80 protein-coding genes and 2 pseudogenes are annotated in these 92,693 nt (G+C 64.0%); 46 read left to right on the forward strand and 36 right to left on the reverse strand.

What is annotated here, in order from left to right:
* On the reverse strand, window positions 1-700 hold a 700-nt coding region (locus tag ABDZ81_RS06675; RefSeq protein WP_343773127.1), incomplete at its 3' end, for a nucleotidyltransferase family protein.
* A gap of 108 nt (window positions 701-808) precedes the next feature.
* Between ABDZ81_RS06675 and ABDZ81_RS06680 the strand changes: the two genes are divergently transcribed.
* The gene (locus tag ABDZ81_RS06680; RefSeq protein WP_343773128.1) at window positions 809-1,633 is read left to right on the forward strand and encodes an undecaprenyl-diphosphate phosphatase; all 825 of its coding nucleotides are present in this window, start codon (window positions 809-811) and stop codon (window positions 1,631-1,633) included.
* A 42-nt stretch (window positions 1,634-1,675) separates the two neighbouring features.
* Here the strand turns inward: ABDZ81_RS06680 and ABDZ81_RS06685 are convergent, their stop codons facing one another.
* Together ABDZ81_RS06685 and ABDZ81_RS06690 are read right to left on the reverse strand one after the other, a co-directional pair.
* Window positions 1,676-2,086: an ArsR/SmtB family transcription factor gene (locus tag ABDZ81_RS06685; protein WP_343773129.1), complete on the reverse strand. Its 411-nt coding sequence runs from the start codon at window positions 2,084-2,086 to the stop codon at window positions 1,676-1,678.
* Between the two features lie 115 nt (window positions 2,087-2,201).
* A complete protein-coding gene (locus tag ABDZ81_RS06690; RefSeq protein WP_343773130.1) occupies window positions 2,202-2,564 on the reverse strand; it encodes an ArsR/SmtB family transcription factor in 363 nt (120 codons plus the stop codon).
* Window positions 2,565-2,720: 156 nt separating this feature from the next.
* On the opposite strand from ABDZ81_RS06690, the gene ABDZ81_RS06695 reads away from it, so the two are divergent.
* On the forward strand, window positions 2,721-3,305 hold the full coding sequence (locus tag ABDZ81_RS06695; RefSeq protein ID WP_343773132.1) for a response regulator: 585 nt from the start codon (window positions 2,721-2,723) through the stop codon (window positions 3,303-3,305).
* 67 nt (window positions 3,306-3,372) lie between these two features.
* Here ABDZ81_RS06695 and ABDZ81_RS06700 read toward each other — a convergent pair whose 3' ends face one another.
* Both ABDZ81_RS06700 and ABDZ81_RS06705 read right to left on the reverse strand, forming a co-directional pair.
* Window positions 3,373-4,989 (reverse strand): bacterio-opsin activator domain-containing protein, encoded by a 1,617-nt coding sequence (locus ABDZ81_RS06700; protein WP_343773133.1) that lies wholly within the window; start codon window positions 4,987-4,989, stop codon window positions 3,373-3,375.
* Window positions 4,982-6,037 carry a sensor histidine kinase gene (locus ABDZ81_RS06705; RefSeq protein ID WP_343773134.1) on the reverse strand — a complete coding sequence of 352 codons (1,056 nt, stop codon included), beginning with the start codon at window positions 6,035-6,037 and terminating at the stop codon, window positions 4,982-4,984. Before ABDZ81_RS06705 ends, ABDZ81_RS06700 begins: the two co-directional genes overlap by 8 nt.
* A gap of 321 nt (window positions 6,038-6,358) precedes the next feature.
* On the opposite strand from ABDZ81_RS06705, the gene ABDZ81_RS06710 reads away from it, so the two are divergent.
* From ABDZ81_RS06710 to ABDZ81_RS06725, 4 genes are all read left to right on the forward strand, one after another.
* Window positions 6,359-7,273 (forward strand): ABC transporter ATP-binding protein, encoded by a 915-nt coding sequence (locus ABDZ81_RS06710; RefSeq protein WP_343773135.1) that lies wholly within the window; start codon window positions 6,359-6,361, stop codon window positions 7,271-7,273.
* A complete protein-coding gene (locus tag ABDZ81_RS06715) occupies window positions 7,270-8,079 on the forward strand; it encodes an ABC transporter permease subunit (RefSeq protein ID WP_343773136.1) in 810 nt (269 codons plus the stop codon). Before ABDZ81_RS06710 ends, ABDZ81_RS06715 begins: the two co-directional genes overlap by 4 nt.
* A complete protein-coding gene (locus tag ABDZ81_RS06720; RefSeq protein WP_343773137.1) occupies window positions 8,076-8,888 on the forward strand; it encodes an ABC transporter permease in 813 nt (270 codons plus the stop codon). Before ABDZ81_RS06715 ends, ABDZ81_RS06720 begins: the two co-directional genes overlap by 4 nt.
* A gap of 124 nt (window positions 8,889-9,012) precedes the next feature.
* Window positions 9,013-10,761 carry an ATP-binding protein gene (locus ABDZ81_RS06725; protein WP_343773138.1) on the forward strand — a complete coding sequence of 583 codons (1,749 nt, stop codon included), beginning with the start codon at window positions 9,013-9,015 and terminating at the stop codon, window positions 10,759-10,761.
* A 46-nt stretch (window positions 10,762-10,807) separates the two neighbouring features.
* On the opposite strand, the pseudogene ABDZ81_RS06730 reads toward ABDZ81_RS06725, so the two are convergent.
* The 3 genes and pseudogenes from ABDZ81_RS06730 to ABDZ81_RS06740 form a co-directional block, all read right to left on the reverse strand.
* A pseudogene (locus ABDZ81_RS06730) lies at window positions 10,808-12,081 on the reverse strand (RNA-guided endonuclease InsQ/TnpB family protein).
* A complete protein-coding gene (tnpA, locus tag ABDZ81_RS06735; protein WP_343773139.1) occupies window positions 12,078-12,458 on the reverse strand; it encodes an IS200/IS605 family transposase in 381 nt (126 codons plus the stop codon). Before tnpA ends, ABDZ81_RS06730 begins: the two are co-directional and overlap by 4 nt.
* Window positions 12,459-12,740: 282 nt before the next feature.
* Window positions 12,741-13,001: a TM2 domain-containing protein gene (locus tag ABDZ81_RS06740; protein WP_343773140.1), complete on the reverse strand. Its 261-nt coding sequence runs from the start codon at window positions 12,999-13,001 to the stop codon at window positions 12,741-12,743.
* A gap of 268 nt (window positions 13,002-13,269) precedes the next feature.
* Between ABDZ81_RS06740 and ABDZ81_RS06745 the strand changes: the two genes are divergently transcribed.
* The 4 genes from ABDZ81_RS06745 to ABDZ81_RS06760 all read left to right on the forward strand — a co-directional run bounded on the left by ABDZ81_RS06745 (window position 13,270) and on the right by ABDZ81_RS06760 (window position 17,022).
* Window positions 13,270-13,785: a twin-arginine translocation signal domain-containing protein gene (locus ABDZ81_RS06745; protein ID WP_343773141.1), complete on the forward strand. Its 516-nt coding sequence runs from the start codon at window positions 13,270-13,272 to the stop codon at window positions 13,783-13,785.
* A gap of 105 nt (window positions 13,786-13,890) precedes the next feature.
* Complete coding sequence (locus ABDZ81_RS06750; protein ID WP_343773142.1) at window positions 13,891-15,039, forward strand: hypothetical protein; 1,149 nt, start codon at window positions 13,891-13,893, stop codon at window positions 15,037-15,039.
* Window positions 15,040-15,190: 151 nt separating this feature from the next.
* The gene (locus tag ABDZ81_RS06755) at window positions 15,191-15,640 is read left to right on the forward strand and encodes a DUF5518 domain-containing protein (RefSeq protein WP_343773143.1); all 450 of its coding nucleotides are present in this window, start codon (window positions 15,191-15,193) and stop codon (window positions 15,638-15,640) included.
* A 74-nt stretch (window positions 15,641-15,714) separates the two neighbouring features.
* A complete protein-coding gene (locus ABDZ81_RS06760; RefSeq protein ID WP_343773144.1) occupies window positions 15,715-17,022 on the forward strand; it encodes a cytochrome P450 in 1,308 nt (435 codons plus the stop codon).
* A 74-nt stretch (window positions 17,023-17,096) separates the two neighbouring features.
* Here the strand turns inward: ABDZ81_RS06760 and ABDZ81_RS06765 are convergent, their stop codons facing one another.
* The gene (locus ABDZ81_RS06765) at window positions 17,097-17,723 is read right to left on the reverse strand and encodes a hypothetical protein (RefSeq protein WP_343773145.1); all 627 of its coding nucleotides are present in this window, start codon (window positions 17,721-17,723) and stop codon (window positions 17,097-17,099) included.
* Window positions 17,724-17,871: 148 nt separating this feature from the next.
* Between ABDZ81_RS06765 and ABDZ81_RS06770 the strand changes: the two genes are divergently transcribed.
* Window positions 17,872-18,624, forward strand: coding sequence for a pirin family protein (locus ABDZ81_RS06770; protein ID WP_343773146.1), 753 nt, complete (start codon window positions 17,872-17,874; stop codon window positions 18,622-18,624).
* Between the two features lie 31 nt (window positions 18,625-18,655).
* On the opposite strand, the gene ABDZ81_RS06775 is transcribed toward ABDZ81_RS06770, so the two are convergent.
* From ABDZ81_RS06775 to rfbB, 4 genes are all read right to left on the reverse strand, one after another.
* Window positions 18,656-19,081 (reverse strand): TRAM domain-containing protein, encoded by a 426-nt coding sequence (locus ABDZ81_RS06775; RefSeq protein WP_343773147.1) that lies wholly within the window; start codon window positions 19,079-19,081, stop codon window positions 18,656-18,658.
* Window positions 19,082-19,272: 191 nt separating this feature from the next.
* Window positions 19,273-20,313 carry a zinc-dependent alcohol dehydrogenase family protein gene (locus ABDZ81_RS06780; protein ID WP_343773148.1) on the reverse strand — a complete coding sequence of 347 codons (1,041 nt, stop codon included), beginning with the start codon at window positions 20,311-20,313 and terminating at the stop codon, window positions 19,273-19,275.
* A 193-nt stretch (window positions 20,314-20,506) separates the two neighbouring features.
* A complete protein-coding gene (locus ABDZ81_RS06785; protein WP_343773149.1) occupies window positions 20,507-21,493 on the reverse strand; it encodes an SDR family oxidoreductase in 987 nt (328 codons plus the stop codon).
* A gap of 62 nt (window positions 21,494-21,555) precedes the next feature.
* A complete protein-coding gene (gene rfbB, locus ABDZ81_RS06790) occupies window positions 21,556-22,476 on the reverse strand; it encodes a dTDP-glucose 4,6-dehydratase (protein ID WP_343773150.1) in 921 nt (306 codons plus the stop codon).
* 54 nt (window positions 22,477-22,530) lie between these two features.
* Between rfbB and ABDZ81_RS06795 the strand changes: the two genes are divergently transcribed.
* Window positions 22,531-23,409, forward strand: coding sequence for an SDR family oxidoreductase (locus ABDZ81_RS06795; protein ID WP_343773151.1), 879 nt, complete (start codon window positions 22,531-22,533; stop codon window positions 23,407-23,409).
* Here the strand turns inward: ABDZ81_RS06795 and ABDZ81_RS06800 are convergent.
* The 4 genes from ABDZ81_RS06800 to ABDZ81_RS06815 form a co-directional block, all read right to left on the reverse strand.
* Window positions 23,406-23,585 carry a hypothetical protein gene (locus ABDZ81_RS06800; protein ID WP_343773152.1) on the reverse strand — a complete coding sequence of 60 codons (180 nt, stop codon included), beginning with the start codon at window positions 23,583-23,585 and terminating at the stop codon, window positions 23,406-23,408. The two genes, ABDZ81_RS06795 and ABDZ81_RS06800, sit on opposite strands and share 4 nt — an antisense overlap.
* Before the next feature lie 2 nt (window positions 23,586-23,587).
* Entirely contained in the window at window positions 23,588-24,661 is a 1,074-nt protein-coding gene (locus ABDZ81_RS06805) for a glucose-1-phosphate thymidylyltransferase (RefSeq protein WP_343773153.1), read from the reverse strand.
* Window positions 24,658-25,122, reverse strand: a complete 465-nt coding sequence (locus ABDZ81_RS06810) for a dTDP-4-dehydrorhamnose 3,5-epimerase family protein (RefSeq protein WP_343773154.1) — start codon at window positions 25,120-25,122, stop codon at window positions 24,658-24,660. Before ABDZ81_RS06810 ends, ABDZ81_RS06805 begins: the two co-directional genes overlap by 4 nt.
* 579 nt (window positions 25,123-25,701) lie before the next feature.
* A complete protein-coding gene (locus ABDZ81_RS06815; RefSeq protein WP_343773155.1) occupies window positions 25,702-26,832 on the reverse strand; it encodes a DUF4330 family protein in 1,131 nt (376 codons plus the stop codon).
* Between the two features lie 198 nt (window positions 26,833-27,030).
* On the opposite strand from ABDZ81_RS06815, the gene ABDZ81_RS06820 reads away from it, so the two are divergent.
* Window positions 27,031-28,446: a sugar transferase gene (locus ABDZ81_RS06820; protein ID WP_343773156.1), complete on the forward strand. Its 1,416-nt coding sequence runs from the start codon at window positions 27,031-27,033 to the stop codon at window positions 28,444-28,446.
* Here ABDZ81_RS06820 and ABDZ81_RS06825 read toward each other — a convergent pair.
* Together ABDZ81_RS06825 and ABDZ81_RS06830 are read right to left on the reverse strand one after the other, a co-directional pair.
* Window positions 28,395-29,762: a nucleotide sugar dehydrogenase gene (locus ABDZ81_RS06825; protein WP_343773158.1), complete on the reverse strand. Its 1,368-nt coding sequence runs from the start codon at window positions 29,760-29,762 to the stop codon at window positions 28,395-28,397. The two genes, ABDZ81_RS06820 and ABDZ81_RS06825, sit on opposite strands and share 52 nt — an antisense overlap.
* Window positions 29,759-30,739 carry a GDP-mannose 4,6-dehydratase gene (locus tag ABDZ81_RS06830; RefSeq protein ID WP_343773159.1) on the reverse strand — a complete coding sequence of 327 codons (981 nt, stop codon included), beginning with the start codon at window positions 30,737-30,739 and terminating at the stop codon, window positions 29,759-29,761. The genes ABDZ81_RS06825 and ABDZ81_RS06830 overlap by 4 nt, the downstream gene beginning before the upstream one ends.
* 143 nt (window positions 30,740-30,882) lie before the next feature.
* Here ABDZ81_RS06830 and ABDZ81_RS06835 point away from each other — a divergent pair, with 143 nt between their 5' ends.
* A complete protein-coding gene (locus tag ABDZ81_RS06835) occupies window positions 30,883-32,001 on the forward strand; it encodes a glycosyltransferase family 4 protein (RefSeq protein ID WP_343773160.1) in 1,119 nt (372 codons plus the stop codon).
* Between the two features lie 169 nt (window positions 32,002-32,170).
* On the opposite strand, the gene ABDZ81_RS06840 is transcribed toward ABDZ81_RS06835, so the two are convergent.
* Complete coding sequence (locus ABDZ81_RS06840; RefSeq protein WP_343773161.1) at window positions 32,171-33,424, reverse strand: hypothetical protein; 1,254 nt, start codon at window positions 33,422-33,424, stop codon at window positions 32,171-32,173.
* A gap of 38 nt (window positions 33,425-33,462) precedes the next feature.
* Window positions 33,463-35,538: an asparagine synthase (glutamine-hydrolyzing) gene (asnB, locus tag ABDZ81_RS06845; RefSeq protein WP_343773162.1), complete on the reverse strand. Its 2,076-nt coding sequence runs from the start codon at window positions 35,536-35,538 to the stop codon at window positions 33,463-33,465.
* 451 nt (window positions 35,539-35,989) lie between these two features.
* On the opposite strand from asnB, the gene ABDZ81_RS06850 reads away from it, so the two are divergent.
* The gene (locus ABDZ81_RS06850) at window positions 35,990-37,411 is read left to right on the forward strand and encodes a flippase (RefSeq protein ID WP_343773163.1); all 1,422 of its coding nucleotides are present in this window, start codon (window positions 35,990-35,992) and stop codon (window positions 37,409-37,411) included.
* 8 nt (window positions 37,412-37,419) lie between these two features.
* Here the strand turns inward: ABDZ81_RS06850 and ABDZ81_RS06855 are convergent, their stop codons facing one another.
* Window positions 37,420-38,370: a glycosyltransferase gene (locus ABDZ81_RS06855; protein WP_343773164.1), complete on the reverse strand. Its 951-nt coding sequence runs from the start codon at window positions 38,368-38,370 to the stop codon at window positions 37,420-37,422.
* A 251-nt stretch (window positions 38,371-38,621) separates the two neighbouring features.
* Between ABDZ81_RS06855 and ABDZ81_RS06860 the strand changes: the two genes are divergently transcribed.
* Both ABDZ81_RS06860 and ABDZ81_RS06865 read left to right on the forward strand, forming a co-directional pair.
* Window positions 38,622-39,239, forward strand: coding sequence for a class I SAM-dependent methyltransferase (locus tag ABDZ81_RS06860; RefSeq protein ID WP_343773166.1), 618 nt, complete (start codon window positions 38,622-38,624; stop codon window positions 39,237-39,239).
* Window positions 39,236-40,192 carry a glycosyltransferase family 2 protein gene (locus ABDZ81_RS06865; protein WP_343773167.1) on the forward strand — a complete coding sequence of 319 codons (957 nt, stop codon included), beginning with the start codon at window positions 39,236-39,238 and terminating at the stop codon, window positions 40,190-40,192. The genes ABDZ81_RS06860 and ABDZ81_RS06865 overlap by 4 nt, the downstream gene beginning before the upstream one ends.
* 14 nt (window positions 40,193-40,206) lie before the next feature.
* Here ABDZ81_RS06865 and ABDZ81_RS06870 read toward each other — a convergent pair whose 3' ends face one another.
* The 6 genes from ABDZ81_RS06870 to aglM form a co-directional block, all read right to left on the reverse strand.
* Window positions 40,207-41,307 (reverse strand): glycosyltransferase, encoded by a 1,101-nt coding sequence (locus ABDZ81_RS06870; RefSeq protein ID WP_343773168.1) that lies wholly within the window; start codon window positions 41,305-41,307, stop codon window positions 40,207-40,209.
* 113 nt (window positions 41,308-41,420) lie between these two features.
* Complete coding sequence (locus ABDZ81_RS06875) at window positions 41,421-43,871, reverse strand: MFS transporter (protein WP_343773169.1); 2,451 nt, start codon at window positions 43,869-43,871, stop codon at window positions 41,421-41,423.
* Between the two features lie 108 nt (window positions 43,872-43,979).
* Window positions 43,980-44,483 (reverse strand): metal-dependent hydrolase, encoded by a 504-nt coding sequence (locus ABDZ81_RS06880; protein WP_343773170.1) that lies wholly within the window; start codon window positions 44,481-44,483, stop codon window positions 43,980-43,982.
* Entirely contained in the window at window positions 44,483-44,971 is a 489-nt protein-coding gene (locus ABDZ81_RS06885; RefSeq protein WP_343773172.1) for an OB-like fold-containing membrane protein, read from the reverse strand. The genes ABDZ81_RS06880 and ABDZ81_RS06885 overlap by 1 nt, the downstream gene beginning before the upstream one ends.
* A 163-nt stretch (window positions 44,972-45,134) precedes the next feature.
* On the reverse strand, window positions 45,135-45,362 hold the full coding sequence (locus tag ABDZ81_RS06890; protein ID WP_343773174.1) for a hypothetical protein: 228 nt from the start codon (window positions 45,360-45,362) through the stop codon (window positions 45,135-45,137).
* An 87-nt stretch (window positions 45,363-45,449) separates the two neighbouring features.
* On the reverse strand, window positions 45,450-46,736 hold the full coding sequence (gene aglM, locus ABDZ81_RS06895; RefSeq protein WP_343773175.1) for a UDP-glucose 6-dehydrogenase AglM: 1,287 nt from the start codon (window positions 46,734-46,736) through the stop codon (window positions 45,450-45,452).
* Between the two features lie 133 nt (window positions 46,737-46,869).
* On the opposite strand from aglM, the gene aglF reads away from it, so the two are divergent.
* From aglF to ABDZ81_RS06935, 7 genes are all read left to right on the forward strand, one after another.
* Complete coding sequence (gene aglF / locus ABDZ81_RS06900) at window positions 46,870-47,622, forward strand: UTP--glucose-1-phosphate uridylyltransferase AglF (RefSeq protein WP_343773176.1); 753 nt, start codon at window positions 46,870-46,872, stop codon at window positions 47,620-47,622.
* A gap of 454 nt (window positions 47,623-48,076) precedes the next feature.
* Window positions 48,077-56,866: an outer membrane protein assembly factor BamB family protein gene (locus tag ABDZ81_RS06910; protein ID WP_343773177.1), complete on the forward strand. Its 8,790-nt coding sequence runs from the start codon at window positions 48,077-48,079 to the stop codon at window positions 56,864-56,866.
* Between the two features lie 208 nt (window positions 56,867-57,074).
* A complete protein-coding gene (locus ABDZ81_RS06915; protein ID WP_343773178.1) occupies window positions 57,075-57,743 on the forward strand; it encodes a rubrerythrin family protein in 669 nt (222 codons plus the stop codon).
* Window positions 57,744-57,870: 127 nt separating this feature from the next.
* On the forward strand, window positions 57,871-58,161 hold the full coding sequence (locus ABDZ81_RS06920) for a DUF211 domain-containing protein (RefSeq protein ID WP_343773179.1): 291 nt from the start codon (window positions 57,871-57,873) through the stop codon (window positions 58,159-58,161).
* 5 nt (window positions 58,162-58,166) lie between these two features.
* Window positions 58,167-58,748, forward strand: a complete 582-nt coding sequence (locus ABDZ81_RS06925) for a VIT1/CCC1 transporter family protein (protein ID WP_343773180.1) — start codon at window positions 58,167-58,169, stop codon at window positions 58,746-58,748.
* 192 nt (window positions 58,749-58,940) lie between these two features.
* The gene (locus tag ABDZ81_RS06930) at window positions 58,941-59,546 is read left to right on the forward strand and encodes a metal-dependent hydrolase (protein WP_343773181.1); all 606 of its coding nucleotides are present in this window, start codon (window positions 58,941-58,943) and stop codon (window positions 59,544-59,546) included.
* A 104-nt stretch (window positions 59,547-59,650) separates the two neighbouring features.
* On the forward strand, window positions 59,651-60,208 hold the full coding sequence (locus ABDZ81_RS06935; RefSeq protein WP_343773182.1) for a DUF2238 domain-containing protein: 558 nt from the start codon (window positions 59,651-59,653) through the stop codon (window positions 60,206-60,208).
* A gap of 121 nt (window positions 60,209-60,329) precedes the next feature.
* Here the strand turns inward: ABDZ81_RS06935 and ABDZ81_RS06940 are convergent, their stop codons facing one another.
* From ABDZ81_RS06940 to ABDZ81_RS06955, 4 genes are all read right to left on the reverse strand, one after another.
* Complete coding sequence (locus ABDZ81_RS06940) at window positions 60,330-60,602, reverse strand: DUF7553 family protein (RefSeq protein WP_343773183.1); 273 nt, start codon at window positions 60,600-60,602, stop codon at window positions 60,330-60,332.
* A gap of 737 nt (window positions 60,603-61,339) precedes the next feature.
* On the reverse strand, window positions 61,340-62,203 hold the full coding sequence (locus tag ABDZ81_RS06945; RefSeq protein WP_343773185.1) for a fumarylacetoacetate hydrolase family protein: 864 nt from the start codon (window positions 62,201-62,203) through the stop codon (window positions 61,340-61,342).
* Window positions 62,204-62,274: 71 nt separating this feature from the next.
* Window positions 62,275-63,504: an RNA-guided endonuclease InsQ/TnpB family protein gene (locus tag ABDZ81_RS06950; protein WP_343773186.1), complete on the reverse strand. Its 1,230-nt coding sequence runs from the start codon at window positions 63,502-63,504 to the stop codon at window positions 62,275-62,277.
* A gap of 3 nt (window positions 63,505-63,507) precedes the next feature.
* Complete coding sequence (locus ABDZ81_RS06955; protein WP_343773187.1) at window positions 63,508-63,660, reverse strand: DUF2080 family transposase-associated protein; 153 nt, start codon at window positions 63,658-63,660, stop codon at window positions 63,508-63,510.
* A gap of 194 nt (window positions 63,661-63,854) precedes the next feature.
* On the opposite strand from ABDZ81_RS06955, the gene xacF reads away from it, so the two are divergent.
* The 4 genes from xacF (at window position 63,855) to ABDZ81_RS06975 (ending at window position 69,230) form a co-directional block, all read left to right on the forward strand.
* A complete protein-coding gene (gene xacF / locus ABDZ81_RS06960) occupies window positions 63,855-65,294 on the forward strand; it encodes a 2,5-dioxovalerate dehydrogenase (RefSeq protein WP_343773189.1) in 1,440 nt (479 codons plus the stop codon).
* A gap of 141 nt (window positions 65,295-65,435) precedes the next feature.
* Complete coding sequence (gene gfo6 / locus ABDZ81_RS06965) at window positions 65,436-66,518, forward strand: D-xylose 1-dehydrogenase Gfo6 (protein ID WP_343773190.1); 1,083 nt, start codon at window positions 65,436-65,438, stop codon at window positions 66,516-66,518.
* 121 nt (window positions 66,519-66,639) lie between these two features.
* Window positions 66,640-67,815 carry a mandelate racemase family protein gene (locus tag ABDZ81_RS06970; protein ID WP_343773191.1) on the forward strand — a complete coding sequence of 392 codons (1,176 nt, stop codon included), beginning with the start codon at window positions 66,640-66,642 and terminating at the stop codon, window positions 67,813-67,815.
* Window positions 67,816-68,486: 671 nt separating this feature from the next.
* On the forward strand, window positions 68,487-69,230 hold the full coding sequence (locus ABDZ81_RS06975) for an SDR family NAD(P)-dependent oxidoreductase (RefSeq protein WP_343773192.1): 744 nt from the start codon (window positions 68,487-68,489) through the stop codon (window positions 69,228-69,230).
* A gap of 18 nt (window positions 69,231-69,248) precedes the next feature.
* On the opposite strand, the gene ABDZ81_RS06980 is transcribed toward ABDZ81_RS06975, so the two are convergent.
* Together ABDZ81_RS06980 and ABDZ81_RS06985 are read right to left on the reverse strand one after the other, a co-directional pair.
* Window positions 69,249-70,010, reverse strand: a complete 762-nt coding sequence (locus tag ABDZ81_RS06980; protein ID WP_343773193.1) for an IclR family transcriptional regulator — start codon at window positions 70,008-70,010, stop codon at window positions 69,249-69,251.
* 233 nt (window positions 70,011-70,243) lie between these two features.
* A complete protein-coding gene (locus ABDZ81_RS06985; RefSeq protein WP_343773194.1) occupies window positions 70,244-71,206 on the reverse strand; it encodes a mannonate dehydratase in 963 nt (320 codons plus the stop codon).
* 153 nt (window positions 71,207-71,359) lie between these two features.
* On the opposite strand from ABDZ81_RS06985, the gene ABDZ81_RS06990 reads away from it, so the two are divergent.
* The 12 genes from ABDZ81_RS06990 to ABDZ81_RS07045 all read left to right on the forward strand — a co-directional run bounded on the left by ABDZ81_RS06990 (window position 71,360) and on the right by ABDZ81_RS07045 (window position 83,692).
* The gene (locus ABDZ81_RS06990) at window positions 71,360-72,148 is read left to right on the forward strand and encodes an SDR family NAD(P)-dependent oxidoreductase (protein WP_343773195.1); all 789 of its coding nucleotides are present in this window, start codon (window positions 71,360-71,362) and stop codon (window positions 72,146-72,148) included.
* Between the two features lie 219 nt (window positions 72,149-72,367).
* Complete coding sequence (locus ABDZ81_RS06995) at window positions 72,368-73,264, forward strand: TRAP transporter substrate-binding protein (RefSeq protein ID WP_343773196.1); 897 nt, start codon at window positions 72,368-72,370, stop codon at window positions 73,262-73,264.
* A gap of 51 nt (window positions 73,265-73,315) precedes the next feature.
* A complete protein-coding gene (locus ABDZ81_RS07000; protein WP_343773197.1) occupies window positions 73,316-73,882 on the forward strand; it encodes a TRAP transporter small permease in 567 nt (188 codons plus the stop codon).
* Window positions 73,875-75,176: a TRAP transporter large permease gene (locus tag ABDZ81_RS07005; protein WP_343773198.1), complete on the forward strand. Its 1,302-nt coding sequence runs from the start codon at window positions 73,875-73,877 to the stop codon at window positions 75,174-75,176. The genes ABDZ81_RS07000 and ABDZ81_RS07005 overlap by 8 nt, the downstream gene beginning before the upstream one ends.
* 91 nt (window positions 75,177-75,267) lie before the next feature.
* On the forward strand, window positions 75,268-76,455 hold the full coding sequence (locus ABDZ81_RS07010; RefSeq protein ID WP_343773199.1) for a UxaA family hydrolase: 1,188 nt from the start codon (window positions 75,268-75,270) through the stop codon (window positions 76,453-76,455).
* Entirely contained in the window at window positions 76,452-76,766 is a 315-nt protein-coding gene (locus ABDZ81_RS07015; protein ID WP_343773200.1) for a UxaA family hydrolase, read from the forward strand. Before ABDZ81_RS07010 ends, ABDZ81_RS07015 begins: the two co-directional genes overlap by 4 nt.
* Window positions 76,766-77,902: a UxaA family hydrolase gene (locus tag ABDZ81_RS07020; RefSeq protein ID WP_343773201.1), complete on the forward strand. Its 1,137-nt coding sequence runs from the start codon at window positions 76,766-76,768 to the stop codon at window positions 77,900-77,902. The genes ABDZ81_RS07015 and ABDZ81_RS07020 overlap by 1 nt, the downstream gene beginning before the upstream one ends.
* Before the next feature lie 251 nt (window positions 77,903-78,153).
* Window positions 78,154-79,179, forward strand: a complete 1,026-nt coding sequence (locus ABDZ81_RS07025; RefSeq protein WP_343773202.1) for an NAD(P)-dependent alcohol dehydrogenase — start codon at window positions 78,154-78,156, stop codon at window positions 79,177-79,179.
* 60 nt (window positions 79,180-79,239) lie between these two features.
* Window positions 79,240-79,668 (forward strand): universal stress protein, encoded by a 429-nt coding sequence (locus tag ABDZ81_RS07030; RefSeq protein ID WP_343773203.1) that lies wholly within the window; start codon window positions 79,240-79,242, stop codon window positions 79,666-79,668.
* A 117-nt stretch (window positions 79,669-79,785) separates the two neighbouring features.
* The gene (locus ABDZ81_RS07035; protein WP_343773204.1) at window positions 79,786-80,298 is read left to right on the forward strand and encodes an LUD domain-containing protein; all 513 of its coding nucleotides are present in this window, start codon (window positions 79,786-79,788) and stop codon (window positions 80,296-80,298) included.
* The gene (locus ABDZ81_RS07040) at window positions 80,291-82,504 is read left to right on the forward strand and encodes an LUD domain-containing protein (protein ID WP_343773205.1); all 2,214 of its coding nucleotides are present in this window, start codon (window positions 80,291-80,293) and stop codon (window positions 82,502-82,504) included. The genes ABDZ81_RS07035 and ABDZ81_RS07040 overlap by 8 nt, the downstream gene beginning before the upstream one ends.
* A gap of 93 nt (window positions 82,505-82,597) precedes the next feature.
* Window positions 82,598-83,692 carry a mandelate racemase/muconate lactonizing enzyme family protein gene (locus ABDZ81_RS07045; protein WP_343773206.1) on the forward strand — a complete coding sequence of 365 codons (1,095 nt, stop codon included), beginning with the start codon at window positions 82,598-82,600 and terminating at the stop codon, window positions 83,690-83,692.
* Between the two features lie 263 nt (window positions 83,693-83,955).
* Here the strand turns inward: ABDZ81_RS07045 and ABDZ81_RS07050 are convergent.
* Window positions 83,956-84,807 (reverse strand): annotated as a pseudogene (locus ABDZ81_RS07050) (zinc-dependent alcohol dehydrogenase); the annotation flags it as partial.
* A 183-nt stretch (window positions 84,808-84,990) separates the two neighbouring features.
* Here ABDZ81_RS07050 and ABDZ81_RS07055 point away from each other — a divergent pair.
* From ABDZ81_RS07055 to ABDZ81_RS07080, 6 genes are all read left to right on the forward strand, one after another.
* On the forward strand, window positions 84,991-85,722 hold the full coding sequence (locus ABDZ81_RS07055; protein ID WP_343773207.1) for a fumarylacetoacetate hydrolase family protein: 732 nt from the start codon (window positions 84,991-84,993) through the stop codon (window positions 85,720-85,722).
* Between the two features lie 99 nt (window positions 85,723-85,821).
* Window positions 85,822-86,919, forward strand: a complete 1,098-nt coding sequence (locus ABDZ81_RS07060; RefSeq protein ID WP_343773208.1) for a Gfo/Idh/MocA family protein — start codon at window positions 85,822-85,824, stop codon at window positions 86,917-86,919.
* Window positions 86,920-87,605: 686 nt separating this feature from the next.
* Window positions 87,606-89,669: an excinuclease ABC subunit UvrB gene (gene uvrB / locus ABDZ81_RS07065; RefSeq protein WP_343773209.1), complete on the forward strand. Its 2,064-nt coding sequence runs from the start codon at window positions 87,606-87,608 to the stop codon at window positions 89,667-89,669.
* 94 nt (window positions 89,670-89,763) lie between these two features.
* The gene (locus ABDZ81_RS07070; protein ID WP_343773210.1) at window positions 89,764-90,819 is read left to right on the forward strand and encodes a M48 family metalloprotease; all 1,056 of its coding nucleotides are present in this window, start codon (window positions 89,764-89,766) and stop codon (window positions 90,817-90,819) included.
* Window positions 90,820-90,877: 58 nt separating this feature from the next.
* On the forward strand, window positions 90,878-91,435 hold the full coding sequence (locus tag ABDZ81_RS07075) for a DUF7342 family protein (protein ID WP_343773211.1): 558 nt from the start codon (window positions 90,878-90,880) through the stop codon (window positions 91,433-91,435).
* A 78-nt stretch (window positions 91,436-91,513) separates the two neighbouring features.
* Window positions 91,514-91,942: a hypothetical protein gene (locus ABDZ81_RS07080; RefSeq protein WP_343773213.1), complete on the forward strand. Its 429-nt coding sequence runs from the start codon at window positions 91,514-91,516 to the stop codon at window positions 91,940-91,942.
* Window positions 91,943-91,963: 21 nt separating this feature from the next.
* Here the strand turns inward: ABDZ81_RS07080 and ABDZ81_RS07085 are convergent.
* On the reverse strand, window positions 91,964-92,693 hold a 730-nt coding region (locus ABDZ81_RS07085), incomplete at its 5' end, for a DUF4097 family beta strand repeat-containing protein (protein ID WP_343773214.1).

Here is a 92,693-nt window from a genome sequence, read left to right on the forward strand (position 1 = left end):
CCCGGGCGAGCGTGAGTATGTCCCAGGGGTAGTTGGCGTCCGCCCAGAGCCCCGAGGTTCGGACGGCCTGCACCGTTTCGCCGCGGTCGACGGCCGTCTGCAGCCCGCCGGGGAGCGTCAGACTGCCGTTCTCGGTCCCGGACGACTGGAGCGCGTCGAAGATCGACCGCTCGAACGCGTAGACGCCGGCGTTGAGGTGGTATCGCCCCTCGTCGTCGGGCTGTTCGGCGAAATCGACCGCGCGGCCGTCCTCGATCGCGACGCCGCCGTACCGGTGGACCTCGCCGCGGTCGAGCGCCGCCAGCGTCGCGGAGGCGTCCGGCGCGTCGCGGTGGGCGTCGAGCACTTCCCGGACGATCCGCGGCGCGACGATCTGGTCGCCGTTGACGACCAGCATCGAGTCGTCGACGACCGATTCCGCCTGCAGCAGCGCGTGGCCGCTACCGAGCTGGGAGTCCTGCGAGACGTAGCTGACGTCGGCGCCGTCGTGGGTCGAGCCGACGTGGTCCTGGACGCGGGATTCCTTGTAGCCGACGACGATCACGATGTCGTCGATGCCGACGGCGGTCAGCGTGTCGAGAACGTGGTCGAGAATCGGCGTCGGACCCGCGGGGAGCAGCGGTTTCGGCCGATTTCGCGTGAGCGGCCGGAGGCGCTTGCCCTCGCCGGCGGCAAGCACGACGGCCGTAGGTGATGCCATGATGTGGTATCGTTCCGCTCTGCAGCACCTTAACGTTGCGTTTCCCCAACAATTTTCGACTCGGCTCGGATCGCACCTGTTTTGAGGAGGCTTTGCAAACGGACGGTCATGGATCTCCACGAACTGCTTATCGCCCTGCTCGCCGGCGCCCTCCAGGGTGTCCTGGAGTGGCTCCCGGTGTCCAGCCAGGGCAACCTCTCGCTGTTTCTGACTGCGGTGGGCACCTCGCCCGAGATCGCGATCCAGCTCTCGCTGTTCCTCCAGGTCGGCACGACGCTGTCCGCCGCGATCTACTACCGCGAGGACATCGCCGAGGCGCTCGGCGACGCGCCGGGCTGGCGCCCGCGGACGGCGTTTGAGCGGCCGAACGCCGAGCTGTCGTTCGTCGTTCTGGCGACCGCCGTGACGGGCGTCGTCGGCATCCCGCTGTACGCCACGCTGCTCGACGCCGCGAGCGAGCTCGCCGGCGGCGCGTTCGTCGCGCTGATCGGAATTTTGCTCGTGCTCACGGGCCTGCTCCAGCAGACCAGCGAGTCGGTCGGTCTCGGGAACCGGGACCTGCCGGACTGGATCGACGCGGTCCTCGTCGGCGCGCTCCAGGGGTTGGCGGTGCTCCCCGGCGTCTCCCGGTCGGGCACGACCGCCAGCGGGCTGCTCGTCCGCGGCCACGACGGGCCCTCGGCGTTCCGGCTCTCCTTTCTCATGTCGATCCCCGCGGGGCTGGGCGCCGCGGCGCTGACGATGGCCGACGCCGGCGGGCTACCCGGCGTGTCGGCCGGATCGGCCGCGGTGTCGCTGGTCGTCAGCGTCGTCGTGGGGTACGCCGCGATCGACGCCCTGCTGCGGATCGTCGAGCGCGTCCCGTTCTGGGCGGTCTGTTACGGGCTGGGCGGGCTGGCGATCGTCGGCGGCGCGCTGGTGACGGTGGCCTGAGTATCGACGTCGGCGACGACGCCGAGTGTTCTACGTCCTCTGCTACTGCGTGGCGTGTGCGAGTTTCTGTGGCGTCGCGTTCTCGCCTCCGCTCTGTCGGGACTCGTCTTCGTCCGCGTCCTCGGCGCTCACGACCGGGAACTCGATCTCGTCGAGGACGAGCCGGAACTCCTTCCGGCGCTGCCCGCCGGGCGACGGAACCATCGTCGTCTCGACGGCGCCGACCTCCACGAGTCGGTTGAGTCGCCGATACACCGTCGGCCGGGAGGTGCCAGCGCTCTCCGCGATCTCGCGGGCGGGCGCCGATTCCTCGCCCAGCGCGGCCAGGATTTCCTCGGTGTACTCCTCGGCCAGCACCGCCAGCAGCTCGTCGACGTCGATCGTTCGCTCGGTGCCGCTCGATACGTTCTCTGACGCTCGGCCGGATCGCGGCGCGCAATCGTTCTCTGCCATCGGTACGTCGTCGTACTGCACGGCCGGCCGTGTAGTGTACCGCTACTATTCGCAAGCCGCTCCGGCATCCCACTCTAGCTATGCAGAGTCGAAACGAGGCGCGCCAGAGAGCGTCTCAATCGGCCGCTTCGACCGCGATCCCGTCGCTGCCGACGCCGAGCCGCACGCGATCGACGGCGACCCGGTACTGCTGTCGGTGGTGCCCGTCGGCCCGTACACTGATCGAACTGCGGACGAGCCCCGCCGATTCGAGGCTGTCGAGGCGCCGATACACGGTCGCGCGAGAACTGTCTATGCGTTCGACCAGATCGCTCGCGGGGAGCGGTTCCTCGTCGAGCGCGTCCAGCACGCGTCGGGCGTGATCGTCGCTCAGCAGCTCCAGCGCCGCCTCGGCGTCGATCGTCGTCTCGTCGCTCTCGAACGGACCGCCGCGTCGGCCCGTCGGTCGTACCGATCGGGACGGCTCTGATTTCGACATCGGTATCCGTCGATTGGACGCCGTCCTCCCTGTACTGCGGCGCTACTATGCCCGACCGCGTCCCCGCCCCACTCTAGCTATCGGCACACCGGAGCGAGAGCTCGCGTCCCGCTCGCGGGGGGATATTAGTACGGTGGCGGCCTACCGACCGGTAGCATGGGTGACGCGATGCGCGTAGGGGAGCCCCGGGTCCTGATGGTCGACGACGAGAAGAAGGTGGCCGACGCGTACGCGCTCCGGCTGGAGGGCGTCGCCGACGTGACCGTCGCCTACGGCGGCGAGGAGGCGCTCGAACTCGTCGCCGACCCGCCGGCGCCCGACGTCGTCCTGCTCGACCGGCACATGCCCGGCCTCTCGGGCGACGAGGTGCTCGATCGCATCCGAGAGCGCGACGTCGCGACGCGAGTCGTCATGGTGACGGCGATCGATCCCGGGCTGGACATCGTCGAGATGCCGTTCGACGACTACCTCTCGAAGCCGGTCGAGCGCGAGGATCTCCGCGCCGCGGTCGACCAGCAGTGCCGGGTGCTCGCGTACGAACTGCTGGGCGAGTACTTCCGTCTGGAGTCGACCCGGGCGGTCGTGGACGCCGAACTCCCGGCCGACGAGATCGAGAACGACGATCGGCTCGCAGAGATCGAGGCTCGGCGATCGACCGTCGAGGAGCGGGTTCTGCGGTTGCTCCCCGAGGCCGAGGAACTGCTGTCGGAGTTCTCGGGCATCGACCGCGGGCGACACTGACGCCGAGTCGCGGGCCGCAGGCGAGGTCGACGCCGAGTCGCGGGCCGCAGGCGCTACCGACGCCGACCTACGAGTCGTCGCTCGCCCGCTCCTCCCGGTCGCCGGACGCTGCGGTCGGTTCCGCGTCGTCCTCGAAAAACGCAGCGACGAGTTTCTGCTCGGCCCGCCGGAGGTGATACAGCATCGTCGAGCCGGCGATGTCGAGCGTTTCGGCGACCTCCGCGGAGGTGCTCCCGCGGGGCGACGCGAAGTAGTCCGACAGGTGGGCGGTCCGCAGCACCGTCCGCTGCCTGTCGGTCAACTGCTCGTCGAGGCCGTTTTGAAACGCCTCGACCGGCTCGGGCGTTCGTGTCGCCTCCTCCTTGGCGACGAGGTGCGTCTCCTCGACCGCGGCGTCGACCGCCTCGACCAGCCGCCGAACGTCCCCGTCGGCCGGGACTTCGGCGACGAGCCGTCCCGACTCGGCGTCGTACTCGCCGCCCTTGACCGTCGCGCCCCACGCAGAGAGCGCGGTCACCGGCGTCTCCCCGACGACGGTCGCCTGCAGGAGCGGTTCACCATCCGACCGGATCTGTCGCACGTCGGCGACCGCTTCGTGGTCCGCCAGCGATCTCTCTCCCTCCTCGATCGGGCCGCCGGCGGCGAGATAGCAGACGACGGCGCCGTCGCCGCGCGGGACCGCGCCGTCGAGCGACAGGCCGCGGTCGGCTTCGCGCGCGGCCTCGACGAACGGGATCGTCTCGTCGCGGGCCTCGACGGTGACCTCCGTGACCGTGTCGGCGACCAGCTGGTCCTCCTGCCGTCCGGCCTTGATCGCGAACCCGGCGACGCTCCCCAGGGTTTCGAGGCCGACCCGCTCCTGTTCGCTAAAGCCGTCTTCCCGGCCAGAGTACACCGTCACGACGCCGTAGACCGTTCCCTGGTACGCCAGCGGGACCGCCAGACACGACTGGAGCCCGCCGCCGAACGCCGCTCGCCGGACGTCGCGAGGGACGGCGTCGTCCTCGGCGATCGCCTCGACGAGTTGCGTTTCGCCCGACGCGACGGCCACCTGGCCGGGCAGGCTCTTCTCGCCACCCAGGCTTTCCTCGATCCGCTCGCGCAGGTCGTCGGCGTCGCCCGCCGCGGCGAGCATCCGGAGGCGCTCTCGCGGGAACTCCCGGTCGCCGACCCAGGCGAACCGGTAGAGGTCGGTCCCGCCCAGGCGCTCGCAGACCGTCCGGGCGACGTCCGAGCGGTCCGACACGCCGATGACCTGCTGCAACACGGTCGCGACGAGCGAGTTGATCCGCTGGACCCGGTCGAGCTGCTGGTCGAGCCGGTCGACGGCCTGCTCGACGTCCTTGCGCGGCGTCCGGTCCCGGACGTACACGAGCGCGCCGTCGTCGACGCGGACGTCAACCGCGAGCCACCGCTCGATCGGCGGGTAGTACTCCTCGAACGACGCGGGCGCCGGGGACGCGCCCTCGAACGCCTCCCGCAGGGTTCCGGCCGCCGACTTCGGGAAGCTCTCCTCGATGGCCGTCCCGCGCAGCGCGCCCCGATCGGTCTCCAGCAGCTCCGCCGCGGCGTCGTTGGCGTCGACGACGACGCCGTCGCTCGTCGTCTCGACGACCCCGATCGGTGCCCGTCGTAGTCGTTCGTCCATCGCGTCCGCGTCGGCGTCGTCCGTTCGGTCAGTCATTCTGGATCGGTCGAAACTCGAATCTGGCGCCGCCGCGAGATCCCTCGGTGAGCGAGACGGTCCAGTCGTGCGCGCGGGCGATCCGCTCGACGATCGTCAGTCCGAGGCCGGTTCCGCTGCCCGTCTCACTCGACGAGTAGCCGGCCTCGAACACTCGATCGCGCTCGTCGGCCGGGATCCCCGGCCCGTCGTCGGCGACGAAGAACCCACCGTCGACGTTTCCGACCCGGACGTGGACCGGCTCGTCGCCGTTCGAGTCGGCCGTCTCCCGATTATCTGTCGAGCCGTGCTCGATCGCATTTCGGAACAGGTTCTCGAACAGCCGCTGGAGCCTGTCGGGGTCGGCGTCGATCCTCGGGAGCTCGTCGTCCGCGTCGAGCGACGCGGTGCCCGTGTCGACGGTCGCCCAGGCGTCGGCCGCCACGTCGCCGATCGCGACGTTCTCGGTCACGTCGAGCGCGCGCTCGCCGCGGGCCAGCGTCAGTGCGTCCTGGATGATCCGCTCCATCCGATCGTGCGATTCTTTCACCTGATCGAAATGTTCCTCGTCGCCGGTTTCGCGAGCCGCCCGGAGGTGGGCGTTCGCCACGTCGAGCGGGTTCCGCAGGTCGTGGGTGATGACGCTCGTGACGCTGCCGTGCTCGACGCCGTCGACGCGCGTCGGCGACAGTTCGGTGACGAGGATCTGCCCCTCAGTTCTATCGCTACCATCTGCACCCTCGAAACTTCGAAGCCGAACCGGACGTCGCTCGGCCGCGGCGTCGCCGCCCGGTCGGACGCCGATCTCGACGTCGATCGCGTCGCCGTCGGCGAGCGCGGAACAGGCGTCCGCGACGGTCGCCTCGTCGACCGCGCCGTTGCCCAGTAGCCACTCGCGGAGGCTCGTCCCGATCGAGGTCGCGTCGAACGAGGCGTTCGTGGCGTCGTTCGTCGCCGCGATTCTCGCGGTTCCGTCCGCGACCTCGTAGCCGACGACCGGCGCCGGAATCGCGTCGACCGCGACGGTGTCGAGGGCGTCCGACGACGCGTCGTTTCCGTGGTCAGGCACGGTGATCACCGTCTCCCGGCCCCGGTTCCGGGGCGATCGGGGCGGTCCGCACGACGCGTCGCGTCGACCGCCCGGAACGCGTCGGCCGTCCGAACCGCGATCCGGCGGACTGCTGTCGTGGTCATGTTCTTTCGGTTGTGGTCCCGCACCCAAAGCCACACACCCTAGTAATACCGAAACCCCGCGTGAAAGCGTTTCGACTGTTCGACACGACGCCGCTCCTCCCCCGTCGCCCCGTTCGTCGGCGGCGGCCGCCGCACGGTGTTTCTTGCAGCGAAACTCGGCGGTGGCCTTATCCCCGAACCGTCCGAACCCGCGGCCATGACGGCCATCTCCGCCGACGGACTCTCGAAGCGGTACGCGACGGTCACGGCGCTGGACCGGGTCAGCCTCTCGGTCGAGGAAGGAGAGATCTTCGGCTTTCTCGGCCCGAACGGCGCCGGCAAGTCGACGTTCATCAACATTCTGCTCGACTTCGCGCGGCCCACCGACGGGTCGGCCGCGCTGTTCGGCAACGACTGCCAGGCCGAGGGCGTCGCGGCCCGCGGGCGCGTCGGCGTGCTGCCCGAGGGGTACTCGGTGTTCGACCGGCTCACCGGCCGCCAGCACGTCGAGTACGCGGTCCGGTCGAAGGACGCCGACGACGAGCCGGTCGAGATCCTCGATCGCGTCGGCATCCTGGACGCGGCCGAACGCCAGGCCAGCGACTACTCCAAGGGGATGAAACAGCGCCTCGTGCTGGGGATGGCGCTGGTCGGCGAGCCCGACCTACTGATCCTCGACGAGCCGACGACCGGGCTCGATCCCAACGGCGCCGCCGAGATCCGGTCGATCCTCCGCGAGGAGCGCGATCGCGGCGCGGCGATCTTCTTTTCGAGCCACATCCTCGAACAGGTCGAAGCGATCTGCGACCGCGTCGCCATCCTGCAGGACGGCGAGCTCGTCGCCGTCGACACGATCGACGGACTCCGACAGTCGATCGGCGGCGGCACCAAGCTCCTGATCGACGTCGACGAACTGGGCGACGAGACGACCGAGGCGGTCCGGGGCGTCGACGGCGTCGAGACCGTGACGATCCGAGACGACTCGACGCTGGAAGTGACTTGCACGAACGACGCCAAGATGGACGTCGTGGTCGAACTCCAGCGCCTCGGCGCCGACGTCGTGAACTTCCGGACCGAGGAGGCGTCGCTCGAAGACATGTTCGTCGCCTACACCGGGGGCGGTCGAGAATGAGCTGGCGGGTCATCGCCCGGACGGACGGCGCGCTGGCCGCCGAGCCGCGGTCGACCCACCTGCTGCTCGGGCTGCCGGCCGCGACGATTCTCGCGGCGGCGTACCTCTACCCGGTGCTGGGCGCCGACCCGATCACGACTGCCCGATTTACCGGGTTCGTCGACGGCTGGCTCGCGACCGTCGTCCCGCTCGCCGGCGTCCTGCTGGGCTACGACGCCGTCGTGAGCGAGCGCGAGTCCGGCGCGCTGTTGCTCTCGCTGTCGCTGCCCCACGGCCGGGACGACCTCGTGCTGGGGAAGGTCGCCAGCCGCGTCGGGCTGTTGAGCGGCGCCGTCGTCGCCGCGATGGTCGTCGGCGCGGGACTGGTCGTCTACCCGTTCGGCAGCCTCGCTCCGGTGCGGTTCTGCGGCTTCGTCGCGGCGACCGTCGCGTTCGGCGCGCTCTGGACCAACCTCGGCATCGCGGCGTCGCTCGCGACGTCGACCAAGCAGCGCGCGTTCGCGCTGGCGTTCGGGCTGTTTGCCCTGTTCGTGCTGGCCTGGGACGGCATCGCCGGCGGCCTCCGATACGGGCTGAACCGGGCCGGCCTCGTCGACGGCGCCCTGCCCGCCCCCGTCCGGTTCGTCTTCGATCTCGACCCCGGAATCGCGTTCCAGCGCGTGACGGCGGGTTTTCTCGACCCGAGCGCGAGCGTCGAGGGCCCCTGGTACCTCGGCGAGTGGGTCGCGCTCGCCGTCTTCCTCGTCTGGCTGATCGCGCCGATCGCGCTCTCCTACCGCCGCTTCGCGGGGAGTGATCTCTCGTGAGCTGGCGCACCGTCGCGCGCAAGGACGTTCGCGACGCCGGGCGATCGCGGACGCTCTGGGCGCTGTTCGGGCTCCTGTCGATCCTCTTCGTCGGCTACGCCGCCGCGTACGCCTACGTCGGCGACGACACGTTCGTCGGGTTCCTCGGCGGCGTCGTCGGAATCGTCGACGCCGCCGTTCCGATCCTCGGAATCTTGCTGGGCTATCGGTCGATCTCGGACGACCGGGCGGACGGGAGCCTGCTGCTCTCGATGTCGCTCCCGCAGTCTCGCGGCGAGTTGCTCGTCGGGACCGCGCTGGGCCGGACGGTCGTGTTGCTGGTGCCGACGCTGTTCGGGCTGTCGATCGCCGGCGCGTACGCGGCCCTGCGGTACGGGACCGAGGGTGCCCTCGCGTACCCGCTGTTCCTGCTCGCGACCGCCCTCTACGGCGCGTCGTTCGTCGCGGTCGGCGTCGCGCTGTCGGCGTCGACGATCGTCGACCGCCAGATCACGTACGGCGCGGTCGGCGCGTACCTGCTACCGGTCGTTCTGTGGGGCACGCTCGTCTCGTTCGTCGTGGCCTTCCTTCACCGATTCAACGCCAGCCTCGGCACGCCCGACTGGGCGCTGTTCCTCCAGTTGGTTGCTCCCGGCGAAGCGTACGCGCGCCTCCTGCGCGCGGGCTTCGACGTGAACCTGGCGAGCCGATACGTGGGCGATGGAACGCCGGCGTTCGTCGACTGGTGGGCCGCGCTGGCGCTGCTCGGCGTCTGGATCGTCGCGCCGCTGGCGATCGGCTACCGTCGGTTCGAGAGCGGGGATCTGTGACCGAAACGGTTTGTCGGGCGATTCGATGCGTGCACCGGACGCCGGAGCGTCGATCCGACGGCGACGCGGGGACCGCCGCGCTCATTACAGTCGGATGTCAAGAACGACAAAGAGGAACTGATCGATGTCGATCGTCGGAACGGTCGTAGCCGTCGCCCTCGACGTCGTAGCCGCGGCGCTGCTGGGCTCGACGACCTGGATCGCGTTTCGGTCCCGCGACCGACCCAGCGCGCCGCCGTTCATCGCGATCCTGGCGCTGCTGACGCTGCTGGGCGTGCTCTCGGTGCTGGCGGAGTTCCCCGGCACGTCGGCGGTTCCGCTGCTCCCGGCGATCGTCGACTTCGGCCAGTTCGGCGTCGCACTCGTCGTCCCTGGGGTGTGGGTCGTGTACGCGCTCGGCTACACCGGTCGCGGCACCGGGCTGACGCGTTTGCGCATCGCCATGTTTCTGGGGATTGCGGTCCCGATCGTCCTGAGCGCCGCCGTCCTCGCCGCCTCGCCCCCCAGATCCGTCATCGAAGCGATGCTCGCGTCGCTTCTCGGCACGGAGATCATGTTCCTGCTGGGGCTGTACCTGTACGGCGCGTATCTCCTGATCAGGCACGGCTGGAGCCACGCCCGCATCTCGAAGCTGCAGATCGCGGTCGTGCTCGCCGCCGTCACCGCGCCGTACTTCTTCGGCGGAGAGGGATCCAGCGGTCCGATCGCGGACGGCGTGACCGTCGGCCTGCTGGTCTCCGGCGGACTGTTCGCCGTCGCGGTGCGGCGCTACCCGGTGATGACCGGGTTCCCCAAGGCCGACTACGTCGCCCGGACGCGGGTCGTCGAGGCGCTCCGCGAGGCGGTCGTCGTGCTCGACTGGGAGGGTCACGTGCTCGACGCCAACGCGACGACCGGCGAGCTGTTCGACCGCTCCCCGGCGTCGATGATCGGCGAGCCGATCCACTCGATCGTCGACGGGCTGGAAGGGACCGATCTCTCGGCGGGCGCCGCGGGGACGGTCACTCTCCAGACGACGAAGGGGCGCCGACGATTCCAGTTCAGCGTCTCGGCGGTCGGCGACGCCGACGCCGGGGCCGGTGCCGAAGTCGACGGCGATCCTGACGCCGAAGCCGCCGGCGGCGCCGGCGCCGAAGCCAATGTCGACGGCGGCTCCGACGCCGAAGGCGGGGCCGATCCCGTCGCCCGGACCGTGCTGTTGCGGGACGTGACCGACCGCCGGACGCGCGAGCAGCGCCTCTCGGTGCTCAACCGCGTCCTCCGGCACAACGTCCGGAACGAGCTCGACGTCGTCCTCGCGTACGCAGACCGCATCGACGACGCGGACGTTCGCGAGGGGATCCGCGAGAGCGCGACCGACCTCGTCGAGCTCAGCGACAAGGCCCGCGAAGCCGAGGACGTGATGACCGCCAGCGCGAGTTCGCCGGAACCGGTCGACCTCGCGGCCGTCGCGCAGGACGTCGTGGAGGAATTCCGCGCCGAGGACGCCGACGCCGAAATCGCGCTCACCTGCCCGGACGAACTGGTCGTCTCGTCGCACCGCTCGGTCGTCCGGCAGGTGCTGTCGGAACTCGTCGACAACGCGATCGAACACGCCGACCGATCGTCACCCGGTATCGAGGTGACCGTTCGGGCGGGCCCCGACGGCGCCGCCGAACTCGTCGTCGCGGACGACGGACCGGGGATTCCGAGCCGGGAGCGGAAGATCCTGGACGCCGGCCCGGAAACCCAGCTCGAACACGGCAGCGGCATCGGGCTCTGGTTCGTCAGCTGGGCCGTCACGCAACTGGGCGGCGAGCTCTCGTTTCGCGAGAACGATCCCACGGGCAGCGTCGTGACCGTCCGACTCTACGACGCCGAGTACGACGCTTGACATCCTCCCCGCGCTAAAGCGCAAAGATTCCTCCGTTGGGGTTCGGCTACCGACCCACGGAGGCAACTTGCGGGTTTGTGCGCACTTCTTTGGGACTTTCATGAGGGTATGATTTCCCCGACCACTCGTGGTCGTCCCACTCGAATCGCACGGGCCGTGCCATCGGCCTGACTTCCGTATCGCTGTTTTCTCGAAGAAACGTCTCTGACGCTGTGAGGTCGGCGTGTCCCTCGAATCCGCATGGACACGTCAGCGTATCTCCGTGGCGAACCGTCGCGTCATGGTCGCCACATTCGGGACACGTCTGACTCGTCCACGCTTCCGACTTGACTTCGAGAGAGATGCCGTATTCCTCACAGACGCACGCGAGACGGTGGATGAACTTCTTGAACGCCCAGAAGTTGTGCGTCTTCTCGTTCACCCTGACCGACCAGTGCGTTTCCAGCACGTCGGTCAAGTTGCCCACGTACACCGTCGCCACTCCCTCGTCGTACAGCCGTTCAACGAGGTCGCGTACCAGCGCGTTCTGTGCGTGGTCACGGCGTTTCGTTCGCTGTCGGTACAGCCGTCGAATCCGCTTGGAACTGTAGCGTCCCTCTCGGAGTTTCGACTGTAGGCGGGCGATTTCGTCGGTCGTCTCACGGAACCGTTCGAACAACTCCTGTCCGTCGTAGAGGTACTGGGAACCAGTAGTCGTGGAACAGGCAACGAGATTGTTTGCGCCAACGTCGAGGGCGGCTTCGTGCGAAGCCAGTGGTGAATCCAGTCGAGAATCATCGACGGTGACTGGTTGGAAACCCTGAACGTGTCGCTCATTTCGTCGTACTCGAGTTCCAGCCGACCCTGTTTGCCGTCCCACTTCGGGTTGCCTCGGACTTCGAGGCGGAGTCGTTCGTAGTAGCCGAGTCCGTATTCGTCTTTCAGTTCTTGCCCAACCGGAATTTCGAGACGGCTACGCTTGCCCCATTGAATCGTGTACTGGTTGTTGCGGATGTAGGTACGGAGTTCGCGTCCATCTTCCTCATTCCCCCAGTACGACGGTGGGTTGGGATCCTTGCCTTTCTCCTTGAGGGCGAAGAACGACCGCCACGCTTCGCTGTTCTTGCGCGTGACCTGTTGGATGGTTGCGCTACCGACGACGCCGTTGTAGCGCCCTCGGTACTCGGAAGTGTCCCACACGTCGCTGTCACCGAAGTAGTTCTGACGACGTTCGTAGGTCAGTTCGTTCCACAGGGATGCGGAGGCGTCGAGTAGCCGTAGAAGGCACTCTTTGTCGTTCTCGGTCTGTGGCACGACATCGAAGGTGTTGACGCGCTTCATGCGTCTTCACCCTCTTGTTCAGCGATGTAGCGTTCGATAGCGCCTTTCGATACACTCCCCGCCGTACCGACGTAGTACGAACGAGCCCACTTCACGCGGTCGTCGTACCGCTGGTTGTACTTGCGGGCGGAGATACCTTTGACCCAGTTGACGATGAGTGATGGGGCGTTCTTGGGCGGACTCCCGATGAACAGGTGTACGTGGTCGGACATGACCTCGGACTCGGCCAGTTCGAGGCCCTTGTCTTCACAGATTTCCGCGAAGATGGTCTCGAGACGTTCCTTCGTCTTCCCCGCCAGGTACGAACGCCGATACTTCGGCACGAATACTATATGGTAGTAGAGTTCGTATTTCGCGTGACGGGTACTCTTTACCATCTATGTATACTATCACAGTCAGATGGATTAAATATTGTGTTGGAACCCTGTCTATGCCATCGTCGGCGGTTGAATACTGTTGGTCGGCTTCATCCCCGTCCTCGAAAAGCGTAGCTTTTCGGTTGCAGCGAAAGCTTCGCTCTCGCCATGCCCCTGAAGGGCGAGGCTTTCGCCTCGAATTTTCCGTAACTCGCCGAAAAAGAGGTGCCGCGAGTAGATCCATGTCAGTTTGGCGGTGTCGGGTCCGCGTCGCGGCGACGCGCGGAGCGAGGGAATACCGTGCTACCAGTCCTCGGTCTGAACACCTCCCTCGTTGCGGGCGTCGGTGATGATCTTGTACACGTGGATCGGAACGACCACGATGCCCAACAGTAGGTAGTTGAGCGTCAGCAGGTTGATCACCGCCAGCTTCGTCCGGCCGACGTAGTAGTACGCGGCCGGCGAGAGCACGAGCGCCAGCAGGATCGCCACGGGTACGGACTTGTCCGCGATCGCCCCTGCGTCGCGTCCGGTGTCGTCAGCGGGGGAACTATCCGTCGCCATCGATATCAGTGGGATTGACCGAGCGGCGCCGGTAGAGCGCGTAACCGAGTGCGGTCGTGACCGCAACGATGCTCGCAATCCTCGTCTTGCTCACCTCCACGTCGCAACGATGGGTCGGTGTCCAAATAGGTCCCGAGGAAGGCTCTCAGCGTCGGAAACACCCGTCATCGCCGCTTTTCGAGCATCAACTGCGCCGGTGTGTTTCCCGTCCAGAGACCAGTCCCGTCCGTTTACTGTCGTCCGGGGCCGAGTGTCGGATAGGCTACCCATGACCGCCCGGATACCCCACGATGACGCACAGCCCTCCAGACGATCGTTTCTCGCCGCGAGCGGCACAGCGGTGCTGGCGGCATCGGCCGGCTGTACGGCCGTCGTGGACTTCATCGGCGATCGCCTGCTCGAAGAGGTCAACGTGTTCAACGAAACCAACCGCCGAGTCGGCGGTTCGATCACCGTCGTAGATCCCGCGGGAGACACTGTGCTCGACGAGACGTTCGATCTCGCCGCCTCGGACGACGAGGACGGATCGGGCTCCGGGAATGAATCGAGCTCAGAGGACGAGCAGTCGACCGCGGTGTACGACGACGTGTGGACCGAGTCGGGTTCGTACGAGGTGACCGTGGAGCTACCGGACACCGAGATCGACGGGCAATCGCAGGCCAGCGGGACGGTGACGATCGACGACACCGACGAGGAGATGCTCGCCGTCGCGCTCGGTTCCGGGGAAGTGGACGAACCGATCGGCTTCCGCGTCGGCGAGAGCCTCTCGGACTTCGCGGACTGAGGCTTCGTGCTCGATCGAGACCCGTAGCGAGCACTCTCCGGGTGTTTCTGGTCCGGAAACGCTGCGTCCCGATTGATCCCCGTCGGCCCGCAATCCCGAACCGGAATGGTTCCCCGCACGACGCGACGACGGTACCTCAGTGGACTAGCGATCGCGGCCAGCGCCTCCCTCGGCGGCTGTCTCGGTGACGCCCTAGAGGACGGCGATTCGGACGACGGTGACGGCTCCGGAAACGAGTCCGGCGGCGACGAGCGAGCCTCGGACGGCGACGCCGACGACGCCGCGGCGTCCGGCTCGCCCGCGGAGACCCTCCGGCAGTACGTCGCGACCAGCGCCGAGACCGACGACCCGGCCGAGGTCGGCGCGTACTTCCACCCGATCCACCCGTTTCACCCGGACAACCTCGACGACGATGCCGAGGCGTGGCTGCTGCGGGACGATCCGGTGTCGGAGATCGAGACCGAGACCGCCGATCGAGACGTGACGCCCGACGCAGTTCTTTCGGCGCCGGTTCTGCAAGCAGCGGACGTCGGCCGCGACGCGGTCGTCGACGCGCTCGACGGAGAGCGGACGGCCGTCGTCGACGTGACGATAACCGACGAGAGCGGCGCGACGACCGAGTTCAGCGCCGCGACCGTGACGGCCGACGGCGAGTGGTCGATCCTCGCCCAGGCGATCGGCGCGAGCGACGGCGACAGCGAGTCGAGCGACGAGTCCGACGAGCCGGCGCCGTTCGAGGCGCGCGTCGTCGACGAGGTCGCGTTCTTCCCCGACGAGGACCGCGCGCGCGTTCACTTCGTCGACTCGCCGGCGGCCGACAGCGTCACCGCCGCGGCGGAGAACGCCTTCTCTTCCCGGTCGTCGAGCACGCCCGAGACGATCACCTACTTCGACCTCTCGCTCGATCCCGAGGGCGACGAAGTGCTCGTGACCGCGACGGTCGACGGCGAGACGCGGCCCGTCCACCGCGAGCAGTACCCGCCGTCAGATCGAGCCGTCGACGAGGTAATCTTCGACGAGCAGTCCGACAACGCGCTGTTCGACGCGACCGCCCGCGTCGAGTTCACGGGCGAGCAGACCGGCGACCGAATCGCCGTCGAGTCGACGGTCCGGGGCGACGAGGCCTCGATCGAACCCGCCGGGAACGCGACGCATCTCACCGTCGGCGTCGATCCGGAGGGCGACGAGGTCGTCGTGACGCTGACCGAGGGCGACGAGACCGAGGAACTCCACCGCGAGCGATACTACGCATGACCGTCTGCCGGCCCGGCGGGTCGTTCGACGCCTCGAGAGCGGCCTCCGGCGACGTCTCGCTATCGCCACTCGACGCCGCGAACGCCCTCGCCGAACGACCGCGACGCCGGCCGACAAACAGCTATATGTTAGGAAACCATAACTTGCGCATATGACTCGGATCGGCCCCCTCCCCGTCGAATTGGACGAGACGTGGCAGTACGCCCTCCTCGGCGGACTGGCCTCGATTCCGTTTACCGCGTTCGGCTACTGGCAGACGGGGTCCGAGATGTCGATCGCACCGGTCTTTTTCGGCGGGATCCTCGCCGGATTCCTGGCCGAGCGCCGGACCGGAACGAACAGCGGCGTCGGCGTCCGGACCGGCCTCGTCGGCGGGCTTCCGGCGGTCTGGTTGCTCGTCGACCTCCTCGCCGTGTCGTCCGGTCTGGCCGGCCCGTCGTGGTTCGTCGCGAGCGGACTCGTCCTCCTGATCGGATCAGTGGCCGTGTTCGGCGCGCTGGCGTTCGGCCTCTCAGCGCTCGTCGGCATCGTCGGCGCGCGGGTCGGGAGCTGGCTCGCCGGTCTCGGCGGTCGCGGTCGTCCGTCCAAGGCTACCGCATAGCCGCTGGGGAGGTGACCCCGTATTCGCGCTTTCACAAGAACTAATCGTGCGGTGAGCGTGTCTCGGACCGAAGAATGTCTCGACCGACCGCTACGCCGCCTTCTCCCCGGGGAGTCCCGGTGTTGGGTAATACGATCGCGTTCGCCAGCGACCCGTTCGGCTTCGTCCGGCGGTCCGTCGAGTCTACGGGGGACGTGTTTCGGATGCGACTGCTCGGGCGGGACGTCTACGTCGTGGGCGATCCCGACCACGTCGAGACGGTCCTGCTGAACCGCGAGGCGTTCGCGAAACTCGAGGACTTCGAGGTGGCCTTCGGCGACACGCTCCTGTCCGTCGAGGGCGAGCAGTGGCGCCGCCAGCGCCACGCGATGGAGGGCTTTTTCGATCCGACGCGCATCGCCGAGTTCGCGGAGACGATGGTCGACGTCGCCGAGTCCCACGTCGACGACTGGTCGTCCGGACGCGAGATCGGGGTCGACGACGAGATGCGGTCAATCGCACTTCGCAACCTGTTCGAGGTAGTGCTGGGTCACTCCCTGTCCGCGACCGAACGGGACGACCTCGCCGCGGACGCACACGCGCTCAACAACTGGTTCAAACCCACGTCGTGGGTGCTGCCCTACTGGGTTCCGACGCCGGCACGTCGCGAGTTTCGCCGCGGCTCCGATCGGTTGCGAGACTGGGCGCGGTCACTGCTCGACGACGCTCAGGACGGTCCGGACGAGGAGAGTCTGCTGGCGACGCTGGCTACCCTTCAGGACGACCCCGATTCCGAGTTCGATCGAGCCGAAGTCCTCGACCAGGTCGTCGGGATGATCTTCGCCGGCCACGAGACGACCGCCCTCGCGATGACGTACGCCCTCCACCAGATCGCCGCTCATCCCGACATTGCCGATCGATTTCACGCAGAACTCGACGACGTTATCGACGGCCGGCCGTCGTTCGCCGACCTCCGGGAGCTGGAGTACGCCGAACGGGTGATCGACGAGGCGCTCCGGCTCTACCCGCCGGTCCACGCGATCCCGCGTGAGACGACCGAACGCGTCGACCTCGGCGAGTACGAGATTCCGGGCGGCGAGCAGGTGTTGCTCTCGGTGTGGAGCATCCACCGCGACTCGCGGTTCTACGACGAGCCGCTCGCGTTCGATCCGAGCCGGTGGGAAGATACGTCTCCGCGGGAGCGTGGCTACGAGTTCGTGCCGTTCGGCGCCGGGCCCCGGATCTGCATCGGGCGCCACTTCGCCCGCCTCGAGATGAAGGCCACCCTCGCGGCGATCGGGCGACGCTACCGTCTCGACGCCGACGACGAGATCGACGTCACGCCGCAGATGACGACCCAACCCGCAGGGCCCGTCAACGTTCGCGTCACCGACCGTAATTGATCGGGGCCGCTGTAGTCTGCGGGTGCTGTGAATGTACACTCCGCGCACGGCGCTTTCCGGGATCTCGACCGGGCTCAGAGCCGCTCGGCGTCCGTCGCAGTCCCCCGGGTCCGTCCCTCTCGAGTGCGGTCGTTACGATACGCGAACCCGGCGAGAACGAGGCCGGCCAGGACGAGTCCGCCGATTGACTCGGGCCACGTGTGGGCGCCCGCCAGCGGCCGCGCGACGACCATTCCGAGCGCAACGACGAGCGCCGGGGCGAACCGGCGATCCAGAAACGCAAGATAGCCGGCGGGTACCGCGGCGTACAGTACGTGACTCGAAACGTCCCAGAACGGCGTGACGAGGAGATGCGGGACGGTCGCGGCGACCAACAGGAGCGAAAACTCTGGTACGCGTCGGCCCCACTGTTGTACCCGCCAGACGCCCCAGATGAGCGTGATGCCGACGCCGAGGCCCAGACTCCCAGTGAAGTCCGGTCCCCACGACGGAACGGTTCCGAAGAGCGACGGCGCGCCCTCGTAGATCGCGAACGCGACGGCCCAGCCCAGCGCGACGACGCCGACGCGCGGGCCGAAGTCTCGAAGTTCGGGGTCTCTCGCCGACCGAACCTCGTAGACGAGGACGGCGATCGTACAGAGCAGGACGAAGTACTCCGGCGTGAACGCCTCCGAGTAAGTGCGTGCGATAGTCTCTACCATTTGCACGTCGCTATTCGCATCCATAGTATGGAAATTTCGGTTTCCGACGGTATCTGCGGAGTTTCGGAGCGCGACGCCGGGAGAGCCGCGATGCGCTGCCGATACACGGGCGCGCGAGCTTTATACCGCTAAGACGACTACTTGTACCGTGAACTCGGCAGCTTCGGCGGGACTCTACCACGCGCCCCGCACCGACGTCTCCCAGAACCAGGGGAAGTTCCGGATCCACCTCAACTTCCCCGGGCGGAACCACCCGGACCACGAGGACCACGGCTACGGCCCGCTCGCGACCGTCGTCGAGTCGTTCATGGATCCCGACACGCTGATCTCGATGCACCCCCACCAGAACGAGGAGATCATCTCCTGGGTGCCCGCGGGCGTGATGCGCCACGACGACCGGCAGGGCAACGAGCTGGTCACCGATTCCGAGCACCTGATGGTGATGAACGCCGGCAGCGGCTTCTGGCACGAGGAGCGCACGCTCGCGGACGATCCGCCGCTGCGGATGCTCCAGATCTTCGTCCGCCCGCACAGCCTCGATCTCCAGCCTGGCATCCAGCACGGCGCGATCGACGACCCGGTCGCCAACGAGTGGCGCCATCTCTTCGGCCCCGAGGGATCGGACGCGCCGTTCTACGTGCGAAACGACGTCAACTTCTACGACGCGCGCCTCGAAGAAGGTGCCAGCGTCGCACTCCCCGAGATCGACGGGTGGGACGCGTACTTCTACGTGTCCGAGGGCGCGGTCGAAGCGAACGGCGTCGCCTTCGACCGGACCGAAAGCGGGCTGGTCGTCGGCGACGAGGACCCGACGATCACCGCGCGAGAAGAGTCGGTGCTCGTCGCGTTCCTCGTCGATCCGGACGCGCCGGTCACGCGGCAGGGAACGATCGGTCGGTGAAAACGGTCGATTCGTTCGTCTTCGCCCGGCGCTAGTCGTAGTAGCTCAGGCGCTCGACGACTTCGCCGAAGGCGACGTTCTCCCGTACGGTCGCCATCTCGACGCTGACGCGCTCGCCCGTCTCGGTGTCGGGGACGATGACGACGTACCCTCGCTCGACGCGGGCGATGCCGTCGCCCTGTTCGCCGATGTCCTCGATCTCCACGTCGCGGACCTCGCCCTCCTCGACGGGCGGGCCCGACGGATCGTGTTCGCGGCTCGATTTCGGCGTCGCTGATTGCTGCTCCTCGTCGTCGTTCGATCCGCTCGTCTGGGGAAGCAACGCCACGCGGTAGTTCTCCCCGTTCCGGACCTCGCCCAGTTCGAGCTCCCGCTCGGGAATCTCGACGACGTACCGCCCGTCCTGTTCTTCGATATTACCTGAGAACAAACAGAGTAACTGTTCGGAAATCTTCATTCGTTGAGCCTCTTTTTGCGGCTTTGGTGCGAGCGACAATGAATCCTCGTGTCTGTAGAAGCGGCGGCTGATACTCTCGTGACACGAACCTCCAACGGTTCTCACTCGACGCCGTCGCCGTGTCCGGTCCGATACTGCGCCTCCGGCGTCGTCGGTCGCCTCGAATCGTCCGCGAACTCGTCGGCCGGCCGTCAGGGCTTCACGAGCACTTTGATCGCCTCGCGTTCGTCCATCGCGCGATACCCCTCCGGGACGCCGTCGAGGTCGACGGTCTCGGTGAAGATCGGCGACGGGTCGAGCGTCCCCTGAACCACGTCGGCCAGTAGCTCCTCGGCGTAATCGCGGACCGGCGCGACGCCGCCGCGCAGCGCGACGTTGTCCGAGAACATCGAGAACACGTCCAGACCCTCCTCGTCGACGCCGTAGGGAACGCCGACGTAGCCGACCGTGCCGCCGGGGCGAGCGGCCGCGATGGCGGTGTTCATCGCCGACGCCGCGCCGACGCACTCCATCACGTGGTTCGCGCCGCCGTAGGTCAGTTCGCGGATGCGATCGACGGCGTCCTCGCCGCGCTCGGTCACCGTCTCCGTCGCGCCGAACTCCGTCGCGAGCTCGAGGCGATCCTCGTGGTGGCCCACCGCGACGATGCGCTCGGCGCCCAGACGCTGTGCGGCGAGCACGCCGCACAGCCCGACCGCGCCGTCGCCGACGACGACCGCGGTGTCGCCCTCGCTCACGCCGGCGCTCACGGCGGCGTGGTGGCCCGTCCCCATCACGTCGGTCAGCGGAAGGAGGGCTTCGAGCGTGTCCTCGTCGTCGGCGTACCGGTCGGGAACCCGGACGAGTGTGCCGTCCGCGAACGGACATTTGACGTACTCGCCCTGGGCGCCGCCGTTGTCGCCGCTCCAGGACTCGTCCTCGACGCAGGAGGTGTACAGTCCCTTCCGGCAGAACTCGCACTCGCCACAGCTGATCGCGAACGGCGCGAGCACTCTGTCGCCGGGCGCGACGGACGTCACGTCGTCACCGACCGCCTCGACGATCCCCATCGGTTCGTGGCCGACGCGCGACCCCGGCTCGGGATCCTTGTCGCCCCGGTAGAACCAGAGATCGGAGCCACAGATCGCGGTGTGGGTCACGCGAATGACGGCGTCGGTCGGCGACTCGATGTCGGGTTTGGGAACGTCCTCGATTGCGATGTCGCCGGGCCCGCGGTAGATCGCTGCGCGCATACTCCCGACTGGGCGCGGCGGGAGAAAAAACGATGCGATCGCGGCACTCTCGGGGTGTCGTGTGTGGTCGGTGTATTCTCGGAGCGGGCGGTGGTCCTGGATCGCAGCGTCGCCGTTCTCTCTGATCGTGCCGGACCAGGCGTCAGTTGAGTCGTACGCGCCCTCGAAACGTGTTCTTTGGAGCAGGATCTACTCAGGAGTTCAGCACGAGCGGCTCGTACCACTCGCGGTTGTCTTGATACCAGTCGATGAACTGCGCGACGCCCTCGCGGATGTCGACGGTCGGCTCGTAGCCCAGCAGCTCGTTGGCCTTCGAGACGTCGGCGTGGGTGTGTTCGGCGTCGCCCGTGCGGGCCTCGTCGTACTCGAGTTCGAGCTCCGGTGCGAGTTCGTCGCGGACCACTCCCGCGAGCGTCTGAATATCGATGTTGTCCGTGCTGCCGACGTTCATGATCTCGCCGTCTGCGCTGTCGTCGGTCAGGAGTTGCTCGTTCACGCGGACGATGTCGTCGATGTACGTGAAGTCCCGCGTCTGTTCGCCGTCGCCGTAGATCACCGGCGGCTTCCCGTTGAGACACCGCGAGACGAAGTTCGTCATCGCCATGTTCGGGCGCATCCGGGGGCCGTAGACCGTGAAGTAGCGCAGCGAGACGGTCGAAAGGTCGTAGAGTTCGCTGTAGACCCGAGCGTACTGCTCGGCCGCGAGCTTCGAGACGCCGTAAGGACTGACCGGATTCGTCGGGTGGTCCTCGTCGTAGGGGAGGTACTCCGGCTTGCCGTACACCGAGGAGGAACTCGCGAGCACGACGCGCTCGACGTCGCTATCGCGCGCGGCGTCGAGGACGTTCAGCGTCCCGTCGACGTTGACCTCGTGGGGCTTGCGGGGGTTATCGACGCTCGTCCGGACACCGGCCTGCGCGGCCTGGTGGTACACGACGTCGGCGTCGGACACCAGTTCCGTGACCGTGTCCTGATTGGTGACGCTACCGTTGACGAACTCGTACGTCGCGTCGGCGTTTTCGGCGGCTTCTTCGGCCGCTTCGACGTTGTGCTGTTTGATCCCGGTATCGTAGTAGGGATCGAGGTTGTCAAGAACGGTGACGTCGTGGCCTGCACCGGCGAAGCTCTCGGCGAGGTGGCCGCCGATGAAGCCCGCGCCGCCCGTGACGAGAATCTGCATACCTGAGTGTGTAGAACGCGATAGAAAAGGATGTCGTCACGGGACGGTGACGTGATAGTCTGTTATAGATAGTGCTTGGCCGTCGCTCGAAGCCCCTCCTCGAACGACCAATTCGGTTCCCATCCAAGTGATCGAATCTTTGCCGTGTTGAGCGAGTATCGCTGGTCGTGTCCCGGCCGATCCTCCACAAACTCGATCTGGTCCGTATCTCCACCTGCAACCGAGAGAATCTTTTCCGTTACTTCAAGATTCGTTAGCTCGTCACCGCTTCCGATGTTGTATACTTCCCCTGATTCGCCTTCCCCGAGCACCGTTTCGACTGCACGGCAGTTATCCTCCACATAGAGCCATTCACGGACATTCGATCCGTCACCGTACACCGGAAGTTGGTCGCCAGCAGCAGCGCGAGTAAGGAACTTTGGAATGAGCTTTTCGCGATGCTGGCGCGGGCCGTAGTTGTTCGAAGATCGCGTCACAACGACGGGGAGTCCGTGGGTCGTGTGATAACTCAGGGCCAGTAGGTCAGCACTCGCCTTCGTCGCGGAGTATGGATTTCGTGGCGTGAGGCTGTCCTCCTCGGAGAAGCTCCCCGACTCGATTGTTCCGTACACCTCGTCGGTCGAGATCTGAACGAACTTTTCGATATCGTGGTCTAAGGCGCCGTCGAGTAACACTCGAGTCCCTTCGACGTTCGTCGAGACGAATGGCTCGGCGTCGTCGATCGACCTGTCGACGTGAGACTCAGCAGCGAAGTTCACGACGGCGTCGACGTCGATGAGTAGATCATCGATCAGGTTCGAATCGCGGATATCCCCTTCGACGAATTCGTGGCGATCGTGGTCAAGTACGCCAGATATATTGTTGGTCGATCCGGCGTAGGTGAGTGCGTCGACGGTCGTGATGGAGTGATCGGTCTGTTCGAGCAAGTAGTGGACGAAGTTCGAGCCGATGAAGCCCGCACCACCAGTGACGAGTACGTGCATTAGTGGGTTTGGTGTCTCGTCAGTTACTTACTCTTGTCTATCTCAGCAGACGGTATGGACGTACTCGTCGTCGGCGCCAGTGGGTTACTCGGTGGGAATGTCGTAACAGTTGCTCAGGAACGGGGATGGTCAGTCGCGGGGACGTATCACTCGGATCCCCCTGCGTTTGACTGTCCGCTCTACGAACTCGACGTTCGTTCCTCTGCGGAGTGCGAGAACGTACTCGAGGAAACCAGTCCGGACGCGGTTATCAACTGTGCCGCAGCTACGGACGTTGACGACTGTGAAAACAACCCGGGACTGGCCACCAACGTCAATGCCGAAGGTGCCGGTACTGTGGCGGAGCTGGCTGCGGAGACCGATACAGCGCTCCTTCACACGTCGACTGACTACGTCTTCGACGGTACTCGTTCTTCCCCGTACCCCGAGACGGCTTCGACGAATCCGATTCAGGTCTATGGTACTTCAAAATTAGAGGGCGAAAGAGCCGTTCAGCAGGCACACGATACGGCGATCGTGGCTCGACTCTCGTTCGTCTACGGCCGGACCCAGCCCGAGGGTGAGCTATCCGGTTTCCCGGCCTGGGTTCGCGAAACCGCAAAGGGTGGAGAGACAGTGCCGTTGTTCACTGACCAGCGCATCACTCCCTCGCAGGCCGGGACGACCGCACGGACGCTGCTCGATTTACTCGATCACGACGCGAAAGGAACGTTCAACGTCGCAAGCCGATCCTGCGTTACTCCCTATGAGTTTGGGGAGGCGCTCCTCGAGGAATTCGGCGAATTGACTGACCTTCTCGAGGAAAGTTCGGTCGAAGACATCGACCGCGACGCTGATCGACCGAAGTACACCTGTCTAGATACCTCGAAAGTCGAATCGGCGCTCGGTCGTCCGCAACCGACGCTGGACGAAGACTTCGCAGCGCTCTTTTAGAGCCGGTACTGATCGCGGTTTTCGAGGAAGAACTCGCGATCTTCCTCCGGGAGCTCCTCGAAACGAAGGACGGTTTCGCAGTATTTACCCGGGCATTTCATCACGCGGTTGTCCTCCAACTCGTTTGCAGCGACGACGGTTCGACATTCCGGGCACTCGTGGGTTATTATTTTCATCGTTAGAGTTTGAGCTGCGAGTTCTCGCCGACGACCAGTCGCCGTCCCTCGGGGAGCAACTCCTCCGCGCTTTCCAGCGACGCGCCGCGGCCGATCAGACTATCGATGATCCGACCGTTGGTCGTGATCGTCGCGTCACCGACCACCACGCTGTTTTCCAGATGTGCGTTCTCGACGACGGAGTCAGATCCGATCGAGGAGTACGGTCCGACGTAGGTTTCGGATCGGATCGTGGTGTTGTCGGCGATCGAGACGGGACCGCGGACGACGGCCCCGGACTCGATGGTCGCCGACTCGGCGAGATCGACGCGCCCGCTGACGTCGGCGTCGGCGGCGACCTGGCCGTCGAGCGACGCCGGTTCTTCCTCGAGCACCAGTTGGTTGGCCTCCAGCACGTCCTCCGGTTTCCCCGTGTCTTTCCACCATCCTTCGACGATCTGGGAGTCGATGGCAGCGCCGTCGTCGAGCATCGTCTGGATCGCGTCCGTGATCTCGAGTTCGCCCCGCCACGACGGTTCGATGCGTTCGATTGCGTCGAACACCCGCGGCGAGAACACATAGATGCCGATCAATGCTTGATCCGAAGGCGGGTCGTCCGGTTTCTCGACGAGCTGCGTGACCGTGCCGTCGTCGTCGACGGCGGCGATGCCGAACTGCTGTGGATTGTCGACGCGCTGGAGCGCGATCCCGGCGTCGTACTCTCCGTCACGGAAACTGTTGACGACGCTTTCGATGCCCTGTTTGAGCATGTTGTCGCCCAAGTATACGACGAAGTCGTCGTCGCCGACAAACGAATTGGCGCAGCCGACCGCGTGGGCGAGGCCGAGCGGACGGCCCTGCACGATGTACGTGATCTCGACGCCGAAGTCGCTGCCGTTGCCGAGGAACTCCTGGATCTCGTCGCGACCCTTGTTGCCGAGGATGATCCCGATTTCGGTGATCCCGGCCTCTCGGAGGTCTTCGATCGCGTACTGGATCACCGGCTTGTTTGCGACGGGGACGAGTTGCTTGGGGCCAGTGTGGGTGATCGGGCGGAGGCGCGAGCCGGTCCCGCCGGCTAGTAGAACACCCTTCATCCGTGGACCTCCGCGTCCCAGTCGAGCGGGATTTCGTCAGTGTCCGGAGGCAGGCGCTCCTCGTCGGGATCCTCGTAGTCGTAGAGGTTGGTCGGGAAGTTGATCAGTAGCGCCTGCTCGTCACCGATGACTTTGAACCCGTGCCAGCACGCGCCCGGAATTCGGACGACCTGCTGGTTGTGCTCGCCGATGATGAACGTGTTTAGCTCTCCCTGTGTGGGTGAGTCCTCCCGATCGTCATAGATACCGACCTTGATGCGGCCCTTGGGACAGACGAAGTGGTCGATCTGTCCTCTGGTATGGCGGTGCCAGGCCCGGATTACTCCGGGATAGCTCATGGAGTAGTACGACATTGCGGGCTCCGGATTGTACTCCGACCAGTCCTCGCGGAACATCTCGACGAGATGTCCGCGCTCGTCCGCGTTTACCTGTAGATCGCGTACCTCGACGTCTTCGATCATTCTGTATCTCTGGAAGGGAAGTGTAACGTTATTAATCCTACGACCCCCTGTAGAGATTTCTCTGGCTTTGTTCCCGATGTAGTTCCACGCCTCTCATATTACACTTCATAACAACATTAATTAGATATAGATATAAGTTATTACACTATTACTACAAAGCAACTATTTGGTGGCCATGCATATTATAATATGATTTATAATATGTGCTGCGATGTGAAAACGTGTAGTACTCATTGCAGATACTTAGAAAGCTGGGTACAGAGGACATGTAACAGATCCATCCCAAATACTGACAACATACTCTATACAGGGCCACAAGAAATCTACCGGTAGCCGTGCGTGCATGGCTTCGCCGGGGAGGGAATATTCTCCTTTACTATAATATACAATTAGACACGCCTACACAATTCTACTTTCCCTGTGGTCTATTATGGCTATCCCAACCTTCAACACCGTTGTGAACCCGTATTAGGGATATGATTACATCTACGGCACTTCGTACAAACCGCCACAGGTTAGGACGAATTTGGAACCCTGATTTGCTATCTCCTCTGTGAAGTCAGTGTCCGTTTTGGTTGGTTACTCAAGTTCAGTAATCTCGACGTTGAACGTGCGTTTGGGGAGATCAAGCGTGACAGTGTCGCCCTCCTGGATCGGACGACCGTGGAAGCGCAGCGTGGAATCGGTCCGGCGCGTCGCCAGCTCGACCGTGAGTGTGACGTCCTTCTGCGTGGGGTGATCGCGCAGGTAGATGTCCCCGTCGTTGCTCTTCAGGATGACGCCTGCGGGCTGGACGTCGACGTTCTGGATCGTCGCGAGCGTCTCGTTGCGTTCCGTCTCGGTCAATCCGGGTTCCAGACTCTCCGCGAACTCGGGGCTGACGCCTTCGAGCTTCATCATCGCGGTCATCGTGATCGGCTCGCCGAATTCGACGGTGCTGCCGCGGCGGACGACCGTTCCGGTCAGGTCGTATTCGTCGGTTCGGAACGCGACGTTCGCTCCGAGACTGACCTCCCGGCTGCCGTACGTCGAAGCATCGCCGCTCTCGATCGTCGTCAGTTCGAGACCGACGAACACGCGGCGGGTGTTCTCGGAAATCGGGTAGGCGGTGACGTTTCGGACGGTTGCGACCGTCTCGCCTTTCAGTCGGTGTTGGTCGCCGACCTGGATCGCCTCGGCGGTGGCGGCGTCGAGTTCCGTCTCGATCACGCCGGGCGTCTGGTTGACTGCGAGCGATTCGCCGTCGCGATCGATGGCTATGACGTTCCCCTTGACCGAGTAGTCCGCCGTGTCGACCGTGAGCCCCTGTCCGAGCTGGAGTCGGTTTTCACCGAAGACGAATCCGTCGCCGCTCTCGGTACCGTTGAGTCGCGCGCGGACGGTCAGTCGAGTGTCCTTGTTCCCACCGTTGGCGACGGGCGTTGCGTGCACGTCCGTGATGGTGAGGTTGCTCGGCCCGTCGAGATTCATCTCGTCGCCCGTCCTGAGGCCGTCGACGATCTCGTCCGGCTGGCTGCCGAGATCGAGCGTCGCGTACCGAACGGTGGTGTTCGGCGTCGTGTCGGAGTTCGTGTCGTCAGTCGGTTCGGATCCCGCGCCGAGAACGAGGGTCGCCCCCGCGACGGCGACGGCGAGGACCACCAGCACGACGAGGGCGTCGACGACGTTGACGAGGCCGAAGAGGTCGCCGTCCTCGTCGATGATCTTCATGGTTCACCCGCGTTGTTCATAGGCGAGCACTTTTTTCGGGGGAGTAAAGCTTTTCGCGACCTGACTGTCGTTCGGACTCTTCACTGGTCCTTGAGGAACGATATCATCACAGTATCGCCAATCGTAGATTTCACGGGATGACGCAACGGTCAATAGTTTCAAAGAAGTTATAGTAGTCCGACACGCTTGACTTAATCAATGCTCACTGGATGGCGCTACCGGATCGGCGCGGCGACCGGGGCGCTGTTGCTCACTGTCGGGGCCGTTTTCGCCGCTAACGTCCCCGTTTCTCAGGAAGCTGCGACAGCGTACGTTCCGCTGCTAGATCGATTCGGCATAGGGACCCAAAGCGGCGTTCCTTTCGTCAGAACGCTCATACTGACTACTCTCGCTGTTCTCGTCAGCCTCGTACCGCTGTACAAACCCCGGCCGCAACGGATCTTGGATACCGTTCACACTTCGCTCAAACGCGTCATCGCCGCCGGTCTCGCGCTTGCGACGGTCGGATTTTTCGACTGGTCTCACCGCGTCCCACGGACGACGCTTCTTCTGGCGTTCGGCGTACTGTCGGTTGTCATCCCAGTTTTCTTTGTCTGGATTCGTCGGCGGCCGCGCGGCGACGGCGAGCGCGTACTGATTGTCGGCGACGATGCCGGTCAGATCGAAACGATCGTGACCGAAACGTCGCTGCCGCTGCTGGGCTATCTATGTCCGACGAGCGCGTTTGCTGAGGATAGAAACGGAGTGGCTGCCGACGAGACTACGCCCACAGCTCTCGCAGATGGCGGAGTTCAGGGTCTCGAACGCCTCGGTGGACTCTCCCGACTCGAAGACGTCCTCGTGGAGTTCGACGTCGATACCGTCGTGCTGGCATTCCACGAACCGGATCGCGCCGAGTTCTTTGGCGCGCTCGACGCCTGTCACGAGCACGGGGTCGCCGCGAAAGTTCACCGGGAGTACGCCGATACCGTCCTGATCTCACAGGATGCCGTGGATACGTTGGTCGACATCGAACTGGAGCCGTGGGACTCTCAGGATTACCTCTTCAAGAGAGCGTTTGACATCGCGTTTTCCGGTGCCGCGCTTCTGTTCCTCTCACCGGTGATCACCCTCATCGTACTTGCAATCAAGATAGAGGGTGAAGGCCCCGTGTTCTTCACGCAGACACGGACATATCTATACGGTAATACCTTCGAAATTCGCAAGTTCAGAACGCTCAAGCCGAAGCCCGGAGGAGAGGTCGGCACGACGATCGAGGAGGACCGCCACACGCCGCTCGGTCAGTTTCTCCGGACGACGCACCTCGACGAACTCCCGCAACTGTGGTCGATTCTTGTCGGTGAGATGAGCGTCGTTGGTCCTCGCCCTGCTCAGACGGAACTCGAAGATGAGTTCGAGAACAAAGCCGACGGTTGGCGTCAGCGTTGGTTCGTCAAACCGGGGCTTACCGGTCTCGCACAGATCAAGGAAGCCACGAGCAAGGATCCCGCTCGGAAGTTACAGTACGATCTCCAGTACATCCGCAATCAATCGTTCCTGTACGACGTGAAGATCCTCTGCCGTCAGCTCTGGAAAGTGTTCGAGGATGTCGTCGGGCTCGTGCGCGGAGAATGATCCTCCTCTACGGTCGTTCCGTCCCCTAATGCCACGGTGATCGTCGATAGATCGTCCGGGAGTCCGTCCTGCCCGTCGAAGACGACCGGCGCGGCGTTCAGGACATCGTAGTCGAACGCGTCGTGATCGACGAGCAGGAGGACGGCATCGGTGTCGGCAATCGCGTCACGTTCGATCTCGTCTGCCGGCTCGTACGTCGTTTCGTTCACGCGAACCTCGTCGACGTGTGGATCAACCACGTCAATATTCGCGCCGCGCGTATCGAGCAACTCGCAGATCGACAACGCAGGGGAGTTCCTGGTATCCCCGACGTTGGGTTTGTACGTGATACCGAGTATCGATACCGACGCAGATTCAAGGGACACGCCGCGGCCAGCGAGCGCAGTCTCGACGCGGTCGACGACGTGGTTCGGCATCGACTCGTTGATCGCGTGGGCCTGCTCGACGAGGTTCAGTTGTTGCCCGCTACGACGGCCCTGCCAGGAGAGGAACTGCGGATCGACCGGGATGCAGTGCCCGCCGACGCCGGGGCCGGGATAGAACGTCTGGAATCCGAACGGTTTCGTCCCGGCGGCCTCGATCGCCTCCCACGCGTCGACGCCGATCTCCTCGGCGTGTTGGGCGACTTCGTTCACCAGCGCGATGTTCACCATCCGGTAAGTGTTTTCGAGCACCTTCGCCATCTCGGCTGCGCCGGTGGATTCGACCGGGACGGTATCGTCGACGATGGCTTCGAACAGGGTCTTCGCGGCCTCTCGCTCCTCGTCGGTGTCGGCACCGACGATGATCGGGATGTCCTTGAAGTCGTATGACCCTCCAGGGTTGATGCGCTCGGGCGTGAACGCGACGTGCGTGTCCTCTCCTGGTTCGCGACCGTTCTCTCGGAGCGTCGACCGGATCACCTCGTCGGTCGCACCGGGATAGACGGTGCTACAGCAGGCAAAGAGCACCTCGCGATCGGGAGCGTTCGTCGCCACACTCTCGGTCGCTTTGCGCACGGCGGACATGTCCGGTTCGGACTGTTCGACGCCGGTCGGAACCGCGACGAGGAACGCGTCGGCTTCCTCGAGCGCGTTTGCGTACGTCGTCGGCTCGAATCCTTGGTCGAGCGCTTGCTGCACTGTGTCGTCGTCGACGTCTTCTACGTACGAAGTGCCATCGCGGAGTTGTTCGACGCGTTCGAGGTCGATGTCGAATCCGACGACGCCGAAACCCGCTTCCGTGAAGTGACACGCGAGCGGCAGGCCGACGTATCCGAGCCCGACGACCGCGATCGTCGCATCGGCCCGGATGATCCGGTCGCGAACGCCGTTCATTCTGCTGCCTCCGGAATGGCAGTCTTCTCTCTCCGCTCTGCGATGACGTCCTCGAGAATCCGATCGAGTTCCGTCTTTGGATGCCACCCGAGCGTTTCTTCGAGCTGGGAAACGTCGGGCTCCCGCTGCTGTGGTTCTTCGAAGTCCTCGTCGTAGGCGACTTCGTAGGGGATATGTTCGATCTCGGAGTCGGATCCAGTGAGTTCGATCACGCGCTCGGCGAGCGCGTTGATGCTCGTCGGCTGTGGTGCGCCGACGTTGAATACCTCACCGTGAGCTTCAGGCTCCTGGAGGAGCTCGTAGGTCGCGCGGACGGCTTCCTCGACGTGAGTGAAGCTTCGCGTCTGGGTGCCGTCGCCGTAGACCGTCAGCGGTTCGCCGGCGAGCGCTTGCTCGACGAACGTCGGGATGACCATTCCGTACTGTCCCGACTGGCGCGGGCCGACGATGTTGAAGTACCGACCGACGACGACCGGGAGATCCTCGGCGTCGTGGTACGCCAGTCCGTAGGCCTCGTCGACGGCCTTCGCGGACGCGTAACTCCACCGCGGGCTGGTCGTCGGGCCGAGGACGCGGTCATCCGACTCGGCGAACGGGACGGCGGTTGACTTGCCGTAGACTTCCGAAGAGGAAGCGATGAACGTGGGAACGTCGTGTTCTGCCGCCGCTTCGAGCACGCTCTCGGTTCCGATGAGGTTCGTCTGCAGCGAGTCGAGCGGGTTGTCGACGATCTTCTCGACGCCGACGGCGGCCGCGAGGTGGTAGACGCTATCGGCTCGTCGAACCTGTTCTTCCACGAGCTCGGAATCGGTCACGTCTCCGTCGACGAACTCGACTCGGTCTGACTCGGGGAGGTTCCTTCTTTGCCCGGTCGAGAGGTCGTCGAGGACCACTACGTCTTCGTCCGTGTCTTCCAGATAGAGGTCGACGAGGTGTGATCCGATGAATCCTGCGCCGCCTGTGACGAGAGTAACCATTTCTTACCACTCTTTCTGTTGAGCCTACTACTAAGTATTGGCTATTCTATCAGTCGGCGTCGTTCCTGAACGTTATCGAGGACGAGAGGTACCCGGTCCGGCATCAACGCGTTCATAGGCGTCCGTTAACTACCGATTCGTAGATGCGCATCCTCCGCGTCGCCCAGAAGCTCTATCCCGACACGAAAGGAGGCGGACAGTATCACGTCCACGCGATGAGTCGCGATCAGGCAGCGATGGGTCACGACGTCACCGTCCTGACGACGCGTGACGACGAGTCGCTGCCTCGGATCGAGGAAACGCACGGCTATACGGTCGTTCGTGTCTCTCCTGGGGTGACGATCGCAGGTAACGACGTGTCGCCCGCCGTGGCGCGGTACCTGTGGGGTGTCGACGCCGAGTCGTTCGACGTGATCCACGCGCACTCGCATCTGTACTTCTCGACGAATCTGGCTGCGCTGAAGCGGCGATTGGGGGATATTCCGCTGGCGATCACGAACCACGGCCTCTATTCGCAGTCGGCACCCGAGTGGGTGTTCGATCTGTATCTGAAGACGCTCGGTCGGTGGACGTTCAACCGGGCGGACGTCGTGTTCTGTTACACCGAGACGGACGAACAGCGACTGCGCGATCTCGGGATCGAAACGCGTATCGACGTCGTCTCGAACGGGATCGATACCGAGCGGTTCACACCGGAGGGGCCCGAAAGCGATCTAATCGCGAGTGACGGGCCTGTCGTGTTGTTCGTCGGTCGGTTGGTAGAGGGCAAGCGGCCCAGTATTGCCGTCTCGTCGTTTGCAGACCTGCTGTCCGAGCATCCGGACGCGGAACTCGTATTCTGTGGCGACGGACCGTTGCGGGAGGAGCTCGAACAGCAGGCGACCGACCTAGGGATCGACGATGCCGTAACCTTCCTGGGTCACGTTTCGTACGATGCGATGCCCGAAGTGTACCGGAGCAGCGACGTACTGCTGCTACCGAGCCGTGCCGAGGGCGTCCCCCGGACGGTCCTCGAGTCCATGTCTTCGGGTATTCCGGTCGTGGTGAACGAACTCGACCAGATGGCCGGAGTCGTCGGTGATGGCGGTCACATCGTGGACGTCGGCGATCGAGAGGAGACGGTGTCGGCTCTTTCATCGGGGCTCGACGCCTCGGCGCTCGGAAAACGCGGCCGCGAGCGCGTCACGGGCGATTATCGGTGGCTCGACACCGTCGATCGGACGACGGCCGCTCTCGAGTCGCTGGTAGATGACAATTCATAAATTCATCGGCCGCTTGCCCTCGTCTATGACCAGGGAACCGATCGAGGTTATCAAAAACTCGTTTATTTACCGCTCTGTCGCTCAGGTGTACCGCTGGGCCGACGAGAGCTCGTTCGTGAACTTGGTCTCGAGCGAACGCGTTATCGCCGGTGTCCTGGGCGTCTTTATGTCACTGAGCGTCGTCCGCGTACTGGCCTCCGACGTTCACGTGACTATCCAGTTCCTGAGCTTCTTGCTGTTGTTCGTGGTCACCGCCGCGGTCACCTGGAACTACACCGAGCCACTCGCGGACGCGTAGAGCCCAGCGCTCGACCACGGGGGCGGCCAGCACGATCAGGAGGAAGTCGAACACGATCCGGTGGCGAACGTTCGTTCCGAAGTTCGAGTCGATGACGCCGTACCCCGTGATTCCCGCAACGTAGACGACGACGAGGAGGGCCGCCGTCGTTTCGTCGTACTCGCACTCGTACAGCGATCGAGCCGCGCTGACGAACAGGACGATCGCGATCGGCGTCGCCGTGAACGTAAGCAAGTGGAAGACCGACTCGACGTGCAGCGGGAACGGTGCGAACTGGAAGTAGATCGCTCGGGTGGGTGCTACCAGAAGGAAGTCGAACCACGACGAGTACTGCATTCCCTCCAGATAGGCAGCTCCGCCGCGGGCCCGGTAGTCAACCGAACGGTTTACCACCGATAACGGATAGAGGAATTCGGCGAATAGCCCGAAGCCGACGGCGCCAATTCCGCCGAGCACCGCCGTGAGACTGGATATCGAGAGGTCGCGATCGGTCGCTTGCAACGCCTCGATGGCCGTTGCGGCGCCGAGTCCGAGGAAGGCGATCATTCCTAGCTCTCTCCGAAGGAGAAACATCATGCCCCAAAGCGGTGGCAGGGTCAACGCGAGAATACTGTTTCTGTTCGAGAGGCAGTAGTGTCCGAGCGCGAGGATCGAGAAAAAGAGGAGCACGGACAGCGAGTCGCGCATCGGGATGCTGAGCAAGTAGAACTGGAGCGGTAGGAACAAGATCAGCATCATGCTTCCGTGAGGCGTTCCCGGAAGGTTCGGGTAGAGTTGCTTCACCAAATAGGCGATCGGGATGAACAGCAGAACCGCAAAGAGCCCGTTGAAAACGCCGACCGTCTCCGGTTGGGCTGGGAAGAATGTATACAGTAGAGCCTGAAACGTGCCAAAGGAGGTTACAGTTGTTGACGCTGCGGGTATTTCACCGCCAATGAGCGTTGCCCCGACGTGATGGAACTTCTGGATGTCCCAACCATAGGGCACTATTGGGACAATCACGAGAGTCACAAAGATGTGTCCGAGGAATCCGATTATGGTGGCCGTCTGGTAAGTACGATCTCCGTAGAATTGCGTGACTATTACTAGAACGAATAAGGAAACTAGTCCCGCCGTTACTACCATCAATGCAATGATTCAAAGCGGACGAATAAAATACGTTGCTATTCAGTAGTGAGGTGGCCCTCAGATTTCATCCTTCTATGCCAGTGTGCGAATACATATATATTCCAGAGAAACCACTCGTAGTCCTGCCGTCCTGAGATGTGTTGCTCGTGAAGTTTAAGTATGGCATCCGCATTCAACAATGAGCTATCGACGTCCCTAACGACTGACTTGAAGTCCTCCTTGAGATCTTGCTTGAACCATTCTCCGATCGGCATCTCGAACCCCTGTTTAGGTCTCGATTTGATCTTCGGCGGTATCATATCATCGAACGCATCTTTCAAAATTCGCTTTCGATCATTTCTCGTGATCTTGTACTCCGTTGGCAGTCCCAAGGCGTAGTTCACGATATCTATGTCCAGAAACGGAACCCGGACTTCGAGCGAGTTGTACATACTCGCGAGGTCGACCTTCTGGAGCATTTGATTCGGGAGCCCGTGGTTGATGTCGACTGCCATTACGCGGCTTAACGAGTCATGTCTCTCCGCTGGGAGTTGGTTTTCAGCCATCTCGTGTTCGCGTCGCATCACCGCTATTCCGTCTTTCGTCGGGTCACAGTCGCGATATACCGACGTTGCATCATTTGGTGATTTTCGAACCCACTCGAAGTGACGGTCAGGCACTTCGTCAGCACTGACGTTGACGAATTTTTGTCCTTTCCTGAAGGCTTCTCCGATAGCTGTAGATCTCGTGGCTGGCAACCGGTTGATAGCCGGTTCTACAAGCATCGAACGAATCTCTCGAGGGAGTGCTCGGTAGAACTTCGAGTAGTATTCACCGCGATAGCGATTGTATCCCGCAAACAGTTCGTCTGCTCCATCACCGGATAGAGCTACTTTTACGTCCTGGCTTGTTTCTCGGGCAACGATATACGTCGGGATTAGTGAAGGGTCTGCAAACGGTTCTCCTAGGCGGTCTAGAACTGACGGAACGACATTTCGCACATCGTCTGCGGAGACTGTGTATTCGGTGTGATCCGTTTCGTGGTATTGGGCCACAACTTGTGCCGCATCTGATTCGTCGAACTGATCGCTCTCGAAGCCAATTGTAAAGGTTTTGATTGGGTTGTCTTGTAGCTCCGATATTGCTCCCGTGATGATTGTCGAATCGATTCCACCACTGAGAAATGCCCCGAGGTCGACGTCACTCATCAAACGTTCTTGCACGGAGTTCATCACGATATCCCGCAAAGTAGCACTTGCCTCCGAAAACGGCGCATCCACTGGCCTTATTGAGGGGTTATGAAACTGAGATCGGTTGATTCCTTGCTTAGAAATAGTAATGCGTTCTCCTGGTAGAACTTTCTGAATATTCTCAAACGCAGTTTTCGGCGCAGGTATATTTCCCAAGGCAAAATACTCTGATAATGCTACTGAATCCAATTCTCCTTGGTCAACATTTGATCGAAGTAGTGGTGGGAGCTCTGATGCAAATCCAATTCGATTACCGTCATCCGCGACGAACAGTGGTTTAATCCCAATCGAATCTCGAGCAAGAGTCAACTCCTTCTTATTCCGATCCCATAACGCAAATGCGAACATCCCATCTATATAATTAACTAATTCCGCCCCATATTCTTCATAGAGGTGGACCAGTACTTCCGTATCGGTGTCTGTTGTGAAGTTATGTCCCTTCTCTTCTAATTCCTCACGGAGACTGAGATAATTATAGATCTCCCCATTGAAGACGACAATGATAGATTCATCCTCATTCTTGACTGGCTGATCACCTGATTCGACTCCTACGATGCTTAATCGACGGTGCGCAAGTCCAATCTGATTCTCAAGAAAGTACCCCTCTGAATCCGGTCCTCTATGCCTCTGACAATCATTAATGTCCTGAAGTTCTTTCTTGTTTGGAGGGGCAGACCACGAGAGGACCCCACCGATTCCACACATGATTGTTCTTATTCTGCCGTCTTTGATAGGCGTTGCTAAACTATGTTTGACCATGTCCTGTTCTAATATTATAAATACTACTAATGTGGAAAGTATTCCCAGAACTAACGTTCCGATGAGTCGCTCATAACCAAAGTAGTAATCGTCACTGCTGGCGCTGGCCGGATGTGATTGCATCACTGCTTACTGTGGAATCTAACTCATCTTTGAGTATGGGAAAACTAACTTTCGGTTATTGTCTCTGAAGTATTGTGTGTGTGATTGAGGTTAGAAGTTATTAAATACTACTATAATATATAAATAATTAATAGTATCCCTATCTATGTTCATTCTGTGTGGCTCTAGTAGAACTCGACTATTGGCCATTTAAGAGTGGAAATGCGGGCGTCTGACTTAGAGAGTGATTGACGGAGCTTGAATCGCTGACCTGGCCGCTAAATACGTACTAGCTCCGCCGATGACGGTCTATTGATCGAGTTCGTTAATGACAAAATATATCTACGCACTCATTATTCATAACGCCTAAATCCTTGCCGGCTTGAAGTCAAGATACTAGTATCCGATTCCTATCGGTCCAATTACACTGGCGCCCATAATAAGGAATCTTCAGAACTAGCAATCTAAATATATGAATATAGCAAGGTCAAGTCTGAAATTAGCAGTATCAAGAGCAGGCTCCGCGACTATCGGATTTCTTATCATTGTGTATCTAACTCGAAACTTGGACACTGATATACTGGGAACTTTCTTCTTATTCCAAGCACTATTGGGGTTGATCTCTATTCCGGTAGACTTTGGTATGAGGAGATCTCTCTCAAAGCGATTGAGCGAGAGGAGTAACGATGGTGAAGTGATTACTACGGTGATCCTTATGAAGATCATCCCACTTTCCATCTGTTTATTTCTAGTATACTCTCTCAGGAGCCAGATAAATAATTATCTGGGTGCAGATCTAGTAACGCTTCTCATATCTGCAATCGTGCTCCAAGAGATGGCCTTATTTACTATCGGAGTATTAAACGGACAGCTCCGGGTTGGTGAAACCGCGGTACCCAAATTCACGCGTCGAATCGCATTTGCTAGTACCACCTTTTTCCTTATTGAGCGAGGTTTCGGTGTTCGGGGTGCAATTTATGGTTTACTTATAGGACTTTCTGCGATGCTGGCAATTGCACTATATCGAGTGCAGATCTCTTTTGGATTTCCCTCTTTTTCGATGGCTGCTTCTCTATTCGAATATTCTAAGTACGCATTCATATCCTCAGTCGGGGGGTATTTGTATAATTGGATGGACGTAGCACTTCTCGGCCTATTCTTAACACAGTCAGACGTGAGTATCTACGAAGTGTCTTGGCGTGTAACTGCTATCGTGATGCTTCTTGGACAATCTGTTGCGACTACTATCTTTCCTCAGGTCAGTAAATGGGATGCGGATGGTGCACACGAACGAATTGAGAACCTTCTCCCCCAAGCTGTTGCACCAGTCCTTCTTTTAGTGATTCCAGCATTTATGGGAACGATCGTCCTCTCTCAAGAGATTCTTTCTGTCGTATTTGGTTCAGAGTACGCAGTCGGACAACTAGTCTTGATTATCTTAATGGGTGAAAAAGTAATCCAATCCGTTCATATAATACTCGGTACTGCGCTTCAAGGAATCGATCGGCCCGATCTCGCAGCTCGTGCTGCCATTATCGCTATTTTCCTCAATCTCGTCCTTAACATCGTATTGATCCTTCAGTATGGTATTGTCGGTGCAGCAGTCGCGACTGGCCTTTCGTTTATTGCGAACAGCCTTCTCCACGCGTACTATCTTTCACAGTTCGTTAATATCAGATTGCCCTGGCAAGAAATTGGTGCTACTGTAGTTGCCTCTATTGGGATGGGTTCCATAGTATTTATGATTAAAAATTACCATACCATCGACTCATTACAGTCCCTTTTAGGCATCGTCATCACCGGGATGGTTGTATATGCACTGCTGGCAGCCACCCTAGCACCACTCAGGGATGTTATAATTACTAACCTTAGGAGAATGGATATTGTGGGATGACCTTCGTATTAGAGCCTGGCTTTGTGTCTAAGAAATCGGATTGCTTTCCGTGGATTGTTCATCGCTTTGCCTATCATGTTCACCAAGCGGTTTGTGATGCGGAATATGGAGAATCGATGCAAATATGTCACGGAGCGCCTAACTGGCCAATCTCCTGTAGTAGCATAAATGTTCTTGACCCCATCGTCCTTGTACTCAGCAACAATTCGATCGAGAGTCTTGTAGTACTCATTCCCCATAGTAAGTCCTGTAGAACGGTGCCATACATTCAGTGGGAGTACATAGACCGAATGTGGACTCCGGTAGTTCAAATAAAGTGCGTATTCAACCCCATATAGGTGCCAACCATCACACACCTCTGTATTGAAACTACGCTCATCAAATATATCTGATGGAACTGCCATTAACAATTCATCAACTGTCTGAACAAGTTCGGGCTCTGATATTTCATTTCCTGTAGCTGGGAATACGACCTCCTTATGATTAAGTACATATCTAAGCTCTTCCTGATTAATTTGATCCTCCTCTGTTAGCTCCTTCTTCGTCCACGGCCGTGCAATATCTTCTGCCAAGGATTTCCGCTCTTCATCGGTAGGAGGGCGTCCATGGAATATGATATTTCGAGCACGATCTTCTCGGCACTCACCATCAGCGGCCATACCAGTCACCCCGGCCATCCCTAACTCTGGAGCTGTAGAAAGATAGTCATAGAGTTCCTGTAACCAACTCTCAGTGAGAAGCCGTACGTCCTGATGAATGAACACATAGTACTCTCCGCTAGCCTGAGACGCACCATAATTAAGCGCTTCTGCAGCCGATGGGAAAATACCATCACGGTTATCAATCGTGATTGTCTCAAACTCCTCGAAGTCTTGGCCTGAGAGGCTATCAAGTAACCACTCCTCTAGCACTCTTTGGTCATTATAGACTGTAATCACGCTAATTTTTGTTTCAGACATTTATCATCACTTCCATGTGGTGTAACTGTTTCTGTCCATAATATGCCTCTCTCTCCTAAGTATTCGGATTTAAACGAGAGCCGATAGAAAGACTTGTTATTCTCCCTCTCGCTTTGTTATGTATGCTATCACGGCTTGTTAATACATTATTGTCACCACTTTGCCAATCAGATTTGTTCACTACTCCGAAGAGGACGGTTGTTGACTTCTATACTCGGAATCTTCGATCTTTCATCCCTCGGCGACATGCAGTGTATAACTCAAAGAGAGTACTTGCCTCAACTCTTCTTGGAACAATAATAAATTCTGGCCCTCCTCACCGGCCTTACTACGAGTCGGGAATTGCGAATAGTCTTCGGACATGGGTTGACGAAGGTGATCAGGTCGTGATTGTTGGTGGTGGCTGGGGCGTTACTGCAGCGATCGCCGCAGAGGTAGTTGGACCGTCGGGTCATGTCCATGTCTTTGAAGGATCAAAACAGCATACCCAATATGTTAAGGAAACAGCCCAACTCAACAACGTCAAAGAGCGGATATCCGTCACACACGCGATAGTCGGAACCGAGGTCAGTCTCCGTGGTGATTCAGGTGAAGCACAGTCGCTATCACCGCAGGAACTACCTGAGTGCGATATCTTAGAACTTGACTGTGAAGGTTCTGAACTTGAGATTCTTCATAACATGACTATTGATCCCCGCATAATGATCGTCGAATCGCACGGCCATCTTGGAACTCCGTCGGATCGAGTCCGGGATACACTGGAAAATAAGGAGTACCAGATTGTTAGTGAAGAAGTTGCGGATAGAGGATTATTAGATGAATGCATAAACAATGATGTGTCCGTTCTAACTGGAGTAAAGAACCCATGAATAGCTGTAATCCATCAACGCAGAAAGGAATTGAACCGGACCTATCACAGACTGACGATAGATTGGAACCCCCTCTCCCGAACGTGAGCATAGTTGTTCTCAACTGGAACAATTATGAAGACACGGCTTCCTGCCTCCGCTCTCTGGCCGAAGTATCCTACCCTGAGATGGAAGTTTACGTCGTCGATAACGGATCTACTGACGGTTCTCACAAACGGCTTGCAGAAGAGTTTGAACAATATAATTTCATATTCAATAGCGAAAACCTTGGTTTTGCAGGCGGATGCAATCAAGCAATCAAACGAGTACTTAAAGAGGGCACTGATTATGTCCTTCTACTAAATAATGACACCGTGGTGCAGCCAGATTTCTTGACTCCACTGGTCGAAACCGCGGAAAGAGAAGACGATGTTGCGGCTGTCGGCGGGATCATTCGTGATATGTCTGGAGGGGTCCAATCTGCTGGGGGATCTTTTAATCCTTGGTTGGCGACTCTCCGTCATAGAGAAAACCCCGAGTCAAGTGTGTATGAAACGGATTTCATCACCGGCGCAATGATGCTGATCGAGGCAGAATTCCTGGCTTCACTTGATGGCCTCAACGACTCATACTTCTTTGGAATGGAGGATCAGGAACTCTGTTGGAAGGCTGACCAGCGCGACCTTCGTCTCCTCATTGAACCACGTTCGGTTGTCCGACACGACAAAGGTGGATCTGCCTCAGAGGCGAGCCCTTTTCGATATTACCACGATACTCGTAATCGACTTCGATTTGTGGGGGAGAATATCTCTTTTGCTGGAAGTTTCCTATTTTACATATTCTTCGCCTTCTCTAGAATATATCGATTCGGACAGTGGATACTCTCTGGACGTACCGGGTTCGTAACTGCGACCCTTTCGGGGGCCTTTGACCATATTCGAGGTGCCGAATATCGTATGACCGATGATTTCTAATCTCAGTGTCCTCCCTAATTTTCATAGAGAGCTTCAAACGAATCCACCATCACGTTGATACTGTAGTTATTGCGGGCTCGCTGTTGGGCCGCTATGCCAAGGGTTGATGCGCGATCTTCGTTGTCAAGAAGTTCCCTGACCGCTTTACCGAGGGCTGATGAGTTTTGGCTCGGTACATGTATCCCGTGCTTCTCATCGTCAACCAACTCAGAACAGCCATCTACGGGCGTCGTTACGATGGGCAGTCCAGCGCACATCGCCTCAAGTAATGCACCTGGCAACCCTTCATAGTGCGATGGAAAGACGAACACATCCATGGCATCAAGAAGGGCAGGAATATCGTCTCGCTGTCCCGCAAAGATCACAGATTTGGAACAACCACGTTCTTCGGCGTATCGTTCTAGAGCGTCGCGTTCTGGCCCGTCACCTACGAGTAATAGTTGTGCCTCAGAATGTGTATTGAGGACTGCTGGCCAAGCGTCCAACAGATCGTAGTGTCCTTTCCTTTCGACTAGCCTGCTGACGGTTCCAACGATCGGACAGTCTTGATCAAGCGATAGGGATTCATAGAGTTCGTTTGAAGCGCACCCTTGGGCGTATTTCTCGACATCCCGACCGTTCGGTACGACCGCGACCTGCTCTTCCTTTGCTCCGTGATTGACGATATGCTCTGCACCTGCTTGGGAGTTTGAAACCACTAGATCCGATAGAGGAAGCGTAAGTCGGTCAATAAACGCTCTGAGAAGCGGGCGGCTATCGGGAACCTCACGCACGCCTGTAATACAAGTTGTCTTGGGTGTTACTACCGTTGCGAGTCTCGCGAGTACGTTGTCGAAGAATAAAAACGACTGGACGATGTCTGGCCGTTCTTGTCGGGCCGTTTGGGCGAACTGCAACAGGACACCGAAGTCCCACTTTCCGGCCGCATCTAGCGTTCGGTAGTGTACGTCCTCGTTGAGCTCGGCCACTAGCGGTCCATCGTCGACGATAGTCCAGACGGTAACTTCGTATTGGTCAGTATCGATATTATTTGCAAGGTCAACTAGAGTTTGCTCAGCACCACCAACAGAAAGCATTCCAATGAGAAACCAAAGTTGGGTATTTTCTTCAGTCATCTTTTGAAGGGCATACGAGAATTAGCAAGTCCCCCGTCTATATGAACCTAACTGAAATATCTGTGTGGTAGATATAATATATACATAATATATGTATATCCGTAGTTATCTCACTATGAAATTCTGATTCCAGTGCCGTTCACTACGTCCCTCTCGGTGACGCTAACTCTCTGGTTGTCCACCTCGTACTTGCCTGCGTACGGTACTATCACCGCAAATTCCCCGCTCTCACTCGCCATCACCTCTCGCTCGTAAGTGAACGATGTACCGTCTACCGTGATGTTCGTACTTACCGAAACCAACTCGTTTGCCACTGCAGATCCGGTGATCGTCGCACCGGGAACTACTGCAAAGGTCGCTATAGTGCGATCCTCGTCGATGGACAGCAGTTGGTAGTGCGTTAGCGCGTCCCCCCCGTCATTGCTTGTTCCTATATCCCTTAACAATTTGCTCTGGGCGGTATTGGATGGAACGTTCCCATCGACTTCGGTTACGACGACGTACCCAACCCTGCCGGTGAACTGTTCGTATCGCTCGTCGGGATTGCTCCCCGATCGGAACGGATCGTAGTTGTCGTACGCGTATCCGTAGTTATTTGACTCCCCATTCACCACGTAGTTGAACATCCGGTTCGTGTCCCACTCGCTCAGGACGAAGTTCTCGGGGTACTCTCGATCCACGTTCTCTGCGTGCTCGTCGATAGCCGTCGCGGCCTCGTACTCCGCGTCGCTGTAGGTGACCTGACTGACTAGTGAGGGGACGAGCAACATCCCGAGTCCGGTAAACAGCACGAAAATGCCGATCAGATATCCCAGCTTCCCGCGATCGTCCGGAACGTCGATCGACGCGCTCGGCCGTTTAGCCGCTCCCCCGCCGCTCCCAAGTAGCCTCGTCTCGTCACTCGATCCTCCACGGAAGGGCCTCGGCGTCCGCGCCAGGTCGACCACCGACAGCACGTGAACGAGTCCGAGCCCTCCGAGCACGGCGATGAACAGTGAAAGCTGTCCGGTGAAGCGCATCTGGACGCCGGCGAGAACCGTGAAGTACCAGCTGCACACTGCGACCAGCAGCCAGCCGGGTTCGTACCGACGATACGCCACCAACATCGCCCAGCCCAGCGGCACCAGCGCGAGGTAGAACGCAACTCCCGTCTGGGTCAGCGGCCCGAAGACGAACCCGTACTCGGCGGCGAACAGCGACTGGGCCTCGGTCATCCCCTCCCGGAAGAAGAGGGTGTCGGCGCGATCGCGTACCTGGGCAACTTCGTCCGGTCGAAGCCGTCGGAACAGCCACAGCCCGGCGACTGCCACGATCGACTCGAGGCTGACGAGAGCGCTCTCCGGGGCGTCGAAGTACCGCCAGACCTCGCCGAGCAGAGCCACCACGACTGTACCGCCGACCACCATGATGGGCGTGTACGCCGCGTACGCTTCGTGCCATCCCCAGCGGGCGTGGAACAGGAACGAGATTGCGGCGCCGATCCCGAGTCCGAGTAAGATCGGCAGATTCGCCCCCATTGGCGACACGTCTGCCCGGGCGTCCATCGCAGCCCGCAGCCCCAGATACCCTGCGATCGGAATGAACATGAGGGGTGATCCGCCCCACGCGTGCACCGAAAACCCGACGCCGATCCCGAGTCCGACAGCTGCCAGCCACGTCCACCCGCTGGTCAGGTGCGCTCGAAGCGCGTCGGCGTCCGACTCCTCTGTCACCCGTCGATCTCGGAGATCCACCGCGAGCCACGCCAGCGATAGCACCATCACTCCGAGCCAGAAATACTGGTGGATCTGGTGATCGATGAAGCCGATACCCGTGTACACCGCGTGGGCCGGGATCGTCGCCAGCACGAACACCGACGCAATCCCCACGCGCGGATCGTCGGTCAGCACGGTCGCGAGCTTGTACAGCACGACGCCGAGCGCGAGCGTTGCGACCACCGGCAACCACGCAGCGACCGTCGACGCCGCGGCCTGTCCCCCACCGAGCAACTCCGCGACGAACCAGTTCGTCGCGTGCGAAAGCGGACGCGCATCACCCACTCCCTCCGGCATGTTCGCGATCACGCCCCAGTCAGTCGGTCCGGAGGACCGCGCTAGCAGCTCCTCCATCCAGTACCGGAAGTAGTAGGGGTCGTTCCCCGGGGAGATCACGTGCTCCTCGCGCATCACCGACCCGTACGCCGTGATTCGCATGACGAACAGAAAGGCGAGCGCGCCGGCGAGTCCGGCCATCGCCCGCAGATCGACCGAGACGTCGACGTCGAAATCGAACCCCTCCCCGAACGACGTACTCTCGCCAGTCTCTACAGATCCGCCCGATATCGCCGCGGCGACGGCGTCTCGATCGGCGACCTGGTACTCCCCGTCGGCCTTCTCGACGATCCCGCGGGAGACGAGCTCGCCGAAGGTCCCCGAGTCGGCGGGAATATCCTCGAACGTCCACGTCTCTCGATCGGCGTCGACCTCCAGTACGGCTTCGAGCGTCTCCTCGGCGTCGGAGCGGTCGTCGAGAAACGAACGGACGGCCTCGCGAACGGTCGACGACTGGCCGGCCTCCGGTGACATTGCTACGAATGGTTATAGCCGGCGCTCATGGACCTTTCGCTTGAACGGGATCGCTCCCCGAGTTTCCTTCCTCGATCGGGGTACATTCCGGTCGAGTCACGGAACGACTCACCGTGCCGCCGAACTCTTCCCGATCCAGACCCGATCACAGAACCACACAGTCCCCGCAACGAGCACAGCCCCGACGGCCACCCACCAATCAGAAGAAACGTACAGGCTCGGCGTCGCGTGGCGCCACCACGTCATGGGATAGAGCCACGCCGCGGCCTGCCCGTCCGCCCAGGCCTTGACCGCGTCGACGAGCAGGTGCGTCAGGGCACCGCCACCAAGCACTGCGAACGCGTAGCGACGGTCGCGAGCGAACAGCATCGCGCCGATGCCACAGAGAAGCATGGCACCGCCGAGCGTGGAGAGGGCGCCGAAGCGAAAGCCGACACCGAGCGCCGATTCGATCCAGACTTCGGAAACGAACATACCGATCCGATTCAGGTCAGGGACCATCGAGCCGATGGCGCCGATAGCGACCCACTTCGGCGTGATCCGATCAGCGTACCAACTCACCACCGTGAACACCGCGTACGCGACGAGCACGTGGGTAAGCAAATCGGCCATCAGCGATCATCCTCCTCGCGAGGAACGATCGCCAGTCGCCTGACGTCGATCCGCCAGTGTCTGAAGAAGTAGCCGATCGCGAGCATCGCACCGACCAGGGAGATACCGAGCTTGTAGTACCGACTCGTGCTGTCGGGCGTCACCACGACGGTCCTGCTTGCGTCCATCGTCCGATCCGCGTGGAGCGTGCCGTACACCTGTATGAAACTGCCCGGCGAGACATCCCCGCGAACGCCCTGGACCGTCAAATCGGCGACGACCTCGTCGTCGCGATCGAGCACGTGAATCACAGCACTATCGCCGTCGACGGACTGCACTTCGCCGAACACCAGCACCTCCGACCCGGTGTACGAGTCAAAGTCCTCGTCGAGCTCCTCGGCCGTCGGGTGGGGCCACCGGTCGTCGTAGACAGTCCCGTAGTGGACACAGAGACCTACGGTCCCGAGCAGAAGGAGCCCGCACGCCAGCATCCGAACGTATCTGTTCACGGTTGTCGTCCGTCCGTTCGATGGACTACCGACTTGAGAGTATCGACGTCACTTGAGGAGTTCGTTCTCTAACCGATAGACTGAGTCGTCATTCAGAATCCCCTACTCGGACTCGTAATTAGCGGTCCATCCATCTCTGTTACTGGCGGACTCTCGCAGTGAATTAGTGGGAGAGTGTCCCCGCCTGGCGCCGTTGGTTGTCCTTTTCGGACGCCAGCGTGGCGGCTTCGTCGGTTGCCTCGATCGCCTCGATGACTCTCTCCGCCAACTCGGGATCATCTTCGAGATCGACGCGTTCGAGTGCATCTTCGAGGTGATCACTCGCCGTCGCAAGCAGGGCGCTTGGACTCCGCTCGACTCCCCCGGTGGTGCCGCGATCCGCTCTCGACATACTCAGGACTACTGCACGTTAACGGTTAGTTATAGACTGTTTACCGTCTATTTGCGTTCTATTTGCAGCGTCGGATCCGGCGTTTGCTTACCAAGTCAGTCCCTCGTACGTGATCCCTTCGCGCCGATCGACGATACGCCGACCGTCGACCACGACCGGCTCGGCCATCGCATCAAATTCCTCGTCGAGCGCCCCGAACTCGTCCCAGTCGGTCACCACGAGCGCTCCCGAAGCCCCCTCTAGCGCCTCACCAGCCGAGTCGACGTACTCGATTCCCGGGAACCGATCGCGCATGTTCTCGGTCGCAACCGGATCGTATCCCACCACATCGGCTCCACGCTCCTGTAGCCCCTCGATCACCGGGATCGCTCGCGAATTGCGCGTGTCGTCCGTCCCGGGCTTGAACGCCAGGCCGAGCACGGCGACACGCTTCCCCTCCGCGTCGACGTGCTCGTCGAACAACTCTAGCAGGCGCTCGGGCTGGCGATCGTTGACCTCGACGGCGGCCTCCAACACCGCGGGATCGTACCCCGACTCCCGCGCGGCGGCGATGATCGCGGCGACGTCTTTGGGGAAACACGACCCGCCCCAGCCGACGCCCGAGCGCAGGAATCGCTCGCCGATCCGATCGTCGAGACCGATCGCGTCGGCGACTTCGTAGGCATCGATGCCGAACTCCTTGCAGACGTTCCCCAGATCGTTGATCAGCGAGATCTTCGTCGCCAGGAACGCGTTGTTCGCGTACTTGATCATCGTCGCCGTCTCGGGATCCGTCCGGACGACGTGGGCGTCGTGGTCGGCCAGCAGCGGCGCGTAGATGTCTTCTAACACAGCACCGGCCCACTCCGAGTCGGTCCCGAAGACGACCTTCTGTGGGTCCAGGAAGTCCTCGACTGCCGTCCCCTCGCGCAGGAACTCGGGATTCGTCGCGACCTCGACGCGCCCCGCCGCCTCGCCGGCTCCCTCGGCGACGGCGTCGCGGACCGCGTCGATCTTCGGCGGCGTGATCGTGCTCTTGACGATCACCAGATGGTCGTCTTCGGCGTCCGCGAGCGCATCGCCGGTCATTTCGGCGGCCGCTTCCAGCGGCGCGACGTCGATGCTCCCGTCCTCGCGCGAGGGCGTCTGGATCGCCAGGAACGTCGCGTCCGCCTCGGCCACGTTCTCGTACGACGTCGTCGCGCGGAGATTCTCGCCGGCGTGCTCGGCGACCAGTTCGTCCAGCCCGGGTTCGTGGATCGGCGCCCGGCCCGCGTTCAGTTCGGCGACGACGTCCTCGTCGATGTCGATCGCCGTGACGTCGTGGCCCAGGTCCGCGAGGCAGGCCGCGAGCGTCGTCCCGACGTAGCCGCTGCCGACGACGTTGATGTTCATTGTCCGAGATGGGTCGCTCGGAGCGCATTAACGTTCCGTACTTCAGATACGTATGATCCTGCTCTCAGTTGCCCCTCGTACTACAGCGCAATGACACGCAAAGATTTTATAGCTCAATTGAAACCAATGGGGTATGCAAGCCGTCGTTCTCGCCGCTGGCGAAGGCACCCGCCTCCGGCCGCTCACGGAAGACAAGCCGAAGGGGATGGTCGAAGTCGACGGGAAGCCGATCCTTACCCACTGTTTCGAGCAGCTGGTCGAACTCGGCGCCGAGGAGCTGATCGTCGTCGTCGGCTACAAGAAAGAGAAGATCATCCAGCATTACGACGACGAGTTCCAGGGGGTGCCGATCACCTACACTCACCAGCGCGAGCAGCAAGGCCTCGCCCACGCGCTGTTGACCGCCGAGGAACACGTCGATCAGGACTTCATGCTGATGCTCGGCGACAACATCTTCGACGCGAACCTGCAGGACGTCGTGCGCCGACACAACGAGGACCGCGCCGACGCCGCGTTCCTGGTCGAGGAGGTTCCCTACGACGAGGCGTCTCGCTATGGCGTCTGCGACACGAACGATTACGGCGAGATCACCGAGGTCATCGAGAAGCCCGAGGAGCCGCCAACGAACCTCGTGATGACCGGTTTCTACACGTTCACGCCGGCGATCTTCCACGCCTGCCATCTGGTCCAGCCATCCAACCGCGGCGAGTACGAGATCAGCGAGGCCGTCGACCTGCTGCTGGCCAGCGGGCGGACGATCGACGCGATCGGCCTCGACGGCTGGCGGCTGGACATCGGCTACCCCGAGGACCGCGACGAGGCCGAGCGGCGCCTGACCGGCGAGACGCCCGAGGACGACGAGGCGGCGGCAGCGACCAGCGACTGAATCCCTTCTTCTACGAGTTCGGGATGAGACGCTCGTCCATTTCTTCGCGACCGAATAGCGACCAGTTGTCGCCGAGCTCGTCGGCGAGTCCGTCGTCGATCGTCCGGTCGTAGACGACGCCCGGGGCTTCCTCGATACCGGATCGATTCGGCCCGACGAATCAGAACCGCAGAACTCGTCGGCGACCCGGTATCGCGACCGCTTCGACCGTCTGGCCGACGCGGTGACGGGGTCCTCGCGGTCGATTTCCGGTTCGTTCACGACCGGCGGGAGCCACCAGACCGGCAACGTTCCCGCGCTATCGTCGGTTTTATCCAACTGAAACTTGCGTATGCAAGCAACTGATAATGGAAAACAACTGCACCCGTTCGACTAGTACGTCGCAAGGACCGCCCCTCGATTTGCACCCCGAGTCGTCCGCCGACGGCTCGGCGTCCGCCGCACCGCGATTCCGATGAGCGCCAGAAATATCCGATCGACCGTCCGTCGGATCGCACCCGTCTGTGCCGTCCTGTTGCTTCTCGCCGCAGTCGTCGCGCTCGGGACCGGCGTCGGCGCGACCGCCGTCTCCGCGCAGTCCTCGGGCGGGCTCGACCAGTCGGCGTCGGTCTCCCCGAACGAGAGCCAGACGTTCGCTCCCGGCGGGACGTATCCGGTCGTCGTCTCGGTCGACGTCGGCGAGGAGTCGTTCCTGAGCGACGACCGCATCGAGAACCCCGCGCTCGACGTTGCCGTGGAGGGCGACGCGACGATCGAGAGCGTTCAGCCCACCGACTACCAGACCGCGGAGTTCAACGAGACCTCCGCGACCGTCTCGTCGGACTCGTTCTTCCGTGCCGGGACGACCCAGACCTCCGTGGTGCTCGTCGACGTTCCCGGCGGTGTCGACACCGGATCGGTGTCGCTGACCGCGACGCCGCGGGCCGGTGCGACCGAGTACGAGACGGCACGCGCCGAGTACGCGGTCACGTCCGACGTGACGACCCGCGAGGCGATGGCGAACGCGTCGGCCGCCCGCAACACGCTCGTCTCCTCGTACCGCGACAGCTACGGGACGCTGCTGTACAGCGAGCCGTGGAACGAGACGACCGCGACGGCGATGCGCGACGGGTTCGCGACGGCGATCACCGAGGGGACGAAGGGAGCGATCGTCGGGTCGACGCCGGGACTCTCGACGGTCGACGACATCCGAACGTCCTACGAGGTCGCGACCGGCAACTACGACGGCGGCACGGCCGGCCAGATCGCGAAGATCAACCTGGCGCTGAAGAACGACCTCGACTCGCGGATGGCCCGCGACAGCGTTCGTCGCGCCGGCAATAGCTCGGCGCCGCTCGCCGAGCTCGAGCGACTGAACGCTCAGGAGCGGCGAGCCTGGGAGGAGGGCGACCGCGACGCGCTCGAGGAGGCCTTGCTCCGGCAGCGCGCGGTGCTCGTCGACGCCAGCTTCGAGTCCTCGGGCAATCCCTACGCGAACGACTACGAGACGTCGCTGCTGGTCGAAGCCGAGGAACAGCGCGACGCGAGCCGTTCGAGCGTCGGCTTCGGCGAGGAGAACCCGCTGCTCGCCGAGTACTTCGCCGCGCTCTCGACGTACGCCACCGACGAGTACGACGCCGCCGGCGACCGGCTGGCGCTCGTCCGCGAGCCGAGCCCGCAGGTGACGACGGCGAGCGACCGGTCGGCGATCGAGGACGACCTGCGCGGCCTCGCCGAGAACGAGACGACGACCGTCACGTTCACGGTCGCCAACGCCGACGGCGCCGGCGTCGCGAGCCAGCGGAGCTTCCTTTCGCTGAGCCACGGCGAGAACATCTCGATCGAGGACGTGTCCGAGATCGGGACCGACGAGCCCCCCGCCGTCGACCGCCTGGATCCCGGCGACGAGGCGATCGACGCCTCCGGTGAGCAGACGACGCTCGATCACGCGCTCGTCGACGTCCGCGACCAGTACGATCCCGGCCAGCAGCGCCAGTACCAGGTGACGATCTCGCGCGACGACGAGGGTGAGGCCTGGCTGTCCTACCGGGCGGCGTTCCGCCCCTTCTTCGTCGCGGACGGGCTGTCTCCCGAAGAAAATCAGGAAGCGTACGAGCGCTTCCCCCGGTCCGGCCCGGAGGACCAGCAGGGCTGGCCCGCGTACACCCTTTCGACCGACGATACGACAGCTCCGCCCCGCCCCGTGATCGACGCGCCCGCCGACCCGACGACCGGCGAGTCGGTCGAACTCGACGCGAGCGGGACGACCGCCGACGCCGCGATCGAGTCCTACGAGTGGTCGCTCGACACCGACGACGACGGCGACGTCGACCGGACGCTCTCCGGCGAGACGCCGACGACCACCGTCGAGTTCGCGGGGCCGACGCGCATCCGCCTCGACGTGACGGACGCCGACGGCCGGACGGCGACCTCGGAGACGGTCGTTCGCGTTGAGGACGCCGCGCTCACCGCGAACACGACGTCGATCCCGGTGGCTGCGGACCGGTCGCTACCCGAACCGGGTGACGACCTCAGCTTCGACGCGCCGGCCGACATCGAGGATCCGGAGTGGACGCTTGTCGAGAACGGGACGGAACGCGACGCCGGCCAGAGTGATACGTTCTCGACGACCGTCGACGAGGCGGGGACGTACGAACTGACGCTCTCGGGGACGGTCGACGGCGTCGACGTCGAGACGACCGAGACGATCTACGTCGCGTCCCGCGGGGAGCGCGTCGGCACACCGTCGGTCCGTATCTCGGCACCGTCGCGCGCCGATCCGGGCGAGACGATCGCGATCGACGCGTCGGCGTCGACCCACCCCCATCCTAACCGGGTGATCGACGGCTTCGAGCTCCGAGTCGACGGGGAACAGGTCGATTCGAACGCCGACGGACGGTTCGAGCGCGCGTTCGACGCCGAGGGCGACCGGACGATCGAGGTCGTCGCTATCGGCAGCGCCGGAAACGAGAGCACCGCGTCGAGAACCGTCGCCGTCGGCGACGCCTCGACCGACGACCCCACGGACGACCCGACCGACGCGTCCGACTGGACCGACCCCGGGCGGACGGGCTACGCCGCCGCCAACGGCACGACCGCCCAGGACGTCGTCTGGGAGCGAACGTTCGAGCGGTCGGCCCTTGGCGCTGCCGTGGGTAACGGGACTACCGCCGTCGTCACGTCGGCCGGTACCGCGACGGACGAACGCCTCTACTCGTTCGGTCCGAACGGCTCGGAGCGCTGGAACCGCTCGATCGCCGGCGCGAGCGGCGAGCCGGCCCTCGGTACTGACGGGACCACGTACGTCCGCTACTCCGCCGGCGTCCGGGCGTTCGACGCGGACGGGAGCGTGCGCTGGGACACCGAAAACGACGACGCCTGCACGTACGACTTCTGCTTCATCGATCCCTCGCGTCCCGTCGCGACCGAGGACGCCGTCTACGTGCTCGGCGAAGTCGAACGCGAAACTGCGCTGATCGCGCTCGACCCCGAGACGGGCGACCAGCGGTGGAATCGCACGTTCCCGAACGCGACCGACGTTCCGAACGACGCCATCGCCGCCGCTGACGGCGGAGCGTACGCCGCCGTCCCCGGCGTGGGACTGGTCGCCGTCGACGCCGATGGAACGGAACGCTGGCGGGCGAGCCTGCCCGACGCGCAGGCGCATCCGGTCGCGACGCCGAGCGGCGCGGTGCTGTACACGACCAACGAGTCGCTGATCGCCCTCGACGCCGACACCGGCGGGGAGCTGTGGACTCACGCCACTCAGAGTCGAGCCGCGCCGAGCGTCACCAACGACGGGCGGATCGTCGTCCCGCGCGGCACCTACAGCGACAGGCTGGAGGCGACCTACGGGATCGACGTGCTCGACGCCGAGGGCCGAGTCCAGGCCGAGTGGACGAGCGAGATATTCGCCGGCGACACCGAAAACTTCGACGTGTTCGAACAGCCCCTCGTGACGCGCGACGGTCTGGTCCGGTTCGTCGCCGGGCCGACGGACGATCCCGACGCGCGCTACGTGATCGGACTGGACGGGACCGAGCGCAGCGTCGCCGACGTGGAGGTCGGATCGCCGACCCTCGACCTCGTCGCAGACGGCCGGCCGCTCCTGGTCGGGACGGATCGGATGCAGGCCCTCGGTGACGTCGAAGAGGAGTCGGATCCGATCGACGACTCGGTCGACGTCGGTGTCCCGACGCCGCCCGACGGCACCTGGCCGCGATCGCGCTTCGACGTCGGCAACACCCGCGCCGCCACGGACGTGACGGCGCCGCGCTCGATCGGCGCCGCGTGGGAGTTCTCGGTCCCCCGCAACGACTCCGGGACGATGCCCGTCTCGTCGACGGTCGCGACCGAGGATACCGTGCTCGTCGGTCTCGGGCGAGTTATAGGAGGGGCCGATGTGTACAACGACTCGACCGTGTACGCCGTCGACCGACAGACCGGTGAGCGGCGCTGGGACGCAGTCGTTCGCGGCTCGGAGAAACGACGGGTAACCGACATGCAGGTGTCCGGCGATACCGTCCTCGTCGAGTACGTTGAACAAGCTGACGCGCTCAACCGCCACCTCGCGGCGATCGACGTCTCGACCGGCGAGGAGCGCTGGAACACCAGAGTGTACGGCTCGGGACCGGTCTTCTCGGAGCGGGGCGACGACATCTATCTCCAGAGTTCGCTCCAACTCGAAGAACTGAACGCCACGACCGGCGAGACTGAGTGGGCCGTAGCACCCGCGGACGGAGACGCCTCCTTCGAGGGCAACGGCCCGCCAGTCGTCACCAACGAGACGGTGTTCTCGGCGGCCGACTGCGAGGTCCCCGGATCGGACTGGCCGACCGGCTGCGTCGTCGCGGTGAATCGGTCCGACGGGAGCGTTCGGTGGGTCGAGAGGACCTCCCACGTGTTCTCGGACGTCGACAGCTCGCCCGTGCCGGTCGTCGACGACGGCTCGCTGTACGTTCCCGGTCGTCTCGGCGGACAGTACGAGATCGTCGAGTTCGACGCAAAGACCGGCGACGTGATCGCCAACGAAACCCTCGCTGGCCACGGGTCGTATAACCACGCTACGCTTCCCAGGCCGGCCGTCACCGACTCTCGGTTCGTCACCGAGCGCGGCATCTACACGCGCGAGAACTTCCAGCGATCCGCGTCGCTCGATCTCGACGCGATGCCGGCCGTGGTCGGCGACCGGGCCTTCGGCGTCGCCGACGGCGAGCTGGTCGCACACGAGCTGTCGACCGGCGACCGCATCGAATCGGTCGCCCACTCCGACGGCGCGCCCGATCGGATCGGCGCGATCGCGGACGGGACGGTCGTGACCGTCACCGACGGCAACCCCGAGGAGTTCGGTGACACGGAAGGGGCGGTGCTGGCCTACCAGGGTACGACCGAGCCCGGCTTCGAGTACGGGCCGACCGAGCCCGGCGTCAACGAGACGGTGACGTTCGAGGCCAGCGTCGCGGCCGACGCCTACGGCTGGGACGGCGACGGCGACGGTGAGATCGAAGCGCAGGGGAAGACGGTCGACCTGTCGTTCGCGGAGTCCGGGACGCACGACGTGACGCTCGTCACCGACCCCGGTAGCGACGGGTCCGCCCGGTACACTCGGTCGGTAATGGTCACGGAGCCGATCAAGGCGTCGCTCGACGTGAACGAGCGGCACCCCAAGCCGTCGACGATGCTCGAACTCTCGGCGGCCGACAGCGCCGGCACCGGCAATCTCACGTACGACTGGGAGGTCAAGGGCGTCGACGATGATGTCAGCGACTGCGAGGCGACGTGCGAAGTGTGGCTTCCCGCAGACCAGTCCGTCACCGTGTCGGTCGCCATCGCGGACGAAAATGGCCAGACCGATACGACGAGCGTCACGGTCACGCCCGTTGACGCCCGGATCGACGTCGCGGTCGACGGCACTGATCGTCAGAGACTGTTCTACGAGGACGACGTGCTGCTTGAGGAGACGCTCACCGTCAACGTCATCGGCGACGCGAGCCTGAGCGACCTCCGGATCGAGGGGGTCGCCGCGACGACCGACGGCGGGACCGTCGAGCTCGACGAGACCGGGCAGGCGACGATCACGGCGGAACTCGACGCCGCGGGCGTCGACGACCCCGTCACGCGGGAGGTCGAACTGAGCGTCCACGAGTACCGCTCCGAGACGGAGCGCTTCGAGTTCACCACGGAGAGCCGCAAGACCACGGTCGGGCTGGCGATGATTCAGCCCCAGCTCGACCCGATGGCGCGCCACCTCGAACAGCGCGTCGGCGAGTTACCGTCGACGGTCCACTTCGAGGCCACCGATCGTATCGAGAACGGAACCCACGCCGGGCTCGCCAAGTATCCCGACACGATCCTCGTCGATACGACGCAGTCGTCGACCGGCGGCGGCCTCGAACTGGGAACGGCCGAACACGAACTCACGCACATCGCCCAGTTCGAGATGGACATGGAGACCGACGGCGACTGGAACTTCCTCCTCGAGGGACAGGCATCCTTCGAGGCCAACACCTTCCAGTTCTACTCGGTCGACGCGAATCGCCCCGATCGGGCGGAGCTGTTAGACTGGGACGGATCGCTCGATGAGTACGAGCAGGGCAACGACTTCGTCAGCGCGTTCTACGCCGAGTACGGCCGACAGACGTTCCTCGAGATGGTCGAGGACTCCGAAGGCGAGGATCTCGACAGGCGCTTCGAGGCGGCCACCGGCGAGTCGTTCGACGCGTTCTACGACCGCTGGAAGAGCACGGATCCTGCCGTGGATCCAGGCAGCGATCGGGCGGACGTCTCCTACCGCGTGTCGTTCCACTACGAGGACGGCCAGCTCAGCACCGACGGCTCACCGATGGCGGACGTCAGCTGGGACGTCGACGGCGACGGCGTCTTCGAGCGGACCGGCGAGACGATCGACTGGACGCCCGACGAGGCCGGCGAACAGTCGGTGACCCTGGCCTACGAGGACGAGGGAACGACCATCGCACAGACCCAGCGCTTCCGGGTTTCGAGCGGTTCCGTCGACGAACCGCCCGCCGTCTCGGGCACGGTCGCCGTCTCGAACGCGACGCCGTACAACGGTCAGGAGGTCACGTTCGACGCCTCGGACGCGGAACTGGTCGAGGGCGACCAGCGGCGCAGCGTCGAGCAGTACCACTGGAACTTCGGCGACGGGACGACCCATACGACGACCGAGCCGACGATCACGCACGCGTTCGCCGACCCCGGCGAGTACAACGTCACGACGACGCTCGACGCCGGCAACGCGTCCGCGTCGACGACCCGGACGGTCTCGGTCGAACTGGACGATCGCCCGCCGGAGATCAGCGACGTCGCGGTCGACCGGTCCCTCGCGAGCGACGAGGTGACGATCAGCGCCAACGTCACGCCGGTCGGCCCCGACGTCGAGGCGGTCCGCCTCGGCGTCGGCGCGACGTTCACGTCCTTTACCGTCACCGAACCCGCGGCCGACAACGCGACCGAAGGGCGGGTCGAGGCGACGATCGACGGCGACGCCGTCGTCGCGGACGGCGAGTACACCGCGGTCGTCGAAGCGGTCGACGAACTGGGCAACACGACGACCGAGCGCGGCGACAGCGTCGCGTTCGACACGACGCCGCCCGGGATACGGCCGCGCGTCGACGGCCTCGACACTGAAACCGCGACGCTGACGCTCGACGCCGACGAGCCGTTCGATCTAACCGATCTTCGGATCGCCGCTCGCGGCGACGGCACTGCCGATCGGACGCCGAACGCGAGCCGGATTCCGGGCGGACTCGAGGACGCCGAGGACGAACTCGCAGTCGACTTCGAGGGCGGCCTCGTGGGCGGCACGAACACGACCTACACCGTCGCTCTCGACGCGACCGACGACGCCGGCAACGAGGTCACGACAGAGTTCGAGTCGACGGTCATTCCCTACGAGCTCGACAACGGCACCGCGACGCTGACGCCCGCGGGCGTCAACAGCACCGTGACGCTCGACGCCGACGCCGCGGCGATCGACAACGACACCGATCGGACCGCCGTCATCACGGCCACTACCGTCCCGCCGGCGGGGACCGAACTCGACGCCGCCACGATCGCCGGCGGCTTCCTCGACGTCGACCGCGTCGGACTCGACGCGAACGAGCTCGAGAACGCGACCGTCAGGATCCCGCTCGCCGCCGTCGACGACGATCTCGCCGAGGCGTTCGAGCCCGACGAGCTGCGGATCGTCCGCTCGGCCGACGGCGAGCGCGGGTACGACCCGCTCGCGACCGACTACGACGCCGACGCGAACGAGCTGGTCGCGACCGCCGACGACTTCAGTCAGTTCGCCGTCGCCGGTACCGACGAGACGCCGCCGTCGATCGACGAGGTCGGCGTCGATCCCGGCACCGAGGTCGCGCCCGACGAGGGGCCGGTTACGGTCGCGTTCGAGTACTCGCCCGAGATCTCGGGGATCGACGTCGCCGAAACCGCGGTCGACGTCAACGCCTCCGCGAACCGCGTCGAGACGCAGATCACCGGCGAGCGCGCGACGGTCGACATCGCGGACCTCGAAATCGGCGAGACGATCGCCGTCGATCTCACCGTCGCCGACGACGCCGGTAACGCCGAAACGGCGACGGAGACGATCACCGTCTCCGAATCCGGCTCCTCCGGCGGTGGTGGTAGTATCGGCGGTGGCGGCGGTGGCGGCGGGCTATCGCTCGAACCGCCTCACTTCACGGTCGAGGTCCAGGATGCCGGCGGGCCGTACGAACCAGGCGAAACCGCAGAGATCACCGCCGTGGTCGATAACGACGGCGGCACCGTCGGCACCCAGGAACTCACTCTGGCCACGGGGGGCGAGGTCGTTGATCGCGAGTCCCAGCAGCTTGCCATGGGACAGCAGCGCTTCGTGACGTTCACCTACGACGTGCCCACGAGTGCAAGCGGTGATCAGCGGGTCGTGATCGAAAGCGCGAACGACTCGGCGTCGACGTCGCTCTCGATCGACGCCGAGGCGTCGACGGGCGACGACCGACAGGAGGGCGGCAACGATACTGACGATGAGGCTGGTGGCGACGAGAACGATACTGACGACGAGACGGACGGCGATAGTCTCGACGATGACGATATTGGCACAGACGAGACCGACGATGCTGCAACCGGCGCTGACGACGAGAGCGACGAAACCGGCACCGACGAGTCGACGGACGACGACGGTTCGCCAGGGTTCGGTCCCGTAATCGCGCTCGCGGCGCTCCTCGTCGGGGGTATCGTTCGTCACCGGAACAGGCAGGACTGACGGTCTCCTGTCGAGTGAATCCACTCTGAGTACCCCTCCAATCTCATTCCTCCGTTTCTGGGGCTCTCTTTGCTTGCTCCAGTCGGGTCATTACCGGGATATCGATTCTCGCGATAACTGTCTCTCCTTCTGTACACCTCCGCGGCAACACGCTCTCTCGCCCGCTCACAACGACGCTTACAAACCCCTACTCTCCCTACCACGCCACATGACCGCGACCGACATCGCAGACGACGTCCGCGACGACAACGAGACCGCGCTCTCCCGGCTGGGCTCCTCGAAGGCGCTGTACGCGATCACCGGCGGGGAGATGGAGTCCGAGGCGATCCTCACCGCAGCGGCGGACCGCGCGCACGCCGCCAGCGAGACGTTCGCCGCCTGGGTGCCCGAAGCCGACGCCGAGGCCGAACAGGATCTGTTCGACGAGGCCGCCCAGCTCACGGCCGATCACTACGAGCAGGTCCTCGGGAAGCTCGACGATCACGACCCCGGAGAGGTTCCGGCGATCCAGACCCAGCTGCGCGACGCCGACGATGCGGCAGCTCGACTCGGCGGCCTGCTCGGACACACGCTCGTCGCCAACAAGCTCATCGAACAGTTCACCGGCTTCTTCGTCGGCGACGCCGATCCACAGACCGCATCACTCTTCCGCGGATACGGCGGCGACATCGACGAACTGCGCGAGAACGTGCTCGACCTGATCGACGACCTCGACGCCGACCCGGACGCCGAAGCGCAGAGCGCTTCGAGCCCTGACTCGGCGTCGCCTCGTCAGGACGCCGTCGCCGCCGCCGCGACCGAGGCGATCCAGGCGGCCTACGAGTCATACACCGAACAGCTCGAGGCGATGGGCGTCAACCCCAAGCCGGTTTGCTGACGGACTGCCGACGACTGTTAGCTGTCATTCTGGCCGAATGCTGTCGGTTACGGGCCGGTCGTAGCCCCTCGGCGGCCGTCCCGGACGACACCGACGTTTAAGCGAGCGGGAGCCGATTTCCACGACAATGAGCACGCTTCGACGCGTCGCGCTCGACGTCCTCAAGCCCCACGACCCGCCGCTGCTGGAGTTTACGGAGCGCATCTCGGCCGTCGAGCGCGTCGACGCCGTCTCGGCGTCGCTGATCGAACTCGACCAGGAGGTCCAGAACGTGAAGCTCACGATCGAAGGCGAGGACCTGCGCTACGAGGCCGTCGAGGCGGCGATCGGCGAGCTCGGCGGCACCGTCCACTCGGTCGATCAGGCCGCCTACGGGGAGTACGTCGTCGAAGAGCAACCCACTCCGCAGGACGGCTGACGACCGTGTCCTCCACGCGCCGCCTCCTGCGATCGCTGCTCGGCCGGGAAGACGTCCGCTCGATTTCGCGGCGGTACTTCGTCTCCAACGGGTTCGACGGAACGCTGACGAGCATCGGGGTGATCGTCGGCGCCGTCCTGTCGGGCGTGTCCGACGGGGTCACCGTCGTCACGATCGGGCTGGGCGCCGCGGTCGGGCTTGGAACCTCGGCGGTCTGGAGCGTCTGGGAGATCGAGCGCGCCGAGACGCGCGCCGAGATCATGCGGATCGAGGCGGCGATGCTCACGGACCTCGACGACACCCAGGTCCAGCGCGAGCAACGGGCCGCTCGCGTGATCCACGCGACGGCCAGCGGGCTCGGCCCGCTGATCGGCGTCCTCATCCCGCTCTCCCCGCTTCTCTTCGAGGGGACCGTCTTCTCGATGGCGGAGGCGGGCGTCGTCGGCGTCGCCCTCGGGATCGCCGTCCTCGCCGTCTTCGGCGCGTACATGGGCTCGATCTCCGGGCAGCGGTGGTACGTGTCCGCGCTCCGGATGGGACTCGCCGGGCTGGTCGTCGCCGTGATCAACCTCTTCCTGCCGGGGTAGCGAGCGGACGGCGCCGCTTCGTTCAGCTTCGCCGTCAGAGTCGGATCGAGCACCCGATCCTGGTGGCCCCGCCCCGTTCACGGCCGCTCTCCGCCGCTCGTTCGGTTTCGTCGGTCCGGCATCGTCACGTCCAGGGGCCCCTGTCAGCCGCGAGAAACGTATTTATCGTTCCGTCGCCTACGTGGGGTCACGATGATGGCCACGACACACGCGCTCTGGGGGATGGCGCTCGCCCTTCCCGTCCTCGCGCTCGCCCCGGAGTTCGCGCCGGTCGCCTTCGGCGCCGGGCTCGTCGGCGGCCTGTTCCCCGACCTCGATCTGTACGCCGGCCACCGGCGGACGTTCCACTTCCCGGTGTACGCGTCGCTCGCGGCGGTTCCGGCTATCGCGCTCGCGATCGTCGCGCCGTTGCCCTGGACCGTCGCGTTCGCCGCCGGGCTGGCCGCCGCGGCGCTGCACGCCGCGAGCGACGCCGCGGGCGGCGGCCTCGAACTGCGGCCGTGGCGCGCCAGTTCCGAGCGGGCGGTGTACAGCCACTATCACGGGCGCTGGCTCCCGCCGCGGCGGTGGGTCCGGTACGACGGCGCCCCCGAGGATCTCGCGCTCGCCGTGCTCGCGGCGATTCCGCTGCTCGTCGTCGGCGACGGCCGCGTCGCCGGCGTCGCTGTCGCGCTCCTGGCGGCGTCGCTGGTCTACGTCCTACTGCGAAAGCCCCTCGCGGCGCTCGTCGAGCATCTCGCCCGCCTCGTTCCGGCGTCCGTGCGGCCGTACGTCCCCGAGCGCTACCGGGACGCATGACGACCGCGCTCCCCGACGGCCGCCCCGGAAATATCGACTCGGCGGTCCCGAGACGCACGCTCGAAACGGGTAGCTCTATGTTGTTCGACTGAACAACGTCGACCATGTCATCGGCCGAGCGCGGCGCGAAACGCGGCATCCGGTACGCGCTGGTCACCGTGTTTCTCGTCGGCCTCCGAAAGCGGAGTCCGGGCGCCGTCGTGAACGCCGTCCTGGCGGCGGTCGGGACGTACCTGACCGATTTCGTGGAACGAACGTACGACGTGGACCTCCGGCCGTGGCACCACCTGTACGTCGATTCGGCGATGATCACCCACGCCGTCGGCATGCTCGGGCCGTACGACGAGGTCAGCTGGTGGGATCATCTCACCCACACCCACTCCGCGACGATCCTCGGCGGTGCCGTCTTCGCGATCAGCCGCCGCCGGGGGCGCGATCCCCGCCCGCGCGTCGTCGCCGTCGTCGCCGTCGCCGGCGTGCTGTGGGAGATCGCGGAGTACCTCATCCACGCCGGCGCCGACCGCCTCGGCGTCGAGCCGATCCTCGTCACCTACGGCCGGAGAGACACCGCCCTCGATCTGCTGTTCGATCTCGTGGGTGCGGTGCTCGTCCTCGCGTTGGGCGACCGCGTGCTCGGGGACGTCGCCGACGGCGACGCGTGACCCGACGCCCGAGACCGGCTCTCGCGGGCCGCCGACCGACCGCACGGCCGCGCCGCTCGCGGGACCGCTTCCGGAAAGAACGCCTCGAAGCGGCGCCGAGACGCCGCTGTCGTCGACGGCGCTAGACGCCGGGCAGGTCCTCGCGGAACTCCCGGATCTTCTCGCGGGCCCGCTCGACGTGCTCGCCGACCTCCTCGCCGGCGTCTTCGAGGATCTCTCGGAGTTTGCCGTCCTCGCGCGCCAGTCGTCCGTGGTCGGGCTTACGTTCCTTGTCGGCCAGCGTCGCCACGGCGTCCGAGCGCTCGTGGAGCCGCTCGCGCAGGTCGTCGCTCTCTGCGTTCTCGCTGGCGTCTCGGAGCGCGTCGCTCGCGTCGGAGAGTTCGTCGTGTGCCATGCGTCAAACTACTCACCGTATCGTATAGAACGTTTATCCATTCGCGTCAGCGTTTGCGCGTCGGGACACGTCGGCAATCCGGGCGTTCGAGTCCGGCGGATCCACTCGATACTGCCCGTCCGACGGGCACGGTATAAATTCTATTTGAGTTTTCTCCTGGTCCAACGACCCGGTGCTCGTGACGAGACGCGACGCCGTTCGTCGGCGATAAATGTCTATATAGAATTTAGTTAGTATGGTTTACATAATCGTTTTCCTACTTCCATCGATCAACTGTGCGATCGGCGGACGTTCCTGAGATATCCCTGGCTTCGAACCGTGTGAATTTGCCGTTTCTACGGCTGTTCGGTCCTTCCTTTCGAATAGTTCGTAGCGGCGTCGACTGTCGAGATGGAAACACCGGTGCTATTTGAGAGGCTGTATTTTATAATGATAAAATCAAAAAGAATTTTGGGCATATAGCCGATTTTACTTGTTGGTCTGGGCGCTCTTGCCTCTCTTAATCAAACGCACGGTAGATATGATTAACATATTATGAATTATCTAACAGTATGATTTTGCTACAGAAAATATTTCTGGTCGAGGGAATATCTCTGTGAGCTCAGTCCACGTGGGATAAAACTAGATTAGGATTTATTTCTGGGCGATTCGTTGCCGTCGGGTAGTGGCCTGCCGCGGCCAGGTCGCGAGCCGTCGCAGCGGAGAGTTCCGTCGCCGAGTCCGGGGCGTCGACGCCATCACACCTCGATGACGGTGTTTTCCAGCCGACCGATGCTCTCGATCGAGATCGAAACTTCGTCCTCCGGCGACAGCGTGAACCCCTCTTCGGGAACGAGAGAGGTGCCGGTCAGCAGCACGCCCAGCTCCGGAACCGCGTTGTGGGCGGTCCAGTAGTCGACGAGCGTCTCGCAGGTCCTGGCCATCTTCGCCGTCGAGGTCTCGTCTTCGTACAGCGTCTCCCCGTCGCGGGCGATGGTCATCGACATCGTCAGGTCGTGCGGATCGCCCACCTCTTCGGCGGAGACGACGCAGGGGCCGAGCGAGCAACAGCGGTCGTACACCTTCGCCTGCGGGAGGTACAGCGGATTCTCGCCCTCGATCGAGCGGCTGCTCACGTCGTTGCCGATCGTGTAGCCGACGATATCGCCGTCGTACAGCACGACGCCGAGCTCCGGCTCCGGAACGTTCCACGAGGAGTCGCCGCGGACGCCGATCGCCTCGCCGGGGCCGACGGTACGGCTCGGCGTCGCCTTGAAGAAGATCTCCGGCCGCTCGGCGCCGTAGACGTCCAGGTACATCTCGGGCATCCCGCTCTCGGCCTCGCGCGCTTCCTCGCTGATCTCGTAGGTCACGCCCGCGGCCCACACTTCCTCGGGGACGATCGGGAGCGCGGCGTCCTCCGGTTCGAAGTCGATGGTCGGGGCGTCCGCCGTCAGATTGGCGGCGAGCTCGTCGACGCCGCTCTCAGCGACGTCGGCGGCCGCTGCGAGGTCGCCGAAACCGCTCACGTGGGGCTTGACTGCCGTGAGATCGTACGCTGCGTCGCCGTCGTCGGCGATCAGTCTGTCGTCGGTGCCGTCGTCGAGCCGGTAATATCGCATGGCACGAAAGAGAACCCTCTCTATGATAAAGCTCCCGCCGGATCGCTCCGGAGGGTGACTTCCTCCCCACCTTACTCGCTTACCGCTGACGCGGTTCGCTCCTTGAGGGTGGGGCTTCCTGTTTCCACGACGCACTTTGCAGGAACCGAATGGGTTCCCGTAGGGAGCGCAGTCTCCGCAGGCGTTGATTCGGGACAGCCCGTCCCTACTTGCTTCAGGCCGCGTACCAAGATGTTGTAGGCCGCGTTCCAATCTCTGTCCGCCGTGAAACCGCAGGATGGACACGAGTGTTCGCGGACCCACAACGGCTTGTCCGACTTGACGCCACAGGCCGCACACTCTTTGGTCGTCCCTCGCGGATCGACGGCGACGAAGTGCGTCCCCTCGCGGTCGCACTTGTACTCGAGCATCCGCAGGAACGTTCCCCACGCTGCCCCAGCACGGTTGCGGCTGTTCGATGGGAGTTCCATCAGACCCTTCGCGTCGAGGTCTTCGACCGCAACGAGGTCGTGCTCTCGAGCGTAGTGGTTCGAGAGTTTGTGCAGGAAGTCCCGGCGCTTCCGTTGCAGGTCGGCATAGCGTTGCGCGACAACACGCTGTTGCTTGCGGTAGTTCGCCGAGCCGTGCTCTTTCCGGGAGAGTTTGCGTTGCTCGCGCTCAAGTCGGTCGCGTTCGTCGGCCAGGTCGGGGCGTCCGACGGCGGTGCCGTCGGTGTCGTGAGCGTACTTCAGAATCCCCACGTCAATCCCGACACAGTCCTCGAGCGTCTTGGGTTTCGGCGGTGCGTCGTTCTCGGTTTCGATCCCGAGGACAGCGAACCATTCGCCGGTTGGTTCCTGCTTGACGACGACCTCTTTGATCGTGGCGTCGTCAGGAACGTCGCGGTGGTAGACCATCGGAATATCGCCGATTTTAGAAAGAGAAAGCACAGTTCGACCACTCGTGTTCTTGAGTTCGAAGCCGGTTTGACTGTACTTGATCGAACGATATTCCTGTGGCCCTTTCCACTTGAGTTCGCCGACGCGGTAGCCGTTGTCCTTCCGACCCTTCAGCGTTGAGAGGTTGTCGTACAACCGTTGTACGACCTTCTGCAACACCTTCGAATGAACATTCTTCAGGTCGGTCCACTCGCGTTTGAGATCGGGGAGGATCGACTGCTCGGAATAGGCAGACGTACCGTCCTCTCGGTTGAGCCGGTGAAGGAAGTGGTTGTAGACCTGTCGGCAGGTATCGACAGTCCACGCTAACCGGTCGTGGAGTTCGTCGGTCGGATTGAGCCGATACCTGTAGTTGTAGCGCATGGTCTACTCGCGTGAGTCGGCGTCGGGCTCGGAAACGCGGACGACCTCTACGTCCGCTCCGATCCACCGTTTTAGGACAAGGACGTGCGTGCCGTTTCCGACCGGGCAAACGTCCCGGTCGAGAACTTTGTAGCCCTCGATTCCGTGCCGATCCATTAACATTGTATATATTTCGGCATAAGATAAAGATATCGATAACGTGGGCCTGAGGGTCTGCTGTAGAACAGTGCAAGAAACTCGTGCGGCGCTGTATCCCCTCCCTGCTCGCACCGTCGGCGTTCCCTGAGGAAGGGGCATTAGCGACTCAATGTAGGTAAAACGTTAAATGTGAATAGAACTGATTAGAGCGTGTGCCAACCGAGTACGCAAACTACGTCGGCGGAGAGTGGACTGACGCACAGAGCGGCGAAACGTTCGACACGCGCGACCCGGCGAAGCCGGACGAAGTAGTGGCGACCTACCCGCAGTCCGACGCGGCGGATACCGAGACGGCCATCGAGGCCGCCGTCGCCGCGAGCGAGGAGTGGGGGTCGACGCCCGGGCCCGAGCGCGGTCGGATCCTCTCGCGAACGAGCGCGCTCCTCGCGGAGCGCAAGGACGAGCTCACCGAACTCCTCGTCCGCGAAGAAGGAAAGACCCGCAGCGAGGCCGGCGGCGAGGTCCAGCGCGCCATCGACATCTTCGATTACTACGGCGCGAAGGCGAGCGACCTCGGCGGGACGGTCAAAAGCTCCAGCGCCCGGAACACGAACCTGTACACGGAAACAGAGCCGCTCGGCGTCGCGGGTCTGATCACGCCGTGGAACTACCCCATCGCCATCCCCGCGTGGAAGATCGCGCCCGCGCTGGCGGCCGGGAACGCGGCGGTCATCAAGCCCGCGTCGCTCGCCCCCGGCGTGGTCCACGAGATGGCGACGGCGCTCGAGGAAGCGGGCCTTCCGGACGGCGTCCTGAACGTCGTCACCGGTCCGGGTAGCGAGGTCGGCGGTACCATCGCCAGCCATCCCGAGGTCGACGCCATCTCGTTCACCGGGAGCACGGCGGTCGGTAACACCGTGTACGATACCGCGACCGACGACGGCAAGCGCGTTCAACTGGAGATGGGTGGCAAGAACCCGACGGTCGTCTCCGACAGCGCCGACGTCGAGGAAGCCGCCGACATCGTCGCGTCCGGCGCGTTCGGCGTCACGGGGGAGGCCTGTACCGCCTGCTCCCGCGCCATCGTGTACGAGGACGTGTACGACGAGTTCGTCGACGCGGTCGTCGAGCGCGCCGAGGCGATCGAGCCCGGTCACGGGCTGGACGACCCGGACATGGGGCCCCACGTCAGCGAGTCAGAACTGGAGAGCACCGTCGACTACGTCGAGATCGGCGAGGACGAGGGCGCGACCCTCGAGACGGGCGGCGCGGCGATCGACCGCGAGGGGTACTTCGTCGAACCCGCCGTCTTCTCGGACGTGGAGCCGGACTACCGGATCGCCCAGGAGGAGATCTTCGGTCCAGTGCTGTCGATCATCCCCGTCGGCGGCTACGAGGAGGCCCTCGACGTCGCCAACGGCGTCGACTACGGGCTCTCGGCCAGCATCGTCACGGACGATCACACGGAAGCCAACCGCTTCGTCGACGAGGCCGAAGCGGGCGTCGTGAAGATCAACGAGAAGACGACCGGACTCGAACTCCACGTTCCGTTCGGCGGCGTGAAAGCGTCCTCGAGTGAGACGTACCGCGAACAGGGCGACGCGGGACTGGACTTCTACACCATCAGCAAGACGGTGTACGACAACTACTAAGCGGGCAGCCGCCCGATCGAGGGCTCGGGTCGGCGTGTTCCTGTTACGGTTCCGCGCCGCCCGCTCGACTTCTCGTTCCGACACCCCGCCCCGATCGACCCCCACGTAACGACTATTACGCCGGCCCGAGACGATTTCGGCATGGAGATCGAGGCGCTCGCCGACGAGTTCGCCCGACGGGACTGGCAGGAGATCACCGAAACCGACGACCCGGTTCGGTTCGCCATGATCGGCGTCGGCTGGTGGACCCGCGAGCAGGCGATGCCCGCCGTCGCGAACGGCGACCTCTGCGAGACGACCGTGCTGGTCAGCGGCGACCGCGAGAAGGCCGCCGACGCGGCGGCGTCGTCGCCGACCGTCGAGCGCGCGATCACCTACGACGAGTTCCACGAGGGCGCCGCGAGCGACGCCTACGACGCCGTCTACGTCGTCACGCCGAACGCGCTACACCTCCCCTTTGTCGAGACCGCGGCCGAACTGGACAAGGCGATCCTCTGCGAGAAGCCCATGGAGGCGACCGTCGAGCGCGCCGAGCGGATGGTCGAGGTCTGCGACGAACACGACGCGACGCTGATGATCGCCTACCGGATGCACACCGAACCGGCGGTCCGCCGCGCGAAGGAGCTGCTCGACGAGGGGGTCATCGGCGACCCGGTGTTCATCAACGGGAACATGACCGAGCGGATCCTCGAGCTGGTGCCCGACCCCGACCAGTGGCGGCTCGACGGCGAGCTGTCGGGCGGCTGTGCGGTCATGGACATCGGTCTGTACCCGCTGAACACCAGCCGGTTCCTGCTCGACGAGGACCCGGTCGGCGTGCGCGGCACGGTCGCCTCCGTGCAAGAGGAGTTCGCGGACGTGCCGGACGAACACGGCGCGTTCCAGCTGGATTTTCCGGGCCACGTGTACGCGGTCTGTACCGCGAGCCAGAACGCCTACATGGCGAGTCACATCTCCGTCATCGGAACCGAGGGGCGCCTGCGGATCGAACCCGCGTTCTACCCGTGGGACGACCGCGCGCTCACCGTCTCCCGGGGCGGAACGACGTTCGACGTCGACTTCGAGCAGGTCGACCAGATGGAAGAGGAGTTCGAGTACTTCTCGCACTGTCTGCTCGCAGGGGAGGAGCCGTATCCGGACGGCGAGCACGGGCTCGTCGACATCGAGGCGATCGAGGCCGTCTACGAGGCCTCGGAGACCGAGTCGACGGTCGACCTGCGCTGAGGGTCGCCAGAGTCGTCCTCGTCTCGCGCCGTCCTCGTCCCGCGCCGTCCTCGTCCCGCGCCATCCCCGTTCGCATGGTTCGGAGGACAGCTTTATTATCCGCTCCGCGGAACGTCGGGCCATGGCACCGACGATAACGAGGATCGAGAGCCGCGAGTTCGAGTACCCGCTCGAGGACGTGGGCACCGACGAGCACGGGTTCAACCTCGTGTACGACCCCGGCGAGACGACCTACCGGAAGCTGTTCGGCGTGAAGATCCACACCGACGAGGGGATCGTCGGCGAGTACGTCGGCGGGAACTCCCCGGCGGCGGCCCAGTACAACATCATCGCGAAGTACCTGGTCGGCAAGAACCCCCTGAAACGCGAGAAACACTGGTCGGAGATCAAGCGCGCCCTGCGGAAGTACGACCGGATGGGGATGGGCCCCATCGACATCGCGCTGTGGGACTTCGCGGGCAAGTACTACGACGCGCCGATCCACGAACTGCTGGGCACCTACCGCGAACGCATCCCGGCGTACGCCTCGACGTACCACGGCGACGAGGCGGGCGGGCTCGACTCCCCCGAGGCGTTCGCCGACTTCGCCGAAGACTGTTCGGACCAGGGCTTCGGCGGCTTCAAGATCCACGGCTGGGGCGGCGGCGACGAGTCCCGCGACCTCACCCGCGAGCTCGAAGCCGTCCGCGCGGTCGGCGAGCGCGTCGGCGACGAGATGGACCTGATGCACGATCCGGCCTGCGAACTCGAGACGTTCGCGGACGCGCTGGAACTCGGCCGCGCGCTCGACGAACAGGGGTTCTTCTGGTACGAGGACCCCTTCCGCGACGGCGGCATCTCCCAGCACGCCCACCGGAAACTCGCCCGGAAGCTCGACACCCCCATCCTCCAGACCGAGCACGTCCGCGGGCTCGAAATCAAGTCGGACTTCGCGGCCAACGAGGCGACCGACTTCCTCCGCGCGGACCCCGAGTACGACGCGGGCATCACCGGCGCGATGAAGGTCGCACACATGGCCGAGGCGTACGGCCTCGACGTGGAGTTCCACGCGCCCGGCCCGGCCCAGCGCCACTGCATCGCCGCCTGCCGAAACTCCAACTACTACGAGATGGCGCTGGTCCACCCCCACTGTCAGAGCACACAACCCCCCGTCTACGAGGGCAGCTACTCCGACATGATCGATACCGTCGACGACGACGGCACCGTCGGAGTGCCGGACGGCCCCGGCCTCGGCGTGGAGTACGACTGGGACTACATCGAGGCGAACACCACCGGCGACATCCACACCTACGAGTAACGGCACTCGCACGTGGCGGCGGTCATCCGCCCCGGACCGTGCCCGTCACAGTACGGGCCGGTCCGCCCGAGACGACCCACCGGAACTGTTCTCTCGGACGCGTTCCCGCCCGCGGTAGTGAGCATTCCCCGGGCGCGATGACGTGGCGCGTCCGTGTCGGCGACACTACCATTTCTCGGTCCCGCTCTCGTGGGCCCGCCCGGAAGCGGACTGATCGCGATTCCTCCCCGCCCGACTCGTCGACCGATGGGGTGTCCATCATTCGTGGACGGGAGCCGACGAGCTGCTGCGGGCCGTACGGCGGATGGTATTACGGTGGTAACTATGTAAAGACAGCGCGCCGCAGCGGCGGTTTGTCACACGTTCCACGTGAACGACGCACACATTTACACCAGTTTTGAAAACAGCCGTAGTTATCGAGCGGGCGTATCGGCGTCTATCTTTGTTGGACGCAGGTCGAGGCGCCGAGGAAACGGGTCCGCCGGTGGAGCGCCCGATGAACGGTCGATGGCCGAATCTCGGGTCTGCGGTCGGGAGAGCGTCGCAAGACTCCGTCGCTGCCGGCTCAGTCGCCCGGTCAGGACGCGGCTCCGGAGCACCGGACGCGATCGACGTCATCCCTCACCCGGTGACCCGAGAAATTATTTGACAGGAGATCGGACGTGAATCCGATGTCCGGAGATCTCAGTGACAAGAGCGCGTTCGTCGTGGGAGCGAGCCGCGGGATCGGAAGAGCGATCGCCGAGGAGTACGCCGCCCGCGGCGCGGATATCGCCGCCGTTGCCCGGTCGGAACCGGCGCTCGAGGAGCTCGCGGCGTCGCTGCCGACCCGGTGCGTTCCGATCGAGTGCGACGTCAGGGACGACGAGGCCGTCGAGCGCGCCGCGACGACCGCGGTCGACGCCCTCGGAACGATCGACGTCGGCGTCAACAGCGCGGGGACGATCGCGCGCGGGCGGCTCCACGAGGCCGACGAGGACGACTTGACGGGGGTGATCGACGTGAACCTCCTCGGCGCGCTCCGGGTCAGCAAGCACCTGCTGCCCGCCCTGATGGAGACGGAGGGGACGCTCATCCACGTCTCCTCGGAGGCGGGATCGGTCGGCGTCCCGGAGCTGCCGGCGTACTGCGCCAGCAAGGGCGGCCTCCACGCCGCGGTCCGACAGCTCGCGGTCGATTACGGTCCCGACGGCGTCTCGGTGGTGGCGATCGCTCCGGGGACGACGAAGACGTCGATGAACGAGGAAGTGAGGGAACGCGATCCCTCGTGGGTCGACGAGCGGGCGGCGGGGGTGCCGTACGGTCGCCTGGGAGAACCAGAGGATATCAGCGACCTGGCGGCGTTTCTCGCGAGGGACCGTTCGGACTATCTCACGGGAGAAGTCATCCACGTCGACGGCGGATCGACGGCGTGAGGGCGCCGGCGTCCCCGTTCAGTAGTGTTTGGTCTTGAGCTCGACCACGTTCGCGGTGTTCTGGAGCGCAGGGAGGAACTCCTTCTGGATGCGGTCGTCGTCGAACTCGTGTTTCGGTCCGGCCACGGAGATGGCGGCGTCGGACCGCTCCCCGTTGTTTTCGACCGGAATAGCGATGGATTTGACGCCCTTGACGCGCTCCTCGTCCTCGACGGCGTACCCTTGGGACCTGATGGTCTCGATCTCATCGAGCAGTTCGTCCTGGTTGACGATCGTGTGTTCGGTCGCCTGCGGGAGCCCGTGTCGGTCGGCGATCGACCGAATCTCTGTGTCGGACTTCTGTGACAGCAGTGCCTTGCCGAGCGCGGTCCAGTGCATCTGGGTGTACTCGCCCGTCGGCGCGTTGTTGAAGACGGCACCCGTCGGCTCCGTCCGGTACAGCATTACCCGGTAACCGTCCTCTTCACAGCCCATCGTGGCAACCTCGCCCGTCGTGTGAGCCAGTTCGTCGACCTCACTGCGTCCCACCTGGTAGAGGCTCATGTTGTGCCGAGCGCGTCCGCCGATGTTCAAAAACCGGAGGCTGAGGCTGTAGTTCCCGTCCTGATTGATGACGTAGCCGACGTCTTCCAGCGTCTTGAGGTAGACGTGGGCCGTGCTCTTCGGGATGTCCATGTGGTCCGCGAGCTCGCGGACCCCGCAACTGCCGAGTTCTCCGACGTTTTCGATGACGTCGAAGACGTTTTCGACCGCCTGTATCCGATTTGGATCGTCTGTCATTGTGTGTGTGCATGATGTGGCACACCGGATATCACTTTCGACTACTGTCCAACGATAGTGGATGAACACTTTGGAATCCAAAATTATTATTCATTACGTTCTCGCGGCTTGTATTCCGGTTTCGGCGCGAACTACCACCCGCTCGTCAGAACGGAAACAACGGCACGACGACGGGATAACAGCGAATCGCGTCGATGATCGGCGACGTAACGCCCCTGCGCGACCAGCAGCTACTACCGTTCGGCCCGTTCCATCAGTCCCCGCATGTACCCGATCGCAAAGAGCCGCCCCTTCGTGTGGTAGCCCGGATTCGAGTTGTCTTCTCCGACCATCGTCGGGACGTGGTCGGGGCGCATCACCACGTCGTCGTCGACGGCCTCCTGGTAGGCCTCCATCGCCGCGAGCATGTCGTTGGGGCCCTCGTCGTGCCACGTCTCGACGAAGTTGTCGGCGTCGCCCTCGACGTCGCGGAAGTGGACGAAGTTGATGCGGTCGCCGAACCGCCGGATCGTCGCCGGCAGATCGACGCCCATCGCGGCGAAGTTGCCCTGGCAGAACGTGATCCCGTTGTGTTCGCTGTCGTAGCAATCGAGGACGCGCTGGTACGCCTCGGGGCTGTTGACGATGCGCGGGACGCCGCCGAGCGACTCCCGAGGGGGATCGTCGGGATGGAGGCCGAGTTTCACCCCGGCCTCCTCCGCGACAGGCGTCACTTCCCGGAGGAAGTACTCCAGGGCTTCCCAGAGTTGCTCGCGGGAAGCGTCGACCGCCTGCTCGGCTCCGTCCCTGTGCATTCGATCGTCGGAGTATGCGGTCACCAGCGAGCCGCCGCGCGCCTCGACGTGCGCTTCGGTTCGTGCCCAGCGGATGCCGACCATCCAGTCGTAACAGACGACCGGGATGTCGAGTCGCCCGCAGTGCCTGATGAACTCCTTGAACTCCGCGATGTCCTCGTCGCGACCCTCCAGTCCGAGCCTGACGCGGTCGGTCAGCGGGACGCTCCCCTCGATGACGCTGATGTCGAGCCCCGCGTCCTCGTACCAGTTCTTCAGGTGCAACAGATCGTGATACGACCATGACGTTTTGCCGTCGCCGATCTCCAGGGTGTGAACGACGGCGTTCGTCACGCCCATCTGCTTGGCGAGCTGCCATCTGTCGTCCGGCTGTGGCGGTAAGACTACCGCTGAGTCGACCATGGACAGATGATTTAGAACCACGGATAAATAGCTTTCTTTCCCCGAGGTGACTTGCCGAAGCTGCGATCGACCGGACGCTTCGATCCGCGAGCGGCTGGTGCCGCCGGGGGAAGATAAAAATACTCCGCCGTGTGAGGTTTCAACGGATCACACATGAGCGACACGTTCGATGGAGAGACAGCCATCGTCACGGGTGCTTCGAGAGGAATCGGCAGCGGGATCGCGACCAAACTCGCGGAGCAGGGAGCGTCAGTGGTCGTCAACTACCGCTCTTCCGAACGGCAGGCCGAGTCTGTCGTTGACGAGATCGAGGATCGCGGCGGAGAAGCCGTCGCGGTGCAGGCCGACGTGAGCGACCGCGACGACGTGGCGGCGATGGTCGAGGCGACCGTCGATCGCTTCGGGTCGCTCGACGTGATGGTGAACAACGCGGGGATGACGACGCTGGGTCCGGCGGCGGACATCGACGTCGAGGACTGGCGGCGAGTGATCGAGGTGGACCTGACGGGCGTGTTCATCGGTTGCCAGGCTGCGGGCCGGCAGATGCAGTCCCAGGCCGACGGCGGGGCGATCGTCAACGTCTCGTCGATGATGGGCGAGATGGGGTTTCACATGCGAGCGCCGTACTGTGCGGCGAAGGCGGGCGTCATCAACCTCACACGAACCCTCGCCGTCGAGTGGGCGGAGGACGACATCAGCGTGAACGCGCTCGCGCCGGGGTTCATCCAGACCGACATCACGGACCAGACGCAGGACTCGGCCGGATACACCGACGACGACATCCGCCGACGCACGCCGATGGCCCGGTACGGCACCGTCGAGGAGATGGCCAACTGCGTGAGCTTCCTGGCACGCGGCGACACGTACGTTACGGGCGAGGTGCTTCGGGCCGACGGTGGATGGACGTCCGACGCGTGGCGGTACCGCGAGGACCGCGCGTGACGGCGCCGAACTCGCCTTTTTCCGGGTGCGCGGTGGCGGCCACGAAACCGGGGAAAGTTTTATATAATTATCCCCAGTCTTCTATGATGAACCATGTCAAATGGGTCATCCGTTGTTAGCAGACGCTCGTTGATCAAGGGTATCGGTACGGGCGCTATCGCCGCGACCGCCGGCTGTTCCGGCCTCACGGGAGACGGCGGCGGTGGCGGTGGCGTCGACATGACGATCGCCAGCACGTTCGAGCCGGGCCACATCCTGGTCCAGACCTCCGAGATGTTCAAGGAGAACATCGAAGAGGAGTCGGACGGCGACATCTCCGTCCAGATCAGCGCCGGCGGTGCCTACGGCTCCGAGGACGAGACGGGCGAGATCGTCAGCCAGGGCGGCGTCGAGGCTCACGCCGCGGGTAGCTTCCCGTACTTCCAGTTCGCGCCCGAGTACTGGTTCTTCGGGTGCCCGTTCGTCCTCTCGAGCTACGACCAGCTGCTGTCGGTGCTGGATAGCGACCAGATGCAGGAGGCACACGACGCGCTCGTCGAGAGCGGGAACCAGCGCCCAATCGGCCAGCAGATCTACCGCGGCGCGCGCCACTTCACCTCAAACTCGCCGATCCGCGGCCCGAGCGACGTCGAGGGGCTCAACCTGCGCCTGCCGGAGCTCGACCCGTGGGTCGCCATCTGGGAGCAGGTCGGCGCCTCGCCGACGCCGATTGCGCTGGACGAGCTGTACAGCGCGCTCGAACAGGGGACGGCGGACGCATCGGAGGGCGGCGCGGAGCAGATCAGCTCGTTCAACCTCTACGAGGTCCAGAGCCACCTGAGCCTGACGAGCCACCTGATCGCGAACGGGAACATCTACATCAACGACGACTTCTACCAGGGGCTCGACGAGACTCACCAGGACATGATCATGGAGGTCGGCCAGTCGGTGACGGAGACCGCATCGGAGGAATCCCAGTCGAGCGAGGAGGAGCTGATCCAGGAGCTGGGCGAGCAGGGCATGACGATCGTCGAGGACGTCGACACCGAAGCGTTCCAGGAGCAGGCGGAACCGGCGGTCGAGCAACTGTTCGAGGAGACGTGGGCCTTCGACTGGGAAACCGTCCGAAACATGTGACCGTCGGATCCGTAACAATGAATAGGTGAGCTAGATACTGTTTCACTTACAATGGAAATCGACCAATCACTCGACCTGAAGCGGGATCACCCCCTCGACAGGGTCATCCTCTACGGCGCGACGGCGCTGTTTACGGCGACGATCGTCCTGACCACGCTTCAGGTGTTCATTCGGCTGTTGAACCTTCCAACGTTCGGCTTCCTTCACTGGACCCAGCCGGCGGCGCGGTTCGTGCTCGTCGTCGCGACGTATCTGGGCGCCGCCGTCGCCGTTCGGAACAACGAGATGATCGCGATCCAGTTCCTGCTCGAACGGCTCGCGAACTGGAAGCCGTGGCTCGGTTACCTGGTGAAAATGATCGGAAAACTGGTCACCGCCGGCTTCCTGCTCGTCGCCCTCGAAGGGACGGTCGTCACGACCATCGACGACTGGGCGACGTCGATCGGCGGGATCGGGTTCGTCACGTCCGGTCACCTGTACCTCGGGATCGGCATCGGCCTCGCGCTGATGCTGCTCTACACCGCGATCGACCTCGTGGCGCTCGTGCGGGAGATCCTGGCGTGGACGGGCGGCGAAACCAGCGGCAGCCAACTCGAGGAGGGGATGGCCGATGAGTGAGCTGCTCATTATCGGCACCCTGTTCCTCGGGACGCTCCTGGTCCTGTACGCGCTCGGCGTCTCCGTCGGGATCGCCATGGGCGCCACCTGCGTCATCGTGATGCTGTCTCCGTTCGGGCGCGGACTCAACCCCGGGCTGATCGCTCAACAGTTGCTCTACGGGCTCAACAGCTTCACGCTGCTCGCCATCCCGTTCTACCTGCTGCTGGGGCGGCTGATGAACCGCATCGGGATGACGCAGCGCATCTTCTCGCTGGCGAACTCGCTCGTCGGGCAGTTCCGCGGGGGGATCGCCCACGTCAACATCGTCGCGAGCATGATCTTCTCGGGGATGTCCGGCCTCGCGGTCGCCGACGCCGCGGGACTCGGTCGCGTCGAGTACACCGCGATGCGCGACCAGGGGTACGAGAAGGACATCTCGCTCGGCGTCACCGGGTCGTCCGCGATTATCGGCCCGATCATCCCACCGAGCGTGCCGATCATCATCTACGCCGTGCTGGCCGAGGAGTCGATCGGCGAGCTGTTCCTCGGCGGGGTCATCCCCGGGATCCTCATCGGCATCTTCCTGATGGCGCTCGTCTTCCTGATCGTGCACCTGCGGGGGTACGAATCCGACAACACCTTCGACCTGTCGGACTGCTGGAAGAGTTTAAAGGAGGCGGTGTTCCCGCTGTTCGCCCCGATACTCATCATCGGCGGCATTCTCTCCGGCCTATTCACCGCCACCGAAGCGGGGGCCATCGCGGTCGTCTACACCATCCTCCTCGGAATGTTCGTCTACGACGAACTCTCCCTGCGGGGGCTGTTCGAGGAGCTCCAGTACGGGATGGTCGAGACGTTCTCGCTGACGTTCATCGTCGGCGTGGCGTCGCTGTACGGCCTCGTCGCGCTACAGCTGCAGCTGCCGATCCTGATGGCCGAGTCGATCACGAACTTCTCGGGCAACCCCACGGTCGTGATCCTGCTGCTGGTCGGGCTCCTGCTCGTCGTCGGGACGTTCATGGAGACCATCGCCGCGATCACCATCCTCGTCCCGATCTTCATGCCGATCCTGGAGATCACCGGCATCGACCCGCTCCACTTCGGCATCGTGATGATCCTGACGCTGATGCTCGGCCTGCTGACGCCGCCGTTCGGCGTCATCCTCTTCGTCCTGGAGAAGGTGACCGACGCGACGCTGGAGGAAGTGATGAAAGCGGTACTACCCTACTACGTGCCGATTCTCCTGGTGTTGCTGATCACCATCTTCGTCCCGGAGGTCGTCACGTACCCGGTGACCGAACTGATGGGCTGACGGGCGGCTGAGGCGCCCCGGCTCTTCTCTTCCCATCGGAGGCGGCTGAACCAACGGAAACATTTTTTCTGGTTGCCAGTGAGTACCACCCGTGAGAACGTTCGAGGGCTACCCGCGGGACGACGGCCCCGCCGGTGTACGAAACTACGTGGCAGTGATACCGACGTCGGTCACGGCGTCGCCGGTCGCGGCGGAGATCGCCGATCGGTCGGCCGAGACCGTCCGAGCGACGCCGCATCAGATGGGGACCGATCCGCCGGCGGCGACTCGCGACCAGATCGAGCGAACGCTGACGGGCGTCGGCAGCAACCCCAACGTCGGCGGGACGCTCGTCGTCGACCTCGGCACGGAGGCGATCGACGCCGACGATATCGCCGACGCGGTGGCGGCGACCGGCCGCGACGCCGAGACGCTCTCGATCCGCGAGGCGGGCGGGACGGCGGCCGCAGTCGAGGAGGGAACGGAACTGGCCCGCTCCCTTCGCGAGGGGATCTCCGGCGCGCGCCGAGAGGAGCGCGGCGCGAGCGAACTCGTCTTCGCCGTCGAGTGCGGCGGCTCCGACGCGACGAGCGGGATCGCCGCCAACCCGGCCGTCGGGGCGGCCTGCGACCGCCTGGTGCGAGACGGCGGCACGGCGACGTTCTCCGAGACGCCGGAGTTCATCGGCGCCGAGCACGTCCTGGCCGAGCGGTGCGCGGACGAGGACGTCAGAGAGCGGCTCCTCGATCGCGTCGAGCGCCGGGAGTCGACGGCCGAGTTGATGGGCGTCGATCTGCGGGGCGCACAGCCTAGCCCCGGTAATCAGGAGGGCGGCCTGACGACCATCGAGGAGAAGAGCCTCGGCGCCATCTCGAAGGGCGGGACGACCCCAGTTCAGGGCATCGTCGACTACGCCGAGCGGCTCCCGGTCGGCGGCGGGCTGGTGCTGATGGACACGCCGGGGTACGACATCGAGAGCGTCGTCGGCAAGGTCGCCGGCGGCGCGCAGGTCGTCGCCTTCACCACCGGGCGGGGGTCGACGACCGGGAACCCGCTGGCGCCCGTGATCAAGGTGACGGGGAACCCGAAGACGGCGGACCGACTCGCCGCGAACGTCGACGTCGACGCGAGCGACGTGATCGACGGCGAGCCGATCGACGCCGTCGGCGAGCGGATCTACGAGACGCTGCTGGCCGTCGCCGGCGGCGAGCGGACCGCCGCGGAGCGCCGCCGCCTCGAGGAGTTCGCCGTCAACGAGCTCCAGCCGAACGAGCTCGCGGAGCTGCGGGGTGACGCATGAAAGGGACGGTCCTCGGCGACGCCGGGCTGCACATGGCGGCACGGGACAACGTCGTCACGGCCATCGACGACCTGGAGGCCGGCACGAAAATCCCGCGCGACGGCGAGACGGTCGAACTCGCCGAGGCGGTCCCGTTCGGCCACAAGATCGCGCTGGTGGCGATGGAGCCCGGTGACGCCGTCGTGAAGTACGGCGAGACGATCGGGGAAGCCGTCGAGCCGATCGCCCCCGGCGAGTGGGTACACACGCACAACTGCGAGAGCAGGCGCGGCCGGGGCGACCGCGCCGCGAGCGACGGAGAGGTGGCCTGATGTCGGCGCCGACCGGTGCCGCTTCGACCCGCGAGTCGACGACGTCCTTCGAGGCGTATCGGCGGGACGACGGGCGGGCGGGCGTGCGGAACCGCGTGCTGGTCGTCCCGTCGGTGATCTGCTCACACATCGTCGCCGAACGCATCGCCGAGCGCGAGGACGGCGCCGTCTGCGCCCCGCACGACCACGGCTGCGGGCAGATCGGCGACGACCACGACCAGACCGAACGGACGCTCCTGAACCTCGCCCGCAATCCGAACGTCGCGGGCGCGACCGTCGTGGGGCTGGGCTGCGAACACCTCCAGAGCGGGCCGTTCGCCGACCGGGTCGCCGAGAGCGGCGTGACGGTCCGCGAGACGGCGATCCAGGACGCGGGCGGCACCGAGGCCTGCGTCGAGGAGGGCGCCGCGGCGACCGCCGACCTGGCGGCGGCCGCGGCCGACGCGGATCGGGCCGACGCGACGCTGGCAGATCTCACCGTCGGCGTCGTGAGCTCGGATCTCGAGGGGTCGACGCGGACGGTCGCGGATCCGCTAGTGGGCGATACCGTCGACGCGCTGATCGACGCCGGCGCGCGCGTCGTCGTCGCCGGGACGGACCGCCTCGCGGCCCACCGGGACGCGGCCGCCGACCGCGCCGCGACGGCGACCGTCGCCGAGTCGATTCAGGAGATCGGCGAACGCGACGCCGGCCGTCCCGGGAACGCGCGTCGCGTCGCCCGCCGCGCCGCCGACGCGCCGTTCGACGAGATCGTCGAGGCGTGGGGGAACGCGAGCGTCGACGAGCTCGTTCCGTACGGCGGCCGGGCGTCGACCGACGCCGGGCTGACGCTGGTCGACGCTCCCTCCCGCTTCGAGGAGGCCGCGACCGCGCTCGCGGCGGCCGGAGCGTCGGTCGTCGTCCACGTCACCGCGGACGGGGTGCCGACGGGACATCCGGTCGTCCCGGTACTCAAGGTGACCGGCGACGGAGCGACGGCGGAGGCGCTCGCGGACGATATCGACCTCGACGCCCGCGCGGCCGACGCCGACGCGGTGCTCGACGAGCTGGTTCGCGTCGCGGGCGGGGAACGAACGGCGAGCGAGGACCACGGGCTGACGTCGTTCGCGATCAGTCGCGTCGGCCCGTCGCTGTAGGGCGACGGGCGGCTCGACGAAACGGCTCGTCGTCCGCGATCGCCTCGGTCGACGATCCGCGGGCCGAACGGCGACGACCGGCTGATTCGAGGCGGGGAAAAGAATAATACAGCAACACGTCTCGTAGAACACGAGATGGCACTGTTCGAACACGGTCCGGTAGTGGGTCGGCAGCAGACGCCAGGAGCGTCAGACGCCGACGTGGAGGAACGATCCGACGACGGCGCCCGGGGGTCCACGGAGGTGCCGGCGTGAGGGCGGCGCCGCTCGTCGAGGCGGGAACGTTCGAGCCGGAAACCAGGGAGCGCCCGACGCCGGGACCGTCCGAGGTGCTCGTCGAGGTGAGCGATGTCGGCATCTGCGGCTCCGACGTCCACTGGTACGAGCACGGCCGGATGGGCGATCGTGCCGTCGAGGAACCGCTGGTGCTCGGCCACGAGAGCGCCGGGACGGTCGTCGAGGTGGGCGCGGCCGTCGACGACCACGCCGTCGGCGACGCGGTGACGATCGAGCCCGGCGTCCCCTGCGGCGAGTGCGAGCACTGCCGACGGGGCGCGTATAACCTCTGCCCGGCGGTCGAGTTCATGGCGACGCCCGGCACCGACGGCGCGTTCCGGGAGTACGTCGCCTGGCCCGCGGAGTACGTGTACGGTCTCCCCGCGTCCGTCTCCGCTCGAGAGGGGGCGCTCTGCGAGCCGATAAGCGTCGGCGTCCACGCCGTTCGGCGCGCCGGCGTGGGGATGGGGGACTCGGTGCTCGTGATGGGTGCGGGTCCCATCGGCCTCCTCGCCGCCGACGTGGCGCGGGCGGCCGGCGCCGCGGACGTGGCCGTCGTCGACGTCGTCGACTCGAAGCTCGATCGAGCCCTCAACCGCGGTGCGGACCTCGCGATCGACAGCCGCGAGACGGACGTCGCGGCGGCGGTCCGCGACGAGTTCGGCGCGGGCGTCGACGCCGCGATCGAGGCCACCGGGGCGCCGCCCGCGATCGAGGCGGTGCTCGACGCGCCCGGGCCGGACGGCACCGCGGTTCTGGTCGGCCTCGCGCCCGACGCCGAGGTGCCCGTAGACACGTTCGAGCTGGTCCGGCGACAGGTTGACGTGCGGGGGAGCTACAGGTTCGCCAACACGTACCCGACGGCGATCTCCCTGATCGCGAGCGGCGACGTGGACGCGGCCGGGATCGTCGACTTCGAACTGTCGCTCGATCGGATCGGCGACGCGTTCGGGCGGGCCGCGGAGCCCGACGTGGTCAAGGGCATGATCTCGATGGGCTGACTGGGAACTCGACGGGGACGCGGCCGAAGATTTATATTCAAACGGACACCGTATTTCGGCATGGTAATCGTCGCAGCGATCAGCGGCTCCGAGCAGTCGATGGAGGTCGTCGCACAGGCGAACGAACTCGCGCGGGCGTTCGAAGACGAACTCCACCTCGTTCACGTCATCGAGGAGACCGAGTACACGCGGCTGGTCGAAAAGCAGTCCAACGCGCGCGAGACGGACTCGGGATCCGTCGAGGAAAACGCCGCGGCGGCAGCGACGGACGGCGTCGACGAGATCGTCGATGCCGACTACGAGATCGTCGGCCGCGTCGGGAACCCGAGCAAGAAAGTCCTCGAGTACGCGGACGAGGTCGACGCCAGGTACGTCGTCGTCGGGGGTCGATCCCGCTCTCCGACCGGGAAGGCGCTGTTCGGCAGCGTCACCCAGTCGATCCTCCTGAACACGGAACGCCCCGTCGTGACCCTCACGGAGACGGAGTAGCTGATCCGAGTCGACCATGACGCTACAGCCGCGACAAGCCGGTCCGGGGGGCCGCTCCCCAGCAAGTGTCGAGACGAACATTGCAACGCTTATCCCGATACGCACGAAGGAGGACCTATGAGTTCAGGCTCGGTAGAGCAGTTCCAACAGTCGCTGTCGCGCCTCGACGCAGCGTCGACCGTCGTCTCGCCCGACGAACTGGAAGCGACGATCGCCGACCTGGCCGATCCCCCCGCGATCGGGGCCGAACTGCCGTTCGACGATCTCTCGCTCGCCGAGACGCCGGTTACCCTCGGCCCGTCGCCCGCACAGCTCAGGGACGCGGTGACGGGCGTGACGGGGTCGCGCATGGGGATCGCCTCGCTCGGGACGGTCGCCGTCGAGTCCCGGGAAGAGGGCGACGAGTTCGTCGCGCTGTACCCCGAACGACACGTGGTAGTCATCAAAGCGAGCGACCTTCGGTCGGACCTCGCGGACGCCTTCGGCTGGATCCGGGGAGAGTTCGAAGCCGACCGGCAGTCGTTCATCCTCGCGACGGGGCCGAGCTCGACCGGCGACATGGGCGCGCTCGTGCAGGGCGTCCACGGGCCCGAGCAGGTCCACATCGTCATCGTCAGGGACAATGAGTGAATCAGAACAACTGGATGCCGACCGCATCCGCACGCTACTCGAATCGGAGGGCGACGAGATCAAGGAGAACACGCGCCTGTTCAACGCCGAACGGTACGACGCGGTGGAGGCCGTCGGCGAGGCCGAACACGAGGACAACCGGTCCCGGGCGCGGGAAATAAAGGAGGACGCGATCGAGCGCCTCCCCGAGCTCGTCGACCGGACCAGGGAAGCCGTCGAGGCGAACGGCGGCACGGTGTACGTCGCCGACGACGCGGCCGACGCCAACCGGTACATCTCGGAGGTCGCGGACGACGCCGACGCCGACAGCGTCGTGAAATCGAAGTCGATGACGACCGAGGAGATCGACCTGAACGAGGCGCTCGAGGCCGACGGCCTCGACGTCTGGGAGACCGACCTCGGCGAGTTCGTCGTCCAGATTGCCGAGGAGGCGCCGTCGCACATCGTCGGCCCGTCGCTCCACAAGTCCCGCGAGGAGATCACGGAGCTGTTCGAGCGGGAGTTCGACCCGGATGAGTCGCTCGACTCCGCGGAGAAGCTGACGGCGTTCGCCCGGGAGTACCTCGGCGGGCGCATCGACGACGCGGAGGTCGGCGTCACGGGCGCGAACTTCGTCATGGCCGACAGCGGATCGATAGCGCTGGTGACGAACGAGGGGAACGCCCGCAAGTGCGCGTCGATCCCCGACACGCACGTCGCGGTCGCCGGGATCGAGAAGATCATCCCCTCGGTCGCCGAGCTGGAACCGTTCGCTGAGCTCATCTCGCGGTCGGCGACGGGCCAGGAGATCCCCCAGTACCTGTCGCTGCTGACGCCGCCGGTCGACACGCCCGCGATCGACTTCGACAGCGAGGACGAGCCGGGCTTCGGCAACAGCGACGCGGACCGGGAGTTCCACCTGGTGCTCCTCGACAACGGGCGGCGGGAGATGCGCGAGGACGACGATCTCCGCGAGACGCTGTACTGCATCCGGTGTGGCGCCTGCGCGAACTCCTGTGCGAACTTCCAGTCGGTCGGCGGCCACGCCTTCGGCGGCGAGACGTACACGGGCGGCATCGCAACCGGCTGGGAGGCCGGCATCGAGGGCAACGACGTGGCGGAGGAGTTCAACGACCTCTGTACCGGCTGTTCCCGCTGCGTGAACGCGTGTCCGGTGAAGATCGACATCCCCTGGATCAACACGGTCGTCCGCGACCGCATCAACCGCGGGAAGGATCCCGGCTTCGACGACATGCTCGTCGACGGGCTGATGCCCGACGAGGAGGAGAGCGGGACGCCGCTCCGGAAACGGTTCTTCGGGAACTTCGAGACGGCGGCGAAGATCGGGAGCGCGACTGCACCGCTCTCGAACGCCGTGGCCTCGACCGGCCTCGCCCGGAAGGCGATGGAGTCGGTGCTGGGCGTCGACGCCCGGCGCGACCTGCCCGAGTTCGAGCGCACGACCCTCCGCGACTGGGCCGAGGGTCGCGAGTCCCCGGTCGAGGCGCCCGAGCGCCGCGTCGCGCTGTACCCAGACGTGTACACGAACTACGTGCAAACCGAGCGCGGCAAGGCCGCGGTCCGCGTGCTGGAGGCGCTGGGCTGCGAGGTCGTCGTCCCCGACGTCGGCGGTTCGGGGCGGGCGCCGCTGTCCCAGGGGATGATCGCGACGGCCGAACGGAAGGCCGAGGACGTCGCCGAGTCGGTTCTCCCGTACGTCGAGGACGGGTACGACGTGGTCGTCGTCGAGCCCAGCGACCTCGCGATGTTCCGCCGGGAGTACGAGAAACTGCTCCCCGCGGAGGAACACGAACGGATCGACCAGGGGAGCTACGAGATCCTGGAGTACGTGTTCGGCCTGCTGGAGAACGGCGCGAGCGCCGACGCCTTGCCCGGCGGCGACGGCGACGGCGTCGCGTACCACAGCCACTGCCAGCAGCGGACGCTCGGCCTGGAATCGTACACCGAGACGGTGCTGGAGCGGCTGGGGTACGACGTGCTCACCTCCGACGTCGAGTGCTGCGGGATGGCCGGAAGCTTCGGGTACAAGAGCGAGTACTACGACCTGAGCATGGACGTCGGCGCGACGCTGGCCGACCAGTTCGAGGCGGTCGCCGACGAGCGGACGGTCGTCGCCAGCGGCACCTCCTGCATGGAGCAACTCGACTCGCTGCTGTCGCCGGGGACGCGCCATCCCGTCGAGCTTCTCGATCCCGCGGGCCGGTAGTCTTTCGACGCCGCCCGCAGGTAGTCCCGGCAGTCGGGGATCGTCCACCTCGGGTAACTTCTTTATATCGAGGATGCGATAACCGAACGTGCCATGACCCGGAAATCCGCGGATACGATACGGTCAGCCGACACCGCTCTCTATCGCGTGCCGAACGACCAGGTTCTCGAGGACGCGACGCAGTCGTTCGACACGCTGGAGATCGTCTCGGTCACCCTGGAGTCGGAGGGCGGCCGGCGCGGACTCGGATTCACCTACACGATCGGCCGCGGCGGCGCCGCGACCAAGCGGTTCCTCGACGACGAACTCGTCCCGCTGCTGGAGGGCCAGCCGGTCGCTCCCCGCACGGTCCGGTCGAACTTGCGGGGGAACACGACGTTCGTCGGACGCGAAGGGATAAGCGAGTTCGCCGTCGCGGCCGTCGACATCGCCGTCTGGGACCTCCTCGGGAAGATCACCGGACTCCCGCTGTGCGAGCTCCTCGGCGGGGCCCGACGGCCCGTCCCGATGTACGAGACCGACGGCGGCTGGCTCCAGTACGACGCCGACACTCTCGTCGAGAACGCGAAGGGGATCGCCGAGGACGGGTTCGCGGGCATGAAGATGAAGGTGGGATCGTCGGTCGATCGCGACGTCACGCGCGTGCGCGCCGTCCGGGACGCGCTTCCGGCCGACCTGGACCTGATGCTCGACGCCAACTGCTCGTACACGGTGCCGGAAGCGCGTGACCTGGCCGGGCGGCTCGACGACGCGGCGATAACCTGGCTGGAGGAACCGCTCCCCAAGGGCGACTACGCGTCGTACGCCGACCTGCGCGAGCGCATCGACGTCCCGATCGCCACCGGCGAGAACTTCTACAACGAGACGCAGTTCCGGCAGGTGATCGACCGGAACGCCGTCGATTACCTGCAGCCCGACGTCTGCCGGGTCGGCGGGATCTCGCCGTGGCTGAACGTCGCCGAGCAGGCGGCGGCGACTGGCCTCGCCCTGTCGCCGCACTACATCGAGCCGCTCCACGCCCACCTCGCGTGTGCCTTCGACAACGTCCCGTACATCGAACACCACTCAACCGTGTTGGACGAACTACTCGCCGATCCCGTCGCGGTCGAGGACGGGGAGATACTCCCGCCCGACCGTCCGGGACACGGGATGGCCTTCGAGGGCGCGGACGCGTACCGGGTGAACTGATCCTCGACGTTCGCGCGAGCTCGGCGGCGGCCGCGAACCGTTGTCCACCTATCGTGGACGCGATTCGAAAGCGTCAGTCGTAGATTGGGCGGCCGTGTGATTACAGTCTTATGTCTGTAAATTCACGGCGGCTCTCGGAGATCTTAATGAATAATAATAAAATATACTGCGTTCTACCCGTCAATCCGCCCTTCACCGGCCCTCGATGGCGTCTATTTTTGTTGGACGCGCTCCGATCGGGCCCCGGAGACGCACCCGGCCGGTCAGTCGAACGAGAACACCGGTTTGCAGGTTTCGGAGTCCAGGAACGCCTCGAACGCCGCCGTCGGGTCGTCGGCGTAGAAGGACGTGTCGAGCATCGCCGCCGGCTCTATCGTTCCGTTGTCGATGAGCCGGATCGCCTGCTCGAAGTCCCGCCACTGGGACCCGTAGGACGTTTCGATCCGTATCTCGCCCCGGACGACCGGTGTCATGCGCAGTTCGCTCCCGTCGCCGGGAAGGCCGATGACGACTACTTCGCCGCCCTTGCGGACGTGTTCGACGGCGTCCTCGACGCCGGTGTGGTGACCGGTGGTGTCGAAGACCACGTCGAACCCGCGACCGTCCGTGAACGATGTCATCCGGTCTTCGGCGGCGTCGACGGCGAGGTTGACGGTTTCGATCCCCCGGTCGTCGACCAGCGGCAGTCGGTACTTCGCGTCCCTGTCCAGCCCCGAGACGAAGACGTTCGCGCCGATCGAGTCGGCGATCGTAGCGACCAAAACGCCGATCGGTCCCGGTCCCTCCACGAGGACGCGGTCGCCCGGCGTCAGCGACGACTGTTCGAGCACCGCGCGAGCCGCGATGCTCGTCGGCTCGGCGACGGCGGCCTCCCGCAGCGGCGTCGATTCCGGTACCCCGTGAACGAACGTCTCGTCGACGGTCGTGAACTCCGCGTACGCCCCGTCGGTGTGCATGCCGGTGATCGAGAAGTTCTGGCAGACGTTCGACTGTCCGTTCTTGCACTGAAAACAGTCGCCGCAGCGGTGGATCGGTTCCTCGATCACCTTGTCGCCGACCGAGAGCCCGTCGACCTCGTCGCCGACTGCGGCGACGGTTCCGGTCGCTCGCGCTCCTGTACCTCCACCGCCCTCGGACCAGTCTGTACTATCGCTCTCATGATTTCGACCAGCAGCTCGAATACCAGTTCAGGACGCGGAATCATGGAGATACTGGTGCGCCGTGTCGACCGCCGGCCGCCGGCTGCGGGGGGCGTAATCACCAGAATCCTTATGATGGTCGGCGTAAACCCTCCTCGTATGCGACGAGTTCGATTCAGCGACCCGGCCGGGAGCGTCAGAACTGGAACCTGGACCGAGGACGGCATCGAGTTCGGTGGACGGACGTACGATCCCGAGACGGTCGACGTGCGCTCCCCGGTCAAGCCGAGCAAGATCGTGTGCGTCGGTCTCAACTACGCCGACCACGCCGAAGAGGAGGGCATGGAGCTGCCCGATCGACCGATGCTCTTTTTGAAACCGCCGAACACGGTGTCCGGTCACGGCGACGAGATCCCGCTTCCACCGGGCAAAGAATCGGTGGAGTACGAGGCCGAACTCGGCGTCGTCATCGGCGAGCAGTGCCGCAACGTTCCGGAGGAGGAGGCGATGTCAGTCGTCGACGGGTTCACCTGTCTCAACGACGTGTCGAACCGCGACGACCAGCGCGTCGAGCAGAACTGGGTCCGCGGGAAGGCGTTCGACAACGCCGCGCCGGTCGGACCGGTCGTGGCGACGCCCGACGAGGTCCCTGACGACGCGGCCGTCGAACTGCGCGTCAACGGCGAGGTACGACAGAGCTCCAGTCGCGACCAGTTTATCTTCTCGGTCGAAGAGCTGATCGCCGAGATCACCGCGTACATGACGCTGGAACCGGGCGACGTGATTTCGACCGGAACGCCCGCCGGCGTCGGTCCGCTTTCCGACGGCGACGTCGTCGAGGTCGAGATCGAGGGCGTCGGCGTCCTGGAAAACGAGTTCACCCGTCGGTAGGCTCGAATCTCTCGATCCGTTCCCCCGCTTCGTCCGGGGGTGACGCGAAACCGGACAGAAGTTTAATGATTGCTCGCGATACACAGTGACACGCCACCAATGACCTATCGAGCAGGGATAATCGGCACCGGCGGGATCGCCGGAATGGGAATCCTCGGAATGCACGACGAGGACGCCATCGGACAGGAGAAGATACGCGCCAGCCACGCGGGCGGGTACGACGCCGCGCCGGGTATCGAACTCGTCGCGGTCGCCGACATCGACGAGGAGAACCTCCGTCGGTTCGGCGAGGCGTGGGAGATCCCGCCCGAGCGCCGCTACGAGGGCCACGAGGCGATGCTGGCCGAGGAGGACCTGGACGCGGTGTCGGTGTGCACGCCGTCGTTCCTGCACCGCGACCACGTCGTCGACGCCGCGCGGTCCGCGGCCGCTCCCGACGTCGTCTGGTGCGAGAAGCCGATCGCCTCCGGCGTGTCCGACGCCGAGGAGATGATCGAGGCGTGCGACGACGCCGACGCGGAGCTTCTCGTCAACCACTCCTTCCGGTTCACGGACAAGCTGCAGCGCCTCCACGCGCTGATACAGGAGGACGACCTCCTCGGCGAGGTCCACTCGGTGTCGAGCCAGTTCAGGATGGAACTGCTCCGGAACTCGACCCACCTGCTCGATATGCTCGTCTATCTGCTGAACGCCCGGGCGGATCAGGTCTCCGGGTACATCTCGCGGGAAAACGAGGCGGTCGATTCGCTCGAGGCGGACCGGGACGTCGACGACGCCGCAGGCGGGGGGTACGTCCTGCTCGACGACGGGACGTTCGCCACGATCGACTGCACCATCCCGCGGGACGACTCGTCGATGACCCTGTCGTTCGTCGGGAGTGAAGGCAAACTGTACATGAACAACGACGACGGAGAGTGGCGCTACTGGTCGCTCGAGGACGGGGAGCACGTCGAGGAGCCGCTGCCCGGCATCGAGGGGGCGTGGACGTGGGACGACGACTACGAATCGGCCTTCGAGAACGCGGCGACCCACGTCGTCGCCCTGCTCGACGGCGAAGCGACGAACCGCTCGCCGGGCCTGGAGGCGCTCCGATCGCTGGAGATCATCGTCGGGTTTTACATCTCCCACTACACGGGCGGTGACGTCTCGATCCCGCTCGACAGACCGCTCCGCGACGTGACGATCACGTCCTGGTGACGCTTCGAGATGTGGCCGGAACGCGGCGACACCCGGCGCGTAGCATCGGAGATCAAACGCATTTCCTTTATTAATAGAAATCTGATTAGATGATCGAAGTAACGGATTTATTATGTTTTCGATGTCGTGTAGATCGACAGTCCAAACGGAGATCATCAGCCGGCCCGCGGGGGTGAAAGGAGTCCGCCGATGGTTGTCGACTGGCTCGGATACAAAAGTGCTGTTCTCGCCATAAAATGGCGATTTTGAACTGAGTATCTAATTATATATCTTAAGATAGTAAAAATAATATATAATTTCTTGATATAGGTGCGGATTTTAAATATATCTGCCGCGGATCGTCGTCAAGTGAGTTACGGCAGATTTTAGCTCCTAGTCACGGTTATTTCTCCGGTTTTATCGAACAGATCACCGCGATCAGGAGGTGATAAATGGGAGATCTCGTCGGTTTCTTCACTCGGGCGCGTCCGCGCTCTGTGGTGGTGTCTGGAGCAACCAGATTTGGACGTTTGCCCGTCCGATTTCCGGCAGTATATAAGATTAGAATATATAACAGATATATGGTTTTATGCGCAAACTATGAAGTGTGATGTACTTTCTATCGCGCCAAGTTCGGGTTCCCGCGCGGCTGCCGCCAGCGCAGCGAGCGGACGCGTAAAGTGCTTCGAGCACCAACGCAGTTCCAGATGAGAGACGCCAATTCCGGGCCGCTGTCGCCGGACCGACCGGAGCAGGAGCGCCCGTTTCGAGTCGAGGCGCCCTTCGAGCCCGCGGGCGATCAGCCCGAGGCCATCGAGCAGCTCGCGGAGGGCTACCGACAGGGTGCCGACGAACAGACGCTTTTGGGGGTGACCGGGTCGGGCAAGACCAACACCGTCTCGTGGGTGATCGAGGAGATCCAGAAACCCACGCTGGTCATCGCCCACAACAAGACGCTGGCCGCCCAGCTCTACGAGGAGTTCAAGAACCTGTTCCCGGACAACGCGGTCGAGTACTTCGTCTCCTACTACGACTACTACCAGCCCGAGGCCTACGTCGAGCAGACCGACACCTACATCGACAAGGACGCCTCGATCAACGACGAGATCGACAAGCTGCGCCACTCCGCGACGCGATCGCTCCTGACGCGGGACGACGTGATCGTCGTCGCTTCCGTCTCTGCGATCTACGGGCTGGGCGACCCGGCGAACTACGAGGCGATGAGCCTCCGCCTCGAGGACGGGCAGCAGATCGATCGCGACGAGCTCCTGAGTCGCCTCGTCGACCTGAACTACGAGCGCAACGACGTCGACTTCACGCAGGGCACGTTCCGCGTCCGGGGCGACACCGTCGAGATCTACCCGATGTACGGCCGGTACGCCGTCCGCGTCGAGCTGTGGGGCGACGAGATCGATCGCATGACGAAGGTCGATCCGATGCACGGCGAGGTCAAAAGCGAGGAACCCGCCGTGTTGCTCCACCCCGCGGAGCACTACTCCGTCGAGGACGACACGCTCGAGGACGCCATCGAGATGATCGAGTCCGACCTCGAGGATCGGATCGCGTACTTCGAGCGCAAGGGCGACATGCTCGCCGCCCAGCGCATCGAGGAGCGCACCACGTTCGACTTAGAGATGATGCGCGAGGCGGGCTACTGTTCGGGGATCGAGAACTACTCGGTGTACCTCGCGGATCGGGAATCGGGCGAGGCGCCCTACACCCTGATGGACTACTTCCCCGACGACTTCCTGACCGTGATCGACGAGTCCCACCAGACGATCCCCCAGATCAAGGGCCAGTACGCCGGCGACAAGTCCCGGAAGGACTCGCTGGTCGAGAACGGCTTCCGACTGCCGACGGCCTACGACAACCGCCCCCTGACGTTCGAGGAGTTCGAGGAGAAAGCCGGGAAGTCGCTGTACGTCTCGGCGACGCCCGGCGACTACGAGCGCGAGCACTCCGCCCAGATCGTCGAGCAGATCGTTCGGCCCACCCACCTCGTCGACCCGAAAGTCGAGGTGTCGGACGCCACCGGGCAGGTCGAGGACCTGATGGACCGGATCGACAAGCGCATCGAGCGCGACGAGCGAACGCTCGTCACGACGCTCACCAAGCGCATGGCCGAGGACCTCACCGAGTACCTCGAAGAGTCGGGCGTCGACGTCGCGTACATGCACGACGAGACCGATACCTTAGAGCGCCACGAGCTGATCCGGTCGCTCCGCAAGGGCGAGATCGACGTGCTCGTCGGCATCAACCTCCTGCGCGAGGGGCTGGACATCCCCGAGGTGTCGCTCGTGGCGATCCTCGACGCCGACCAGCAGGGATTCTTGCGCTCCGAGACGACGCTCGTCCAGACGATGGGGCGCGCCGCGCGAAACGTCAACGGCGAGGTCGTGCTGTACGCCGACGAGATGACCGACGCGATGGAGGCCGCGATCGACGAGACCCAGCGCCGCCGGAAGATCCAGCAGGAGTACAACGAGGAACACGGGTTCGAGGCGACCACGATCGAGAAGGAGATCGGCGAGACGAACCTGCCGGGCGCGGAAACCGACACGAGCGGCGTCGCCGGCGAGGGCCCCGGCGACGAGGAGGAAGCCGCCCGCCGGGTCGAGGAACTCGAAAAACAGATGCAGGAGGCCGCGAACAACCTGGAGTTCGAGCTCGCGGCGGACATCCGCGACCGGATGCGCGAACTGCGCGAGGAGTTCGATCTGGGCGGCACGGACGACGAGGGTATCGCGCCCGAACCGGATTCGGAGTTCTGATCGCCCGAACGCTGCGTCACCTCCCTTCGTCTCTCGTTCGCTCCACCGCCGAATCATAGAAAAATTGATTTGATTGGTGACGAATCGGCTTTGCATGGCCCTCTCTGCCGACAGGCGATTCACGCTGCGCATGGCGATCGCGCTCGGGCTGATCGTCGCGCTGCCGTTCGCGTTCGGCCTCGCGATGCACTGGGTGTTCTTCGAGGTCGTGCCGACGCTGTACGCCGCGTGGGTCAGCGGCGTCCCCACCGACGGCATCCAGGCGCCGGGGGCGAACGGCCTCGGGGTCTCGTATTTTGCGCTCACCGGGCTGCTGGTCGCCGGGCTGGTCGCCCAGTTCGTCTTCGGCGACCGGTTCGCGCTGCGCTCCAGCGGCGCGCGGCGGGTCGACCGCGAAGACCGTCCCGACCTGCACGCACGCGTCGATCGCCTCGCCCAGCGCGCCGACCTCCCGGCGCCCGACGTCGCGGTCGTCCCCGAGGACGACGTTCCCAACGCCTTCGCCGTCGGTCGCTCGCCGCGTTCCTCGACCGTCGTCGTCACGCAGGGCCTGCTGGACACGCTCGACGGCGACGAGCTCGACGCCGTGATCGCCCACGAACTCGCACACGTCAAAAACCGCGACGGCGCTCTCATGACCGTCGCGTACCTGCTGCCGTCGCTGACCTACGCCGTCGCCGCGGCGGCCTACTTCCTGTTGATCCACTCGCCCCGCACGCTCCTTTACGCCGACTTCGACGTCGACGACGACGCCGGCCCGGCGATCCTCGGCATCGTCGCCGTCTTCCTCGTCACGTCGCTGCTGACGCTGCTGCTCTCGGCGCTGTTCTGGGCCGCGAGCTACCTCATGCACCGGATCCTCTCGCGCTACCGGGAGTACGCCGCCGACCGCGGCGCGGCGGCGCTCACCGATCCGTTCGCGCTGGCCAGCGCGCTCGAAGCGATCGACGAGGAGATGCAGGCCGCCCCCGACACGGATCTCCGACTGGAAGACGGCGGCATCGAGGCGCTGTACGTCGCACCCCTGGAGACAGAGCTGTTCGACCGCGACGACGACGCCCTGCTCAGCCGCGACATCTTTCCGGCGACGCACCCGCCGACCGACGAGCGAATCGGTCGGCTGACCGACGCGGGTGAGGAGCGGTACTAGTCTCGTATATCTGTGGCCGCTCCAAAGATATAATGGACCGCGCCGCGTACTCCGACGTATGACCGACCGAGGCCTCGATTCGTGGACCGACGATCTCACGGCCCGCGAGCGGGTGCGGGAGATCGCGACGACGCTCACCAGTCCGCGATCCGTCGAGTGGGTCCGCGAGGAGGCGCAGGTATCCTCGTGGCAGACTGCAAAGGACGAACTGGAGATGCTCGTCCAGTTCGGTCAGGTGCAGGCGATCGACGGGGACGACGGGAACACGAAGTACGCGCCCAACTACCAGCGTCGGTACTTCGACGAACTCGCCGAGCTCATCAACGATCACGCGCGGGACGAGCTTCGCGAGCAGATCGCGGACGTGCAGGCGGAGATCGACGAGTGGAAATCGGAGTTCGAGGTCGAGTCGAGAGACGAACTGGAGTCGACGCTCGCCGAGGAGGGGCTCTCCGGCGAAGAGGTTCGGCGCCGCAACGAGATCCTCCGGCAGTGGGAGCGATACGAGGATAACAAGCGGCTCCTGCAACACGCCCTCGAACTGTACGACGACGCCCGGTCGCTCCATCCCGGTGCGGACGATCCATCGAACTCGTCGCTGTCGGTCTCCCAGTAGATGATATTTCTCGCGAATCGCGCGAATCTCGACAGGCGCACGCTGCTCAGCCGACTCCACAAACGGTTGCAGACGCAAGTGCCTGCAGACGACGCCCCGATCCAGCGCGTCTGGTATCACACCTCTGCGGGCAACAAGGTCGGCGTCCGCGCGACGATCGACGCGCCGGCGTTTCTCGGCCGATCGTACGCCGTCGACGACGCCGAACTGCAGGTGTCGTTCGACTTCCCGCCGGATCGGGAGCACGGTTACTACAGGATCCAGTGGGTCGAAGCCAAACGCGAACTCATGGTCGGTTGGCATCAAGACCAGACTCATCCCGAGTTCGGCGAATGCCACTTCCAGATTGACTATCGCGGAGAGACCGTCCAGCGAACGACAGCGGAATTTCTCGACGTCCATCCGCTGAACGTGTTCGATCGTCGCACTACTCAGCTGGTGGACGTCCTCGATTCGCTTTCGTGGGATGATGACGTTCCGACCGTTCCGGAGCCGTCGAGGCGGTAGCCCGCAATCGGTTTGAATCGATCACAGCCCCGAGAGCGTCACGTCGCCCGTCTCCGTCTCGATCGTCAACTCGTTCGAGCCCTCACCGAGCGTCCCCTCCAGTCTGTGCTCGCCGCTCTCCAGGTCCGAGAAGTCCAGCCCGCCGGATGTGACGTCGCCGGTCTCGGTCCGGACGACAACGCGGGCGTCGAGCGACGCCGCGAGCGCCGCGTCGACGTCGCCGGTCTCGGTTTCGAGTCGTGCGTCGCCGTCGAGCGCCGCCACGTCGATCTCGGCGTCGCCCGTTTCGGTCTCGACGCCGGAGACGCTCGTTGAGCTCCGGATCGTCAGGTCGCCGGTCTCGGTGGTCGCGTCGACGGCGCCCTCGACGCTCCGCACGACGCCGTCGCCGGTGTCCGTTTCGAGGTTCAGCGCGCCGCTCGTTCCTTCGATCTCGACGTCCCCGGTGTCCGTCTTGACGTCGGCGACGCGCAGGTCGGACGGGACGGCGACGTCGAGGTCCATCGACGGCGGCGAGCCCAGCAGCACGCTGTCGATCTCGTTGTCGACCGAGAGCGCGAGCGTGCCGCCCGATCGCTGTTCGACCAGGCTGATCGAATCGAAGTGATCCTCGTTCGCGGCGCGCGTGACCGCGCGCACCCGGACGTCGGACCGGTCTTCGGCGGCGACGCTCACGTCGCCGACGCCGTTCCGGAGCGTCAGTTCGTCGAGGTCGGCGACGTCGAACGTGTGCGTCTCCTCGGTCTGTTGG

This window comes from Natronoarchaeum mannanilyticum (genome assembly GCF_039522665.1).
GTDB classification, from domain to species: Archaea; Halobacteriota; Halobacteria; order Halobacteriales; family Natronoarchaeaceae; genus Natronoarchaeum; species Natronoarchaeum mannanilyticum.

Excerpts from the sequence above, each read along its gene's own strand:
- ABDZ81_RS06680 (WP_343773128.1), top strand. The coding sequence starts at position 809 with ATGGATCTCCACGAACTGCTTATCGCCCTGCTCGCCGGCGCCCTCCAG.
- ABDZ81_RS06685 (WP_343773129.1), bottom strand. The coding sequence starts at position 2,086 with ATGGCAGAGAACGATTGCGCGCCGCGATCCGGCCGAGCGTCAGAGAAC.
- ABDZ81_RS06690 (WP_343773130.1), bottom strand. The coding sequence starts at position 2,564 with ATGTCGAAATCAGAGCCGTCCCGATCGGTACGACCGACGGGCCGACGC.
- ABDZ81_RS06695 (WP_343773132.1), top strand. The coding sequence starts at position 2,721 with ATGGGTGACGCGATGCGCGTAGGGGAGCCCCGGGTCCTGATGGTCGAC.
- ABDZ81_RS06700 (WP_343773133.1), bottom strand. The coding sequence starts at position 4,989 with ATGACTGACCGAACGGACGACGCCGACGCGGACGCGATGGACGAACGA.
- ABDZ81_RS06710 (WP_343773135.1), top strand. The coding sequence starts at position 6,359 with ATGACGGCCATCTCCGCCGACGGACTCTCGAAGCGGTACGCGACGGTC.
- ABDZ81_RS06715 (WP_343773136.1), top strand. The coding sequence starts at position 7,270 with ATGAGCTGGCGGGTCATCGCCCGGACGGACGGCGCGCTGGCCGCCGAG.
- ABDZ81_RS06725 (WP_343773138.1), top strand. The coding sequence starts at position 9,013 with ATGTCGATCGTCGGAACGGTCGTAGCCGTCGCCCTCGACGTCGTAGCC.
- tnpA (WP_343773139.1), bottom strand. The coding sequence starts at position 12,458 with ATGGTAAAGAGTACCCGTCACGCGAAATACGAACTCTACTACCATATA.
- ABDZ81_RS06740 (WP_343773140.1), bottom strand. The coding sequence starts at position 13,001 with ATGGCGACGGATAGTTCCCCCGCTGACGACACCGGACGCGACGCAGGG.
- ABDZ81_RS06745 (WP_343773141.1), top strand. The coding sequence starts at position 13,270 with ATGACCGCCCGGATACCCCACGATGACGCACAGCCCTCCAGACGATCG.
- ABDZ81_RS06750 (WP_343773142.1), top strand. The coding sequence starts at position 13,891 with ATGGTTCCCCGCACGACGCGACGACGGTACCTCAGTGGACTAGCGATC.
- ABDZ81_RS06755 (WP_343773143.1), top strand. The coding sequence starts at position 15,191 with ATGACTCGGATCGGCCCCCTCCCCGTCGAATTGGACGAGACGTGGCAG.
- ABDZ81_RS06760 (WP_343773144.1), top strand. The coding sequence starts at position 15,715 with ATGTCTCGACCGACCGCTACGCCGCCTTCTCCCCGGGGAGTCCCGGTG.
- ABDZ81_RS06765 (WP_343773145.1), bottom strand. The coding sequence starts at position 17,723 with ATGGTAGAGACTATCGCACGCACTTACTCGGAGGCGTTCACGCCGGAG.
- ABDZ81_RS06775 (WP_343773147.1), bottom strand. The coding sequence starts at position 19,081 with ATGAAGATTTCCGAACAGTTACTCTGTTTGTTCTCAGGTAATATCGAA.
- ABDZ81_RS06780 (WP_343773148.1), bottom strand. The coding sequence starts at position 20,313 with ATGCGCGCAGCGATCTACCGCGGGCCCGGCGACATCGCAATCGAGGAC.
- ABDZ81_RS06785 (WP_343773149.1), bottom strand. The coding sequence starts at position 21,493 with ATGCAGATTCTCGTCACGGGCGGCGCGGGCTTCATCGGCGGCCACCTC.
- rfbB (WP_343773150.1), bottom strand. The coding sequence starts at position 22,476 with ATGCACGTACTCGTCACTGGTGGTGCGGGCTTCATCGGCTCGAACTTC.
- ABDZ81_RS06795 (WP_343773151.1), top strand. The coding sequence starts at position 22,531 with ATGGACGTACTCGTCGTCGGCGCCAGTGGGTTACTCGGTGGGAATGTC.
- ABDZ81_RS06800 (WP_343773152.1), bottom strand. The coding sequence starts at position 23,585 with ATGAAAATAATAACCCACGAGTGCCCGGAATGTCGAACCGTCGTCGCT.
- ABDZ81_RS06805 (WP_343773153.1), bottom strand. The coding sequence starts at position 24,661 with ATGAAGGGTGTTCTACTAGCCGGCGGGACCGGCTCGCGCCTCCGCCCG.
- ABDZ81_RS06810 (WP_343773154.1), bottom strand. The coding sequence starts at position 25,122 with ATGATCGAAGACGTCGAGGTACGCGATCTACAGGTAAACGCGGACGAG.
- ABDZ81_RS06815 (WP_343773155.1), bottom strand. The coding sequence starts at position 26,832 with ATGAAGATCATCGACGAGGACGGCGACCTCTTCGGCCTCGTCAACGTC.
- ABDZ81_RS06820 (WP_343773156.1), top strand. The coding sequence starts at position 27,031 with ATGCTCACTGGATGGCGCTACCGGATCGGCGCGGCGACCGGGGCGCTG.
- ABDZ81_RS06825 (WP_343773158.1), bottom strand. The coding sequence starts at position 29,762 with ATGAACGGCGTTCGCGACCGGATCATCCGGGCCGATGCGACGATCGCG.
- ABDZ81_RS06830 (WP_343773159.1), bottom strand. The coding sequence starts at position 30,739 with ATGGTTACTCTCGTCACAGGCGGCGCAGGATTCATCGGATCACACCTC.
- ABDZ81_RS06835 (WP_343773160.1), top strand. The coding sequence starts at position 30,883 with ATGCGCATCCTCCGCGTCGCCCAGAAGCTCTATCCCGACACGAAAGGA.
- ABDZ81_RS06840 (WP_343773161.1), bottom strand. The coding sequence starts at position 33,424 with ATGGTAGTAACGGCGGGACTAGTTTCCTTATTCGTTCTAGTAATAGTC.
- asnB (WP_343773162.1), bottom strand. The coding sequence starts at position 35,538 with ATGCAATCACATCCGGCCAGCGCCAGCAGTGACGATTACTACTTTGGT.
- ABDZ81_RS06850 (WP_343773163.1), top strand. The coding sequence starts at position 35,990 with ATGAATATAGCAAGGTCAAGTCTGAAATTAGCAGTATCAAGAGCAGGC.
- ABDZ81_RS06855 (WP_343773164.1), bottom strand. The coding sequence starts at position 38,370 with ATGTCTGAAACAAAAATTAGCGTGATTACAGTCTATAATGACCAAAGA.
- ABDZ81_RS06865 (WP_343773167.1), top strand. The coding sequence starts at position 39,236 with ATGAATAGCTGTAATCCATCAACGCAGAAAGGAATTGAACCGGACCTA.
- ABDZ81_RS06870 (WP_343773168.1), bottom strand. The coding sequence starts at position 41,307 with ATGACTGAAGAAAATACCCAACTTTGGTTTCTCATTGGAATGCTTTCT.
- ABDZ81_RS06875 (WP_343773169.1), bottom strand. The coding sequence starts at position 43,871 with ATGTCACCGGAGGCCGGCCAGTCGTCGACCGTTCGCGAGGCCGTCCGT.
- ABDZ81_RS06880 (WP_343773170.1), bottom strand. The coding sequence starts at position 44,483 with ATGGCCGATTTGCTTACCCACGTGCTCGTCGCGTACGCGGTGTTCACG.
- ABDZ81_RS06890 (WP_343773174.1), bottom strand. The coding sequence starts at position 45,362 with ATGTCGAGAGCGGATCGCGGCACCACCGGGGGAGTCGAGCGGAGTCCA.
- aglM (WP_343773175.1), bottom strand. The coding sequence starts at position 46,736 with ATGAACATCAACGTCGTCGGCAGCGGCTACGTCGGGACGACGCTCGCG.
- aglF (WP_343773176.1), top strand. The coding sequence starts at position 46,870 with ATGCAAGCCGTCGTTCTCGCCGCTGGCGAAGGCACCCGCCTCCGGCCG.
- ABDZ81_RS06910 (WP_343773177.1), top strand. The coding sequence starts at position 48,077 with ATGAGCGCCAGAAATATCCGATCGACCGTCCGTCGGATCGCACCCGTC.
- ABDZ81_RS06915 (WP_343773178.1), top strand. The coding sequence starts at position 57,075 with ATGACCGCGACCGACATCGCAGACGACGTCCGCGACGACAACGAGACC.
- ABDZ81_RS06920 (WP_343773179.1), top strand. The coding sequence starts at position 57,871 with ATGAGCACGCTTCGACGCGTCGCGCTCGACGTCCTCAAGCCCCACGAC.
- ABDZ81_RS06930 (WP_343773181.1), top strand. The coding sequence starts at position 58,941 with ATGATGGCCACGACACACGCGCTCTGGGGGATGGCGCTCGCCCTTCCC.
- ABDZ81_RS06935 (WP_343773182.1), top strand. The coding sequence starts at position 59,651 with ATGTCATCGGCCGAGCGCGGCGCGAAACGCGGCATCCGGTACGCGCTG.
- ABDZ81_RS06940 (WP_343773183.1), bottom strand. The coding sequence starts at position 60,602 with ATGGCACACGACGAACTCTCCGACGCGAGCGACGCGCTCCGAGACGCC.
- ABDZ81_RS06945 (WP_343773185.1), bottom strand. The coding sequence starts at position 62,203 with ATGCGATATTACCGGCTCGACGACGGCACCGACGACAGACTGATCGCC.
- ABDZ81_RS06950 (WP_343773186.1), bottom strand. The coding sequence starts at position 63,504 with ATGCGCTACAACTACAGGTATCGGCTCAATCCGACCGACGAACTCCAC.
- ABDZ81_RS06955 (WP_343773187.1), bottom strand. The coding sequence starts at position 63,660 with ATGGATCGGCACGGAATCGAGGGCTACAAAGTTCTCGACCGGGACGTT.
- gfo6 (WP_343773190.1), top strand. The coding sequence starts at position 65,436 with ATGGAGATCGAGGCGCTCGCCGACGAGTTCGCCCGACGGGACTGGCAG.
- ABDZ81_RS06970 (WP_343773191.1), top strand. The coding sequence starts at position 66,640 with ATGGCACCGACGATAACGAGGATCGAGAGCCGCGAGTTCGAGTACCCG.
- ABDZ81_RS06975 (WP_343773192.1), top strand. The coding sequence starts at position 68,487 with ATGTCCGGAGATCTCAGTGACAAGAGCGCGTTCGTCGTGGGAGCGAGC.
- ABDZ81_RS06980 (WP_343773193.1), bottom strand. The coding sequence starts at position 70,010 with ATGACAGACGATCCAAATCGGATACAGGCGGTCGAAAACGTCTTCGAC.
- ABDZ81_RS06985 (WP_343773194.1), bottom strand. The coding sequence starts at position 71,206 with ATGGTCGACTCAGCGGTAGTCTTACCGCCACAGCCGGACGACAGATGG.
- ABDZ81_RS06990 (WP_343773195.1), top strand. The coding sequence starts at position 71,360 with ATGAGCGACACGTTCGATGGAGAGACAGCCATCGTCACGGGTGCTTCG.
- ABDZ81_RS06995 (WP_343773196.1), top strand. The coding sequence starts at position 72,368 with ATGACGATCGCCAGCACGTTCGAGCCGGGCCACATCCTGGTCCAGACC.
- ABDZ81_RS07000 (WP_343773197.1), top strand. The coding sequence starts at position 73,316 with ATGGAAATCGACCAATCACTCGACCTGAAGCGGGATCACCCCCTCGAC.
- ABDZ81_RS07005 (WP_343773198.1), top strand. The coding sequence starts at position 73,875 with ATGAGTGAGCTGCTCATTATCGGCACCCTGTTCCTCGGGACGCTCCTG.
- ABDZ81_RS07015 (WP_343773200.1), top strand. The coding sequence starts at position 76,452 with ATGAAAGGGACGGTCCTCGGCGACGCCGGGCTGCACATGGCGGCACGG.
- ABDZ81_RS07020 (WP_343773201.1), top strand. The coding sequence starts at position 76,766 with ATGTCGGCGCCGACCGGTGCCGCTTCGACCCGCGAGTCGACGACGTCC.
- ABDZ81_RS07030 (WP_343773203.1), top strand. The coding sequence starts at position 79,240 with ATGGTAATCGTCGCAGCGATCAGCGGCTCCGAGCAGTCGATGGAGGTC.
- ABDZ81_RS07035 (WP_343773204.1), top strand. The coding sequence starts at position 79,786 with ATGAGTTCAGGCTCGGTAGAGCAGTTCCAACAGTCGCTGTCGCGCCTC.
- ABDZ81_RS07040 (WP_343773205.1), top strand. The coding sequence starts at position 80,291 with ATGAGTGAATCAGAACAACTGGATGCCGACCGCATCCGCACGCTACTC.
- ABDZ81_RS07045 (WP_343773206.1), top strand. The coding sequence starts at position 82,598 with ATGACCCGGAAATCCGCGGATACGATACGGTCAGCCGACACCGCTCTC.
- ABDZ81_RS07055 (WP_343773207.1), top strand. The coding sequence starts at position 84,991 with ATGCGACGAGTTCGATTCAGCGACCCGGCCGGGAGCGTCAGAACTGGA.
- ABDZ81_RS07060 (WP_343773208.1), top strand. The coding sequence starts at position 85,822 with ATGACCTATCGAGCAGGGATAATCGGCACCGGCGGGATCGCCGGAATG.
- uvrB (WP_343773209.1), top strand. The coding sequence starts at position 87,606 with ATGAGAGACGCCAATTCCGGGCCGCTGTCGCCGGACCGACCGGAGCAG.
- ABDZ81_RS07070 (WP_343773210.1), top strand. The coding sequence starts at position 89,764 with ATGGCCCTCTCTGCCGACAGGCGATTCACGCTGCGCATGGCGATCGCG.
- ABDZ81_RS07075 (WP_343773211.1), top strand. The coding sequence starts at position 90,878 with ATGACCGACCGAGGCCTCGATTCGTGGACCGACGATCTCACGGCCCGC.